Origin of the sequence: Flavobacterium album (assembly GCF_003096035.1) — a bacterium.
Taxonomy (GTDB): Bacteria; Bacteroidota; Bacteroidia; order Flavobacteriales; family Flavobacteriaceae; genus Flavobacterium; species Flavobacterium album.
Genome location: NZ_CP029186.1, coordinates 1 through 115,343 on the forward strand (window position 1 = coordinate 1; position 115,343 = coordinate 115,343).

Consider the following 115,343-nt stretch of genomic DNA (forward strand, 5'->3'; position numbering starts at 1 on the left):
ATGACGAAAACTGCGCAATCGGTATGGGACAACTGTCTTGTGTTCATAAAAGACAATATTCAGGATCAGGCCTACAAAACCTGGTTCGAACCTATCAGGGCAGTTGAGTTGACCGACAGCGCATTGTACATTCAGGTTCCAAGTAAATTCTTTTACGAATGGCTTGAAGAGCATTATGTCAAGTTGCTGAAAGTAGCGCTTACCAAAGAACTCGGGACAAGCGCAAAGCTACTGTATAAAATCAAGATGGAAAACACTTATGGCAACAAACAGCCCTTTACGGAGCAATTGCCAAGTGCCCATCGCTCCCCGGTAAAACCGCAGGAAGTAGATGTACCCCTACAGAACAAGAACCCGGAGCTAAAAAACCCTTTTATCATTCCCGGCATCAGGAACCTGAAGATCGAATCGCAGCTGAATGCAAATTACAGCTTCGACAATTTTTTCGAGGGCGACTCCAACAGGCTGGCCCGTTCGGCAGGTTTGGCTGTAGCCAATAAGCCCGGCGGGACATCGTTCAACCCGTTGCTGATATTCGGCGGCGTAGGTTTGGGAAAAACACACCTTGCCCATGCCATTGGTATCGAGATAAAAGACAAATACCCGGAAAAAACCGTGCTGTATATTTCTGCCGAAATATTCACACAGCAATATATCGACTCCGTAAAAAGGAACACCCGCAACGACTTTATTCACTTCTACCAACTGATAGATGTGCTGATCATTGACGATGTGCAGTTCCTTTCAGGCAAAACAGGTACACAGGATGTTTTTTTCCACATCTTCAACCACCTGCACCAGAACGGCAAACAAGTAATCCTTACATCGGACAAAGCACCGGTAGACATGCAGGACATTGAGCAGCGACTGCTTTCCCGTTTCAAATGGGGGCTTTCTGCCGAACTGCACCAGCCGGATTACGAGACCAGGATCTCCATACTTAATAACATATTGTACCGCGACGGCGTAGAAATGCCAGACGAGATCGTAGAATATGTGGCCAAGAACATCAAGAGCAACGTGCGTGAGCTGGAAGGCGCCATCATATCATTGATAGCCCAGTCTTCTTTCAACAAGCGCGAGGTTACCCTGGAGCTGGCTAAGATGGTAGTAGAGAAATTCGTAAAGAATGTGAAGCGCGAAATATCCATCGACTACATCCAGAAAGTAGTGTCGGATTATTTCCAGCTTGACGTAGATACACTGCAATCCAAAACCAGGAAGCGCCATGTAGTACAGGCCAGGCAGCTGGCTATGTTCTTCGCCAAGAAATTCACGAAGGCTTCACTTGCAAACATAGGTTCCCAAATTGGCGACCGTGACCATGCTACTGTGCTCCATGCGTGTAAAACGGTAGACAACCTTGTGACTACCGACAAGCAGTTCCGCAAATTTGTTGACGATATCAACAAAAAACTATCCATATAATACATGGTCAGGATTTTGATGGTTTGCCTCGGGAACATTTGCCGCTCTCCGCTGGCAGAAGGCATCCTGCAATCAAAATTACCAACGGATAAATTCTTTGTCGATTCCGCAGGGACAGGCGACTGGCATGTTGGGCACCAGCCCGATAAACGCTCTATCCTCACTGCCAAAAACCGCGGGCTGGATATCAGCTGCCAGAAAGGCCGCCAGATAAAGGTTTCCGATTTTGAAGAATTCGACCATATTTATGTCATGGACAGCTCCAACTTTAGGGATGTAATACGGCTGGCACCCAATGCTGATGCCAAAGCCAAAGTGAAGCTGATGATGGATGAGATATTTCCCGGACAGAAAGTAGATGTTCCCGACCCGTATTATGGCGGGCAGGGCGGCTTTGACAAAGTATACGATATGCTGGACGAAGCCTGTGAGCTGGTAGCCCAAAAACTTTTAAAAGAACACGCATGAGCTTAGGCAAGCTATACCTCCTCCCAGTGCCGCTTGGCGATGATGCCGACCCGAAACAGGTGCTTCCGGATACCGTTGCGCGCACTATTGAGTTCATAGACCACTATATCGTTGAGAACGAAAAGACCGCAAGGCGCTTTATTAAGGCGATACTTCCTGCCAAAAAACAGCCCGACCTGATACTATCGCTACTTAATAAGCATACCGAGCCATCGGAACATTTAGACTTCATCAAACCCTGCCTTCAGGGCAGGAATGTAGGACTGATGTCGGAGGCCGGATGTCCAGGTGTAGCCGATCCCGGCGCGGTTATCGTAAAACTGGCCCACGAAAAAGGCATTCAGGTGGTACCGCTGATTGGCCCCTCCTCTATCCTGCTGGCCATCATGGCATCAGGGATGAACGGGCAGAGCTTTGCCTTTAATGGCTACCTGCCTATCGACAAATCGGATAAAAAGAGCGCACTGAAAAACCTGGAGAAACTATCGCAGGATAAAAAGCAGTCGCAGATCTTTATGGAAACGCCGTACCGCAATAATAAATTCCTTGAAGATATCGTAAATACACTGCAGCCATCAACATACCTGTGTATTGCTGCCGATATCACCCTGCCTACCGAATATATTAAGACCAAAACCATTGCCCAATGGAAGAAGGAAAAAGTGGATTTACACAACAGGCCCTGTATTTTTATAGTGCATAAGTTTAATTGAGTAACTGAGGCGCTGAGGCACTTAGAAGTTGAGGTTTTGTAAAATCCTGATGGGGTTTATAACCGATAATGACAACTAGTACTGCGTGAAGGATAGAGGCGGCATCCCCGTAGCCTGCCTGCCGGCAAAGGAAGGCTTGCGGAGGGATATAGCTGAAAGCCTGACGGCGTAGCTTGCGGAGCCGGCACGCCAAAAAATAAATTTCTCTATCGAAAAATATCTCGGCGCATCAAATATTTTAACCTGATTTTCGTTGATTTAATAACCTCATTGTTAAAACAATGCAAACCATTAAACCAACCTATTATGAAATTAATCCATCAACTCATTGTCGCAGCCTGCCTTAGCCTTGCAATTGGCTGTAATAATTCTGTAAAAGAAAGGTATAACTCTATCGCGCCTGAAGTTTATGATACTGGTATTGACGAAATGAACGCCGCAACGGGAACCCATACCACAAGTGACACTATACACAACACCGAAGAATACGACCGCATTGTAGAGAACGATTTTAAGGAGGCGAAGGCCAACCCGCTTTCTACCTTTTCGATTGATGTTGACAATGCTTCTTATTCCAATGTGCGCCGCATTATTGAAGCCGGACAGATGCCGGAAAAAGGCGCAGTACGTATTGAGGAATTCATCAACTACTTTGATTACGGCTACCCGCAGCCGGAAGGTGACAAGCCGTTCTCTATCACTACAGAAGTCTGGGACACACCATGGAAAGACGGGCACCAGCTGGTACGCATAGGGCTGCAGGGGAAATCGCTTGATTATGAAAACCTCAGGCCATCCAACCTGGTATTTCTCTTAGACACTTCAGGCTCTATGGAATCGCCCGAAAAATTGCCTTTGCTGCGCGATGCCTTTATGATGATGGTGGACAACCTCAGCCCCGGCAGCCGCGTTTCTATTGTTACCTATGCAGGAAGCGCCGGACTGGTGCTGCCCTCTACTCCGGTTGACAACAAGAAAGCCATCAAAGAAGCGCTTTCGGGACTTCATGCAGGCGGCTCCACTGCTGGCGGCGAAGGTCTGGAATTAGCGTACAAGACAGCGGCATCCAACTTTATAAAAGACGGCAACAACCGCGTGATACTCGCTACCGACGGCGATTTTAACGTAGGTATAAGTTCGCGTTCGGGGCTTATGGAACTGATAGAAAAGAATAAAGGGAAAAACATATTCCTGACAATCTGCGGGTTTGGGATGGGCAATTATAAAGACGGCACCATGGAAGAGATAAGCAATTGGGGCGACGGAAACTACTTTTACATCGATACGATGAAGGAAGCCAAAAAAGTATTTGGGAAGGAGCTTACCGCCAATCTGTTTGTAATTGCTAAGGATGTAAAGGTGCAGGTAGAATTCAACCCCGCGAAGGTACAGGCCTACCGCCTCATAGGTTATGAGAACCGGGTGATGGCCAATGAGGACTTTAATAACGACCTTAAGGATGCCGGCGAGCTTGGGGCAGGGCATCGTGTTACGGCACTGTATGAAGTGGTCCCGGTAGGCGTTGCATTTAAAAACCGTACAACTGACAAGCTAAAATACCAGGAACCCGGCAAAACCATTTCGGGTAGCGATGAGCTAATGACTGTAAAACTGCGTTACAAACCATTGGATTCTGATAAAAGCTTATTGATCGAAAAACCGGTAGCGGCAAGATCTATACCGTGGAGCCAGGCAACAAAAGATTCGAAGTTCGTTTCGGCGGTAGCGGGATTCGGCATGCTGCTGCGCGATTCAAAGTATAAAGGCTCGTTAGATTATAAGATGGTGAAACAATTGGCCCTGGACGGCATGGCCGGCACCGATGAATATAAAACAGAGTTTCTTTCGCTGGTGGAAGAAGCACGGAATATCAGCAGCAAATAATACCGCATCGTACAACCCTCAACTAACTAAACTCCCTGAAATACGGGAGTTTTTTTGCGTTTATTTTTTATTCATCGGCCGTCATCACAATAGGCTGCCAAATTGATGCTGCCGGACATACTGCACACTTATCTCCACTTCGATATCAGGTTGCCGTATTTCAGTAATCCGATTTTATAACGGGTACAATAAAAACACTTCCTGACCTTTCAAATTTCAAAAATGGCCGAATAGAAAAACGTGTTTGGGAGCGTTAATTATAAAAAAACCCTTCAATATAATTAAATCGTTAAGCGCAAAAGCTGATTTTTATCAAAACAATAAATTTTAACAAATACTTTTATTTGTAGGTTTATTTGTCGGATTTAGTAGTAAATTAGCATCGCACCAACTACTATAACTATGTCCAATCTGCCAGAAATCATTGGAGCAAGCGTCTTGCTGCTCCTACTGTTACTCTATTTTATAAACTCCCGCCCCAAGTATAAGGAAAACAAAAAGGCTCTATTAGCTAAATACAGGCGCATCAGGGTAAAATCATTAAATGTTCAGGATGCACTCACCCAATACATTATTGAACACGATGCACTGAAAAAAGAGTATGAGGAAGGAGTCACCTATTCCGTTTTTTTGAACCAGCTAAAGAAGAACCACATCAACAACCTTTCAGAAAAACACTTCCTGAAACTCAAAGCTTCCAATAATCGCATATTGCTGAATAAGACCGATAAGATGCTTGATGAGCAGGAAGCAAAGCTTGATGCAATAGAAAAGCAATTTGAAGCCTCAAAAAAATAGCCCTGCGTGCTGCAGGGCCATTATAAAATTTATTTAAGCTTTACCTTGGGTTCCGGGTGGGCTACAATGTTGGAAGTATCATACCCGCCGAACTTCCTGATGTAGCTTTTAAGGGAAGTTCCGAATCCGTCGCGGAAGCCTTTATTGCCATTACTGTGTAAAAAAGCTTTTACAGAATTGGCCCCCGAAAGGTGCGCTGCCGCCAGCAATCCTGACTCTGTGATCTTAACGCCTTTGATAACTTTTCCTTCAAACTTGCTGATCTCGTTGCGAAGCTCCCATTTGTTCTTTGAAAGCAATGCCTTAAATGCACGTTCCTGAAGGCCGGGATTGTTAAGGAAATCTTTTGTGTCTTTAATGCCTAAAGCCCGGAGTGCGGATCTCCCGAACTGGTATTTGCCCATGTAGCCGTAACGGCTGACAAGCTTGTAAAGGCCTTGTGATTCTTTTATCCCTACCGCCTGCTTAAATCCGATATAGGATTTTCCGGTAAAAGGGAAATTGAGGTCAACCTGCGCGGTTTCGTCAATTGTGGGTACTGTGTAGTTGGTAATTTCGTTTTCAGCTAAATGGAAACCTTCTATTTTTCCAAACTGCTTTACATCTTTTGCCTTAAAGCCCGAACTTACAATTGTAATGAACGCGGCAAGGCTTAAAAAATATGCCCATCGTTTTATCATGTGTTTTTATTTCTCATGGCCTGTCACCCCATGAATTTCACCGGGGACAAATATACGAAAAAATACCAACCTGATTTACAACCACTTATCAATACACCCGACTTTAACAAAACGTTAAGGCAACAAATGACTGAAAGAAAATTCCTTAACCCGCCTTAAACAAAGGGGTTACGCAGCATATCCTTCGTCACCCTTTAACCAATTTTTAAGGCAAAAAAAATCCGGAAAAAATATAAATTTCCGGATTTCTAATGTTATAAATTGTAAGATTTTACCTCTTTATACCCATTTTTTCGACCCAAGCCACATACTTTTGGCGGTTCACCTCGTGCTGCGCAGCAGTAACGGCAAATTCATGGTAGCCAAAGTTGGTAACGCTTGCACAAAAATAGATGTAATTGTGCTTCTCAGGATTCAATACTGCATCCAGTGCCGTGATATCGGGCATTGCAATAGGACCCGGCGGCAGGCCTTCGTATTTATAGGTATTGTAAGGCGAATCGATAACAAGATCTTTATAAAGCACGCGCTTTATTACCTGGTCAAAATCGCCTGACTGCTTTTTAATCGCGTAAATGACGGTCGGGTCGGCCTCCAGCTTCATGCCTTTTTGAAGACGGTTAAGGTATACCCCTGCCACGCGCGGGCGCTCATCGGTCTTTACCGTTTCTTTATGCACTATAGAGGCCAGCGCAGAAACCTGCAACGGCGTAAGGTTTAATGCCTCAGCCTTAGCAAGCCTTTCCGGTGTCCAGAATTTCCTGTATTCCTTTGCCATTTTTTCCCTTACTTTGGTAGCCGATGTGTTCCAGAAGAACTCATAGGTATTCGGGATAAAGATGCTCAGAACATTATCTTCATTAAAACCGTTCTCTTCAAGGAATTTCTTGTCGGTAAAGGCTTTAAGCAGCGTAAGGCTATCCGGCTCTATCTGCTGTGCGATTCGCCCAACGGCCCGTTGTAGCGTTTCCTGGTTATTGAAGGAAATGTTTACCGGTACCGGCTGGCGCAGCGAGTTGATGATATCGTTGCTGTTCATATCCTTTTTAAGGATAAACTTCCCGGCCTTCACATATTCAGGGTATGATTTTTTTTCAGCTGTCGAATTAAAGCGGTCCATATCCTGAATATATGGTGACACGATCTTCTGTACGGCTGCAAAGTCAGATCCTGTAGGTATGAAAACTGCCACCCGGTCTTCATTGAATTTGGTATTTGCTGAATATATGCCTTTATATAGCATGTAGCCGTAAATACTGCCCGCGGTAACTACGACCAGCGTAAAAATGCCAATTATCTTTCTTAGTTTCAAAATCCTTTATATTTAAGTTTAACGGATAAGCTGGTACAAAGCCTCATCAGTATACGAATTATTCTTCCTGATCCAATCTTTTTTTACCCCGGCTAATTGGAAGCCAAAATTAGTAAAAAGCGATATACTTGCAACATTTGCAATATCTATATTTGCGTACAATTGGTGTAGCTGGAGTTTTTGGAAAGCATATTCTATCAAAAGCCCCAGTGACTCTTTTCCAAGGCCGGAATTACGGTTGCTTTTTTCACTTATAATTATCCCCACGCCTGCCCTTTGGTTCACCGGGTCGAAATCGAAAAGGTCAATAAGGCCTATAGCATCAAAGCTGCCGTTCCTGCAAATGGCAAGCCGCAGCTGCTTTGCCTCATAAATGTCCTGGTGCGCATTTTCGAGGTACTGCCGTATAAGGAAGCGGCTGTAAGGGGTTTGGGTATTGCTCACTTCCCAGATGGTTTCATCGTTCTCAACGCGGTACACAAACTCCAGGTCGTCGGGTTCCAGCGCCCTGAGATAAACCGCATCACCTTTAAGGGTTACCATTCGATATCACCTTTAAAAACGAATCTCGCAGGGCCGGTAAGATAGATGTCGGTAAATTGCTTTCCGTCCTGTACAAAAGAGACCTGCAATTCCCCGCCCGGCGTTTCGAGCTTAACGGAGTCCGAATGCGTTTTACCAAGCACCTTCATGGCGATAGCCACAGCAGTAACACCTGTGCCGCACGATAAAGTCTCATCTTCCACCCCGCGCTCATAGGTACGTACTGAAAATTTGTCAGTCCCGAAAGGCGCTACAAAATTTACGTTCGACCCTTTATCGCCATAAAGGCCGCTGTAGCGTATGCTGGCGCCTATTTTTTTTACATCCAATTCATCCAGCCCGTCCACAAGCTCTACATGGTGCGGCGATCCGGTATCAAGGAAAACATAATTTTCATAAACTGATACGGTATGCACATCCTTCATATGCAGGGAAATAGTGCCCTCTACATCAATTGTGGCATGGTGCCGCCCATCGATAGCCATGAATTCGGTTTCCGTATCGATAAGTCCAAGCTCGTTGGCGAACGCCACAATGCACCTGCCGCCGTTGCCGCACATGGTACTTTCGTTCCCGTCGGAATTGTAGTAGACCATACGAAAATCGGTACCATTGTCGTTCTCTAATAATATGAGCCCATCGCCCCCGATGCCGAACCTGCGATCGCATAAATGTCCGATGAGTTTGGTATCATTTTTGGGAAATATATTTTCACGGTTATCCACCATTACAAAGTCGTTTCCGGTGCCCTGGTATTTGTAAAATGTAAGTTTCATTTATATAGGTATTAAGGCAAAAGTACGAATATTAATGACATATAAAATGGTTGGCTGCCCGGCTTTATTCTATGTTCAACCATAAAATTAAATACTGTTTTTACTTATGAAAAGATTTTCAGGATTATTGCTTGTGGGCCTTCTCAGCGGCGCCACTACCCTTGGAGCTTACAAACTGGTATTTGATAACGACACACCCACATCTGCCTTATCAATAGCTCCCGAACAAAGTAATTATACCCGTACCGTGGGTTATAATGGTGCTGAGCAGATTGATTTTACCCAGGCTGCCGATAAAGCCGTACACACGGTTGTCCACGTTAAGAATACTTCTTATGCCACAGTGCCAGCAAGCCCGTGGGATTATATGTTCGGCTACCGCGGCGGCGGCCAGCAACAGCAACAGGTGGGCACGGGATCGGGCGTTATCATAACTGCAGATGGCTATATCGTGACGAACAACCACGTGGTGCAGAATGCATCTGAACTTGAAGTTACTCTAAACAATAACCAAACGTATAAAGCGACACTGGTAGGTACCGACTCCAAAATGGATATTGCGCTGCTGAAAGTCGAGACCAAAGACAAACTCCCGTTTGCGACTTTCGGAAATTCTGATGAGATCAAGGTAGGCGAATGGGTGCTTGCCGTGGGTAACCCTTACAACCTTACCAGTACTGTGACGGCGGGTATTGTTTCGGCGAAAGCCAGGAATCTCAGCAAAGACGGTATACAATCGTTCATCCAGACTGATGCGGCCGTGAATCCCGGCAACAGCGGCGGCGCCCTAGTAAATACAAGGGGCGAGCTCATTGGCATCAATACCATGATCTCTTCTATGACAGGCTCTTATGTGGGCTATTCGTTCGCCGTGCCATCTAATATTACCCGCAAAATCATAGAAGACCTTATGCAATACGGTAACGTACAGCGCGGTGCCCTTGGCGTAAAAGGCGGTGAGCTTAACAGCGCGCTTGCGAAAGACCTGGGTATCGATGAGACAAAAGGCTTTTATGTAAATGATGTTATTGCCGATTCCGGCGCCAAAAAAGCAGGCATTAAAAAAGGTGATATCATCACGAAAATAGATGATAGGGAGATCAACGGATTTGCAGATATCAATGCTTCGATCGTGACCAAACGCCCTAATGATGTGGTGAAGGTCTCTGTGAACCGCGATGGCAAAATGATGCTGGTACCTGTAAAGCTTTCTAAAAATGAGATCAACAGCTTTACGTATGACGGTCTTGAACTGGAAGATGTGACCGATGCCGACAAGAAGAAACTGAAGATCGATTATGGCGTTAAGATTAAAGAGATCACTGATGAAGACTGGATGCCTTACTATGACGAGTTGAAAGACGGTATAATATTAAGGATAGGCAACATGAAAGCCACCGATATCGAAAGCGTATCGAAAGTGCTGGAAAACAAAAGGCCTAACCAGAAAGTACGCGTGGAGATGCTTACGAAGAATGGACAGGTAGTACAATTCCTGATCTAATAACACTTTATATAATGATGAAGCCCCTGCAGTTGCAGGGGCTTCGTTATTTTTATTATATATTTTAGCATCGTTGATTGAAAAGTTTATTCTGTTTCGTCTTCGCCTTCGTCCTCTTCTTCTCCGTCGAACTCATAAAACAACGGTTCGGTCATCAGCCGGTCGGCCAGCGATTCTACCCTTTCGGTGATTGCATCGGTAAAGAAAAGGCGCTGGGTTTTGGCAATACTGTCGGATATCCTTGCAATGCGGGTGTCATGCCTCAGTTTCAGTATCTCATCGGCATCATCCAGGATAAACATCTTTAGCTGGTTGACATCAAACCCCGCCGAGGAAAACATTTCGCCCAGCCTTACCGGCGTACCTACAAGTACATCGATACCCAGGGAAATCTGGTTCTTGTCATAGTCGATATCGCCTTTATCATGTACACCGTAAATGCGCAGGTCGGTATGGTTGCCGTACACTTTAAACATCTCCATGACTTCCAGCATTTTTGCTTTGTCCTGCACAATGATGAGAGCGCGGGGTGATTCCTGGAATGCTTTTTCCAGCCTTTGTATCACATGGATAACTATAGTTGTGGTCTTGCCTTCTTCCTGCCCTGCCGCTAAAACGAGGTCGGCACCACTTTTTATGGCCCCAAAGGTTTCCTTTTGGAGTTCGGTAGGTTCGATAAGCCCTGCTTCTTCAAGCGATTGCGAAAGGTTTGGGTTTATTTTTTTTAATTTCATATAATAGTTCAAATTTACAGCCACCATTTCTCTTCTTCTTTTTTCCTGGCAGCTTTAGTTTTTGGCAAATCGGGATCGCAGCAATAGGCATCATAATAGCTCTCCCAACCTTTATTCTTATATTTCTCCAAAACGGAAAATTCGCCTGCACCAATATCTAAGTCATTGCTTTCGGGGATACGGAAATCGCCCCAGTTGCATTTTTTGGAAATACCATTCTTATAGCTTGTCCATGTTCCTGTAAACTGGTTATTGCGAAATCCGTCGGACATTAGCATCAGGGCATTGTAGATTAATTTATTTTTATTGTCAAAAAACGCATCGGTAATAAGCGTTCCTCTTATTATGCCGGAACCTTTTTGCAATTTATCTTCATAAATTACAACATCACAAACAATACCGAGTCCTTTATAATCAGTATCCATGAAATCCTCAAGAGTATTGTCAAACTCCGCCGAAACTACCGTAAACGTCCCTGCAAAAGTACAAATGTTATCCTTAACCCTTGTCTTCCCTTTTACATTATATAAAAGCGGATTTTTAGGATCCTTTTTAAAAGAAGTGAAGTGTATCCGGAATCTTTCGTAATCGTTCCCAATGTATCCTAAAGATTCCGGAGCCTCTACTTTCTCTAAGGAATCGTCACCGATACTGTCCGGATCAATTACCTGCGCGAGATCGTAGCCCTTTAGTTTTTCCAAAAAGCTTTCCTGCGCCAACGAAACATTGGCAGCAAAAACCAAAAGAAAAACACTTAGCGCTACTTTCATAAGCCCGTTTATTTACTGGCAAACAGCGTCACATCGCTTTCCGATATCTCGCTGCCGCCAAGGATAATAAGCCGTTCTACAACATTACGCAGCTCGCGGATGTTGCCCGTCCAGTCATATTCCTGCAGCAGCTTTATAGCCTCGTCGGAGAATTTCTTAGGCGCACTCCCCTGTTCCGAAGCTATCTTTTCCGCAAAATGGTTTATCAGTGTCGGTATATCATCCCTGCGGTCATTCAGCGACGGCACTTTTACCAATATCACGGCAAGACGGTGGTAAAGGTCTTCACGGAAACGCCCTTCAGCGATCTCTTTTTTCAGGTCTTTATTGGTAGCGGCGATAACGCGTACATCTACTTTAATATCTTTCTCGGCACCTACACGCTGAATCATATTCTCCTGTAAGGCACGAAGCACCTTAGCCTGCGCCGGCATGCTCATATCGCCTATCTCGTCAAGAAAAATAGTTCCCTTGTCCGCAGCCTCGAACTTACCGGCCCTGTCTTTTACGGCGCTGGTAAAGGCACCTTTCACGTGGCCGAAGAGCTCGCTTTCTATAAGTTCCGATGGTATCGCTGCACAGTTCACCTCGATAAATGGCGCATTAGAGCGTTCGCTTTTTTCGTGCAGCCAATGTGCTACGAGTTCTTTTCCGGTACCGTTCGGCCCTGTGATAAGGACACGCGCATCGGTCGGGGCCACCTTTTCAATAATGCCTTTTATGTGGTTGATAGGTTCGCTGCTGCCCACCATCTCATAGTTCTTGCTGACCTTCTTTTTCAGCATCTTATTTTCTACCACAAGCACTTTACGGTCAAGCGCATTGCGTACGGTGTTAAGCAGGCGGTTCAGGTCGGGCGGTTTTGAGATATAATCAAATGCCCCGAGGCGCATCGTGTTGATAGCAGTTTCTATATCGCCGTGACCCGATATCATGACGAAAGGGATCTCGGGCTTTATCTTTTTTACGGCTTCCAGCACCTCAACGCCATCCATTTTCGGCATCTTGATATCGCACAGCACCAGGTCGTAATCGTCATTCTTTATCTTTTCAAAGCCTGCCTGCCCGTCTTCGGCCTCCTCTACTTTGTAGGCATCGTTCTCTTCAGAGAGTATTTTCCCCAACACACGGCGGATGGCGGCTTCGTCTTCTATTATGAGTATTTTGGACATTCTTTTTAGATTATTGGATTGTTGGATATTAGACTGTTAGACTAAACCCTAAATTATAGCATTAAAAATAAGTCAGCTAAACGATTAACAAATAACTAACGTGAAGCTCACTGAAAACTAATATTTAAGCCATTTGAATATTTCCTTATACGTCGGTTTCTTGCCATACATCAGGATACCAATGCGGTATATCTTGGCAGCAAACCAAACCACCCCAAAGAATGTGGCGAACAGCAATGTGACCGATACCAGCACCTGCCATAGCGGTACGCCAAACGGAATGCGCATTAGCATTACGATAGGCGATGTAAGTGGTATCATGGAGAAAACAGTGGCCACCGTTCCGTGAGGATCGCTGATAACGCTGAAGAAGCCCACATACACACCAAGCATCAGCGGAAGTATAATAGGAAGCAGGAATTGCTGGGAGTCGGTTTCACTGTCTACTGCCGCGCCGATAGAGGCGTAGATAGAGCTGTAGAGAAAGAAGCCGCCTATGAAATAAACAATAAAACATATGAAGATCGTCAGGATGGGCAGCTTGCCCAATTCACTGATATATAGAGGAATTCCCTCCATGGCTTTTTGCGAAGCCTCGGCCATAGCAGGCTGTGATGTGGCAGCGCCAACCTGTACATTAAATATACCTGTGAGAATTAAATACAGGCTAATTCCTAATATTGCCCAGATAATGAATTGCAATACCCCCGCCAGCGAAGTACCTATGATCTTGCCCATCATTAGTTTGAATGGCTTAACCGACGAAATGATGATCTCAATGATACGGTTTGTCTTTTCCTCGATAACACTCCTCATTACCATGTTACCGTAAATAATAACGAACATCATGATAAGGTAGCCCGAAAGCCCACCGATCACCATTTTGATAATACTTCCTTCTTTAAAAGTTTCCTCGCCTGAAAATTTACTGAGGTGTACCTGCGATTCCACCTTGGCTTTTTCTATTTTGTTATAATCAAAACCTAAATTCCGGAGGTTGTTCCTGGTAACTTTGTCATCGATAACATCTTCAATATCCGAAACAAAATCCAGGTTGGGCGATTCATTGGTAATGTATTCCACCTTTTTGGAAAGCATGCTGAGGCTGTCTACCTTAGGCACATAGATAAGGCCTTCATATTGTTCTGAAGCCGTTTTCTTTGCCGTTGCCACCGGCATTGCCGAAAGGTCTATATACTTGATATGATCTGAATCTTTAAAGTCTTTTTTCAGGTAGCCTTCATGGTCGTGTATCGCAACCTTAACCAGCTCGTTGTTATTCAGGCTGGTAAGATAAGCTATCAGGCAGCCCATAGCAACAAAAAGTATCGGGCTGAGGAATGTCATTACGATAAATGACTTGTTACGCACTTTGGCAGTAAACTCTCTTTTTATTATAAGGGAAAGGCTCATTTATCTTTTGCTTACGGTTTGAATAAATATATCGTTCATACTCGGGATCTTCTCTACAAAGTAGGTCACATCGCCTTTTTGCATCAGGTAGTTCAGCAGCTCGCGCGAAGTGGTACCTTTCGGAAGGGTTATCTGCAGCTTCAGCTCGTCATCAAGCGTCTTGAAATTGGCTTTCTGGCTCACATAAGGCGTGTTGAGGCTCATATCGGCAAAGAAATGCTCTATGTTGCCCGGGGCAATGCCTACTTCAAAAGTGTTGCTACGGTATTGCTTTTTCACATCGTCGATCTTTCCTTCAATAAGCTTATTGGATTGGTGTATCAGGGCAATATTATCGCACATCTCCTCAACGCTTTCCATGCGGTGCGTAGAGAAAATAATGGTAGCACCCTTATCGCGCAGGCCTAATATCTCATCTTTAATAAGGTTGGCATTTACGGGGTCGAAACCGCTAAACGGCTCATCGAAGATCAGCAGCTTGGGCTGGTGCAGCACGGTTACAACAAACTGTATTTTTTGCGCCATCCCCTTGGAGAGCTCCTGTATCTTCTTATTCCACCAGCCTTTTATCTCCAGCTTTTCAAACCAGTATTCCAGCTGGGCTTTGGCTTCCTTTTTCGATAGCCCTTTCAGCTGTGCCAGGTAAAGCGCCTGCTCCCCTACCTTCATAGTCTTGTAAAGCCCACGCTCTTCCGGCATATAGCCAATCTGTGATATGTGGTGGGGAGACAGCTTTTCGCCGTCAAGCAAAACTTCGCCGCTGTCGGGCATGGTGATCTGGTTGATGATGCGTATAAGGGAGGTCTTTCCTGCACCGTTTGGTCCGAGCAGCCCGTATATGCTGCCTTTGGGCACCTGTAGCGAAACACTGTTAAGCGCGGTATAGTCGCCGTACTGCTTTACAACATTTCTTACTTCTAAGATTGGTTTCATTCCGTTTTATTGATTGTGATTGTAAAAATACCAATATATGGCGAATAAAAAGGGAAAAAGTTACCGAACTGTAAGGATAATTATTAGCTATTCCGCAACCCCGATAACTATCGGGGCGCCAAGGAGCGCAAAGAACCACAAAGATTTATATAGTGACCGGTATTGACAGAAAAATTTGCTTTGTGAACCTTCGTGTCTTCTTTGCGAATCTTTGCGAAACAATCCTTATGAAATTAATTTTAAAAAAAGTTTATTTTTCAGGTAGGGTAAAATAACTTTCAATTGTTTAATAAAAAAACCCACCCTTATCTTGCGATGAGGATGGGAAAAATTGCTATGAAAAAGAAAAATTCACTATTTGCATAGTGAATTTCAAATATATAATATTTTCTTAAATTATGAAAACATATCTTTAACTTTTTCAAAAAAAGATTTATCCGACTTTTCCGGATGAGGGATAAAGTTTTCATCTGTAAGTGATTTCTCAAAGAACTGGCGTTGCTCTTTCGTTAAAGTCTTTGGTGTCCAGACATTTACATGTACAAGCAGGTCGCCATTGCCGTAGCTGTTGATGTTAGGAATCCCCTTACCTTTTAGCCTTAGAATCTTGCCCGACTGGATGCCTTCCTCGAGTTTTATCCTCACTTTACCGCCCACAGCCTCAATATCTTTCGATGTTCCGAGCGCCGCTTCGGCAAAACTGATATAAAGATCAAGGTGCAGGTTCTCACCCTCGCGTTTCAGCGTTTCGTGCTCCACCTCTTCAATAGCAACGATAAGGTCGCCCGAAATACTGTTGCTTCCCGGTGCATCATTACCTTTTCCGCTCACTTTCAGCTGCATGCCGTCTACTACACCTGCCGGTATTTTGATAGATACGGTTTCGTCTTCCATGATCATACCCTGGGCATCGGCCTGGTTCGGCCTGGATTCTATGATCTGGCCGCTGCCACCACAGGTATGGCAGGTAGATGCTGTCTGCATCCTTCCTAAGATCGTATTGGTCACTTTCATTACCTGGCCGGCACCGTTACAGGTAGGGCAGGTTTTATAGGTCACACCCTTAGCCTGTACTTTTCTTTTTACCTTGACTTTCTTTTCAACACCATTGGCAACTTCCTCAAGCGTAAGCTTTACCTTGATGCGAAGGTTGCTGCCCTTCACGCGGCGCTGGCCGCCACCGCCGCCAAAACCACCGAAGCCGCCGCTAAAACCGCCGCCGGCAAACGCGCTGCCGAAAATATCGCCAAACTGGCTGAAGATGTCGTCCATGTTCATGCCGCCGCCGTTAAAGCCGCCACTGCCGTCAAACGCTGCATGGCCAAATTGGTCGTAACGCGCTTTCTTATCGGCATCGCTCAATACTTCATACGCTTCGGCCGCTGCCTTAAAGTTCTCTTCCGCCTGCTTGTCGCCCGGGTTTTTGTCAGGGTGGTATTCAATGGCTTTTTTACGGTAAGCTTTCTTGATCTGCTCTGCCGTAGCGCCTTTGTCAATTCCCAGTATTTCGTAATAATCTTTTTTCATTTCAACTTGATTTTTATACTGCTGTAACAGCTATTAATTCCCCAATACCACTTTAGGGAAACGGATTATCTTATCGCCCAGCTTATATCCTTTTTCCACCACATCCACGATCTTTCCTTTCAGGTCTGGTGTCGGTGCAGGTATCTGGGTTATCGCTTCGGCAAAGTCGGCATCAAAAGCATCGCCTGCTTTTATATCCACCTGCTCGAGCCCTTTGGATACCAGGGTATCCTTAAGTTTATTATGTATGAGCTCCACGCCTTTCAGCAATACCTCATCCTCAGATTTCGCAATTTGTGCCAGCGCCCTGTCAAAATCGTCCATTACCGGCAAAAGCGCCTGCAATACTTCCTGATTGGCAGTCTTAAAAAGATCCATTCTTTCTTTGGCGGTTCTTTTTTTATAGTTTTCAAATTCGGCAAACAGGCGTAAAAACTTATCCTTTTCTTTAGCGATCTCTTCGCGCAGCTTCTGCTCTTCTGTTAGCTCTTCCGCAGAGGGAATGCCTGCTTCTGCTGTAGTTTCGGCAGTGTTTTCAGCGTCATTGATCAATTCTTCCTGTGTTAAGTCTTTCTCCACATTTTCAGAATTTTCCTGGCTCATATTTTTAAATATTTTCTTAAACATTAAATTTTCTAATGGTTCGCTGAAGCGAAGTGCAAAAGTATTGCCAAAAGATATATAATGTCAAATTGTCACGGTTTTATTTTTAGGTAAATAATCTTGTATCCGTCATTGCGAGCGGAAGAATGGAGCGCGGCAATCTTTCTTTGTGTAGCATCCTCATCGTTGAAGCAGAAAGATTGCTTCGTCGTTCCTCCTCGCAATGACGGTCAAGGGAGTGTTTACGTTTTCGGAGAATAAAAAAAGCCCCTGCGAAAGGAGCTTAATTAGTTTTACAGATAAATCAATGCAACTCATGCTTCAACGCCCTTTCAAGTGAAAGGTATTTGAACTGGTAGCCTTCGCTAATGATCTTTTTCGCGCTTACGTTCTGGCTCATGTAGAGCAGGTCGTGCATCTCACCCATTACTGTTTTCATAATGAATTTGGGCATGCCGGGAAGGAAATAAGGCACGTCGAGCACTTGGGCTACATTCTTTACAAGCTGCTTTTGCGTTACAGGATATGGCGCTACGGCATTAAAGGCCCCTTCGAGCTTATGGGTAAGCACAAAAAGATAAATGCCAACCAAATCCTCGATATGTATCCACGACTGAATTTGGTTTCCGTTGCCAAAAGCCGCGCCAAGCCCAAATTTAATAGGCTTTACCAGTTCCTTCAGCATGCCGCCTTTATGCGATAATACAAGTCCCGTCCGTATCTTTGAAACGGTTATGCCAAGTTTCGCAATCTTGTCGGCAGCCTGTTCCCATTTGGTGACTACAAGCCCTAAAAACGAATTATCAGCAGTATCATCTTCTTCAGAATATACCTTATCCAGGCTGTCCGGGTAAATGCCTATGGCGGAGGCCGTAATAAAATGGCTTACTTTATTGGGAACACTTTTCAGCAGGTCATAAAGCATATCGGCAGATACGACGCGGCTTTCGAGTATTTCTTCTTTGTACGAATCGGTCCATCGTTTAGAAATGGAAGCGCCGGCAAGGTGTATAATGACATCAACCTCATCAATACAGCTCTGGTCTATCTCGCCTTTTTCAGGATTCCATAAAAAGCCTTTGTACTGGGTTTCATTCTGGAGCTTTTTCCCGGAAGTAGTAAGGTAATTTATATGGATACCGTTCTTAAGCAGCAGCGAAACGAGTTCGTTCCCTACAAGTCCCGTAGCTCCGGTAATTAAAACTTTCATAGCATACTGTTTTAGGTAAAGGTAAAATCAAAGTCCTAATGCCAGGTTAAATAAAATGTGTTTAACGAATGTTTAGGAATATGGCGCTACTTTAGCTTAATACTCCACTCAAAATCCATTTCAGAAACCTGATCTCCTGCCCGGTCGGTCCCCACAGATTTCATCCAGAAGGTTTGCCCCTCGCCGGTGGCTATAGCTTTTTGGATAGCTTCTTCAATAAGGTGGCCGTCACTGCAGGTAAAAGTGATCCTGCCCCGCGCTTTCTTCGAAAAATTGCCTTTGTTATTGGCAACCAGCATTGATATTTTTTTCCCGCTTTTCTTTATATGGTACATTACGAGCGCACCCGTGGTAAGCTCTGCAGCCATAGCCTGCACGGCAAAATACATGGAATCGAAAGGGTTTTGGTTGAACCACCGGTGCTTTACCGTGGCAACGCATTGTGTTGGCGAAATAGCTTTAACCCGCACCCCGCTCCAGAAAGCAGACGGAAGCTTAAAGAACAGGAACGTGTTGAGCTTAGAAGGCGTGAATTCCATTGTTTACTATATTTTACGCTAAAGTACAGATTATTACTGATATTTCTAAATGTTAATATTTTGTTAATTTAAGGTACTTTGTATTGCACAATACCTTCCAATAGACATATATTTGCATAGAATATTAATAGACATAAGCATCTACTATGGAAACCACAACTAATAAAAATACATCGACACTGCTGCAACTGAGCGCTTTTGCACAGTATGTCTTCCCATTAGGGAACTTTATATTCCCTGCACTTATATGGAGCCTTAAGAAACAGGAATCGGATTTTGTAGATTATAACGGAAAGCAGGCTATCAATTTCCAGCTTAGCCTCTTTATGTACTCTGTCATACTTATGATCATTGCCATACCGATATTCCTGTATGCCATATTCAACAACCTGAATTTTGAAATGATAGACAACGGTCATTGGGTTATAGAACAGTTCAGTACCGGCAAGATCACCGGCCTGGCTATAATAGGCGCAGCAGCTGCTTTTCTGGTGCTTGTACTTAAAGTAGCAGAATTCTTCCTGATACTTTATGCAGCCATAAAAAACAGCAACGGCCAGCGTTACGATTTTCCTTTAACCATTAAATTTATAAGGTAATGAAAAAAATAGCATTATTATTTGCACTCACTGCTATCCTGGCTTCCTGCAATACCAGGTACGAACAGGATAATGACGAGAAAGGGAACATTACCCGCAAGACCACCGAAAAAACTCCCTTTAAAAATACGGAACTCGAAATGAAGGGAACCATAACCTTTAATGACGCGGGCACCGAAATTACAGGTATTTCCAACGGCGGCTATGTAAAATACATCAGTAACGAAATGGCGCTGGAAGCGAGGCCGGGAAAGAACGGTACTGTCGGCATACTGATACATGAGGATGGGAACGAGGTTCCCTCCCAAAGCGAAAAAGGCAAAGAATTATTGGAGGATGCTATAGGGCGAATGCAGCACCTCCAGGAAAAATATAACCAGGAGTAATCAACCTGGTTCGGAGTTCAATCATCAATCAATCATCATCAATCATCAATCAAAAAATGGACAGTTTAATCATCAAACACGAAAGCTTATGAACATTGAGAATACCAAAGCACAAATGCGAAAAGGAGTTTTGGAATTCTGTATCCTGTGTGTATTACAACAAAAAGATGCCTACACGTCAGAGATCCTGGACACACTTAAAAACGCTAAACTGCTTGTTGTGGAGGGTACGGTTTACCCGCTGCTCACAAGACTAAAAAACGACGGGCTGCTCAGCTACCGCTGGGAAGAATCTACATCGGGGCCACCCCGAAAATATTACGGCCTTACCGATGAAGGGCATGAATTTTTAAAAGAATTAAACAACACCTGGACGGAGCTATCCGATGCAGTAAACATTATAACCAGTCAAAAAGCATAAGTCATGAACAAAACAGTAAGTATAAATTTAGGAGGCCTTTTCTTTCATATCGATGAAGATGCCTATCAAAAGCTGAATCGCTACTTTGATGCTATACGGAGCTCGCTTTCGGCAGATGGCAGGGACGAGATCATGAGTGACATTGAAGGCAGGATCGCAGAGCTGCTGACAGAAAAGCTTAAGAATGACAAACAGGTTGTAAGCGTTCGCGAGGTGGAGGAAGTTATTGCCGTAATGGGCCAGCCTGAAGACTACAGGATAGACGACGAGTCTTCCGAAAAAAAAGACAACAGCTACACTTCGCCATTCAATTATGGCTACTATCCTTATAAGACCAAGAAGTTTTACAGGGACAGCGACAGGGCGCTCGTAGGCGGTGTATGTGCCGGTATCGCCCATTATTTCAGGATAGACCCGCTTTGGGTGAGAATCATCTTCATCCTGTCACTGTTCATTACCTTCTTTTCGAGCCTTATCGTTTATGTGCTTTTGTGGATACTTATCCCAAAGGCCATAACGACTACCGAGAAGCTGGAGATGACGGGAGAGCCCATCAATATTTCTAACATCGAAAAAAAGGTGAAAGAAGAGATAGACCAGGTAAGCGAACGGCTGAAGTCTATGGACTATGAGAAAATGGGGGCCAATTTTGGTTCCGGCGCCGAAAAGGTGGGTAACGGTATCGCCGCTGTATTCATGGCTATCTTTAAAGGCATAGCCAAAGTGATCGGTGCGATCATAACGATATGCTCGGCGCTTACGCTGGGGGGATTAATCGTTTTTTTCCTCACTACACTTTTTACTACGACCCTGATTGACACCCCTATGTTCATGTCCCACAATATGTTCAATTATACCGATACACCTTTTTGGATAGTTGGGCTCTTAGTGCTGTTCACCTTTGGCATACCGGTATTCTTCCTGTTCCTGCTCGGGCTGAAGATATTAGTAGAAAACCTGAGGCCGGTGGGTAATATAACCAGATATACACTTTTGGCTATATGGATTATATCATTATCAGTGTCAATATATCTGGGCATAAGGCAGGCAACTGAGATCGCATACGAAGGCAAAACAATAAAGGAAATGCCTGTGAACGTGGACGACAATCTTACGCTTAATGTAAAACTGCGTTACAACACGCTGTACTCTAAATCGGTAGATTACCGCAGGGACTTCTACATTACGCAGGATTCAACGGAAAATGATATTATTTATTCTACCAATGTCGATATCCACTTTATTAAGACCGATAAGATGAAACCTTTCGTACAGATTGAAAAACTTGCTGAAGGCAGCTCATCATCTGAAGCGAGGAAAAGGGCAGAAAAAATAAATTATAATTTTGAGTTAGTTGGAAATACCTTAATTTTAGACAATTATCTTACAACCGACCTTAGGAACAAGTACCGGATGCAGCGTATAGCTGTGTATGTTTACCTTCCTGAGGGCATGATGCTCCAGTTGGACCGCAACACCAGGGATTACATACGCTCTGATTATTCTGACCTTTCTGTGCAATGGAGCGATAAGGACCAGATGTACCTGCTGGATGGCGATGAGCTGAAATGCCTTGACTGCGAGGAAACGGATGATGCAGAAGTAATAGCACCTGATGCAGATGAAAACGTAAATATTGAGTTTGAAGGAAACGACACAATGCACATTCATAACGACCACGAAAATGTAGATGTTGAAATGAGCGCCAATAAGGACGGCTTTAAAATAAAAACAACAACCAAGCGAAACTAACTTAATTCTGTATCATTATGATCAAAGTTATTACCCATGTGGCCAAAGCAATTGTAGCGGTCGCAACAGCACTTCTCTTTTTTTCCTGCGGCTTTGAGGCTAATTTTAAAAGTATGGACGGCAGCGGAAACGTTGTGACCAAAGAGCGCAAGCTGACGGGCGACTACAAAGCGATCTCGGCAGGCAGGGGAATTGATGTGGTTATTGAGCAGGGCGACAGCTATGCCGTGATCGTAGAAGCCGATGACAACCTGCAAAGCCATATTACAACAAAAGTGGAGGGCGGCGAGCTAAAAATCTCTGCCGATGTTAACATTCGCAATGCCACTTCAAAAAAGGTGATCGTAAAAATGCCTCATATCGAGAGTATTGAATCCGGAAGCGGCGCGAGCGTTACCAGCAGGAACACACTGAAAGGTGAAACGATTGATCTTTCATCTGGCAGTGGCAGTTCGATAGATGTTACCATAGATGCAAAAAACAGCACTTGTGAGTCGGGCAGCGGCAGTACGCTCACCGTTGCCGGAAAGACTGATAACCTGGAAACAGAATCATCGAGCGGAAGCTCACTGAACGCAAGGAAACTGGCTGCAAAAAAGGTGAAGGCTGAGGCATCAAGCGGAAGCACAATTACTGTAAATCCTGCGGAATCACTCTCTGCAGAGGCATCGAGCGGCGGCTCTGTAAATTATGTATCTACTCCTGCGAACCTTACTAAAAAAGCCTCTTCAGGCGGATCGGTAGGCCAGGAATAAATAAAAAATGCCCGTGTAACAAGCGGGCATTTTTATCACAATTTTATCATCAATCAAAAAAACAAACATGAAACAATTATTCCTGGCTGTATTGCTATGCCTTTCGTCAATTGGCTATTGCCAGCAAAAAGAAACCGGGTATCCCGCTTCGCAAAAGGAACTGGAGAAAAAGATCATTGCTCTTGACAAGGAGATTTTCGATGTCTTTAACAACTGCAATATTGAGGCTTTCAGGGCATTTTTTACGGAAGACCTAGAGTTTTATCACGATAAAGGCGGTATGACCACCTCCCGCGATGAAATGATCGCCAAAACAAAACAGAACCTTTGCAGCAAGCCGGGATGGCAGATACGCCGTGAACCTGTGGAGGGAACATTGAATGTGTACCCGCTTGATGGTTACGGTGCCATACTTACCGGCGAACACTTGTTCTATGTAACCGAAGACGGAAAAGAGCAACTTACCGGGCGCGCTAAGTTCACCCATATATTCCTGCTCAAAGAAGGCAAGTGGAAAATAAGCCGCATCCTGAGCTACGACCACCATGGCGTGGAATAACTTCTGATTTTTTTAAAGCGAAAACCCCTCCCTTAATGCCATTCGGGAGGGGTTTTTATAGGTATGCCATTTGTAAATGGTACTATCTTTATTTCTTAAGAAGCTCCTCAACGGCTTTTTTCAGCTGCTGGTCTTCTCCTATATTGGTTTTACCCGGCTCGTTTTTTACTTTCACATCCGGCTCCAGTTGAAAATTTTCCATCAGCCTGTCTTCTGCCACGGTACGCATCCCTATTTGAGGGATACCGAAAACGGTGCTTCCATCGATCATTTTTTCCCACCATACTGCCGTACCCGTACCAGGAACCGGCATTCCTATGAGTTTGCCAATGCCTAAAGCTTTATAAGTGTACGGGAACATGTGCGCATCAGAATAATTGCCTTCGCTTATCAGTACTGCCGAAGGTTTCTGCCATTTGAATAACGGCTCCGACCCCATCTTCTGCCCTCTCGGCTCAAAGGTCATATAGGGCTTGCCGCTAAGGAAAGTAGCAAGGTCATCGTGCAGCCATCCTCCGCCATTAAAGCGGGTATCCACTATAAGGGCCTCGCATTCATGGTACTTACCCAGCGCTTTTTCAAATACGGTACGGAAACTTTCAGAGTTCATCCCTTCAACATGCACATAGCCTATCCTGCCACCGGAAAGGCGCTCTACGTCTTTCTCCCTGTTCTTTACCCAGCGCTCGTAGGCCAGCCCATTCTCTTTTGAGAGGGTTATTGGCTCCACCACTTCGTTCCAGCGTTTGCCTGCCTGCTCATCAAACAGGGAAACCTGGGTTTTCTTATCAGCCTTGCGGTTCAGCAGGGCATAATAGTTTTGCGCAGGGGTAATTTTTACACCGTCTATGGCTTCAATAATAACACCTGCCTTAATTTTCTGCTTTGTTTTATGCATCGGGCTTTTGTCGAGCACTTCTGCGATCCTAACGCCATTACCTGTGTAGCTGTTATCAAGGTACACACCCAGTGAAGCTGTCATATCATTGGTAGGCAAAGGTTTCGGGCGGTAGCGGCCTCCGGTGTGTGAGGCATTCGATTCGCCAAGCATTTCACCTAAGAGGTCGGCAAAATCTACAGAGTTATTAATGTACGGCAAAAATTTAGCGTACTCCTTTTTATAAAAATCCCAGTCGATGCCATGCAGGTCTGCCAGGTAGAATTTCTTTTTGAATTGCCTCCACGCGTGTTCAAACATGTAGGCGCGCTCGGCAGTCTGATTGAGGTTCATTTCCGAAGAGAAGTTCACGTTTTCCTTCTTGCCTTCCTTCACGCTTATTTTCGCAAGTTTGCCCCCTTTTTCGATAAGGAAAAGATTCTCTTCTTTTTTATCCATTTCAAGCTTGGAGTCACCACTATTCAGATTTACAAAAAGCTTGGTTTCCTTTTCCCTGAATTTTGTACGCCACAGGTTGTTTTCCTCTTCAAAACGGGTCAGGTAATAAATGTTCTCGCCATCTTTATCTACCACAAAGTCGGAAAGCTTTGAAGAATGTATGGTCAGCTTTTCTTTGCGGTCCTGAAGGCCTTCGAAGTCGATCCTTATTGGCTTAACGGGTTTCTTTTCATCCGCTTTATCATCGCCTTTATCTTTTTTATCTTTATCCTTTTTATCGTTGTCGCCTTTGTCTTTATCCTTGTCTTTTTTCGCATCCTCCTGCTCCTTCCAAAGCGCATATTCTGCCTTGTTCAACTGGAATTTCTTATGCGCGTCTTCAGTCAGGAATATGGCATACACATCGCTTTCAGAACCCCAGCTGCCGTGGGAACGATAGCCTTCCTTATCAGATGCCCAATACACCATACTGCCATCCATGCCAAATTTTGGCTGTTGGTTATTGTAGCCGCTCTGGCTCAGGTTGATGGGCATTTTACCGTCGTTCACATTAACAAGGCCGATATCGGTATTCCAGCGCTGGTAGGCCAGATAGGTTACAAGGAGCCACTTGCTGTCTGGTGACCATGTAAAATACTGGTCGCCATCAGTATAGGAATAATTATATTTCCCTTCGAGCACGGTACGCGATTTCCCTGATGCTTTATTGAAAACCCTTACTGTAGTACGCTCTTCCAAAAATGCAATTTCTTTGCCATCCGGCGAATACTGACCCTGGAACGATTCTTTCCCGGAATTTACCAATAGCGTTTCCTTTATTTCCGAAGCATCAAACATGTACTTCTCGTCCTTATTTACAATGGATGATTCGTAAAGGTTCCAACAGCCACCGCGCTCTCCCGAATACAGCAAACTCTTCCCGTCGGGGCTGAACTGAATGTTGCGTTCCTGTTCCGGGGTATCCGTTATTCTTTTGGTCACGCCAAATTCTATCGAAACCACAAAAACCTCGCCGTGCACTATAACGGCTGCTTCTTTGCCATTGGGCGATATTGCAAATTCCTGTGCATCTGCCTTTATAGCTTCAACTACCTTTTCATTATAACGCTCGTCCGACTGAATAGCTATCGCTACTTTTTGCGGCTGCCCGCCTGCCGGCTGGGTATAGATCTCACCGTCCCATGTGTAGCATAAAGTCCCATTTGCCGAACGGCTCAGGAAACGCACTGGGTGTTTGGCAAAATTCGTTACCTGCTGTGCATTGCTTTCCTTGTTGGCTACTAATGAAGCCTTCCAGACATTGAAGCTGCCGCTTCTTTCACTAAGGAAAAAGTATTCATTATTATTCCCGAATACAGGATTCCGTTCTTCGGTTGTGCTTTCGGTTACGGGAAAATATTGTTTGTCCTTAATATTATACAGCCACAGATCGCGCGTTACCGATGAGGTATGGTGCTTGCGCCACGGATCTTCATAGCCTTTCCTGTCATGAAAGAACAGCCAGTTGCCATCATTGCTGAAAACCGCCATTTCGGCCGGTGTTGCAATAATGCGTTTTTCCATACCGCCATTTACAGCGATTTCATATAATTCCGGCAGCACCGCCGACGGGAATATAACCGTAGCCACATCATCAAGGCGTGATGAAGCGAAGATCACCTTATCATCCGAAGGGGAAAAGTCAGAGGGAACGTCATCGGCAGAATGATACGTCAGCCTTTTGGCTACACCGCCGGTAGCAGGAAGCACGAACACATCTTTGTTACCATAACGTGTTGAGGAGAAAGCGATCTGTTTGCCATTGTTGCTCCACACAGGGTCAGCATCATAAGCCTCATGTATCGTAAGGCGTAGCGCCTGGCCACCGGATGCAGGTACTGTAAAAATATCTCCCTGGTAAGAAAAAGCGATTTGCGAACCATCCGGGGATATTACTGCATTACGAAGCCACTTAGGCGTATTATCAATACTTTGCGGTGCCTGCGGGTAGAGATTTGAAAAAACAGCCAGCATAGCAAACAGGGTAAATCTACTCATAGTGTTGTGTTTTATTTGAACAAATATATGTCCTTTTGAGTGCGCAGCCAATTATTCTTCCCAATTCAATTTGCAGGTTCAAAACATAAGCCTGCATAGGTGTTTTTTATATATTTGCCTCAACCAATAAACGTCCGAATTCTAATGAAAAAATTTCTTCCGGTGGTAATAGCGCTGCTTTTTGCCACAACCGCATTCGCGCAAAAAAGAGAAAAAATAAAAGGATCCAAAACGGTAACCGTAACCCAAAAGGAAGTCCAGGCTTTTGAAAACCTTGAGGTGGAAGACAACCTTGAAGTATTCCTTGTAAAGGGTGAAAACCAAGCGCTGGAAATAGAGGCCGACGACAACCTGCATGAGGCTATAATGGCCGAAGTGAAAGGCGGTACCCTGCGCATCTACACCTCAAAGGAAATAACAGGAGCCAAAAAACTGAGCGTAAGAGTTATCTATAACGATAATCTAAAGTCGGTTACTGTAAAACACGAGACGGTACTGAACGCGCTCACTGACCTTGAAGTGCCTTCCATTACCATAAAAGCGCTGGACTTTGCCAAATGCTTTTTGAATGTGAAAGCAGGCAGCTTTACACTTCAAATGAACGACAAGACCAAAGGTGAACTGAACCTGAAGGCGGAGACTTCTGTAGTGGAACTGAGCAAAAATGCGGAATTGAAAGCCCTGATTGCCAGCCCTGCTGTGAAATTCGACATGTACCAGAAAACGAAAGCTGTTATTGAAGGCGATGCTGCCAATGTGCAATTGCGGGTAGACAACAACGCTTCCTTTACAGGGAAAAAATTCACGGCAAAAACCATGGAGCTTACCGCGGAAGGCTACACTACCACCAATGTAATGGTGACCGACCTGATAAGCATTTCGGCTTCGGGGAAATCGGAAACGGAATTATTCGGGAAGCCGAAAGTAGAGGTTAAGAATTTTGCCGACAGCGCGGTTCTTTATAAGAAGGAGCAGTAGGTTTTTAGTCGGAGGTTGGAAGTCCGATGATGACAGAAATCGTATAAAAAAAGAAGCAGTACATTTAAAATGTGTACTGCTTTTTTTTATTTATCCGGCGCTGTCATCCGACTTCGGACTTCCTACCTAAAAATTCTTAATGGCTCTCCAGAGTCGCTAAGTAACGCTCTGCATCTAATGCGGCCATACATCCTGAACCCGCGGCGGTAATGGCCTGGCGGTATTCTTTGTCCTGTACGTCGCCGGAAGCGAACACTCCAGGAAGGTTGGTTTTGGTCGACTTGCCCTGAGTAATCAGGTAACCGGTCTCATCCATATCCAGCTGGCCTTTGAAGATGTCGGTATTTGGCTTATGCCCAATAGCAATGAACAGTCCTGTAATAGCTATTTCCTGTTTTTCGCCTGTAACATTATTTACGATCCGAAGGCCTTCCACCACCTGGTCGCCGATAACCTCATCCACTTCGCTGTTGTAAAGCACTTTAAGGTTGGCTGTATTCGCAACGCGGTGCTGCATTGCCTTGGATGCCCTCATGACATCCTTGCGCACAAGCATAGTAACGCTTTTGCAGATATTGGAAAGGTAGGTAGCTTCTTCGGCTGCGGTATCCCCTGCCCCTACGATCGCTACATCCTGGTTGCGGTAAAAGAAACCGTCGCACACTGCACAGGCCGAAACGCCACCACCTCTTAGGCGCTGCTCGCTTGGAAGGCCAAGGTATTTTGCCGTAGCCCCTGTAGAGATAATTACTGTGTGTGCATGCACTTCTTTATTACCGTCTATGATCACTTTGTGCCATCCGCCCGGTTCTTTGCTAAACTCAACTGCTGTAGCCATACCGATGCGTACTTGTGTACCGAAACGCTCAGCCTGCTGCTGCAGCTGCACCATCATGGTAGGCCCGTCGATACCTTCAGGGTAACCCGGAAAGTTGTCAACTTCGGTCGTTGTGGTAAGCTGGCCCCCAGGCTCCATACCGGTATATAATACAGGGTTCATATCGGCCCGCGCTGCGTAGATCGCTGCGGTATAGCCCGCAGGCCCTGAACCGATGATAAGGCATTTTATCTTTTCTATAGTATCTGACATGATTATATTATGCTGATTAAATGGTACGCAAATGTAACATTAAATTAAAAAACCTGCTACAGATACTTATTAGTTTTACTTATGAGAAAATAACTTTACGTAATGATTGTGTTATAAAGGGGTTTGTAGGCAAAATGCTAATAAAACATTAAATGTGCTAAAGTTTTATTAAGGCGTTTCCTCACAAAAAAACGTATCGCTAATTTTAGGGAAGATTAATAACCTAACGACTAACTAAAAATATAAAGCTATGTACATTTCTATCTTCAGGACACTTTACAAAAATGTTACCGACAACGAAAGAATCGAACGTTTACTGAGGCGCAACAACATTTCATTCGAAAAAACACTCAATGAAAAAGGCTCACGTTATAAAATTGCCTATGATAATGAAGAGACGTTGTCTACTTTCAGGAAAAATCTGAGGACTATGTACCCTCAGATATGTTTGTAACAAATCATCGTGGTATACTATAAGATCCTCCTGTATCCGGGAGGATTTTTGTTGAAGTGCAATCCCGATAATTATCGAAATAACCTTCCTGCACCGGCGGGACGCAAATTAATATAAAAAAAGCCGAACATTGCTGTTCAGCTTTTTGTCGGGGTGGCAGGATTCGAACCTGCGACCTCCTGGTCCCAAACCAGGCGCGATGACCGGGCTACGCTACACCCCGAATATCTCTCAATTAGAGGATGCAAAGATACTATTAAAAATGATTTCTCAAAACATAACAGGGGTTTTTATTTCACAAATAAATATGCTTAGATTTTTGATTTCATAAAACTTTAAAAACAACGTTTTGTATATTTAACTTCCTAAAAAAACCATCATTATAAAAAAAATTCTCTTTGCCATCCTATTCTCAGGATGCTTGTCCGGCCTGCATGCGCAGGGCATCGTTTATCAGGAAATAAATCTGAAGTTTGCCATAGTAAAATGAGCAACTATAATATATGGAAGGGGCCGCCTAATATTAAGCGGCCCCTTTAATTTATTAAATATCCGTTACTTTTTGGCAACGAACTTCATGATCATATCAGGCTCTGATTTCATCTGGATATCAAGCTTGTCGTCTGTAAGAGTCAGCACATTTACTTCCTCTTTTTTATCCTTTTCAGTGTCGGCAGCCATTGTAAGGGTTTTACCATCATCACTAATGCTCCATGTACCTTCGGTTGTTATGTCTTTTGTATCTTTTATCGTCATGGCGAACCTGCCATCGGCTTTGAATTCATAGATCATGTTGCCCTTCACTTTAGCCATAGTTTCAGCCATCTTCTTTTTCATTTCCTCCTGCTTTTCTTTCGGCTCTTTAGCGATCATTGCTGTAGGGTCCATCTCCTCGATTATCCATGTCTTAGTGATCATGGTTTTGGCATCAGCTGCAGGGGTTTCTTCCGTTTTGGCTTCTTCCGTTTTGGCAGCAGCTTCAGTTCCTTCTTTTGCAGCATCGCCTTCTTTCTTTTCGCCGCAAGATGCTAACATCAGAGTTACAGCAAGTGCAAGCATTAAATTTTTAAATTTCATAAAGTTATATATTGGTTAAGCCACAAATAAAATAAAAATTTTCATACAAAACATTTAGACAACGTTGTTTTTTAACTCTTTTTAACAGATATTATCATACCAACATTGCAATCTGTCGCAATGTGTCGCAATCTGCCCGCCTGGTTGTCGGGTTTGCCCCGCTTCGTTCACCCTGTAATATTCTAAATTTGTATAGATCATTCAGGACAAACAACTTAAAACCCATCGTTATGCAAAAAATAATGCCTTTTTTATGGCTCGATGCCAATCTCAATGAAGTGGTAGACTATTATACCTCCATCTTTAAAAGCTCGAAGGTGACCAGCTCGAACAAAACGCCCGATGGTAATCTGATGACCGCCTCTATAGAAATAGAAGAACAGCCGTTTATGCTGCTCAGTGGCGGAACCCATTTTAAATTCAATGAATCGGTATCCTTTATGGTGCGCTGCGAAACACAGCAGGAAGTCGATCATTACTGGAACAGCCTTACTGCCGACGGCGGCCAGGAAAGCATGTGCGGATGGCTGAAGGACAAGTACGGGCTTTCATGGCAGATAACACCAACCGTGCTCCTGGACCTGATGTCGGCGGGTGGTGAAGGCGGCCAGAGGGTAATGCAGGCCATGATGCAGATGCGGAAAATAGACATTGCTAAAATTGAAGAAGCCTATAATTGGTAATCTTAATAAAAGGCTATAGGAATGTGTCATTCTGACGAAGGAAGAATCTCTTTTGAATCAATAATTGAGATTAATTCCGCAAGCTACGTTCAGAATGACACGTTTTCTAAAGTTAGAGTTAAATCTATATAAATGTCATTCTACAATTTGCAGGTTTTATTTTCACGCAAAGGCGCAAATCCGCTAAGACTCATGCCGAATTTAGGGCGTAAAAGCCGCAAAGCATTGCTTAGTGATGTTTAGAGTGCCTAGCTTTGCGTCTTAGCGACTTTGCGTGAAATTCAATTTAATCTGCGCGAAAATAAAATTGGTTCAACTATATCTATACCATAGCATGGACAAGCCAAAAGACATCGACGACTACATAGCCGGATTTCCTGAGGAGGTGCAAAAGCTATTACAGGAAGTCCGGGAAACGGTGCAAAGCACAGCGCCCGATGCTACAGAAAAGATAAGCTACGGCATGCCTACCTTTGCCCTCAATGGCAACCTGGTTTATTTTGCTGCTTTTAAGAACCATATCGGTTTTTATGCGCTACCATCGGGCACAAAAGCATTCCGGGAAGAACTGGCAACATACAAGACAGGCAAGGGGTCTATACAGTTTCCGTTCGACAGGCCGCTGCCTTTAAAGCTGATACAACAGATCGTAAAGTTCAGGATTGCTGAAAATGAGGAAAAGGCAAAGCTAAAGAAGAAAAAGTGAACAGCCTTGGCAAGCGCTTCATCACTTATAAATAGCTTTTATCAACTGGTTAAAGTAACACCTTCACAATAAGAACTTTCCGAAACGATAACATAACCTAAACTAAATATTAGATAAGTGCGGATTACTTATTTTTGGCCAAAATGTCCCAAACGTGAAAAAGAAAACTTTTCGCAGGCTCGAAATTCTGCTCCATGTACTTACCTCTGTCATATTGCTGCTAAAAGGATATGCCGAAGTTGTAAAACACTTATATTTTCCCGGATGTATCTTATTAGGGCTCGGCATTATCGTTCTGTCCATTACTTTTTTTTGGAGGAAGCTGAACATAAAGCCAAAACAGGCCCGTATCATGTGCTATTACATTGAAGCCCCGGCCCTGTTCTTAACCGCGTATGTACTCTACCTCGAAAAAAATGAATCGTTGCCACATATATTCCTGCTGGCCGGCATGCTTTATCCCATGCTGGGATTCATCTCTTCGAAGAAATTTAAAAGGATAAATAAATCTTTAGACACTTCCCGCAGATAAGCATTAGGGAATTACATGGAAACCTGCAATTTTAGGCTTATCATCATTATCTAAAAAGATTACCTCCCATTCCAATTTCTTTTTGCCGGAAGATAACGTAGTATAGTAAAACCGGATTACTTTTAATCCCTCTTCTGTATCAAATTCAAAACCATCATCTTCAATCTTTCGTACTCCTTCAATGGCTTCAGAAAATTTTTTACGATCGTCGTTAAAAGCACTATCGTCGTCTGGCATGGGGATATAGGCCGGATCTGTTAAGCTGTAAAATCCTTTATGGTTACCGGCAATATAAAATCCTACAGCTGAACGTGCAATCTTCAGATAAGGGTCTATTTTTTCCAGATCATGCACTTTATATGTTATTGTTTCCGTTTTGAATATAGAGTTTACAGTAATGTCTATAATCCGGATATCTTTTTTTTCTTTTTCATTAAAACTCCTGAATATTATTACAGCCGCTTTGGATGCAATGAAAGAAGGGGAATACGGTTTTTTTGTATCAAGATTGAGATTGTCTATTTTAATGCTATAAGTATCATTCCCGGCCCGGCTTTTTCCATTTGGTAAAGAAACAGGCAAAACCCTGACTTTATAATTTGAAGCAATTTCCTCTAAAGGGTCTGTGACAGCTTTAACAGTAGTTTTAGCAGCTATTACTTTGGTCTCAGGAGAAGTTTGTTCATTATTACTTTTCCTGCATCCGATCAAAAGAACGAAGCAAAGTAGTATGCTTAAATTTTGTATACTCTCCATCTATTTATTTTTGATGCATGCACTTCCGTCCGTGGTAAGAACAATATCATGCTGACAATTCTTTTTAATATTATCTAAAACTAATTCCCAATCAATATTAAGTTCCAGGTCAGCTGCTTCGTTTTCTTATGTCAATTATCGTATTAACGAAAAATGTGATTTAAACTCTTTATCCTTTCCATTGGACTTGTACTTTACAACAAACCAGTAATCGGTTGCGGGGAGTACTGCGCCGTTGAAGGTGCCATCCCAGCCATGCCCGCCCGGTTTTACTACCGCTATCGCTTTACCGAAACGATCGAATATCGAGATTTCGGTCGTATAGCTGCTCAGCCCTGTGATGTTCCAGGTATCGCGTTCGCCATCGCCATTCGGGCTAAAGAAATGCGGGTAGTTGAGCGCCGTTACCGAATACACCGTTTCGCCACAGCCGTTTGTATCTTTAACAGTAACTGTATATTCCCCCTGACCGATATTGGTAAAATAAGGTTCGCTCTGGAACGGCCCGCCGTCAAGGCTGTACATGTAATTCCCCGAACCGCCTGTAACTGATACAGTAATTGTCTGGTTGTTCTGGAAATCGCTGCCTGCCTCTACTATAGCTAATGGCACTGACGAAACGCCAACTGTAGAAGTCGCCGTGCCTGTACACCCTGTTGTGGTATCGGTAATAGTTACGGTATAAACACCAGGCTCATCAACGGTAATGGCCGCCGATAAATCAGGCAAGGCAGTGCCGTCTTTGTCCCATGTAAATGTATATCCTCCCGATAGACCCGTGTCAAGGGTGGTACTGCTGTACTCTCCCGTAGTAAGGTTCTCGCAAAGGAAGGCATCGTGTATGTCCAGATCCGGCAGTCCATTCACACTGAACAAGAGCGTTGCCGTATTGTGGCATTCGGTCGCCGTGCCCGGCACGTCATAGGTTATCAGGGTATAACCTTCGCTAAGGCCTGTTACTTCGCCGGTAGCGCTTATCGTTGCAACGGCAGGGCTGCTGCTGGACCATGTACCGCCTGTCACCACATTAGCCAGTTGCAATGTTTCACCCGCACAAACTTCGGTACCGCCGGTTATGATTCCTGCATTGACAATCGGGGTAGGATTAGCAATAGCGATCACCGGGGTAACTGATGTACAGCCATCACTGTTCTTTACTGTAACCGTATAATTGCCCGGTGCAATATTGGCAAAATACGTCCCTGTCTGGAAGCTGGTGCCGTTTATGCTGTAGCTTAGCCCCGCACCTATTGGCGAGTCAATAGTAATCGTGCCTTTAAGATGGTCGCAATCAGGATTGACTACCGTTACAGATGCTACAGCAGGTAAAGCCTGTGCCGGATTGATGGTTACGCTTTTATTGGAAGTACAGCCATCGGCATTCTGCGCGGTAAGCACATAGGTTCCCGGCGCTACATTGGTAAATATGTTACTTACCTGGAAGCCTGAACCGATGCTGTAGGTCATGCCCGGTGCTGCCGGGGAACTGACTGTTATCGTCCCGGTTGTAGTGGCACAGAAAGGCTGTGTAATGCTCACTACAGGCATTGACGGTGCAGTCGGTGAAGGGTTCACGGTATATGGTCCGGATACCGATATACACCCGCCTGACGATTTGGTGGTTATGGTATAATTTCCGGCAGGTACGTTAACGAAAGTTGTGCCGGACTGGAAAGTCGTACCGTTGATGCTATAGGTAAGCCCCGACCCTAATGGCGAGGTGATCACGATATTTGCGCCGGTAGTACAGTCCGCCTGAGTTACAAACGCCACGGCGGGAGCGGGCGTTACCGGCTGTGGAGCTATTGTGGCCGACTGTGTGTTGATACATCCGTTAGGCGATTGCACATATACAGTATAAGTGCCCGGCGAAAGGTTTAAGAAGTCGCTGCCAGGCCCGTAGGTTGTACCATCGATACTATAAGTAAGCGTATTTGCAATTGGCGATACTACCGATATGCTGCCGGTCGGTGTGGCACAGGTAGCCTGAGTTACTGAAAGGACAGGTGCGCCCGGCCCTGCCAATCCCGGCGTAATAGAATACGGCCCTGATGTAGCTGTACACCCGCCGGAACTTTTAACGGTAAGCGTATAATTGCCCGGTGCAGGGTTCATAAATACAGGGTTCGGCTGGAAAGTTGTCCCGTTAATGCTATAAGTGAAACCCGCACCCAAAGGTAAATTAACTGTTATGCTTCCAGGGTCACCACACGATGGCTGTACCACAGTAGCGGTAGGTGTAGTTGGTACAACAGGCGCGGTATGGATGGCAACGGGCACAGTAATAGAAGTACAGCCCAGCGCATTCTTAACCGTTACGCTATAGGCAGAGCCCCCATTAAGCCCGCTGAAAACAGTGCCTGCCTGGAAATTTACACCGTCAATGCTGTACGTGTATTGTTCGCCAAGCGGCGCGAGTACCGTAAGCGTACCTGTGCTGGTGGTACAATCCGGATGCTGGTCCTGAAGGGTAGCTATAGGCGGTGCCGCCGCTGCCGAACTTATCGTTGCCGGATACAACTGGGAGATACAACCTGACGCATTCTTCACATACACGGTATAATCGGCAGGTGCAAGGTTGGCGAATTCTGTCGATGCCTGATAGGATGTGCCGTTAACACTATAGGTATAGGCCGTTCCAACCGGGGAGTTAATCGTTATACTTCCGGTAGGTATTTCGCATACGGGCTGCACAATGGTCACATCGGCAACCTCAGGTATGGCCGGCTGCGGATTTATGGTTACGGGGGCAGACGTAGAAACACATCCTGCGGCATTTTTTGTGGTAATGGTATAGGATGCATTTCCTGCAAGGCCGCTGAAAGCCGTACCCGACTGGAAAGTAGTGCCGTCTATACTATAGGTGTAGCCTGTGCCTACAGGCGCTGTTACATTAATAGTTCCCGTAGCCGAAGTACATGTAGGCTGTACAACCGTATAGGTCGCGGCGGCAGGGGTAAATGGCGATGCATCTATCACTACATTGCTTAGCGTAGAAATACATCCGGTGCTGCTTTTTATATATACCGTATAATTACCGGCAGTAACTCCGGTAAAGTCCGGGTTTAGCTGATAATTCGTACCATCAATACTATAGGTAAAGCTTGCATTGAGCGGAGATTCAACGGTAATAGATCCCATAGGTGTGGTACAGTCGGGCTGCCCGGTGCTTACATTCGGCACATCCGGCATAACTGGTGCGGCATTTATAGTGATGGGATTTGTTACGGATGTACATCCCGATGCGTTTTGTACGGTCACTACATAATCAGTACCACCGGCAAGGCCTGTAAAAGAAGTACCCGACTGGAAAGTGGTTCCATCGATACTGTAGGTAAGTCCTGCACCTGTTGGCGCGGTTACCGTGATCGTGCCTGTGGAAGACGAGCAGCTCGGCTGCACTACATTATAGGTAGCCACTGCCGGAGTGGTCATCGAAGCATTTACGGTTACATTATCAGGGGCTGAGGTACACCCTGCGGCATTTTGTACATATACACTATAATTACCGCCTGCAAGGCCTGAAAAAACAGGGTTCGGCTGGTAGTTCATTCCATCAAGGCTGTATAATAAACCTGTTCCAACGGGAGCATTTACTGTGATAGTGCCGGTGGGTGCATCGCATGCAGGCTGCGTTACTGTTACATCGGGCACAGCCGGCGTATCATTTATGATAATATCCGCTGTGCTGCTTCCTCCTATCCTACAGGTAGAAAGGTCTTCGGTAATTTCGTAGGTTACCGTATAACTGCCAGGCGTACTTGAAGCCACATTGATCTGTCCGGTAGCAGGGTCGATAGACAGTCCTGCTGCGGAACTGAACTGCCCACCGCTTGTGAACCCTGTCGAAGTAGTAGGGGTAATATTCCCACCATCGTGACAGGTATCGGCAGGTAAGCTGAAGGTTGTTACCGGCGGTGTAGCGGTATTTACGGTAACGGTTATGGGTTCAGCCACACTTTCACAGCCTTCCGGCGATGTCTGGCTTACATAATAGGTAGTAGTGCCTGTTGCTGCAGTGGATGGTACCGGCGGCCCCCCTGCCCCATCGTCCGGATACCAGTTGAGCGTGTTGCCCGGCACTGCCTCTGCGGTTAGCGGGTCGGCTTGCTGTCCCTGGCAGTAGGTCACATCAGCAACAACCGGCACAGGCGGTTCCTGTCCGGCAAAATTTATAGTGAGCGTACTGGTGCAATAGGCGGTGTTCCAGTCGAAATGATAAACACCCTGTGCACCGAAACCTGTGATGGATGTGTTATTGCCCGAAGGATTAGCGATCACTGTAGATGACGGGTTGTCAGAATGGGCAACCCAGGTGCCGGTACCCGCCGCCGCAATATTGGCTGTACCTGTACCGCATCCCATATTGAACGGATTGGAGGACAGGATGCCGTTATTAGCTGTGAAAGATATAGCATCGAGGTAGTTCCCTACGCTTGCCCCGCCCACACTGGAAACCGACTGGAATATGAACCTTGTTGTAGTCTGGCCTGCGGGTACCGTGTAGCTCCCGGTATAGTAGCCCCATGCCGTGTTTCCGGTTGTTGCTGTCTGCACTGAGGTATATGGCCCGCCCGGAGGCCCGGCAAGCAGCTGGCAGGTATCGGTACCCTGGCGGCCGCGGTGGGCAAAGCCATAATTGAATACCGTGGGCTGCGGCGTGGCATAGTCCTGGTAAACGCCCGATACAAGGTTGGCATTCAACTCGATGAATTGCGTGCCATCATACGAAGGAACATTTTCGTAATTGGGCACCACCCAAAATTCCATCATCTGGTCGGAAGCGGTAGTCCTCCATCCCTGCACGGCGTTGTGGTTCACAAACACCGGGAACGTGGTTGGCGCAGGCGGTGGCGGCGATTCGAAGCTATAATTTATGGTAGTTATAAGGCAATCGGTCTGGTTGGAGCTTGACGGTGCCGGCAGCGTGGCTACACATATAGAGAAACCCGAATTGTTGTTAGGCGAAGCGAGGTTATAATAAGTGCGCAGCTTGTAGGTCATGCCGGGAATAAGGCCATTGGCATTTATAACATTGTTTACACTACAATACAACTGGGTGAGCGTAGCACAGTCGCCTTCGTATAAAACCAGAACGGCAGGTTGTGGAGTTCCCGTAAAATTAGAAAGCGAAATACTGTGGTTACTTGAAGTAGCGGTGAATTGGTACCATATATCACCACCATTTTGTGTAGTGCAGGTAGTGCCCTGGGATGAAACGGTTGCAGTGGCAAATGCTGCTGCTGTTGATGAAGTGCAGGATTGGCCGGTATTTACCGTAAGCCAGGTTGCTGAAGCGCATTCGTCATTTACCGGGGGAGCCGTTAAACCGGCAGAAGCATAGGAAAAAGTAGTATAAAGGAATAATGAAATACAAAGCAGGGTAATGTTTTTCATAAGCTGGATTTTTGCAGCTTAAAAATATGTTAATTTTTTATAAAAAACAAACTCGATTTTGTGACAATTTTATGAATTATACATCTAAATCAGGGTTTTTCAGGTTATATTTAAACAGGAGCAATCTTTAAAATTCCTGCTTATTATTTTACAATCAATAATTCATTTAAACGCGATAAAACAAAAATACCCGGCTGCGCAGCAACCGGGGATTTACAGTATTTATAAGATGAAGTTTAGAAGATGATTTTCTTGCTTACCTCTCCTTTTACAGTTGATATATTAACGATCAATACCTGCTTTTCTGCCGTAAGGCCATTGATAACCGTTTCGGTGGCATTGATGTCTTTTGCATTAAATAACAGCCTGCCTCTTGTATCATATACCGATACTTTTGTCATATCCGCAGTGCCGGAGTTAATGCTGATGCTGTTGCCGTCTTTGTAAACAATAACGCTGTTGGCATCAAGTGTTGGGTTCTCTGTACTAAGCGGCTCTGCATAGATTACATTGAACCTGTTTGTGATAATTCCTGCCTCGGTAGTGAACTCATACGCTCCTTGTTTCAGGTCGTGCGTAATGTTGAGCAGGTTATCCTGAAGGTAGATGTCCTGGCCTGCTTCAAACACGCCATCCATGTGGTCAAGCGCGATCGTATAAGTGCCCGGCTGTGTTGCCTGGTAGCCCATTGGCACCACATCCGATGCTTCGAACGAAGGCCTTGCCTGTATGCCTAGGGCTTCTTCGCCTGCCAAAGAGAACAGCGTTACATCGCCATCATTGATGAAGGCTTTGCCGTCCCATCCGTAGTCAAGTCCAAGGGTTGTCATATCAGTATAGCCGATTGCTGCCTGCGAGAAGCCATCCTGTCCGGAAAGGTTCAGCCACAGCCTTGAGATTTGGGCTTCGCTTTCATCCTGTGCCGTACGGAAGATCTGTCCGTTGTTTACCGGTACGCGCATAGCGTTGGTAAAACGAACAGTGCTGCCTGTAGCCTGTACAATAAAGCCCTGTCCCGGGTTGATCACCCATGTGTTCGGTGCCCCGTTGAAAGCTGTGCCTCCTGCATCGCCCCATGCGTTGCCTGTATTGGCTGTATAGGCAAGCTTGGTTACCCTTGCATAATAACTTGTGGCGGCATCGTTTTTCTTCCTCCAGAAATACAGTGCCGATGCGTCTGCTATAGTGCCTGTATTGGCAGCATAGAAAGCATAGATGTTGATCGGTGACGGGTAAGGGTTACCTACCGCGTTGTAGCCTTGCGACACGCCTGACTGCTGAGGGGTTACCGCAACATTTACATCACCATTATTAGGTGTACCTACAAAAGTACCATGCCATGAAGTTCCCGGCGTTTGTGCATTAACATAGGCAGGGTGCGTATTGGCTACACGGATAAGGTAGCCCGCACCTTCGGCAAAAGTTGTGGAGCCCGGTACTGTAGCATACTGGTCGCTTAGCGGGTTGTATTTGTAAAAACGGTTGGAGAGGGTCTCCGGTGAGAAGCCAATCAGTGTTTCCCCTGCTACCGGCGATGACCACATGGCGTAGTCAAGCCTGTAGATAGGCGCGCTGTTTTTCTGCACGGTTATCGCTCCCGTATTGTCTACATCGTTCACCTGGATAAGGTTACCGTTGTTCTCTATAACAAAATTAGCCGCTCCTGCATTGTTTATCACATCGTTTTGAACGGTAAGGTTAGTACCGGATGCTATGGTAAAGGTACCTGAATTTACAACAAGGTTTCCTGCATTGAAAGTACCGTTGCCTGATGTGTTATAATTGCCCTGTATGATCGCGTTATGCGCAGTAGTTGGCGGCGTACCCGCTGTCCATGCTGTGCCGTTCCATACATTCGAAAGTTTTGCTATAGCTGTAATTACGTTTGAGTTGGCCGAGGTGCTGTTAGGCCCTTTTGCCCTCACCCTGTAGTAATATGTATTTCCTGCTGTAAGCCCTGTGACACTACGCGAGGTTGTATTGCCTACCGAAAGGTTATCATAACCGGTTACTAAGGTAGAATAAGATATCTTAAAGTTGTCCAGGTAAAAACGGTTAACACTTGAAGACTGTATCCTAACCTTAGAGTTGGCTGTACCTCCGGTGATAGTAACCGTTTTTGTACCTCCTGTACCAACACTTATATTAGATCCAACCTGGGTAAAAGTCGTACCATTAGGAGCATGAAATACCTGGATCGATGTAACATCTGTTCCAAATGGGGCTACATCGAAAGTTAGGGTCGAATTGCCTCCATTACCTGAAAGGTTAATCGTAGGGGTTGTGATGATTCCAGCGGTTGACCCGCCCGAGAGTTTTACATTCCCCGGACCTTCCCACACAGAAGTACCTGTCCATCCTGTAGTCTGCAGATAAGTATCAAGGCTGCCAGCTATATTATTACTTGTACCATTCCCATTACATCCTGAAAAATTTTCAGAGATCACTGTTGCGCCAAAAGCAGTTGTAGTTGCGACATCCAGGAAATATTCTGTAGCTGCGGCGCTTGCATTCCAGTTGGCTATAAAGCCTGTTGTACCCGCAGTACCATCATAGGTAGCTGCTGTTGCAACCGGTGCGTTTACGGCACTTGTGGTGAAAGTTACCTCATTACCATAAGATGTACCAGTAGCATTTGTAGCATACGCCCTTACATAATAAGTAGTATTATCTGTAAGGCCGGTTATAGTAGAAGTAAACGTTCCCGATCCTGTACCTGCTGAGACAGATGAATTCGAAAGCGTAGGGTTAGCTGTTGTAGCATATACAACGCCGCGTGCGGTAATTGCCGAACCTCCTGCATTGGTAATTGTACCTCCGGACGTCACAGCATTATAAGTAAGGTTAGAAATCGCAGCTGTAGTAAGTACCGGCCTCGAACTTGCAACAATAGAAAGATTGTCAATAGCAATAGGCACGCCTGTACCGCCAGAACCATCATTAACCCATTTGAATCGCAATTTTACTACACTCCCTACATAAGAATTTAGGAGTATTTGTTTATTTTGGAAAGTAGTAGAGCCATAAAATTCTAAAGGAGAACTGATAAGAATGTCTGCCCCACCATTATTAATGTAAACTTCGGCATAGTCATATACTGTGCTACCGCTAAGCTCTCCACCACTTTTCCAGTCGAAACTAAGTGTAGCAGCAGTTGCAGCAGAAAGGTCTACAACAAGATCGGCATAAGTACCGGTAGTTGTTGCACCACTAATGGTATAAGCGTAAGAAGAACCATTATTCGAAATATACATCGACTTTGTACCGCCATTTTGTGTGCCCGTACCAATTACCCACTTGTTAGTGCCCGTAGTACCAAAAGCAAAATCTGTAGTAGCGGTTTCAAAACTCTGGCTATAAGGTAATGAAACAGGCGTTGTCAATGTAGTGAAAGTACCCTGTGGTGAAGAATAGGTCGTGCCTGTTGCATTTGTTGCATACGTTCTATAAAAATAGGTCGTGTTGGGAGCCAGAGATGACAGCGTTACGGAGAAATTACCGCCTGATAGGTTACTGCCGGGATACTGTGTTCCTGACCCGTTAGCAAAACCAGATGTCTGGCTTATTTCTACCCCATAGGCTGTAATAGCGCTACTGCATGCCGTTAGTGTTGCAGTACCCGAAACCGTTGCTGCCTGGTGCGATATACCTGTAGCAGCCGCCGCAGTTACTGTTGGCGCAAAGGTATTTACTACCTGAATGTTAAAAGCAGTTTCATCGGCTAAAGTAGATGTATACACACGAATATAGTATATTGTACCCGAAGTTAATGTTGTTGTAAGTGTTTCACTGCTTGTATTAAATGTTGTGGCAGTAGCTACGCTTGTAGTATTTACAGGGCAACCGCCTGCATGAATACTCATGTCGATATCCTTGGAAGTACCTGTAACATTAATGCTATATACACCTGTACAGCCTGCAACAAATGTGTACCAAACATCTTTTCTGCCTGTAACACCTGTAATGGTAGTATAAGTAGACGCCACATTCGTTCCTGGTATTGCTGCCGCATTTACCGTTAAGGCCGTAGCATTACCGCAAAGGTCATTGCCTGGTGGTATAGAGAATGTATTCGAAGTTATACCTGTAAGTCCCGGCGATGTAAATTGTATCGCAGCGCCTGTAAGGCTTGTAGGGGTACTGGCTGTAAGCCCGCTGAAAGTAGCCGTACCTGCCGCGGCACTTATTGTAACAGTACCGCTCAATGTCCATGTTGCAGCAGTTGCGGCAGCAGTTATCGACGCTGTGCTTGTTGTAAGGTTATTGTACTGGTCCCTTACTACAACTACAGGTTGTGCCGTTAATGTACCTCCGTTAACAGAAGGCGCTGTAGGCTGGGTTGTTATAGCGAGCTTTGCTGCTGCACCTGCACCAATAGCCTGAGACAGGGCCGGTGTCGCGGTATAATTTGTTGAACTGATAATGATAGATTTTGTTCCTGCCGATTGCAGCAGGCTTGAAGCTGAAGGCGTAAATGTAATCTGCCCCGGAACAGTTTTATCATAAGCACTTGCAGCAAGTGTAGTGCCATCAACAGTTATGCCTGAAATACCGGTTCTCCAGGCAGCATTTTCCGTAAAAGTAATTACAAAAGGTGCATCAACGGTTGCGCCCACAGCTGCTGTAAGCGCAGGAGGCGTACCTGTTGTTGTAAAAGTGGAAAGGTTGCTGTAGGTATATGTCGTCCCATCATAAAAATACGACTTATAGTTGTAGGTTGTTTCAGCAGTAAGGCCGGACACCGCAAGCGAGAAATCGCCAATCGTGGTTACACCTGCAACGGCTGTTTTGGTTACCCCGGTTCCGCCAACGGCAGGATCATTATTATCTGAAGCCTTTGCAAAAACAAATCCTTTCTCTATAGTCGTAGGGCAAACGCCAAATTTATAAACGGTTGACTTTATTGTTGCAGAAGATGCAGTTTTATCTTGTGCAGCCAGAACTAAAAAGTCCGGAGCCACAGTAGCAGTCAGAACTATATTCGAGCCATTGTCATTAGAACTGAAAGTTGCAGGGGTGCTGTTAACCACCCTTACCCTGTAGTTGCCAGCAGTAAGCCCCGATGGCAGTGTTGCTGTTATAGAACCTGCTGATGATGTTACCGTTGTAAGCAGGTTGCTTGTTGCATCTGTAGGGAAAGTACCTCCTACGTTGGAACGTTGCACACTATAGGTACCTGTAAATGATCCTGTACCGCCTGTCGTATAATTTACAGTTATATTATTTGCCGTGTTGGCACAAAATGGGCCGTAACTTCCTGCCGTAGTAGTAACTGTAGGGCCTGAAGACGTTCCGGTAACCGAGATATCATCTATTGATAGCGTAGGCCTGTTGCCGCTTCCTGATATATCCCTCATAACCCAGCGAAGCTGGACTACCGCTTTATTTTCAGAAGCAGTTGGCAATGTCACAGAGATAGTAGAAACTCCTATCGACCCGGTACCTGAAGTATTAACAGAAGTAATTACACTGGTATATTCAGAACTGGCAACATCAGTAAATGTGCCTGTTGTACCTACTCTATATTGCAACCCGAGACCGTTAATACGTGCTGTTGTTGTATTTTCGTTACGTTGAGTCGCAGCCTTAAAACTTACATTTACAGAGGTATACCCTGTAGTGCTTACAGCAAGTGCTGCTGAACATAATGTACCTGAGGTAGACCCAATGCCAAGCTTGCCGCTCATATTAAATATACCCGCAGCAGTCAGCGTGTTATCCCCGACAGTCAATGCCCTATCGGTAGATGGCACCGCAGTCGGATACGTTGAGGCAAGGCTGCCTGTGATGTTCCATCCCTGCCAACCCGCAGGATATGCGGTAACCGAGCCTGTAAAGCCCGAAAAATCCTGTGTATACGGAATAGCCTGGGCAACAGGATTGGTCTGCCCCCATGAATTTATCCCCGATACCATGGCTGCAAAGAGCAGCACTTTCAATAAGTGTAATCGTAGCAATTTTTGCATAATTTAAATAAACGTAATTAAATTTTGATTTTTTTTAGCGCGCAAAGGTATATTAATTTCAGTAATAAATTGTTAATAGATCATACATACGTAATAATTATACCATTGGGTATACTAAAACATGTTAGGAACGCTATTTCCCTAAAATTATTTTGACGATTTTAGTCAATAAATAATTTAACACTTAGTATCAGCAGCCTGCCTATAAATGCAAAAATCCCCGGCTGCTCAGCAACCGGGGATTTACAGTATTTATAAGATGAAGCTTAGAAGATGATTTTCTTGCTTACCTCTCCTTTTACAGTTGATATAGTAACGATCAATACCTGCTTTTCTGCCGTAAGGCCATTGATAACTGTCTCAGTGGCATTGATGTATTTTGCATTATACAACAACCTTCCTCTTGTATCGTATACCGATACCCCTGTCATATCCGCAGTGCCGGAGTTGATATTGATGCTGTTGCCGTCTTTGTAAACAATAACGCTGTTGGCATCAAGTGTCGGGTTCTCTGTGCTAAGCGGCTCAGCATATATTATATTAAACCTGTTTGTGATAATTCCTGCCTCAGTAGTGAACTCATACGCTCCCTGTTTCAGGTCGTGCGTAATGTTGAGCAGGTTATCCTGAAGGTAGATGTCCTGGCCTGCTTCAAACACGCCATCCATGTGGTCAAGCGCGATGGTGTAAGTACCCGGCTGTGTTGCCTGGTAGCCCATCGGCACCACATCCGATGCTTCAAACGAAGGCCTTGCCTGTATGCCCAGTGTTTCTTCGCCTGCCAATGAGAACAGGGTTACATCGCCATCATTGATAAAGGCTTTGCCATCCCATCCGTAATCAAGTCCAAGGGTTGTCATATCAGTATAGCCGATAGCTGCCTGCGAGAAGCCATCCTGGCCTGAAAGGTTCAGCCACAGCCTTGAGATTTGGGCTTCGCTTTCATCCTGTGCCGTGCGGAAGATCTGGCCGTTGTTCACCGGTACGCGCATAGCGTTGTTGAAATGAACGGTACTGCCTGTAGCCTGCACGATAAAGCCCTGCCCCGGGTTGATCACCCATGTGTTCGGTGCCCCGTTGAAAGCTGTGCCTCCTGCATCGCCCCATGCGTTGCCGGTATTGGCTGTATAGGCAAGCTTGGTTACCCTTGCGTAATAGCTTGTAGCAGCATCGTTTTTCTTTCTCCAGAAATACAGCGCCGATGCGTCTGCTATAGTGCCTGTATTGGCAGCATAGAAAGCATAGATGTTGACTGGTGACGGGTATGGGTTACCTACTGCATTGTAGCCCTGGCTAACGCCCGACTGCTGCGGGGTAACTGCTACATTTACATCACCATTATTAGGTGTGCCTACAAAAGCACCATGCCATGAAGTCCCCGGTGTCTCATTATTTACAAACGCCGGGTGCGTATTAGCCACACGGATAAGGTAACCTGCGCCTTCGGCAAAAGTTGTTGAGCCCGGTACCGTGGCATATTGGTCACTTAGCGGGTTATATTGGTAAAAACGGTTGGAGAGGGTCTCCGGAGAGAAGCCAATCAGTGTCTCCCCTGCTACCGGCGATGACCACATGGCGTAGTCAAGTCTGTAGATAGGCGCGCTGTTTTTGTTAACTGTTACCGCTCCTGTATTGTCTACATCGTTCACCTGGATAAGGTTACCGTTGTTTTCGATAACAAAATTAGCCGCTCCTGCATTGTTTATTACATCATTCTGAACAGTAAGGTTAGTGCCCGATGCTATGGTAAAAATTCCTGAGTTTATAACCAGCTGGCTTGCATTGAAGGTACCATCGCCAGAAGTATTATAATTACCTTCTATGATAGCTTTATCAATACTCGTTGGCGGTGTTCCGGCTGTCCATACAGTACCATTCCATGTGTTTGACTTACCAGTTGTTACTGAAATTTCATTAGAATTTGCCGACACAGGCGTAACGGCCCTTACTACATAGCGGTATAGTGTATTTGAAGCGGCTCCTGTTACATTGTGGCTTACAATACCGTTAACGGCAGTACTGCTTACGGTTTTATCCTGATAGCCTGCCAGGTACGTGTTTGTAGTTGTGGCGTATGTTACAGCAAGGTCATCAAACGCAACGTTTCCGGAGTTTTTAGTAAATGTAAACCTGAATTTAACCAAGCCGGCAGGTAATGCAGGAGTTGAAGATGCATTGTATGTTTTGGTTGTACCACTGGTTGGCAGCCCTGTAAAACTTTGAATCGTAACCCATGAAGTACCGTTATACCCCTCTATAAGTAGCACACTGGTGCTGCCACCATTTGATTTGATGAAAAAACTAAGTGATGACGCACTAGCAGGATATGTAGGGGTTTCCAAAGTCTCTCCGGTAGCATCAAATTGTAATGCAGGCGATGCAGCCCCAAAGTTTCCTGATGATGTATATGTACCATTAACTGTTGTTGACCAACCGCTTGGAACGTTAAAACCTGAGTTAAACGGCTCGGTTGTGGTGGCTGTAGAAGCAGCTGACTGATATACATCCAGCCTGTAAGATGTAGCGCCTACGACTTCGTTCCAACGCGCTGTGAATCCTGACACCCCAACATTTGTTGCCGAAAGGGCAACCGGTGCAGGCGTGCCTGCCGCAATATTAAGTGTATAATCTTCGACCTCCCCATACGTACTGTCGCCGCATGCATTAGCTGTTTCGCCTGATGAAGTGTCAAAAAGCCTTATCCTCATTCGTACGGTGCCTACAAAAGCATCAACCGGAACAGCGATTGTTCCAGTATATGGGCCTACACCCACAGCATTGGTAAGAAGTACATTTTCATTAGCATCGTTAAAATCGCCATCTTTATTCCAGTCAACGTATACCAGGCCTTTATCTGCCGCATAACCATTAGCAATAGTGATAGTTAAAGGGTAGCTTTGGTTGCGCTCAACCTGGAATATGGTCGATGTAAAATTGCTATAGGATGACGAACCTGAACTATAGATCGTACCGTTTACATTAACTGCCGAAATCGATTCGTATGTAGAGCTGTTAATAGCAGAAGCGCTACAGTATTGTACCACCGGAACATCGCTTATTGAAACCCCTGAACTCCAGTTGGAGCCCTTGCGGGTAAATACGGTAAAGTAATATGTTGAACCGTTTACCAGTCCTGTTACTGTAACCGTAGCCGCCGAACCTTTGTACACTACATACTCGCTTGCAGCAATTGCAGTACCGGATCCGAATGCTGCATTGGCAGTATATGCAGTGCCATTTCCTGTCGGTATTGCCGTTACTGCGCTCGAAAGTTTTGCAACAACAAGTACTTCGTCAAAACAGCTGCTGTTTGTCCATGTAAGCCCAATTTGTGTGGATGCAGGAGTTGTTGACGCAAGCGATGTCACATTTACAGGAGTTACACATACTGTGGTAAAAGTTCCCTGTGCCGTGTATACCGTGCCTCCGCCATTGGTAGCAAAAGCTTTGTAATAGTATGTTGTAGCAGGACTAAGTGAGTTAACATTTATGGTAAAAGCCCCCGTTGATGCAAATGAGCCTATTTCTGAAACTTTAGTGCCGGTACCATCGGCAAAGCCATTAGTCGTACTGTAAAAAATACCTCGCTCGGTAACTGCCGAACAGCCGATAGAGGTTGTATTTCCTCCTAATACTACAGTTGAAGATGTAACCGAAGCGCTTGTAGGCGTACTGATTGAAGGTGCGGTATTTACACCTGCGCCTGTAACAGGTTTATTAAAACTGGTATTGACGCCAACACCCGATATTACGATATTGCCATTGTATGACTGTACAGCCGTTGGAGAGAATTTCACAAAAATTGTTTGCGAAACAGCGCCGCCCGGATGGCTGATGCTAAGTGTTGTTGTATATGTACCTCCGCTGGTTGTAGCATAAGTATAGCCGTCCAATGCTGCAAGGTTAATGTTTCCGGCTTTTGCATTTCCTGTCAGCGCAAAGCTTGAAGCGGCCGAAGTTGTGTTGATACACTGGTTGCCAAAAGCAAGCGTGCCGGCAGAAATGAAAGCCTCCGCTACCGCAGTTACGGTAATGTTACCTGAAGTAATTGGGCTGCCACCCGTTAAGTTAGCTGCCGGTATTACAACATTCATGGTAGTTACAGTAGTATCGAAGTCGGTATTATCATACGCCAGCATTATTGTAGCTTGTGTTGCAGAATCACGCGATACCGCCGTAATGGTAACACCCGCCGGGGCATTGTTCAGTATGAAGCCTGTTTCTGTAAACGAACCTGCATCTACAAAAGTTTCACCGCTTAACGTTACGGTGATCAATGCGCTGTTCAGTGTACCTTCATTCAAAGTCCCCGACAATGTTGCCGTAGGGTTGGTAGTAGTAAATGTCCTTACAGCACCATACGTATAAGTAGTACCGTCATAAACATAAGAGTTAAAGCTATAGCCTGTATTTGGAGTAAGGTTTGTAAGGCCTAATGTATATGCGCCCGTTGCGATGCCTCCTACAGCAGTCTTTGTAACGCCGCTGCCGCCTACTATTGGATTTGCATTTGCAGAAGTAAGCGAGTACACAAAACCTTTTTCGGTACTTGCCGGGCATACGCCCAATGTTGTTATGTTACCGTTGAGGGTAGCCGTTGTAGCGCCAATTGAAGTCGCGGCAGACGAAGTGACAGCTTGTGAAACAGAAGCCGTGATAACTATATTTGACCCATTATTCGTACCGCTTATTGTTGCAGGCGTATCATTTACAACTCTTACACGGTAATTGCCTGCTGCTAATCCCGATGGTAATGTCGCGGTAATAGTTCCCGTGCCCGATGATACCGTAGCAAGAAGATCACTTGTAGTATCGGTGGCAAAAGTTCCGCCTGCTGCCGAACGCTGTACGCTATAAGTACCGGTAAGAGTGCCGGTAGTAGTATAATTCACCACAATATTGTTGGATGTGTTAGCACAAAAAGGTCCATAGCTGGCGGCAGTCGTAGTAATAGTAGGGCCTGTTACCGTAGCTGTACTGGAAACCGTAATATCATCTACTCCAAATTGCGGCCTTGTCCCTGAAGTCGTACTGTCTGTCTGATAAAATTTCCACATTATTTGTACTTCAGCTTTATTCTCAGCATCCGCAGGTAATGTAACAACTGGCATAGTCGTTGAAGCTGCCGCTCCGCTGAAAACAATATTAGATGCAGTTGCGTTTGCATCTACAAAATTACCGGTATTACCAACCCTGTACATAAGCCTTATAACATAAGGACGCGCACCGCTTGCAATCCTTCTTCCCGTCCACGCAACCTGTATCGTGTTTCGTCCTGTAGTATTTACAGACAATACTGCCGAACCAATACCAGCGCCTCCGGTATTGTCAAAATAAAAACCGTTTGTCCCGTTGCCAACAACCCTTCCATTAGCTGCTGAATAAGCTGTCGTAACGTTTCCATTTTGTACTGTTGCCAGAACCGGGTCTCCTGAGCCATGCTTCCAGAACATCATGTTAGCATTTGCTGCTCCACTGGCAACACCAGTCGTGGTATTTGCGCCTGTTGCCCCATTTATGGGATAGCTACCGGCAGTTATGGAAGCCGACCAACCATTGAGTGTCCAGCTTCCGTCCGACAGGCTATATACAGCTCCCGGATTGGTTTGGGCCAAGGAACTCATTCCCGTTACCATGGCTGCTAAAAGCAGCACTTTCCCTAAATGTTGTTGTAGAAATTTTCGCATAAGTAGCAGTTGTTATTTAATAAGTAGCTTTTTTTTGGGTATTATAATAAAGGACAAATTTATGCTTTTTTTTTCGAGTTATTATATACACAGATCCTGAAATGCAAATAAATAAACCCTTTATTAACGTTAAAGTCAAACAGATAGCCGATCATAAGGTGTTTTGTTACGGCAATGTAAAATTACAGTTACCGCAGTATTGAGGATGTAAGCCTACGTTTGTTAAATACTATTGTAAATAAAAAACCCTTCGCCCAAAAGGACGAAGGGAAGCCATAAAAACCACACCTTACTTTAATTTAAATGGCTTTTTTTTATTTTAGGGGCATCCGAAACAACGATAAGTATTGCACTATATACGAAGTACCTATATTTACGGTTTTAGTTTTTATCAAAAAAAGAAAAAATCCCTTATCGCGTTGATAAGGGATTTACTTTAAGCTGGATTATAAGGCTGTTAGTATATAAGCTTTTTTGTTATTTTACCTTTTGGGCTTGTTACTTCTACAATGAGCACCTGTTGCTGTACCTGAAGGCCATTGATAACCGTTTCGGTGGCATTGATATCTTTTGCACTATACAGCAACCTGCCCCTTGTGTCATAAACCGATACCCCTGTCATATCCGCAGTACCGGAATTGATGCTGATGCTGCTGCCGTCTTTGTAAACAATAACGCTGTTGGCATCAAGTGTTGGGTTCTCTGTGCTAAGCGGCTCAGCATAGATTACATTGAACCTGTTTGTGACAACCCCTGCCTCAGTAGTAAATTCATACGCTCCCTGTTTCAGGTCGTGCGTAATGTTGAGCAGGTTATCCTGAAGGTAGATGTCCTGGCCTGCTTCAAACACCCCATCCATGTGGTCAAGCGCGATGGTGTAGGTGCCCGGCTGCGTTGCCTGGTAGCCCATTGGCACTACATCCGATGCTTCAAACGAAGGCCTTGCCTGTATGCCCAGGGTTTCCTCTCCTGCCAATGAGAACAGGGTTACATCGCCATCATTGATAAAGGCTTTGCCATCCCATCCGTAGTCAAGTCCAAGGGTTGTCATATCGGTATAGCCGATAGCTGCCTGCGAGAAGCCATCCTGTCCTGAAAGGTTCAGCCAAAGCCTTGAGATAGCTATTTCGCTTTCATCCTGTGCCGTGCGGAAGATCTGTCCGTTGTTTACCGGTACGCGCATAGCGTTGTTGAAATGAACGGTACTGCCTATAGCCTGCACGATAAAGCCCTGGCCTGGGTTGATCACCCATGTGTTCGGTGCCCCGTTGAAAGCTGTGCCTCCCGCATCGCCCCATGCGTTGCCGGTATTGGCTGTATAGGCAAGCTTGGTTACCCTTGCGTAATAGCTTGTAGCAGCATCGTTTTTCTTTCTCCAGAAATACAGCGCCGATGCGTCTGCTATAGTGCCTGTATTGGCAGCATAGAAAGCATAGATGTTGATCGGTGACGGGTAAGGGTTACCTACCGCGTTGTAGCCTTGCGACACGCCTGACTGCTGCGGGGTAACTGCTACATTTACATCACCATTATTAGGTGTACCTACAAAAGTACCACGCCATGAAGTTCCCGGTGTCTCATTATTTACAAACGAAGGGTGTGTATTGGCTACACGTATAAGGTAGCCTGCACCTTCGGCAAAAGTTGTTGAGCCCGGTACCGTAGCATACTGGTCGCTTAGCGGGTTGTATTGGTAAAAACGGTTGGAGAGGGTCTCCGGCGAGAAGCCAATCAGCGTCTCCCCTGCTACCGGCGATGACCACATGGCGTAGTCAAGCCTGTAGATAGGCGCACTGTTTTTCTGCACGGTTACCGCTCCCGTATTGTCCACATCGTTTACCTGGATAAGGTTACCGTTGTTTTCGATAGTTAACGATCCGCCCTCTTCTACTACGACTTCATTAGTTACTATAAGGTTGCTGCCGGACCGTACCACTACCCCGGCTCCGTTAAGTATAGTAAGGCTTGCCGCCGAAACTGCATTATTCCCGGTAATATCCGGCTGGTAGCTTCCTGCGGCTATGACGGCATTTTCAAATTGTGTAGGCACCTCTCCGCACGACCAGTTACCTGCGTCGTTCCAATCGGAGTTTCCTGCGGCACCATTCCACATATTGTTATTTATTATTACTCCGACCGATGCCGATGCTGCTTCGGCACAGTTACCGCTTTTAACTATAGCACGGTAGTACGTGGTTTGTGCTACATCTGTAAAATTTAAAGTAGTACCGGTATTGCTAATATCGGATACTGCTGCACTAAAATCGGATACTGTAGAAGATTGCCATTTGATTATACTGCCTGTATGCCCTGACAATGTTAGGGTGCCGCTATTATCTGTTGTACAAAATTCGTAACTCCCTGACACTACCCCACCCACCGAGGGAGCATTTACAGTAACGGTTGCCACTGACGAATTTGCCGAAGAGCATGCACCGCTTGTAACCACTGCCCTGAAATATGTTGTAGCCGTTAACGTCCCGATAGAAGCGCCCGTAAGCGTGGTTGTAGTATTGGAGATATCGGCAATGCCTGATGTAAAATCAGATGACGTGGAGCGCTGCCATTTGGTTACGCTTCCCGTGTGGCCGCTAAGTATAAGGTCTGATGGCGTGCTGCCGCTGCAAATTGTCTGGCTTCCTGATACGCTTCCACCTGCTGAAGGTGCATTAACTGTAACGGTTGCCACAGAAGAATTTGCCGAAGAGCACGCGCCACTTGTTACTACTGCCCTGAAATACGTTGTAGCCGTCAATGCCCCGACAAAAGTGCCCGTAAGTGTTGTTGTAGTATTGGAGATATCGGTAACGCCTGATGTAAAATCAGAGGAAGTGGAGCGCTGCCATTTGGTTATGCTTCCCGTGTGGCCGATCAGTGTAAGGTCTGATGGCGTGCTGCCGCTGCAAATTGTCTGGCTTCCTGATACGCTTCCACCTGCTGACGGCGCATTTACAGTAACGGTTGCCACAGAAGAATTTGCCGAAGAGCACGCGCCACTTACAACTACTGCCCTGAAATACGTTGTAGCCGTCAATGCCCCTATAGAAGCGCCCGTAAGTGTTGTTGTAGCATTGGATATATCAGTAACGCCTGACGTAAAATCAGAGGAAGTGGAGCGCTGCCATTTGGTTACGCTTCCCGTGTGGCCGCTCAGTGTAAGGTCTGTTGGCGTGCTGCCGCTGCAAAGTGTCTGGCTTCCTGAAACGCTTCCACCTGCTGAAGGTGCATTTACTGTAACGGTTGCCACAGCGGAATTTGCCGAAGAGCACGCGCCACTTGTAACTACTGCCCTGAAATACGTTGTAGCCGTCAATGCCCCGACAGAAGTGCCCGTAAGCGTGGCTGTAGTATTGGATATATCGGTAACGCCTGATGTAAAATCAGAGGAAGTGGAGCGCTGCCATTTGGTTATGCTTCCCGTGTGGCCGCTCAGTGTAAGGTCTGTTGGCGTGCTACCGCTGCATACGGACTGTGACCCTGAAACACTACCTCCTACAGACGGAGCGGTTACTGTAAAATACGCCTTATAATTGGTCCCGCCATTACTGGCATATACTGTACCTCCGCTACACGTTACCGAAGCGTCAGAATATACTTCTATGGTGTAATTTCCCGCGCCAAGGCCCGCAAGCAGGTTGGTATTATAACCAACGTTTGACCACATCTGGTCCTGTCCGCCACAACCGTTATTAAAGCCGCTTGTATAACCTATGGTGTTCGGGACGAAATTTCCTGGGGTGGTACCGTTAAGATAGATCCTGTAATAAAGGCGTGTACTGGTTAGATCGCACCCGCCACATTTGTAGATATTGTGCTCAGCTCCCTTAAACACCATTCCGTTTGTAGAGCCCTGGCAAAATGTACCGATTGTAGCATTGTTAAAATCATAATTGGATGTGTTGCCATTAAGGTCGTAATACAAGTTTCCGTTACCATTTATGCTAAATACAATAAAGGTATTATTGAAGCCTGCACTTTGTGCGAAAATACCATTTGCCGCAAATAAGATAAGTAATAGTATTATTTTTTTCATATCCTTGAAAATTAAGGCATTAGTCTCCTAATACACAGTCTATGAAACAAAATTACATCTATTTTATAAATAACATTAACATGTTAATTTTAACAGTTTTACTATAACGTTTGCGTGTTAATAAGTTTTATTTTTTATACTAAAACATCAAAATAACCTGTAATTATACAAATTTTACCATGCGTTTTTATTGAATTGAAAAATGAGATATCCACAATGTTCAATTATATAATAAATAAAAAAAACCTCCTCACCTTTTAACGGGTGAGGAGGTTTGCCAACAGGAGTTGGCTTATTAGGGGGGTTAATTATAGGCTAGTAAATAATCCTTTTTGTTACCCTGCCCTTCTCGGTATTTATCTGTATGAGAAGTACCTGTTGGTCAGAATGAAGGTTGCTGATAACAGTTTCGGTAGCGTTTATGCCATCTTTGCTGTAAAGTATCCTGCCCCTTGTATCATAAATAGTAACATCGGTCATTTGCAGAACCCCTGCATTAATGTTTATTGAAGTGCCTTGTTTGTACACTATCACATTATTAGGGTCAAGCACAGGGTTGTGCGTACCAAGAGCTTCAGCATATACTACCTCGAACCTTGAAGTGAACAAGCCGGCTTCAGTTTCGAAAGTATAGTTGCTTGCTTTCAGGTCGTGGGTCAATCCACCAAGAAGGTTGTCTTTAAGGAAGATGTCCTGGTCTCCTGAGAACACTCCGTCCATGTGGTCAAGAGTGATCGTATAAGTACCCGGAGTATCAGCCCTGAAGCCCATTGGCACTACGTCTGCAGGATCAAATTCAGACCTTGCCTGGATGCCCAGCGCTTCCTCACCCGCAAGTGAGAATAGCGTTGCATTACCGTCATTCACAAAGGCTTTACCATCCCATCCGTAGTCAATGCCCATAGTTGTCATATCGGTATAACCAATAGCAGCCTGTGCAAACTGACCTTCGGTACCTGTAAGGTTCAGCCAAAGCCTTGAAATTACAGCATCTTCCTCGTTTTGTGCAGTCCTGAAGAACTGTTGGTTGTTCAATCCTACACGCATCGCATTGTTGAAGTGAAGCGTACCACCGGTAGCCTGTACGATAAAGCCTTGTCCAGGATTGATTACCCATGTGTTTGGCGCACCGTTGAAAGCAGTTCCTCCTGTATCACCCCATGCATTGCTGGTATTCGCAGTATAAGCAAGCTTGGTTACTCTCGCGTAGCTTCCTGTAGCAGCATCGTTTTTCTTCCTCCAGAAGTAAAGCGCCGATCCGTCTGCTATAGTATTGGTGTTGGCGGCGTAGAACGCATGGATATTAATCGGCGATGGATAAGGGTTACCCACTGCGTTGTATCCATTGAGTGTATTGCTCATCGGCACATCAATATTACCGCTTCTTGGCTTACCAATGAACTCCCCTTGCCAAGGCGTACCCGGTGCATTGGTCGTTGCATTATAAGCAGGATGTGTATTCTCAACGCGTATCAGGTATCCTCTGCCTTCTGCCATATCGGTAGTAACAGGGTCTGTAATTGTTGCATACTGGTCTGTAAGCTCGTTGTAGATGTAGAAACGGTTGTTAAGTGTTTCAGGCGAGAAGGCTTTAAGCTTCTGGCCTTCTACCGGAGATGACCACATGGTGTAATCCAGCCTGTACATTGGCGAGCTCAACCTGAATACGTCTATGTTACCACTGTTAGGGTTTGTAGTTACACCACTACCCTGAATAAGGTGTGCATAGTTTTCAAGTGTAAGGCTTCCTGTAGGAGCTACAGTAACAGCGTTTGTGATGTTAAGCACGCTTCCGCCCTGTACTTCCAGTGTAGCACCATCGGCAACAGTAAGCGTATTACCCAGTACTGTTACGTTTCCGGAAACAACCGGCTGGTTGGTAACATCACCGATAACAACGTTATCAAGAGCTGTAGGCACCTGGCCTCCACACCAGTTGGCCGGGTTGTTCCAGTCGGTACTTGTACCGCCAATCCACGATTTCGGGTTAACCGTGATCGTTGCACTGCTAACTGAAGAACATCCATTGCCATTATTTGCTGTAGCAACATAAGTTGTTGTAGTACCAGGTTTGGCATAAACGGTCTTAATAGAAGTACCTGTATAAGCTACCGTAGCAGCAGCATCTGTATAAAGTCCCGTTGTTGGTGACCATGCTGCCGTTGCAGGGGCTGAAAATACAAACGTTATGTTTGGCCTTGAGGCAGCTACAGCAGCTACGCCTCCGGTTGCAGCATCCATTCCTGCAATACCTCCTGTAACGTTATCCTGCATCCTGAAGTAGCTGGAGTTGAACGGTGTAGAAGAATAAACAGTATTCGAGCCAGAACCGTTTCCTCCGTTTCCTGCGTTATGAACCGTTTCTACGATGATGTTCGATGTTCCATCCCATGTATATGGCGTAGTCAGTGTAAAGGTTACCAATCCTGTAGCCGAAGGCGTAAAGGTAGTTGGGCCATAAACTGTTGATGTACCGGATACAAAACCTGTCAAATCTGTCGTAGTACCAGCAACCGATCCCATCCTGATGGTGAAATTTGTACAAGCACTTGCTGAGTATGCACCTAAGTTTAAGCTGATAGCGCTGATCTGGCTGCCTGCCTGCATACTAAGGCCAGTAAGCTCACTGGCCTTAAACATCATTTGGGCTTTCTGGCCGCCATAATACCCACTCAGCGGATTTGGCCTTGATGTATCTGTATTGGCTGAAACCGTAGTCCCTGTACCAATTACACCAGAGCCACTCATAGTACCTGTAACTGTAAGCGTCTGTATCTGTCCACTGCACATCTCTGCAGTTGCAGGAGTAACCGGGAATACAGGGTTTGGCAGTACTGTAGCAGTGAACGTAGCGCTCCTTGCACATGTTCCGCCGCCTGACTGAGTAGCGGCAATAGTATATACCGTATTTACAGTAGGGCTAAAGGTGTATCCTGTAGCTGCGTTTCCGGAATACGGCGCTCCCGCAGGAACAGACGTAACAGTAAACACATCATAAGAAGAACCTCCGGCAGTCAATGTTATAACATTTGATGCATTACCGGCACAAATAGTACCTGTAGCAGCGCTAAGCGTTAGAGCCGGCGGCGCTGTAACAGAGAAGTTTGACGATGTGGCGGTTCCACCCGGTGTTGTTACAGCAACAGCACCCGAAATACCAGCATTTACCGTAGCAGTCATTTGCGTACCGGCAGCATTTATAACAACCGGAGTTATTGGTGTAGCGCCAACTTTTAATGTACCACCGGTAAGATTAGTACCTGTTATGGTTATCACACCGCTATCAGCACAATAAGAACCCGGTGTAAAGCTTGTAATCGAAGGCGCAGCAGGTACTGCAATCGTTACCAGATAATCAACTGTTGTTCCCCTTGCATAGGCAGTACATACAGTGCCCTGGGTCATTGTCTGGTTCCTTACGTTCCTTACCCTCATCCTCCTTACACCAGCCGGAGCATTGGCAGGGATGTTCATAGTGATTGTTCCTGTCGCAGCACTTGCTATCGAAGCCGCTCCTAAGAACTCACTAGTATCAGCAAAGTCACCATCATTGTTAAAGTCGATCCAGATACCTACACCTTCCGGATTAGTATTTCCGCTCAACGCTGTTATACTTGCGGTATAAGAGTAGGCCTGGTAGAATGTAGCAGTATTGTTGCTTCCCGTAAGGAGCTCATAGTAATTATTAGCTGCATTTCCAACAAGGCCCGGAGTTGAGTTCAACGTAGTTGTAGCCACCGAAATTGCGGTCATATAATCTGTTGTATGAGTATTTGTCACTGTTCCTAAACAGTAGTCTGTAACAGTAAGCTGTGCTCCTGCCGATGTAACTGTACATCCTCCTGAAGTCACGACAACACGATAATAATATCCTGTTCCTACAGCCGTTGTAGCCGCGTTCACAGTAAGTGTTGCAGATTGTGCGCCACTATAGGTAGTGCCAGCCGGCGTACTGTCGGCCACGTCGGTGTAAGTTCCTCCCAACGTAGTTGCGAATTGCCACTGGTAGGTTGGCGATGGCGCAGCAGTAGTTACACTGAAAGTGGCACTGTTGCTCCTTACAACTGAAGCTGCAACCGGTGCAGCCGAAATTGTCGGCGCATTGATTGTAAGCGTTGCAGGGTTAGATGTTACCGGACCACAAGGCGCAGTTCCTGAAATTACTACACGGTAGTAATAGGTAGGCGCTGTAGGCGTATTTGTAGCATTTGTTACTGCAAGTGTATTTGTTGTTGCACCTGCATAAGTAACCCCAAGCGGTGTTGCATTAGCAACATTGCTATATGTACCACCTGCGCTTGTTGCATATTGCCACTGGTAAGTAAGTCCTGTACCTGTAGCCGCAACTACAAAGTTAGTTGTTGAACCCGCTGAACATGCAATCATGTTTGAAGGCTGCGTATTGATCACCACAGCGCTGTTTACTGTAAGTGTTGCAGGGTTAGACAACGCCGTAGCGCCACCATCCTGAACAAAGGCACGGTACCTGAATGCATTGTTAGCAGCAGTAAGTCCTGATAAGCTTAATGTATTGGTATCAGCACCACTGTAGGTAACACCACCTGTAGTTTCGTTAGATATAGGAAGCCATGTGCCTGTACCGGCATCCTGCTGCCATTCAAACGTAAGGTTTGTACCGGTAGTAGTAATGCTAAAGCTTGCTGTACCTGCACCTGAATCACATAACGTAACACCTGAAGGGTGCGAAGTGATTCCTATGTCACTGATAGTGAGCGTAGCAGCACCAGAAGTAACAGATCCGCATGGAGCAGTTCCCGAAACAATAACATGGTAAACGTAATGGTTCATGCCTGCAGTAGCTTCGTTGATTGTAAGTGTAGCAGTTGTCGCTCCATCATACACAGCACCATTAGTAACCGGAGTAAAGTTCACTCCATCCGCAGCTACTTCCCACTGATACGTAAGGCCTGTACCTGTTGCCGTTACACTGAACGCAAGAGTACTGTTTGGCGTTACTGTTTCAGATGCAGGCTGTACCGTAATATTTGCCGGCTGGTTGAAAGTAACAGTAGTTGTTTTTGTAGTAGTACATCCTGTAGTTGTTACACTGTAGCTTATTGTAACTGTACCAGCGGCAACCGGTGTAACAAGGCCTGTACTGCTAACAGTAGCAATATTAATATCAGAGCTTGACCATGTACCGCCTGTAGTAGCATTAGACAGCTGTACTGTATTTGGCATACATACTGACACACCACCTCCCGTAATGTTGTTAACTGTAGGGTACGGGTTAACAGTAAGCGATCCTGTACTTATACCTGTACCATTAGCCGACGTAACAGAAATAGTTCCTGTTGTAGCTGCTGCCGGTACAACTGCGGTGATAGAAGTAGCACTCACAACGTTGAACGATGCAGCGTTTACTCCATTAAATTTGACAGCTGTCGCACCTGTAAAGTAATTACCTGTTATAGTCACTGTATCACCAGCTCCCACACACACTGATGTAGGTGTGAACGATGTGATTTTTGGTGCAGATGGTATTACCGTAAAGGTATAATCTTCTGTTTCACCATATTGTATAGAACCACATGCACTTGGGTTTTGGCTATAATAGTCAATTCTTACCCTCATCCTGTGATTACCTATAGTAGCGCCCATTGGTACAGCAAAGCTTGATGACGCCGAAGAAACATAGGCTGCCGAATTATACATACGCTCACTTGTAGCGAAAGTAAGGTCATCATTCCAGTCTACCCATATCGCAATACCATAGGTATAAGTACCATTAAATGGTGTTACTGTAAAGTTAACGTTATTCCCTTCAGACTGGCTTACAGCCATAGCGGTAAAGTTGCCGTAGCCACCTGTAGAAAGGGCGCTGGTACTATTCGAAATGTTCGCAGCACCTCCAGTGGTAGCGAATGAAGAAATATAATATCCTGTACTTGTAGATATAGCACTACAATAGCCTTGCACGAACTGGACTGTTGTCCAGTCACTATAGCCATTAGCATCGCAATTACTGCGAACATGCAGATAATATGTTGTATCTAATGTAAGAGCGCCATATCCCGAAACCGATGTTGCTGTTGTTGCTGTTCCGCTGGCAGGCGGTATGGCAGATGTAGTAACAGCATATTCGTATCCCGATGGGACCGGAGCTGTTGACGGAGCCGACCATGATAGGTTAGCAGTCGTGAAAGTCGCAGTTGAAGCACTTAGGCCGGTTGGCACGTAACAAGTAGGTACCGGCACAACCTTAATGATATAATCTTCTGTCTCACCTTCTGTAGTAGTACCACAAGCCGGAACAGGGTATTCATCATAATCCACACGAACCCTCATTCTGTAATTTCCTGCCGGAGTACCGGCTGGAACAGTAAAGCTTCCTGCGAAGGTGTCATAATCGTAATCACTGAACACCATTTCACCGGCATCGTTAAAGTCAAGGTCATTATTCCAGTCTATAAATACACCTATTCCGAAACCATCGCCCCAGGTATCAGCCACTACTGCATTAAAATTAACCTGCTGCCCTTGTGACGCAGACGCTGATACTGTAGTAAAATCACTATATCCACCAGTACCATTAGCTGATGTGTTATTGATATTTGTATAGCCACCACTAGTACCGAAAGAAGTAATATATATAGTAGTTGCACTGGTAGCCGGCGCAAGGCAATAACCCGAATAGAATGGAGTGGTTAGCCAGTCGCTGTAAACACCTTCACTGCACACAGACCTTACATGAAGGTAATATGTGGTATTAGGAGTAACTGTAATACCTGATACTGACAAACCTGCTGCAGCCGTTCCTGATGAAGGCGGTGTTGCAGATGTAGTTACCACATATTCGTACCCTGTAGGGGTGCTTAGCAGAGGCGCAGTCCAGCTTACATTGACTGAGGTTGTGCTTGCCATTGCTGTAGCGCTTGCCTGTGGTTTGCCACATGCAGGGATAGCATCGATCTTGAAATCATCTAATGCAAGATAATAATCACCTGATATCCAGTTTCCTGTAACACGTATTTTTACAATAGAACCTGCATATGCAGAAAGATCGCGTGTATATTCTTTCCATGCTAACGTACCATCGTTTGCAATAGTTCCAATATCAGTATATGTAGCTCCATAGTCTGTCGATACAGAAACTACCATGTTACCGGAACCTGCAACAGGCGACGTTGACTGGTCATCATAATTAGCATAATAATATTTGAGGGTTAACTGCTGGCTGGCTGGCAGTACTCCAACATTTATAGTAGAAAGGTTTGAAGTCGTATTACCAGAATAAAGGTTCCTGTAAATACCAATGTTGGTATTACCGGCAACAATTATTCCTACTGTCCAGTTCGCAGCAACCCATCCGGCCGGCACTGTAGATGCGACAGCAAATCCTTCCGTCCACGGCGCAGTTGTTATATATTGCGTAGTAGCGGTAAGGGAAGTTGAGTTGGCACTGTAACAAACAGTACCGTTAAGCGCTCTTACCCTTATATAATAGGTTGTACCCTGTGTTAAACCTGTAATATTTGCAGATAATGCAGATCCTACATTCAATGCCTGGTAACCCGGCACAAATGTTGTAAAGCCCGCATTTGTTGCTACATCAAGCTCGTATGTTACGCCGGCAGTAGAAGACGCCGTCCACTGTGTGTTAAGCGATGTTGTTGTAGATGATACAATTGCAGGTGTACCAGGAGTACCTGTTGCCGTAGCACAAGTAGTAACCGATTGTACTAGAGGCGATGTTGTATTGTAAACCGGGCCATAACAACCGGTGTTATTATAGCTGTACACATAATACTGATATGTGTTAGCGCCCGTCAATCCTGTTTGGCTGAATGTTAGCGCATTGCCATTGTATACAACGGTACCTGTGCCAAGTGCCGCATTAGCTGCATAAACAGTGTAATCAACCGGATTGGTAACTGTAGCGGCACCCGAAGTGATATTATACCTTACAACAAGGTAGTGGCTTGGAGCACTTGCCGCAGCAGTATAACTGCCCGTTAGCGTTGTATTTGTAATTGCAGATGCTACAAATGCTGTAGGCTGGTCAGCCGGAACACTACATGGGTTAAGGTCGCCAAAGGCAAAATAACCTTTATAGTCAGCGCCAACTAATGCTGTCGCTGTTGTAAGCGTACCTGTAGCAAAGTTTGAAACCGAAGTAATAGGTGTATATTCACCCGCTGGCGATGACGATTGTACGATCTTATTGGTCGCAGCAATACTATCATCCCTTAAGCGTATGAAAGCATTTGTAAAGTTGGCCGCACCGCTTATAATAGATGTTTCCCACCTGTCCTGAGAAAGTGAGGTAACCCCAACTCCCTGGGTACCTGAGTTTGTAGTAAATGCCTGTGCCATGAACTTCACCGCACCACCTGCTGTAGTTGTAGGGTCGATATTAATTGCCTGGTAGCCTGCAGAAGTTCCAACAGGGAAGGTAGTACCTACGCCATACGAGCCGCTGGCAGTCCTGCTGGCAGCAAATGTCCTCGCAAAAGGTCCATTAATATATGCTGTAGCCGATCCTACGTTGTTCAAGGTACCGGCAGCTGTAGCCGTACCAAGGGTTAACAAGTTAGTAGAAGTAGTATTTACTTTACCCGATGTAAGGGTAAGGGTACCACTCATTGTAAGTGGGCTGTTCAGGGTAACACCTGTAGCATTGCTGTTGTTGATTGTAAACGAAGTAAGGTTTGCTGTAGCAGCGCCTGCAACGTTCTCAATAGTACCCAAATTAGTAATTGTCTGGGCTGCAGTATTCACAACCGATGAAGTACCTGAAGGTAATGCCAGTGTCAATGTACCATTGGCGGTATATTTACTTGTAGCATCTATCGATATATTACCGGCTACTATCAGTTCCACACTGGCGTGCGAAAACTCAGCAGCATTTTGCATCGTGAAATTACCTCTCACACCAAATCCGCTGTTTAGCTTCACAATGCGGTTAGTAGCTGTTGCGGTTCCTGTAGCGGGACCGTTTACAACAACATTACCGGCATTAAGCCTTCCTGTAGAATTCAATACATAGAATCCTATAGCATTTCCGCCGGCAGTTGATGATACTGCGTCACCAAACCTAAGGGTATGCGAAGCCGAAACCTCTGACACGGTAGAATTAGAATAGTATAATGAATAATGTGATGCTGATGTTGAGGCCGGAGGGTCAACAAGAGTAATCGTACCACCTGTCCAGTTTACCGGAGCAGTTAAGTTAAGGGTATAGTTACTTGAAGTAGTTGAATTGGCCGTTACACCTGCGGCGTTAGGGTCGATATTAATGTTACCGCCGCTTTGGTTGAACGCAGTACCAGAGTGTGCAAGGTTACCATTAATATTTAATGTACCGCCGGCAACAGTTAGCGTACCCGCGTTGGTAAACCTGCGGTCGTTTCCTCCTGCCGCACCAATATTAACAGTACCGCTGTTAAGGATAAACACAGCACCTGAAGGGTTGCTGATACCCGTTCCCGAAGCACCTGCAACGTTGATAGTTGCACCAGAAACAGTTACTGTTCCGGAGTTAGCTATAGTTGTAGCGCCAAGAGTACCGCCTGTTGCATTTATTGCAGCAGTTGCAGCAGTTGTAAGTGTGTTTGTAACTGTCAATGCATTGGCGCTCACTGCCAATGTACCACCGGCATTTACGTTAAGCGCACTTGCTACCGCAGGTGCGGTGCTCACGGTATTATCTACAGTTACCGTATGGCCCGTAGATACCGTAACAATATCTGTAGCTGAAGGAACAGTACCTTTATTCCAGGTAGTACCTTCATTCCAGTTACCATTTTGTACCGATAGGAAAGGTACGTCATTGCTGTTGATACCCATGTAGAAATCCTGGCCGGTCAATTGGGCAAGGGTAAGGTCTGTCCTTTGGGCATGCGGCAATGTTGTACCTGCCTGGAAAGTACCCAGGGCTGCCGAAGCAGTTACCAGCCTTGCTACCGCTGTAGCCGGTGAAGAGCCGAACATTGCAGTTCCTGACACAGCCAATTTATAGGTTGTTGCAGCTATATCAGTACCTAATACGCTCACAGTCCACTTACCGTTCGAACGGGTGTCTACTACATAAGCGCCATCTGTGATTGACACAGGGGTTGTTCCTGAACCAGCAGTGTACATAACCGATATAATACCGGCATCTGTTGGCGTAACACGCTCTATCCATGCATGTCGTGCATTTCCGTTCTCATCTATTAATGGGAATTGTGAACCTGTTCCACCAGGAATAGCGCCTGTAGCTATTGCTGTTCCGGTTTGGCCGGTATTCCAGCCACGGCCATATGCACTGCCCGGAACCATACCTCCCGAAGTAACAGTTACTGAACCTGATCCCGGAGTAGCCAAAGTACCCCAAAGTAGGGTTTTGCCTCCTGTAGTACTGGCTTTACCATCAAAAGTAATATTATTGCGCACACTCGCTGCAACAGCAGCATTGGCCACAACCTGGTTTAACGGGTTGATGGTAACACCGGTTGCCGATGTATTTTTGAATATTACACTGTCAAAGTTACCTGTCGGGCTTGTAGCAAGGTTTTGTATTGTACCTGTACCATTTACTGTTACCGACTGTGCAACTGTTTGCGAGTTGATTGTTGTACCAGCAATCAATGCAAAATGTGTTGTACCATTGGCCACATAAATACCGCCGCTATTAACAACTATATTACCGCCAATGTATGTTGTTGAACCACCCTGTGTGTAGGTACCTGCCGTAACGGTAAAATTACCTGTCATACCTGTAGTAGCAACCTGTGTCACTATCCTCGATGCCACAGCGCCAGGATTGTTCACGGTTACTGAGCCTAAGTTAAGCCTTCCTGAACCTACAAAAAGGTTGTAGTAGAAACCGCTTGTGTTACCACCCGCCTGTGTTGATGTACCGTCACCAAACTGAAGTGTGTGGTTTGGAGAAGCCGTAAAGGCAACGCCTGAAGCAAAGTTACCATACAATGCATAAGCGCTTGTATTTGTAGTAGCAGTATGCGGGTCAACAATTGTAAGCGTACCACCGGTAAGGTTAACATTACCTGTAGCAAAGCTGGTAGTTGAAGTACCAAAGCCAAGTAACGGAGTTCCTGATGCTACCGATGTTGCCGGTGTATTGTTGTTATTACCATCGATAGTTATATTACCCGCACTTTGTGTAAAAGTACTTCCTGTGTTATTTACTATATATCCGTTAACAGCAAGTGTACCTCCTGATACATTTAGTGTACCGGAATTATCAATATAGCTGTTATTGTTTGTACATCCCACTGTAAGGGTACCTCCGGTAACATTAAGTGTACCACCGCTGGCAATTTCAAGCTGGCCTGAGGTAATTGTACCAGAAGATACAGTCATAGTAATACCAGATGGTATCTGTGACAGCTGGCCACAAACAGGGCCTGTACCGTTAGACCAGTTAGAACCTACAGCAAAATCACCGGAAGCGATTGCCCTTACCGGCGCAGTGTCTACAATAATATCATCAACATAGAGATACCAGCCATCCAATCCTCCGGCAGGCACATGTATAGCGATATATACAGTTCCGGTATACGGCGTAAGGTCTATCCAGCTGGTTTGAGTCTGGGTAGTATTGCTTACAGTTGTAAGTGGCCTTAAAACCGTAGTAAAGCTTGCAGGGTTAGCATCTGTTGTAGAAAGTACCACCCTGTAATCATTTGGCTCGCCAGATGATCTCGCCGCAACTGAGAACCTCATCCTCTGGTTTCCTGTAAGTGTCATAGCAGGCAGGATAAGATAATCATTGTTCGCTCCCGAATTACCATCGGTATATAAACCGGCACAAAGAGAGCCACTGGTACCATAAGTATCATAAGTTATCCATTTGTCGCCATCCGCGTTAACATCATTAGCCACATAACATGAAGGCAGTGCAGGAATTGTAACACTATTAAAATTCTCCGTATATGGGAATGTTGTTAGTGGTGTACAAGGTGTTGTGAACGACGAACCACCCGACCATAAACTATATGTTCCGCTGCAATTTGTGCGAACATATAAGGTATAGGTTGTATTTCCACTCAATGTTGCACTATAACTAATTGTTCCGGCAGAAGTTGTCGTACCGTTATCAATACGTCCTGTAGCGCCGCTACCCGCCGCACCACTGGTTCTTAACTCCCATTCGTAACCCGTAGGTGTGCCGTTAACCGGCGTTGCCCAGGTAGCAGTACCTGCATTAAATGCAGTAGCCGCACCAACAATTGATGATGGGATACCACAAGCCGGAGGAGTTGTCATGACCAACTGAACCTGGGGAACCGTACTTTGTGTAGTACCTGATCCCGGAGTTGCCGCAGTAGGATTAACGGTATCGCTCCTAACATAAATACCGCGGTTGGTAGCGGTAAACGCCTGCCATGTGGTACCTGTAGTATCTGAATCAGTGTAGCTGGCAGCATTTTCGTCTACTGCAATTACAAGGTTGTTTGTGCCATCCCAAAGGAAAGGTGTAGTAAGGGTAATTTCGACCCACGCACCATTTGTTAAAGTAGGTATCGTACCTGAAAATACCTGGGTTAAATCTGTAGAAGCTACCCAATCGGTAGCACTGCCAAAACTCGTCTTTGGAGTATTTCCTATGTATACTGTCCAGTTATTATAAGTACTTAAAGGTGTTTGTACCGAAGACGGCAAAAACCTGACTTTTGTGATGTAAGTATTGCCCGGAGTACCTGTAGCATTAATTTCTGTAGCAAGGTATAGCTGCTGTGAATAGCTATATCCGAAATAAGAGCTAACCGGCATTGTTGCGGTTGTAGTACCTGTTCCGCCGCCTATTTGGCCTGTTGCCAATGTTGAAAAACTACTTGCTGTTGAAAAATAGGTTGTACCTCCGCCATTGGTTGCATACGCCCTGTAAAAATAAGTAGTGCCTGCTGTCAGTCCTGATAACAAAGCCGAAAAAGTGCCACCTGCACTTCCGCTGAAACCTGTTCCGGCAACCTGTGTCCCTGTACCGGCTGTAAAACCGGACGTAGTACTATACTCAATACCATATGCTGTTACTGCTGTACATCCTAAAGAGTTTATCGTAGCTCCAGTGATTGTTGCACCTGTTAAGCTAACTGTAGTTGCACTACCATTAACACTTATGCCAGGCGCGGTATTTACTCCTGTACCCGAAGCGGCAACGTTGACTGTTGCAACCAATCCGCCGCCAGTAAGCGGAATGTTACCATTATATGTAGTGTATGCTGTCGGTGTAAATTTAACAAAAACCGGGACAGCAGAAAGGCTACCCGATGTTGGAGTAAGTGTAAGTGTGGAAGTATATGTGCCTCCTGAAGTTGCCGAATATGTATAGCCTGTCAATGCACCTACCGTAACGGCTCCTGTTAAGTTACCCCCGGTAACCGTAAAGGAATTGGCAGCAGATGTGACATCTTTACAAACGTTGCCAAATGCTGTAAGCGCAGTAGCTGTCGCATACGGGTCAGTTGGCGGTGAATATGTGTAAGTAAGTCCTGAAGCCGGCTTAACGGTTGTTGTACCAGCCATGGTAGCAGCATTGGTTGAGCCAGCTGTCGTAGCGGTCCAATCGGTTGTAGTGGTACGCGTAGCAAAGTCTGTAGTAGCACTTCCGCGTAGCCCTACCTGAATTGCACCGGTCCCTACTGCAGTATTTGTAGTTGTAAAAGTACCATATACGATGTCAATCTTATTCGTCCCCTCATAAAGTCTTATTTGGGCATTAAGGTTTTCACCACTGCCTACTGCATAACGATATGCTGAAGACCATTGGCACACATACACCCTGTTGGGCGCTGTACCAATAACTTCCGATCGTATTGTGGAATTTAAATCCCTTGCCATTGCTGAGATAGCAAAATTGGTAGTACCCGACGATAACGGCGTATATTGCGAAGTTGAAGGTGCACTGCCACCCAAAACTAAAAAGCCGTTTGATGTTGGTCTTGCCACAGTATACCCTGTACCATTATACGTAAATGTAAATGGCAGTGTAAAACTGTAATTGTTATCATCAATAGCAGTGCCATGCAATGTACCGCCGGTAATCGCAGTATAGGTTCCATTACTCTGGGTAAAGGTATAGCTTGCTACCTGTGCGAATGAGCCTTGCATTACGCCTAACAGCATAAACAAAAATAGAACCAACTGCACATTGCAGTTCTTCGCGATTCGGGAGGCAAGCCCCGTTCGCGTGCTTCCCCTGTCGGGCTTGAGCGTCCGTAACAGTCTCATACCATTAAAAGACGAATTGTAGTTTTGAATCATATTTTCAACATTTTAGATGCTAAAAATAAAGTATTTAACAGCTGGTTAACATTTTTGATATTTATTTATTAAATATTCAATGAAATATCAATTATGATTTGATTATTCTCAAAATCAAATGTTAATAATATCTTAATATTAACAATATAGCAATAATATGTTATTTTAAAAATAGATTGTCTATAGCTATTTTCTTACATGTATAACTAATTTTCGCCAATTATCGACGTATTTTTCCATTTGCCGACAAAAAACAAACAGAGTGTGTTGCGTTTTGTTATTTATGTAACAAAAAAAGCCTTTCCGGATGGAAAGGCTAAATTTTATAATAATTGAAAATCTTTTTACAAAGCAAGTTTTCTTAACTGAGCCATGCGTATAGCCACGATTGCAGCTTCGGTCCCTTTATTGCCATGGATGCCGCCACTACGGTCTATGGCCTGCTGTAAAGTATTATCCGTTAAGACACAAAACACCACCGGTACATCGGTGAGCACATTGAGGTCTTTAATACCCTGCGCCACCGCCTCGCATACAAAGTCAAAATGCTTAGTCTCTCCCTGTATCACACTGCCTATTGCAATAACGGCATCTACGTTTTGGGTAGCAATCATTTTTTTAGAGCCATATATCAGTTCGAAACTTCCCGGCACATCCCAGGTAATAATATTATCTGTTACCGCACCATTTTCCAAAAGCGCTTCAACAGCTCCTTTGTAAAGGCCGGATGTTATGTTCTCATTCCATTCTGAAACAACAATCCCAAACCGAAAATCTTTCGCGTTTGGGACTGTGTTTTTATCGTATTGTGATAAATTCTTATTTACTGTAGCCATATTACTCAGCCATTGCTATATGTGCGTCAATGCTTATACCTTCCGGAGACGATTCGTATTTCTCCTTGATCTCAGTAAAATATTTCAGGGCTTCTGCTTTTTTATTCATTGTAAGCGAAAGCTGTCCTGCCTTGAAAAGGAATCGTGGCGAAGTAAGTTCGTTCTCGCTGGCCTTGATTGCTTTTTCATAATACTCCAATGCCGACTTATTATCACCGGTTTGGGCAAAGGCATCACCGGTTGCGCCAAGGGCAGTTGCTTTTAATACATCGTCTTCCGTCTTGAATTCTTCAAGGTGGCTTACAGCCTCTTTGTACTTTCCTGTATTAAGGTAAGCCATGCCCGCAAAGTAATGCGAAAGGTTAGCAGCATCGGTACCTGAATAATTGTCTATAATTTTCAGGAAGCCCATTTTACCTTCTCCGCCATTAAGCGCAAGGTTGTATAGTGAGTCGTTTGACTTTTGCGCATCAACAGCCTGTGAAAAATATTGCTCGGCCTGGAACATTTCACTTGCTGCCTCTTCTTCTTTGGGAGTCTCAATGAATTTATCATAGCCAATGTAGCCAAGTATAGCAACAACAATAACAGCTATAACGCCAAAAATAATCTTCTGGTTCTTCTGCACCCACTCTTCAGTTTTCGAAGCGCCTGCATCTAATGAATTGAATACTTCAGCCGTTGTACTCTTGCCGTCAAAAACCTCTTCCTGTTCGATAACTTCTTCTTTTACTTCCGGTTCAGGTTTCGGCGGTTTGTAGCCTCTTTTGTTATATGTTGCCATCTATCTTATTTTAATGAGCCGCAAAAATAAAATTTTTATTGAAATTTAAAATATCTTTTTGTTGTTATTTTTCGATAATTTGCAGGTTCTTTAAAAAAGGAGACTTTAAAATACAAGGTTCTCACAATCAGGAAATCTATTTGCAGATGTACTTAAAGAATTTATCCCTGCTCAATTACAAGAATATCGACGAGGCAAATTATGAGTTTGATCCCAAGATCAATTGCTTTACAGGAAGGAACGGCGTGGGCAAAACCAATGTGCTGGATGCCGTATACCACCTTGCCTACGGGAAAAGCTATTTCAATCCGCTGGCATTGCAGAACATAAAACACGGCGAGGAGTTTTTTGTGATAGACGGCACTTTTGAAAAAGACGGCAGGAAAGAGCAAATAGTATGCAGCCTTAAAAAAGGCCAGAAAAAGGCACTGAAGCGCAATGGCAGGATATATGACAAATTCTCCGAGCATGTGGGGTTTATCCCTTTGGTCATTATCTCCCCTTCCGATATCGACCTTATAACAGAAGGCAGCGAAACCCGCAGAAAATTTATAGACAGCGTGATATCCCAACTGGATGCAGCCTACCTGCAGGAACTCATCAATTACCAGAAAGTACTGGCGCAGCGAAATGCCCTTTTGAAGTATTTTGCGCTCAACCATACTTTTGACAGGGATACCTTATATATATATAATGAGCAGCTCGATACCATGGGGCATGCACTGTTTGAAAAAAGGAAGAGTTTCCTGGAAGATTTCATCCCCATTTTTGCGAAGCACCATAGCACTATAACCGATGGCGCCGAAAGTGTAAACCTTGGCTATGAAAGCCAGCTCCATGAAAAGAGGCTGTCGGCGCTTTTTGAGGAAAGCCTTAGCCGCGACCGGGTACTGCAATATACCAGCGTGGGAATACATAAAGATGACCTTTCTTTTGAAATTGACGGCCATCCGATAAAAAAATTCGGTTCGCAGGGGCAGCAAAAGTCATTTTTGATAGCCCTTAAACTTGCCCAGTTTGAATTTATGAAAAAACAGGGCGGTGTACTGCCTATATTATTGTTTGATGATATTTTCGACAAGCTGGACGAAACCCGGGTAGCCAAGATTGTAAAGATGATAGATGACAAGGTATTCGGGCAGATATTTATATCAGATACACATGCTGAACGGACAGAAACCATTATAAAAGCAACACACCAGAGCTTCAGGATTTTTAATTTATGATTTTTTATTGATTATTGACTCAGGGTTTGTAATTTGGTATTTGATTTTTGGAATTTAAACAACTATGATAGCAAAAGAATCCCTTCAATTCCTTGAGGATCTGAAAAACAACAACCACCGCGACTGGTTCCAGGCCAACCAAAAGAGGTATGATGCTTATAAAAAAGAATATAAGCAGCTTGCCGAAGCCTTTATTGCCGAAATGAGCAAGGGCGACAGCACCCTGAGCCACCTCGAAGCGAAAAATTGTATGTTCCGAATCAACAGGGATATCCGATTTTCTAAGGATAAATCGCCCTACAAAACCAATATGGGTATCTGGATGAGCGCCGGCAATAAGAGCTTTAACCTCGCGGGGTATTATATCCATATCGAGAAAGGCGCATCTTTCATAGCAGCCGGGCTGCACCAGCCTGAAGCATTGGAACTGAAAAAGATACGCCGGGAGATCGACGGCTTTTATGAGGACCTTGAGGCTATTGTGAACGACCCCGAATTCAAAAAGGTGTATGGCGGCCTCGACCGGGAAAACATACTGAAAACCACGCCAAAGGACTACGAAAAAGATAATCCGGCCATAGAGTTCCTGAAACTGAAAAGCTTTACAGCTACCGCAAAACTGAGCGATAAGGATATTGAAGATAAGGACTTTGTAAAAAAGACCGCTAAGAAACTGCTGGTACTACAGCCGTTCGTTGAGTTTATAAATCGTGCGCTTACCACAGAATAAAGTCTTTTGCCACGAATTACACAATTTCACTAATTTTTATTCTCATCCTGAAAAGATTCGTGTAATTCGTGAAATTCGTGGCTAAAAATCCTGTAAAACCTTATTTTTGCATTTCAAATCAAAGCCATGGAGATCCTTTCCCACTACCCTCTTAAAAACCACAACACTTTCGGAATTAGCGCTTTTGCAAAAGAGTTCGTTCAGGTGCATACTGAAGAAGAACTCGCAGAAGTTTTAAAGGAAAATAGCGGCAAAAAGCTGTTCATCCTTGGTGGGGGCAGTAATATGCTGCTTACACAGGATATTGATGCGTTGGTAATCCATATCGACATCAAAGGCAAACAGGTAACCTGGCAGGATGATGACAAAGCCCATGTACAGGCTATGGCGGGTGAGAACTGGCATGAATTTGTACTGTATTGCATTGACAATGGCTTTGGCGGACTTGAAAACCTTTCGCTGATACCCGGCAATGTAGGCACTACCCCAATCCAGAATATAGGCGCATATGGTACAGAGATAAAAGACACCTTCGTATCGTGCCGTGCCATGGATATTGCTACACAGCAGATAAGGACATTCACACAAAAAGAATGCGAATTTGGCTATCGTGAAAGCATATTTAAAGGTGCTCTGAAAGATAAATATATTATAACTTCGGTAACGTTCAGGCTTACGAAAACGAATCACAAGATCAATACTTCGTATGGCGATATTGCTGCCGAACTGACTAAAAACGGCGTAACTATTCCCACGATAAAAGATGTGAGCAATGCCGTGACTGCTATACGCCAAAGCAAGCTGCCGGATCCAAAAGAACTTGGCAATAGTGGCAGTTTCTTTAAAAACCCTATTATCACCGCCGAAGAATTTGAAAAAGTGTACATCCTGCATCCGCAAATGCCGCATTATACCGTATCGGATACCGAAGTAAAAGTACCGGCTGGCTGGCTGATCGAGCAAAGCGGCTTCAAGGGTAAGCGTTTTGGCGATGCAGGCATACACGCAAGGCAGGCACTGGTATTGGTAAACTATGGTAACGCGACCGGAAAGGAACTCCTTGACCTCTCCAAAAAGATTCAGGAAACGGTATATGATAACTTTGGCATCCGCATTGAAGCCGAGGTAAACATTATCTAAGTTATTATTCATTATTAGGTAGAATTATCCGATGCACTTTTTTTGTAAAAAAGTGCATCGTGCTATTTTATTTATTACTTTTAGTATGTTAATTCTTAATAAAAACAGCCTGCCATTCGCGCTGTTTTTTATGCATTTCACGACATTTTTTTTTGTAACACCTTTATTTGTTGTTGTTTTGGATGCAGAATTAATTCAGCCATTAATGGCTAATTATGATAAACCGTTTCAAACCTAAAAACCACACCTTATGAAATTACGTTACTTACTACCTTTTTATGCTTTGCTCATAGCGGTTTCTTTTTGCTGCCGGAAGATATCCAGCGACAAAGAAGAAGCTGCAAAAAAAGAGCAGGAAAAAGTAATTGCCACCCCTCACATGGCTGCACCCGAAACCATAACGGGTAAGCTGGAACTTGACGATGCAACGGGAATAATCTATGCTGACCTTTGGATTGGCGTATCGAGCAATGATTTTAAATATCCCGGCGACTTTAATGTCCTGCAAACAGGGGCGGGATATAAAGGCCTTTCTTTCCGCTACTATGACGCTGTGAATAATACCCGCGATACCGGAAATGACACAATTCCGCTACACGTGGTTTTCAGCTTTAAGAATGATAAAAAATGGGCTGTGAATGATTCTATCCGCGTGATGAGCCTTGATGAAAATAAGAAATCTATTTATGAGGGACTGCAGCCTTATTTTTCGGCCAGGATGGATTACTTTAAGAATGTGCCGGCATCGTATGCCGAACTCCTTGATTTTAATGACCAATGGAATGCCAAGCATCCTGATAACCCTGTAACTACAGGAAAAGGAGATGCCGCACAGAAAAATAGCAATACGAAAGAGACAAAGAAAAACTTTTTTACACCAAGGCTAACCCGCGATGACGGTATCCTGTCGCTGAAACTGAAAAAATGAAAAAACTCCTGATTTTACTGCTGCTCGCAGGCCCTGCCCTCTTTGCCCAAAAGCTTGATGCATGGCTCACCCGCGAGGCAGAAGAAGACCCGCAGGGGTATTTGCTGAAGGCCGCAAAAAAAGTCCCGGCGACACCTGCAGAGGCAGCCGGGAATTTTTTTGTGCTGGGCAAATGCTACCACAACCTGAACCGTGAAGACCTGGCGCTGAAATATTACCTGCTTTCCAGGGCTGAATTTGAAAAACTGCACCTTCAGGAACCGGTAAAGGACCTCGCGCTTGAGATCCACAGGGTCATTTCATCGCAGGAAAATTATGAGAAATACGGCACTACTTTCCTCGATGAATATTACGCTTACGCGCGAAAAACAGGATCGAAAGAGCGGCTTGCCTACGCCCTGAACGAATACGGGAAAAATGCATACGGGTTATTCGACTTTGAAGGCAGGGACAATATGGCTGTGCTGGACAGCGCAAAGGCCATCTTTGTGAAAGGCCTGCAATACGCCAACCAAACCGACAACATTGCCGCAAAGTTTAAGCTATACGCCAATCTTGGGGCGCTGGAAAGTACCCGCGGAAATTTTTCGGCGGCACGTAAATACCTTGATGAGGCACGGATATTGGTGCTTGAATCCGGTGATAAATATGAGCTGTTTGTCAACTACTACAATTATGGGAATAGCTATTTCCTTGAGGGGAATTACCCCGAAGCGCTTACCTGGTTCCTAAAAGCAGAGGCTATCCCGATACCAAAATTCAGGGCAAAAGCAACAAGGGTGCTCTATAAAAAAATGATGGAGTCGTATGACGCTGTGAACAACCAGCCCAACCGCAGGAAATACCAGGAAATGTACCTGGGGCTCGACCGGAAAATTAAGGATGAAGAACAGAATATAGCGATACACGACATCAATGTAAAATACCAGGTCGCGCAAAAGGACAGGCAGATATCATCCCTTGAGCAGTTTAAGGATAAGTTCTATCAAAACAGGCTCATATTCGGGATTTTATTGTTACTGGTGTTCTTATTGGCGCTGTATTCTTTCGTGCGATGGAAAAAGCTGGACCACCGCAAGAAAAAGCTGGAGGCTGAAAAGCAGGAGATACAGGCCGAAAAAGAGGAGATAGAAGAAATACACAGCAAAACGGTAGAAGAGCTTGAAAAGGTAAAGAATATTGTTACCGAAGGGTTTATACTCCTGAAAGACAAGACGAAGCTGTACCTGAACGACCTTATGTACATTAAAGCCGAGGATCACTACCTGCACGCCTTCAGTACCGATGGCACAAGCCATTTTGTAAGGGGGAAATTAACGCAGATACTTTCGGAGCTTCCGCCGAATTTTGTTAAGTGCCATCGTTCATACATTGTCAATTCCAATTATATCCAGTCGGTGCAGCAGGGATCGCTGATATTAAAGAACAAGGCGGAGATACCTACCTCACGGACATTCAAGCTATAAACACTCAATAAACACATTTACAATTAGTTACGTATTAACAAATGTTTATATAGTGTCAAGGCAAATAAACCGGACATATTTCATTAATTTTGCCGTCGAATTCTAAAGAAGAGGAAGCCTATATGCTCAACATTATTTTCTGTGTCTTTGCCGGAGTTGCAGTGCTGCAGCTTGTATATTACCTGGCAATACTGGGGAAATTTGCTTTTGCAACTGCCCATTCAGCAAACCCGAAACGCATCCCGGTATCGGTTATCGTGTGTGCCAAAAATGAGGCTGAAAAGGTCAGGAAATTCGTCCCCCTCCTTGCCGAACAGGATTATCCCGATTTTGAGATCGTGCTCATTGACGATGCTTCAAGCGATGAGACACTGGACCTTTTTGAGGAATTTGAACAACGATATTCCAATATAAGGTTGGTGAAAGTTGCCAATAATGAAGCCTTTTGGGGTAATAAAAAATATGCGCTTACCCTGGGCATCAAGGCGGCCAGGAAAGAATACCTCCTTTTTACCGATGCCGATTGCTATCCTGCATCAAAAAACTGGATAGCACAAATGAGCTCGCAGTTTACGCTTAACAAAACCATCGTTCTTGGCTATGGCGCTTACGAAAAAGTAAAAGGCTCTTTCCTGAACAAGATCATACGTTTTGATGCCATGCTTACAGCCTCCCAGTACTTCTCGTGGGCAAAGGCAGGCAGGCCGTATGCGGGTGAAGGACGCAATATGGCGTACAAGAAAGACGAATTTTTCAAGGTAAACGGGTATGTGGAGCACATGAGCATACGCACTGGTGAAGATTCGCTTTTCATCAACCAGTCGGCAACAAAAAAGAATACTACGATATGCTTTACACCAGAAAGCTTCACCTATAGCGAACCGAAACATTCCTTTGGGGCATGGCGCCTGCAAAAGCGAAGGGAGGTCTTTACAATGGCCTATTTCCGTCCGTTCGATAAATTCCACATACGGTTTTTCCATTGCACACAGTTTGCATTCGTAGTTTTAGCTATAGTACTGGCGGCCCTGCAGTTCAACTGGATGTTCCTGGTACCGGTAGTAGCAGTACGCTATCTCGTTACATGGCTTGTAATGGGTTACAGCGCATCGAAATTGCAGGAAAAAGATGTAGCCTGGTGGTACCCTGTTATCGAAATTATCCTTATCTTCACACAGATAAATGTCTTTCTAACGAATATTTTTTCAAAACCTGTGCATTGGAAGTAACCCCTGCATCCATACAAAAAAACATAGAAAAAGCGAAAAAAGGCGATCAGGTTGCCTTCACTTTTTTGCTGGATCATTTCTGGAATGAAGTGTATGGCTTTATGCTGAAACGCACCCAAAATGAGACCGACACAGAAGATATTGTTATAGAGACATTCGTTAAGGCATTCGATAAAATTGCCACCTACAACCCCGAATATGCATTTAACACCTGGCTGATCGCTATTGCAAAAAACGTGCACATCGACCTGCTTCGGAAAAAGAAATCATCTTTGTTTATAGAAATAACCGACGAAGAAGACCAGCAGGCCTACCGCGTTGCCGATAGCACCCCTACGGTAGAAGATCAGCTGATTACGGAACAAAACCTCTCCAGCCTTTTGAATTGCATCAAGCAACTGAAACCGCAATACCAGGAAGTGATACAGCTCCGGTATTTCCAGGAAATGAGCTATCAGGAAATTGCCGACCAGCTTGGCGAACCCCTCAACAACGTAAAGGTAAAACTGCTCCGCGCCAAAAAGCTGCTCGCTGATATTATTTCTAAAAAATAGGCTCTGAGGTTCTTAGTTGCTGAGGCCCTAAGCAGCTAAGCCACTAAGCACCTCAGCACCTTCCTCAAAGATTTAAGACATTCTTTACAATAATCCCAAACACTATATCGTTTTAGTGGTATAATCTATTTTCAAACCAAAAATCACCACTATTATGTCAAAAGTAAGCGTTTTCAACGAAGGATGGATCGACCTCGTATTTGAGGGACGAAACCAAAGCTATGGCGCGTACCAGCTACGCAAAGAAGACTCAAGGACTACTATTTTAGCCCTGATCACAGGAATTGCCCTTATGGGTACTTTGGTTGCCATTCCTGTTGTTATAAATTATTTTAAGTCCGATGAAACTGTAATAATCCCTGCTGATCCTACCTGTCCTCCAATGATCATTGAACTGGACAATACCCGTCAATTCGTTGAGCCTGAAAAGCCAAAGCCTGTTGAAACAAAACCGGTCGCACCAGCCCCTGCTACCAACATTGCTACGACTGCACACAATACTTTGGTTGCTACCAGCCAGCCTGTAACTACGCCAATACCAACAACAGCCACATTATTGTACACCAATCCGGGTAGTATTACAACAGCGGGAAATTCAACAGGAACACCATTAGGAGTACCGGAAGGAACAGGCCCTGCCACCAGCACCGGAACAGGAACTGCCCCCGGCACTGGCACTGGCATCGAAACTTCGCTGACCGTTGATGCAATGCCGATATTCCCCGGAGGCATGGATGCATTCTATGAGCAGGTGAGCCGCAGGTTCAGGACACCTGAAACAGACAGCGCTAAAACCCTGAAAGTATATGTATCCTTTGTGGTGGAGCTTGACGGCAGCATGTCGAACATCAAAGTAGGCCGCGACCCGGGCTATGGCATGGCCAATGAAGCTATAAGGGTATTGAAGTCTATTAAAACTAAATGGGAACCGGGCAAGAAAAAAGGGCAGCCGGTAAGGACGGCCTACAATCTCCCGATAACAATAAATATAAATTAACACAAAGGCCCGAAAGGGCTTTTTTTATTATAGACCATCCGATCAGGAGATAATGAACTTGTATTAGGATACGCAAATAAGTAGTATCTTTGTACCCTAAAGTTTTTACTATGGAAACTGTTTTAGATACACTACGGCCAACAGCTTCGGGCGGGCTGCTTACACCAAAGCCGAAATGGCTACGAGTAAAGCTGCCAACCGGCCAAAAATATACCGAACTCCGCGGCCTTGTAGACAAATACAAGCTGCACACGATATGCACTTCGGGCAGCTGCCCAAATATGGGCGAATGCTGGGGCGAAGGCACTGCAACGTTCATGATTCTTGGCAACATCTGTACCCGTTCCTGCGGCTTTTGCGGCGTAAAGACCGGAAGGCCGGAAACGGTAGACTGGGATGAGCCGGAGAAAGTGGCACGTTCCATTAAGCTGATGAACATTAAGCATGCCGTGATAACCAGTGTGGACCGTGACGACCTTAAAGACGGCGGATCTATCATCTGGGGAGAAACAGTGAAGGCCATCCGGAGGATGAACCCAACAACAACCCTTGAAACCCTTATACCGGATTTCCAAGGGATAGAACGCAATATTGACCGCATCATACAGGTAGCCCCGGAAGTGGTTTCGCACAACATGGAAACTGTGAAGAGGCTTACCCGCGAGGTGCGTATCCAGGCTAAATACGAGCGCAGCCTTGAAGTGCTTCGTTACCTGAAAGATAATGGCATCAACCGCACAAAAACGGGTATTATGCTTGGCCTTGGCGAAAGGGAAGATGAAGTGATCCAAACCATGCACGACCTGCGCGAGGTCAATCTTGATGTACTGACCATAGGCCAGTATTTACAGCCAAGCAAAAGGCACCTGCCGGTAAAAGAGTTCATCACCCCGGAACAGTTCGAAAAATATGAGAAAATCGGCCTGGAACTTGGTTTCCGCCATGTGGAAAGCGGGGCATTGGTACGTTCATCGTATAAAGCACAGAAGCATATACTTTAATAGTTGACGGTTGACAGTTTAAAGTTGACAGTTTAGAGAAATGACCAAAAAAACAAAAATCGCCATTAATGGTTTCGGGCGTATAGGCCGCAACCTTTTCAGGCTTTTATTAGACCACCCAACCATTGAGGTGGCCGCAATAAATGATATTGCCGACACGCGGACCATGGCGCACCTGATAAAGTATGACAGCATACACGGCATACTTCCCTACGAGGTTTCGCATGACGACAATTCACTTATCATAAACGGAAAATCCTACCCTTACTTTAGTAAAAAAAATGTCGGCGATCTTGACTGGAAGGCTCTTGATATTACTATTGTGGTAGAATCTACCGGGAAATTCAAGACACTTGAAGAAGCAGAGCAGCATATTAACGCAGGTGCCAAAAGGGTGATCCTCTCCGCCCCGCCGGAAGACGACCGCATCAAGACCGTAGTTTTAGGCGTGAACGAACATATACTGGATGGAACCGAGAATGTGGTCTCTAATGCCAGCTGTACTACCAACAATGCCGCCCCGATGATGAAGGTCATCCATGACCTTTGCGGTATTGAACAGGCTTACATTATTACAGTCCACTCCTACACTACCGACCAAAGCCTTCACGACCAACCACACAAAGACCTCCGCAGGGCAAGGGCGGCTTCGCAATCTATAGTACCGACTACTACTGGTGCAGCGAAGGCATTGACCAAGATATTCCCTGAATTTTTAGGCAAAATAGGCGGCGGTGGCATACGTGTACCTGTACCTGATGGCTCGCTGACCGATATTACCTGCTATGTAAAGCGTGAAGTGAGCATAGAGGAGATCAATGCTGCGTTTAAGGCTGCTGCCGAAGGTGAACTGAAGGGCATCCTGGCCTATACCGAAGACCCAATCGTATCGGTTGACATTATCGGGAACCGCAATTCCTGCCTTTTTGATTCACAGCTAACATCAGTTATTGATAAAATGGTGAAGGTGGTAGGCTGGTACGATAATGAGGTAGGGTATTCTTCGAGGATAATTGATCTGATTGAGTTTTTGGAACGTTAAATTGGAACGCGGATGACGCGGATATGGCGGATTTACACGGATTTTAAGCCGGACGTTCTTCATTTCGACGATAGTAGAAATCTCGCGTCAATATTGAGATTTCTCCTATCGTCGAAATGGAACAAACGGCCCTAACTGAAAAACTGATTAATACTTAATAATCAATTCCTTTATTAGTGCACGCACCTTTGGTTCGGCATTTTTGGCAGCGATAAGCACTTCGTCATGGTTTACGTTATCGATGCTGTCTTCCTGGCCCATATCGGTAATTACAGAGATGCCGAATACCTCCATGTCCATATGCCTTGCCACGATCACTTCGGGAACGGTAGACATCCCTACGCAGTCGGCGCCCAGTACTTTAACCATTCGATATTCTGATAATGTTTCGAATGTTGGCCCCTGCAGTCCCAAATAGATACCATCTTTTACATCGACGCCCTGTTCAATGGCAATCTCTTTGGCCTTGTTGATCATCTTGCGGCTGTACGGCTCACCCATGTTCACGAAACGTGGCCCAAAGCGTTCATCATTCTTACCTCTCAGCGGGTGTTCCGGCATCATGTTGATATGGTCGTAAATAAGCACGATATCGCCCACTTTATAGAACGGGTTCACCCCTCCGGAAGCATTGGAAACGATTAGTTTTTCTACGCCCAAGTACTTCATAACGCGAACAGGGAACGTCACCTCCTGCATGCTGTAGCCTTCGTAGTAGTGAAAACGCCCCTGCATGGCCACGACATTATTCCCGGCAATCTTTCCAAATATAAGCGCCCCCTTATGGCCTTCCACTGTTGAAACAGGGAAGTTGGGAATCTCATTATAAGGCAGTGTGAATCCTACCTCAATATCATCGGTAAATCCGCCCAGGCCGGAGCCTAAAATAACACCATAACGCGGCGTGAAGTTTGTTTTTTCGGCAATATACTTAACGGTTTGCTGTACTTTTTCCCACATAGTCGAGTAGTGTTTTATCAAAGTCATCCCCTCCGGCTATAAAACGGCTTTTGATGGGCAGGTAAAAAAGCTTCTCTTTCGGGAGCCTGCCTTTCAGCCGCATAAAATCCTTTTCGGTAGTGATGACCAGTTTATCTTTTGTTTGTTTGTTTATATCTTCAATTTCTTTTTCGGTAAAATCATGATGGTCCGGAAAGGCAAGCGCAATATCGCTTTTACCCTTCACATGATCAAAAAAAAGTTTTGGCTTGGCGATACCTGCCACAAGCACTTTAAGCACATCCGAGACAGCTTCAAGACTCCTTTCACCCTCTTCCGAATATAAGGCATTATCATAGTCGATGCAAGTAAAATATACTTTTTGTCTGGCTTCCGGCCTAAGTTTTTTTACGATGATATCCTGCGCTTCTGCTGAAAGGCCCTGCGGACATTTGGTTACCACAATCACATTCGCCCTGTGCGCTCCGCTCCTGCCCTCCCTGAGATTCCCTGCCGGAAGTATGAGGTCATCGGCATACAGGTCGCCATAAGCCGTAAGCAATATATAAAACCCTGCCTTCACGCGGCGGTGCTGGTAGGCATCATCAAGCAATATAACCTCAGGCTTTGGAAAAAGCGAAAGCAGGTTCTCAATGCCGTTCTTCCTGTCGGCATCTACAGCTACACGGATATTTGGGAACTTAGTGTGGAACTGGTACGGCTCATCCCCCAGCGTATCAGCACTACTGCTGCTATCTGCAAGTACAAAACCTTTCGATTTTCGCTTATAGCCACGGCTCAGTGTTGCCACCTTATAGTTACCGGAAAGCAGCCGTACAAGATATTCCGTCTGCGGTGTTTTGCCGGTACCACCAGTGCTCAGGTTACCAATTGCGATCACGGGGACAGGAAAGCTATGGGATGTAAAGATGCCTTTATCGTATAGAAAATTCCTTACTGCGGTAACAGCCCAATAGATCAGGGAAAAAGGGAATAAAATTTTTCTCAGGAAATCCATGCGGCGAAGATACGATTTTCGATGAACTCCCTTGTGCAGGGCTGCCAAATATTCTGATTTGCAGGTAAAATGCGGGAACTTCAATTGAAGGAGATAATAGTAACAATTTTTATTCGGTAAAAAATAATGTTTAACGCTTTTATTTTAGGTTTTTAGAAAGTTTTTTCATTTTTTTGCTCCACGCAAAACAATTAATGCTCACAAACATGAAAAAATTAATACTATCCATAGCTATTCTGGCAGTAATGACATTCGCAGCCTGCTCTGACGATGAGAAGGATTACACGCCGCATTACACGATATGCCAGCACTGCGACATCCCCGAAGAGGATGGCTATGAAGTATGTACCGGAGACAATGGCAATGCTTATGTGGGTAATGCAGACACAGGAATAGAAACATCTCATTATTTTGAACTTTTTTGCGACAATGTACCAGAAATTCCAGGCGGTGGCGGCGGAACGACATATACAGACTGCGTACTGTGTATATCGGATGCGCATCCTGAAGGTGTAAAAATATGCAAGGGCACAAATGGTAATGCGTTTACATTTGTTGGCGATACGGCGACCGACACCGGAGAAGCATATGCAACTTTCCTTACGTCACAAAATTGCACAAGCGCAGAACCTATTGAAGAAGATGTACCTTTGACAAATTGTGTAACCTGTATGGCTGAAGGAATAAACGTTGGCGATATTTGCAAAGGTTCAAACGGACACGCGTATGATGGAAATACAGATACGGGACAACCTTATCAAGACTACATTAATTTCCTTCAAATGGGGGGCGCAACCTGCGAATAAAAATATCTATATCTCTAAACCGCTCTCTTCAGGGCGGTTTTTTTTTGCTTAACTTTGAAATCCTACTTAAAACAGCTGCATGAAAATAAAAGACATTATTGCAATACTGGAAGAAATGGCTCCTTTGGCATATGCCGAAGATTTTGATAATGTAGGGCTGCTTACTGGCAACGCCAGTGATGAAGCAAAAGGTGTTTTGGTATGCCACGATGCTTTGGAGAATGTTATTGATGAGGCTATAGCCAAAAACTGCAATGTGGTAGTGTGTTTCCACCCTATCTTATTTTCCGGGCTGAAAAAAATCACCGGTAAAAATTATGTGGAGCGCGCCGTAATAAAAGCCATAAAAAACGATATTGCCATCTATGCCGTTCATACCGCGCTCGACAACCATAAGCATGGCGTGAACAGGATATTCTGCGATGCGCTTGGATTGAAAAACACAAAAATATTGGTACCGAAAGAAGGCTTTATCCGGAAACTTGTCACCTACACCATTGCCGAAAACCATGAAAAACTCCGCAATGCGCTGTTTGATGCAGGGGCAGGTAATATCGGCAATTATGAGAATTGCAGCTTCAACAGCCAGGGGCTCGGTACCTACCAGGGCAATGCCGACAGCAATCCGCAGATTGGCGAGCGCGGCGAATTTACAGAAACACAGGAGATAAAGATCGAAGTAACTTTCGAGAAGCACCTCGAAGGTAAAATATTAAAAGCGCTTTTCAGCAACCATGTGTATGAGGAAGTGGCTTATGAAATTTACAGCCTTGAAAACCGCCACCAGAACATAGGCCTCGGCATGACGGGTGAGCTTAAAACACCAATGACAGAAAAAGAATTCCTGGAATTTGTAAAAGAAAAAATGCAGGCAGGCGGCATACGCCATAGTGCATTTACCGGACGGGATGTGAGAAAGGTAGCCGTTCTGGGCGGTTCAGGCAGTTTTGCAATCAAAAGCGCCATCGCGGCGGGGGCGGATGTTTTCCTTACAGCCGACCTGAAATACCACCAGTTCTACGAAGCGGAAGGAAAGCTGCTTTTGGCCGACATAGGCCATTTTGAGAGCGAACGCTTTACAAAGGATTATATGGCGGGCTTCCTTTCTGAAAGGATTGCGCATATTCCGGTAGTGCTTTCCGGCGAGGATACAAATCCTGTATATTATTTATAGTGTTATAAAAGCGGCTTTGATAAGGCATTGGGACAAAAAAAAATTTAGTTGTCCATCTTAGGAAAAAATTCCCTAATTTTGCAATCATTTTATCGGAATAGAATACAAATCCAGTTAAGTACTTATACATATGGCGAATACCAAGGAACTGAGTGTTGAAGACAAATTAAGGGCACTTTATGATCTGCAATTGATCGACTCCAGAATTGATGAAATCAGGAACGTGAGGGGCGAGCTTCCTCTTGAGGTGGAAGATCTTGAAGATGAAGTTGCCGGGCTAAGCACAAGGCTTGAGAAGCTTAAGACTGACCTTGAATCTATTGAGGAGCAGATAAAAGAGAAAAAAGGCGCTATTGAAGACCACAAAGCAGCCATTAAAAAATATACAGAGCAGCAAAAGAATGTGCGCAATAACCGCGAATTCAACTCACTAAGTAAAGAGATTGAATTCCAGGAGCTTGAGATACAACTTGCCGAAAAGCAAATCAGGGAAATGAAGGCTTCTATCGAGCACAAGACAGAAACCATTGCCCAGTCTTCGGAGAGACTTGAAGCCAAAACTTCGCACCTTAGCCACAAAAAATCTGAGCTTGACGCTATCATGGCCGAAACCGAGAAAGAAGAAAGCTTCCTTATCGAAAAATCGGCTGAATATGAAGGCATGATCGAAGAGAGGCTTCTCAATGCCTACAAAAGGATCAGGACCAGCGTGAGGAACGGCCTTGCCGTGGTTTCTATCGAAAGGGGCGCTTCTGCAGGTTCTTTCTTTACCATCCCGCCGCAAACGCAGATGGAGATCGCTGCCCGCAAAAAGATCATTACTGATGAGCATAGCGGAAGAATCCTTGTTGACAGCTCGCTTGCTGACGAAGAAAGAGAGAAAATGGAACAATTGTTCTCAAAAATATAATGACGAAGCCCCCGCACACCGGGGGCTTTTTAATTGCCATGCGGAAAGCCTTTACGTATATCATGACTAAGCTGCTCGGGTTATACATCAACATACTTAGCTACATTTCCCCAAAGAAAGCCACAAAGCTGGCCTATCGTTTTTTTAGCGAGCCCCGTAGCGGAAGGCTGCTGAAAGAGCAGTTGCCGGATGTCCTGAAGAAAGCGCATGCCGAGATGGTTACACACGGTGAATTCGTTTTCCCGATGTACACCTGGAAAGGCAATGACACCAAAGTATTACTGGTACATGGCTGGGAAAGCAATGCTTCCCGCTGGGAGGAATTTATCGGGTACCTGAAGCGTTCCGGGAGCACTGTAATAGCGCTTGACGCCCCTGCACACGGGCTATCATCGGGGGTGGAATTCAATGTGCCCCGTTATGCTGAATTTATAGACGTAGTGGTAAAGAAATTTAGCCCGCATTATCTTGTAGGGCATTCCCTTGGCGGAGCAACAGCGTTGTATTACCAGTCGCATTACCCTAATGACAGCATCGAAAAACTGGTGATTCTCGGAGCGCCATCCGACCTCAACACGCTGCTTACCAATTATGCCGGGCTGCTGAACCTCAACAGCAATGTATTCCTGCTGCTCAGGAAACATTTTTTCGATCATTTCAGGATAAAGACCGACGAGTTTTCGGGCAGTGTGTTTGCTTCGAAAATAAAAGTAAAGGGCTTGCTCGCCCATGATGTAAATGACGATATAGTAGCCTATAAAGAAGGAAAAAAAATAGCGGAAGCGTGGCCTGCAGCCGAGTTTGTTACAACAAAGGGGCTTGGGCACAGCATGCACGATGAAAAGCTGTACAACCGCATTTATGATTTCCTTTTCGATAAAAAAGCTTAGCCACAAATTACCCGAATTTCACCAATCAATGGCTGGTTCACATAACCTGTGGCTAATGATATAGCAGAAATTATCCGCTTTATTATTTTTTGATCACCCTCTTCGAAACAGTTTTATCACCATCGGTAACCTTTACAATATAGATGCCTTTCGACAAACTGCTGAAGTCGATCTGCTGCCCATTGTCGGCTAAAACGACACTATTTACTAACTGGCCAAGCGAATTGTATACTTCTGCTTTTGCATTACCGGAAAAACCATCAGCTGTAAGCGTAAGCCTGTCCTGCACCGGGTTGGGATATACTGCGAAAGATGCTATCTCAGCAGTTGGTGTCCCAAGCATATTGGCAATTTCGGCAATAGCGTTTTCCATATTAGGGATCGGGCCTATGGGTGTGTCTTCTGTAGCTGCGCCCTGCGGCGTACCGGTAGCAATAAGCAGGTCCCTCATTTGAGGCCCCGTAAGGTATTCGCCGGTAAGGCTATGATAATAGGATTGCAATACGGCCACGCATGAAGACACGATTGGGGTGGCCGAGCTGGTTCCGGAAAACATGGTATACGACTGGTTGAAATCGCCCCCCACCTGAAGCACATCGCCATACCCGGATGAATAAACCCCTTGTCCCCAGGCATGCACATCTACCCTGCTGCCATAGGTACTAAAATCAAGGCGTTCGTGCTGTGTATTGTTAGAGCCTGCCCCAACTATTATAGCGCCGCTGTTTCCGCGATTCCTATAGGATTGGTATGCCGGGTCGTCAAGGTCTTCGTGCCCGTTACCCGCTGCCGCAACGATAACAATACCGGAATCGGTAGCAGCTTTGGTAAGGTTCCACACCACATGGTTGTACTCCGCAGGGCAATAATCGCCAAGTGCACCTGTCATTTGCAATTCATAAATAAGCAGGTCGCCTTCTGTAGAATTAGCAATGGCCTGGGTTATAGCATTGATCCTGTTATAGCCAGATGTGGGATATTCTGTAAAAAGAATCATCTCATTGGCACCATTCGCCATACCGGAGATACCGTAACTGCCTTTATCAGCATACACGATACCAAATACTGCGGTGCCATGTTCGGTAAAGTCAGTAGATGCATCCGGGGAAACTTCCATCGCATGGCTTACATTTCTTTCATTAAGTTCTTCATGGTCGAGGTTTACACCATACTCCACATCCCTGATATTAATATTTTGCCCGTTAAGTTCCATATTCCAGGCATAGATCATATTAACCCCGGCTGAACTATTGAGATACGTCTGCAATGGCTGCCTGTTTGGTGTTATAGGTTCGATATCATACGGAGGCTGTATTGGCTGCGCTGACATAAGGCTGCAATATTCAACGCCGTCAAGCTTTTCAAGCGCCGTAGCCAGTTCCAGCAATCTTTCGTTGGTAGGATTGGCAACAGAAAGCTCAAAAATATTCCTCAGCTTTGCTACCGACGCACTGCTGCCTGTATTTTTTATAGCCAAAGCTTCCATCTGCTGTAATTTTTCTTCAGGAATGGCAATTGCTTTTGCAGGTATAATGGCATATTCTGCAGCAAGCTTTTCGAACCCCGGAGCAACTGCAGCAATCGCCTGTGAATAATCCTGGTTGGCGTTTACAGGCATTTTAAGCGAAACGTACAGCCTGTGCTGTGTACTTCCTTTTTCAAGGTGAAAGTCCCCCTTTACGCTTTGGGCGAAAGATGCACCGCAAAACAGGAATGAAAGGGCAATAAGGGTAATTTTAATCTTCATGCTTATTTATTGTAATTAAATCAGTTATAGCAATTTTCATGTAAAGCAAAGATACACGATTGAGTGTATGATTGTGCTCGGCAAAATATTATATTTTTGCAATATGGAAGAAGAACTGAAGCGCCTGAATAAATTTATATCCGAAACCGGCTACTGCTCGCGCCGCGAAGCCGACAAACTCATTGAGGAAGGCCGCGTAACCCTAAACGGAATCGTTCCTGAAATGGGCACTAAGGTAGGCCTGAATGACGAAGTACGCATAGACGGCAAGCTCATCAGGGAGAAAACGGCAAAGCATGTTTACCTTGCCTTCAACAAGCCTGTGGGGATAGAATGTACCACCAACCAGGAGGTGCGGAACAACATTGTAGACTACATCAATTACCCGAAGCGCATCTTCCCTATCGGGAGGCTGGATAAGGCCAGTGAGGGCCTGATTTTCATGACCGATGATGGCGACATCGTAAACAAGATACTCCGCGCCCGCAACAATCACGAAAAAGAATATATCGTTACGGTAAACAAACCGATAACCGACCGTTTTATACAGCGCATGAGCAACGGCATCCCTATACTCGATACCGTGACGCGCGAATGCAAGGTAGAGCAGGTGAGCCGGTACATCTTCCGCATCGTGCTTACACAGGGCCTCAACCGCCAGATACGCCGTATGTGCGAATACCTGGATTATGAAGTGACCGCCCTGAAGCGCATCCGCATCATCAATATTTCGCTGGATGTACCCGTGGGCCGCTACAGGGAACTTACGCCTGCCGAAGTAAAACAACTCAATAAGCTGATCGAGCCATCAAGCAAGACCGAGGAGGCGAGTTATCTCCCTCCAACACAAAGCCCCCTAACCCCAAAAGGGGGAACAGCTACAGGGAAGCCGTCAAATACACGGAACAATCCGAGAAATTTTGGGCGAAAGCCAAATGACAGGACTGGGAATAATCCGGGAAGGAAATAGTTATGAAAAATATCAGCCTAATAGCCGGAATATCTATACTCGTTTTATCTTGTGCGAAACCGAAAAAAGAAAGCACTACCGCTATTGCCGAAGATGCAGCAATTATTGAAAAAGATACAATAAATCATGGCTATAACGAGCTTGCAGGTGACAGGGAAATGACATTAACAGTATCTGACTATAATACTGACAATCCTGAAATACAAATTGAAAGGCCTGATAAAAGTAGTGTTGAGACTTCACTAGACACAACGCTGCTTTTTAATGCATGGACTTTAGATAATGAAGGCCCACATGCCGATTTTGTTTTTTCACCAAAAAGCTTCTTTGTAGTCGATTATGACGGCAATGGCGATATGCCCTATGAACTTAAGGGAAACCATTTGAAGATATATTATAATGATTTCATCCAGGAAGGTGAGATACTTTCCGTGAGTAAAGATTCTCTAAAGATCAGGTGGAGGGATGCTGGTATCGCTGCCTATGCAAAATGGAAGGACAATTAAGCATTCGAATTATCAGTAATATAACAAGAAAATAATTTTGCTACCTTTGTTTGAATTTTACAATTTAAGACTATGGAACGCGAAACACTGCAGGAATTTTACAGGCATAAATTCGACACCGTACCCGAAGAGCAGCCCGGCGCAGGACATTTTAATGTATTCCGTCTTGAGGACTGCATGAAGCAGGGAGTTCCCATTTATTCCCGTAAGGACTTTTACAAGATCGTGCTTATTCGCGGCACCAACCGTTACCACTATGCCGACAAAAGCCTGGAGATGAGCGGCCCCAACCTGATGTTCCTGAATCCGCAGGTGCCCTATACCTGGGAGGCTATTGATGGCGAGATCACCGGATATTTCTGCATATTTACTACTGATTATGTTACTGCCAGGATGCGCGGCAACATCAACGACCTGCCGATGTTCGTTCCCGGAGGAAAGCCGGCCTACCCATTGAACGTAAAGCAGGATGCGGCAGTTTCCGCCTTGTTTGAAAAAATGCTGGAGGAGATACATTCGGATTATACCTTTAAATACGACCTGGTTTTTAATTACCTCAACGAGCTGATTCACCTTGCACTAAAGACCGAACCCGCCGAAAGCCTTTATGAGCACCCTAATGCCAACTCGCGCATTACGGCTGTATTTAACGAACTACTGGAAAGGCAATTCCCCATAGAAACACCAGTACAGCGTTTTACAATGCGCTCGGCAAGCGACTATGCCAACAGCCTGGCCATCCATGTGAACCACCTGAACCGCGCCGTGAAAACAACGACCGGTAAAACCACCAGCACCCTGATAGGAGAACGCATTTTAGCAGAGGCTAAAGCGCTCCTAAAACACACCGACTGGAATATCTCTGAAATCAGCAACAGCCTCGGGTTCGAGGAAGCATCGCATTTCAATAACTTTTTCAGGAAACTCACCTCGGTTACACCTTCCAAATTCAGGGCTGTTTGATTTTTACAAGTATTGGTTTGAAGTCTGTAATAACTACATAAGATCACCACCCTAATTTTGTACTGTAAATAATAACAGTACGATATGGAAACTTCAAACAAAAAAACATGGTTTGTTACCGGCGCATCCAAAGGATTGGGGCTTGCACTGGTAAAACAACTTTTGGCGCTCGGGCAAAACGTAGCGGCAACATCCAGAAACCCTGAAGCACTGACCGCAGCCGTGGGCGGCGCAACCGCAAACCTGCTTCCACTTTATGCCGACCTGGCTGATGACACCTCTGTAAGACAAGCCATATCAGCAACAGCCGAAAAATTCGGCACCGTAGATGTTGCGGTAAACAATGCGGGCTATGGCATTGGCGGAAGCCTTGAAGAGCTTACCGATACAGAAGTCAGGCAGAGTTTCGACATCAATGTGTTCGGCACGATCAACGTCATACGAAATGTGCTGCCTATCATGCGGGAACAAAAAAGCGGGCATATCATTAACATCTCTTCCATTGCCGGAATGGCTGCCACAACAGGATGGGCTGCCTATGCCGCCACTAAATTTGCCGTTACCGGGCTTACTGAAGTGCTGGCAGAAGACGTGCGTGAATTTGGGATCACTGCCACAGTAGTGCTTCCGGGCGGATTCCGCACCAGCTTCCTCGATAAAGATTCTATTGTCATTGCCGAAAAACGTATTGACGCTTACACCACCATGCGCGAAGCACAGGAAAGGCTGCTACAGCTTGATGGAAAACAGGGCGGCGACCCGGAAAAGGCAGCTGCACTTATGATAAGCACCGCATTCGCAGAGCATCCGCCTTTGCGCCTGTTTTTGGGCAGCGATGCCTACAAGCGCGCAGTGACAAAGGTAGAAACGCTCACAAAAGAGCTGGAATCAGCGAGGGAGACAATAATCTCAACAGATCACAACAACTAAAAACAACATTATGAGCAATAACAAAACATGGTTTATTACCGGTGCCTCAAAAGGCTTCGGGCTGCTGTTCATTCAGCAATTATTGGAGAAGGGCGACAATGTTGCCGCAACATCACGCAGCATATCACAGTTAAAGGACGCTGCTGCAACCGAACACAAAAATTTCCTCCCGCTCGAAATGCAGATCACCGACGAACAAAGCGTTGCCAACGCTATCGATGCTACTATCTCGAAATTCGGGCGTATCGATAATGTGGTGAATAATGCGGGCTATGGCGTGGTAGGCGCTATCGAAGAATTGAGCGATGACGAATCAAGGCAGAATTTTGACGTGAACGTGTTCGGTTCGCTGAACGTTATACGCCAGGTATTGCCGCACCTTCGCAAGCAGGGTTCGGGGCATATCTTTAATATCTCGTCGATCGGTGGGCTTACAGGCAGCTTCCCCGGCTTTGGCATTTACTGCGCTACAAAATTTGCAGTAGCCGGATTTACCGAGGCGCTTTCGGTGGAGGCCAAGCCATTCGGCATTAATGTGACACTGGTACTGCCGGGTTATTTCAGGACGAACTTCCTGGAATCCGATTCGCTTTCAGTTTCGAAAAACCCAATGGCTGAATACAAAGATGTGAGGGCAGTGCAGGAAGTACACCAGCAGCAGATCAACGGCAACCAGCCCGGCGATCCGGTCAAAGGTGTGGCGGCAATGATTAAAATTGCCGAAACAGAAAACCCGCCGCTGTATTTGTTCTTAGGCACAGATTCCGTTGCCATGGCAGAGCAAAAGACGGCATTCCTCCAAAATGAAATTGAGGCGTGGCGCGGCGTGAGCGAGTCGACTGACTTTTAAGTAATTTAAATTGAAGAAACCTCCTTCGGGAGGTTTTTGTGTTTATTGGTTCGGGAATTATTTTTTATTTCACGCAAAGTCGCAAAGCCGCTAAGACTCATGCCGGAAGCAGAACGTTTTAAGCCGCAAAGTATTGGATGCAATCTTTAGCTAATACTACTGAATTATTTCAGCTTCACCCTGCACAAATAATGATGCGCCGTAATATAAAGGTAGCCATCAGCACCGAAATTACAGTTGGCAGTTGGCACGCCCGTTTCTATCTTGCCAAGCAGTTTGCCTTTCGGCGAAATAACGACAATACCATTCGCGGCAGCGGCATAGATATTCCCGGCAGCATCTGTCTTAATGCCATCGGCAGCACCGTTGCTTACCTCCTTATGCTCCCGGAAATCGAAGAAGATCTTTCCTGTACCTACTACCCCATCTTTATCGACAGCATAGGCCATAATATAAGGGTTAGCGCCATCGGTATGGCTAACGTACAGAATCGTTTCATCCGGCGATAAAGCAACACCATTAGGGCGCTTTAAATTGCTTTGGAATTGCACTACACTACCTTTGGTATCCACACTGTACACGCCTTCCACATCAATCTCCCTGTTTTTCGTGTCATTCTCCCTGCCGGGAAGGCCGTATATCGGGTCGGTGAAATAATAAGTCCCGCTGCTGTGGCGGCAGATGTCGTTAGGCGAATTGAAGCGCTTGCCCTGCCAGTTATCGGCAATAGTAACTTTGCCTCCACCCGAGAGGTTCATTTTGGAAATTCGGCGGTCGCCATGTTCACAGGCTACGAGCTCGCCGGCAGGATTTACCAACAGACCGTTAGAACCCGGCTCATCGCTGTACTGTCCAATACCGGTATAGCCTGACGGCTTCAGGAAAGGCTGCAGCCCATTCTTTTCATCCCAGCGGAAAATGGTATTCTGCGGCGCATCAGAAAACAGGAGGTAGCCGCCGTCTTTTACCCATACCGGCCCTTCCGCCCATTTTAGCCCTGTGGCTATTACCTCTATTTTGGCATCCGCCGAAACCAGTTTGGAGAATAACGGGTCATAGGTAATTATTTTGCCGAGGGTTGGGTATGTTTGCTGGGCGTAAGATGAAAGGCTTATAAGTAGTATAATTAGAAGGTTTTTCATTGATTATTATTTGAAGTATTTAAAGCACACATCGACAAAGATTAAGTTATAGATTCTAAAATACATACAACGAAGCACGTTCTTCCATTTCGACGAAGGAGAAATCTCTACTTCGCAGTAGTTCTGAGATTTCTCTCTCCGCAAGCTCCGTTCGAAATGGAAAACCGGACTCTTAAATCTTTGGCTTTATGTTGAAAGATATTACTTCCTCAACCTCCTTTGTTCCCTAGCCAGCAATGTGTTCTTCAACAGCATCGCAATGGTCATTGGGCCAACACCGCCCGGCACCGGTGTTATAAAGGATGCTTTTTTACTTACATTATCAAAGTCGACATCGCCGGTTATGCGGTAGCCTTTTTCGGTAGTTTCGTCAGGTACACGGGTAATGCCTACATCGATGATAACGGCATCGTCCTTTATCATTTCTGCCTTGAGGTAATTGGGTACGCCAAGCGCCGTGATGATGATATCGGCCTGCGATGTTATCTGGTTGATGTTCTTGGTATGGCTGTGCGTAAGCGTAACGGTACTGTTGCCCGGAAACCCTTTACGCCCCATCAGGATGCTCATCGGCCTTCCTACAATATGGCTGCGGCCAATAACCACGGTGTGCTTTCCTTCCGTCTGCACGTTGTAGCGCTCCAGAAGCTCCAGTATCCCGAAAGGAGTTGCCGGTATGAACGTACTCATATCAAGCGCCATTTTACCAAAATTTTCGGGGTGGAAACCATCCACATCTTTACTGGGGTCGATAGCCATGATCACCTTCTGGTCGTCGATCTGCTTTGGCAAAGGCAGCTGTACGATAAAGCCGTCAATGTTATCATCCTGGTTCAGTTCCTCGATTTTCTTAAGAAGCTCGATTTCGGAGATAGTGCTTGGGAGCTTTATCAGGGTCGATTCGAATCCTACACGCTCGCAGGCCTTTACTTTGCTGCCCACATAGGTAAGGCTCGCACCATCGTTGCCTACGATCACGGCGGCAAGGTGCGGCACCTTTTCGCCTTTAGCCTTCATTTTACTTACCACTTCGGCGATCTCGTTCTTAATGTCGTCCGAAGTTTTTTTACCGTCTAATAGTTGCATTGTGTGTTGTTTATGTTTAGAATAGATGTTTCAATTACTATTGTTTTTAACCACATAGATACATAGGACAAAGATGACCCCTTAAAGTGATAATAAGTAACACAGAGCGTGAAGCTTCGCTTCTTCTATGTGGCCGTATGCTTGCTATATTCACTAATAAAAAATACTATAAAATCCATGTTCCTATGTGGTTAAATTGAAATTCAGACTTTTTTAATAAATAAAAAAAGACGCGATAACGCGCCTTTGTAGTTTATGGTTTCATGCCTTTCATGCCGCCCATCATCCTCATGAGGTTCTTTCCGCCCCCGCCCTGCATCATTTTCATCATTTTGCTCATCTGGTCGAACTGTTTCAGCAGTTGGTTTACCTGCTGGAGGGAAGTGCCGGAACCTTTGGATATCCTGTTCTTCCTTTTGGCATCCAGGATAGACGGCTTGCTGCGCTCTTTTGGCGTCATGGAATAGATGATGGCTTCGATGTGCTTAAAGGCATCATCTTCGATCTCTACATCCTTCAGGGCCTTGCCTGCACCGGGTATCATGCCTACAAGGTCTTTCATGTTACCCATTTTTTTCACCTGCTGTATCTGGGTAAGGAAATCGTCAAAACCGAATTCGTTCTTGGCGATCTTCTTCTGCAATTTGCGCGCTTCTTCCTCATCGTACTGCTCCTGTGCCCTTTCTACAAGGGAAACAACGTCACCCATGCCCAGGATACGGTCGGCCATACGGTTCGGGTAGAACACATCGATAGCTTCCATCTTCTCGCCCGTACCGATGAACTTGATCGGCTTGTTCACCACCGATTTTATCGAGATTGCGGCACCACCACGGGTATCACCATCCAGCTTCGTAAGGATAACACCGTCAAAGTCCAGCCTGTCGTTGAAAGCCTTGGCGGTATTCACGGCATCCTGGCCCGTCATGGCATCTACCACGAATAATGTTTCCTGTGGCTGTATCGCTTTATGAACGTTGGCAATCTCGTTCATCATTTCCTCGTCAACCGCCAAACGGCCGGCCGTATCGACGATGACTACATTAAATCCGTTTGCTTTAGCATGCTTTATCGCATTTTGCGCGATCTCAACCGGATTGCGGTTGCCCTCCTCGCTGTATACTTCCACGCCTATCTGGCCACCTACCACGTGCAGCTGGTTGATCGCCGCCGGACGGTAAATGTCACATGCCACCAACAGCGGCTTTTTATTCTTTTTGGTCTTAAGGTAATTAGCCAGCTTTCCTGAGAAGGTGGTCTTACCCGAACCCTGAAGCCCCGACATCAATATCACGGCAGGATTTCCGGAAAGGTTTACCCCTGCAGCATCGCCACCCATAAGTTCGGTAAGCTCATCTTTCACAAGCTTTACCATAAGCTGGCCCGGCTGTAACGTGGTAAGTACGTTCTCGCCGATAGCTTTCTCTTTCACCTTTGTTGTAAAATCTTTAGCTATCTTAAAGTTAACGTCGGCATCAAGTAGCGCGCGACGCACTTCCTTGAGCGTATCGGCAACGTTTACTTCGGTTATCTTTCCGTGCCCTTTAAGGATATGGAGGGCTTTATCTAATTTTTCGCTTAAATTATCGAACATAAAATTCAGGATTTCTTTATAAGAGGTGCAAATTTAATAATTTGATTTTGAACTTAGAGGGTAATGCAAATAAAAAAGCCGGACGAATCCGGCTTTTACGTTTTATCTAAACCTATATGTGTGTACTTTGAAAGCAGAAGCCTGAGCAACCGGTCACGCCTTAAAGTAGATTATCTGTAAAAAAAGAAAAAGCCCCTTACCCGGGGCTTTTAAAACATAAACTGTAAATGTAATCTGGGAAAACCGGAACTACTAAATCCGATTTATTATAAAACAATTTTATAAGGTTTTACCCTACCCGAAATAACGAATTTTAACACATTTAATTGCGCTCATGTTATAAATATTTAAAAATAGCCTGAAAGCTAAGTTTTTATAAAGATTTATTTCAAAAAGGCAGTAATAATAAAACCGGCTTTGGGAAGAGCCGGTTTCGGGAAAACTTGAATATTTAAAAAAAACACAACTATTCTAAACAGGTGCTGCAATCGCCTTCCAGCTCATACAGCGTTTGTACTTCCTGTTGGGTAAGTACTTTTTTATACACCCTAAGGTCGTCCATAAGGCCGGTAAAGCCGCTGCCGATATAATAATCAAGGGCCTGTGTGCCTATATCGCCAGTAGCAGCGGTCGCGGTGTTACGCAAAACCCCGTCACGATACAGTTTCAGGGTATTGTTGGCATCAAGCGTAGCCACGAGATGGTGCCAGTTCTCGGTATCCTCCCACAGCAATGGGTCCTGGTTCCAGCTGGTGTCCCAAGCTTGTGCCGACGGCGTGCCAACCATTGGGGTATTCAGATCATAAACCGCAAGATAAAAGCCCTGCCCGGAAACATCGCCTTTCTTAAAGAACACCTCAAGGTCACCTGCTACGGTATTCTGCATTTTAAACCACAGGCTTATACTGAACGTATCACCAGCCACCAGCGCATTTGCCGCACCGGATTGTACCTGGAGGTATTGCTGCCCATTAAATGTCATGGCACAATTTGCATTTCCATTCCTGTCGGCAGCAGGGACGATATCTATCGGCGCCGAAACAAAATTGCCTTTAAGGTCCTGAACAACACCGTTGGCAAAGGTCATATAAAGCATCAGGTCGTCGGTCAGTACACCCGGGTTATCGCAGTTAGTTTCATGGCAGGCTGTCAGCGCTGCATTGATGGCAAGCTCCAGCTGCTGATTGTTATTGAGCGCAACAGTTTGCCCGTTTACAATTATCGTTACAGGGTAACTGATCGAGTAATATTCATTCGCAGCAAGCGCCTGAAGCAGTGTACCTAATTCCTGATCACCATTAATAATATAGGTATCCTCCATCTGGAAGCTGCTGTTGTATCCAAAAACAGTAACCGGATAGCTTAACGAAATGCAGTCGTCAGTAGCCGCGTCGTTAGCTATTGCAATTAAAACTTCGGTAAGCGAAGAACCGCTGTGCAGCGTTTGCGAGTTATCTTCCCTCACAGAATCATCCTGGCATGAAATTGCAAAAACGGAAAAAAAGGCTATCAGCGCCCCCAGGTATTTTGCTCTGGTCATTTTTTTGTGATCTGGTTTTGAAGTGAAACAGTTTACACACAAAAAACCCTACTTTATGCGTTTAATTTTAGCGACAGCATTGTTTTGACCGAAATGCATTTATAGAATAATAAGCATCCTGAGATATTAAATGCAAACAAAAAGCTTAATTAAAATTTAAATAAATAAAAAATATCCTGTTAACAAAACGTAACCAAATCGTCTCGTTAATAATAAGTTAAAAAAAATTGAGCATTAATTTTTTTATTTAAAAATAACCTTTAAATTTGCCTCATAGTTTAAACCCCCAGATTATGAAAAGCAGTCTATTAAAATGGTATTTCCTTGCATTTTTATTAGCAAGTGACTTTGTCGTATTTGCACAACCAGGCGGAACAGGAGAAGATGGTGATCTTGAAGGCGGAGGTGACCCACCAGCCCCAATTAATGCCAAGCTAATATGGCTTGCTATAGTAGGCGTTTCTTTTGCTTTCTACTATTTCAACAAAAACCGTCAGGAAAAGAGAGCTTAATCAGCCACGACACATACAACATTATAAACCTCTTTTAATAAGAGGTTTTTGTGTTTTGTATCAACTAAAGCACAAATATCTTTTCGATGTCTTCTTTACATATAGGTTTCAGGAAATAGTCTTTTACGGTTCCATTGAATTCCTTGGCGCGTTCAATGTCTACCTCATTATTGGATGAACTTATCATATAGATAACAGGCATCTTTGAAAGGCCCGGCCCGAGCTTTATAAATTCATCAAGAAACTGCCAGCCATTCATGATCGGCATGTTCACATCCAACAGGATCAGGTCAGGAAGTTCTTCAACGTGGTTGTTCTGTTTTATAAAATCAATAGCGTCCTGCCCGTTGGCGAAAAAAGTACTTTTGGCATCGACACCATTTTGTTTGAGCAGGTTTTTTAGCAAAAAATGATAAATCTTATCATCATCAATAACATATATACTATCAATCTTCTTCATCAAAATAAATTTTAAACGCAGTCCCTTTATTCACCTCGCTGAATACCTCAATCTTCCCTCCCATTGCCTCAACCTGGTTCTTGGTTATAAACAAACCAATCCCTCTTGAATTCCGGTTTTTATGGAACGTTTTATACATTCCAAAAAGCGAGTTTTTATGCCTCTTTAAATCGATACCCAACCCGTTATCGGATACAGTAAGCACCTTCTTGCCGTCTATTATCTCAAAATCATAAGACACCATCGGCTTCCTTTCGGGGCTTGAGTATTTAATTGCATTTGTTGTAAAGTTAAGCAATATACTTTCAAGATACGCAGGATTATAGTTGACGGTTACATCCAGCGGTATGTTAACTTCAATAGTTACTCCGTGCTTGGTAATCTCATTGTGCAATATAGTGAGAATATTCTTCAGATAGTGCCTCAGATTAAGGTTTTCTCTTACAATCTTAATTTCGCTCTGAATTGCTACCAATTCTTTTAAGTGGCTGATGGTAATCCATAATCCGTCCGAAATACCTTCAAGGTGCTTTAGCAATTCTTCCCGCTCTTCATCGCTTGCGCCTTTAAAAATATCCAATAGCATTTTTAAGTTCCCGGCATGGGACCTGAGGTTGTGCGACACAATATGGGCAAAATTACTGAGCCTGTTGTTTTGGCTCCCTATAATATCTATAGTGTTGCCAAGTTCCATCTCTTTTTCCTTGAGCTGCGTAATGTCTTTTAAAGTGCCAATGGCCCGCACAGGCTTGGTCTTATCGTCAAAATGCATGGCCCTTCCACGGCTGAGCACCCAACGGTATTTTCCCTGGTCGGTCATTACCCTGTATATGCTTTCGTAGACGGCAGTTTTCTTCTTTAAATGGTCATTCTTAATTTTTTGATAGGTTTCCATATCATCGGGATGAACCCTGGAAACCCAAAAAGTATTGGGATAAATAGCCTCCTTTTCCTCTTTACCCAGTATCTTCATGGATTGCGGCGAAAAGTAGACCATGTTAGTAGTCATGTCCCAGTCCCATATCCCTTCGGATGCCGCTTTGAGGGCATATTTAAAACGCTGTTCAGAAAGCATCAGTTTGGCCTCCTGCTCTTTTTGGTCGGTTATATCGTTTACCCTGCCATAAAAGCTTACCGACTTATCTTTATCGAGTTCGGGCTTTGCAGAAACACGCATCCAGCGAAGCCCTTTTTTGGGGAGCTGTACCCTAAATTCATAATCCCAGTTGGTTAGGGTCTTTTTGGAAGCTTCAAGCGACCTCACGAAGCCTTTTATATCTTCCTGCAGTATGCGGTCGGTAAAAAATAACTCCGTGTTATATGTAAATTCTTCTACCGTAAGTTCGTATATTTCGTTTACGGTTTCGCTGGCAAATACTATGGAGTAATGGTCTTTACCTGTCCAGATCATCTTGAATATCAAATCCGGTATCTGGTCCAAAAGCTTCTTATAGAAAGCATCAAGACTTTCACCGTCGTGAATGTCAGGCTTATCAAAAAACTTCATACTTAATCTCTTTGCCACAAAAATACGTTTAGTTTTAAATTTAAAAATTTTTTCCCAACTTTTTAATTATTTACAGGAATAATTATTTCCTTGGATGATAAGTGTTTAGCACCGTATTCAGAAACTTCCTGTCAAGGTGCATGTAAATTTCGGTTGTAGTTATGGATTCATGCCCCAGCATAAGCTGAATGGAGCGCAGGTCGGCGCCGTTCTCCAGGAGGTGGGTAGCAAACGAATGCCTGAAGGTATGCGGGCTAATAGTCTTATTAAGGCCTATATCGGCTGCCAGCCGCTTAATTATCGTAAATATCATGGCGCGGGTAAGCCCCCTGCCGTGTACGTTAAGGAACAACGTATCTTCGTGCCCTCTTTTTATATCCAGCCTGTTGCGCATGGCACCTATATATAAGCCGATATATTTCCTGGTAGACTCCCCTACCGGCACAAAACGCTGCTTGCTGCCCTTCCCTGTTATTTTGATAAAGCCTTCCTCAAAAAAAAGGTCGGATATCCTTAGCGTAACCAGTTCCGAAACGCGGAGCCCACAGCTGTACAACGTTTCGAGCATGGCCCTGTCGCGCTCCCCCCGCCCGTCTGCCAGAGAAAGATCGATTGCGGCTATCATCCTGTCTATTTCCTGCAGTGAAAGTGTGTCAGGGAGCTTACGCCCTGTCTTGGGCACTTCAATAAGCTCCATGGGTGTGTTTTTCCTGTAATCTTCAAATACAAGGTAATTGAAAAAGCTTTTCAGTCCTGAAATGATGCGGGCCCTCGTGCGCGGGTTAAGTGCGGTCGAAATATGGTAAATGAATTGCTGAAGCGCGTCATCGTCAATGTTTACAGGGGAAACGCCAATATTGTTTTCCTCAAGATACGTCACCAGCCTTTGTATATCGAATGCATAGCTGGCAATGGAATTCGCCGACAGCCCCCGTTCTATTTTGAGGTAGGATTTGTAGTCGTTTATATATTTTACCCAGCTTTTCATGGGGTTAAAGTTATGTGAATTAAGAATACTTTCAGAATGCCCCAATTTTAATCATATAATTTTGACAAACAAAACTAATACTTATAAATGATGAAACTATTTAAATTATTTTCGATGAGTGCATTACTTTTCGGTGCTGTAGCAGTATCTAATGCACAGGAAGACGCGAGCAACAGAGACTCGATGTCGCCAAGCTTTGGTGTTAAAGGTGGTGTAAACTTTGCAACACTGTCCGGAAGCGATATTGATTCGCCGGATTCAAGGACAAGCTTCCACGTGGGTGTGTTAGCCGAATTCCCTTTGGCAGAAATTTTCTCTATACAGGCAGAGGCACTGTATTCCGGCCAGGGATTCAAATTTAACTTTGCGGGTACAGACGGTGACAAGGCAGAGTACCAACTGGACTACATTAATGTACCTGTGCTTGCAAAAGTGTACATCGTTAAAGGGCTGAGCATTGAAGCAGGGCCACAGTTCAGCTTCCTTGTAAACGAGGAGTTTGATGCAAACCCTAACTCTGACAGCGGCGACATCCAGCTTGACGGCGCTAAGAGCTTTGAATTTGGCGTTGCGGCAGGCCTTACCTTCCAGACGGAAATAGGATTGTTTGCTACAGGCAGGTACAATATGGGACTTACTGAGATCTACGACAATGTAGATGCCAAAAACTCAGTATTCCAATTGGGTGTAGGATATAAATTCTAATATCCCATTTGATAGCAAGAGCCTCCTTCGGGAGGCTTTTTTCGTTTATTGCATATCTCATATATACAAGGTCTTTTTTGAGATTTCTATCTCCGCAGGCTGCGTTCGAAATGGAATAACGTGCTGTTTTTAAATTGAAAAATGATTTTCTAAATATGTATAATCAAATTTATTATAAATACCATCATGAGTAATGGATCTATTTAATTTTCACGCAAAGTCGCAAGCCGCTAAGACGCATGCCGAATTTGAGGATTGAAAGCCGCAAAGTCATGCTGCAATGTTTCAACATTGCAGCATGACTTTGCGACTTTGCGTCAAATAAAACTTAATTTGCTTGCACACATATGTTTATATCAAATAAAACTGATTCAAATACAAAAGCCTTGAGGCAAATACAAAAAAAAGCCTCCCCGAAGGAAGGCTCACTATTTTACATAGAATTGAGTCTTAGAAACGGTAGCCCAGACCAACCTGGATGCAGTTGTTCCTTACTTTACCGCCTTCGTCATGCCTGCTGATATCTTCAAGGCCCCAGTAATACCTTGCATCGATAAGGAAGCCCGACTTAAGCTCGTAAGAAAGCCCTCCGGCAGCACCGTAATCCAATGCTTTAGTACCTTTGCGCAGTTCTTTGTTTTCAGCATCAACCCTTGCACCAAGTACCGGGCCTAACTGTATATTAAAGCCTTGGGTAATATAATATTTTGCCATGGCAGGTATCCTAAGGTAAGAAATTGACTGATCCTTAGCTCCTTCTTTAGAATAAAGCATTTCGGGCTGGAAGTGGAAATGTCCTTTTAGCGCCATGTCCAATGAGATGCCGGCATAAAAACCTGTTGCACCATCAGTATCGGCATCACTGTCAAAGTTAGAAAAGTTAACGCCGGCTTTTACCCCTACTATCGGGAATTCATCCTCTTGTGCCTGTGCTGCAAAGCCAAATGCCATAACGGCCAGTGCGGAAAAGAAAAGTTTTTTCATGTGTTATGATTTAGATGCGATAAAAATAGGAAATTAATCTTAAAAAAAAACCACCCCATGGCAGGTTTTCATTTTAATTAACAGGAAAGCGTCAGAAAAGGCACACAACTATTACAGAACAATAAAACAATTACACAAAATCAATGCTTTTTGTGTCAATCTTTTAATTTTTTCGTAAGGCAATAAAAAAGCCTCCCGTTTAGGAGAGGCTTGATCTGTATATCCTGAAGGGATTAGAATTTGTAACCTACAGAAACCTGGATTACATTGTTAGTAATTTTTGGTGTTGATCCCACAGGAGATTCTGTATCATTGATATCTGAAAGACCTGCATTATACCTTGCCTGGAAGAAAACTCCCATTGGAAGGTCATATGCAACGCCTCCTGCTAAGCCGAAGTCGATGCTTTTGTAGCCATCTTTCACATCTTCATCATCAGCTTTTGCGCTCATAAGGAAACCTACATAAGGTCCCGCTTCAAGGCTAAGGCCTTCCATGATGTAATATTTCGCAAGGATAGGCACATTGATGTAATTAGTTTTTAAATCATAATCAGCACCAAGAACTTTATACGATGCACCCTGCATAGAAAAAAGTACTTCTGGCTGAACAGAGAAAGTCTCGCTTAACTTAAACTCAGCTACCCCCCTACGTGGAAGCTTGTCAATGAGCCGTCAGTTTCAGCATCTCCGCCCTGGTCAGCAATGTTTAGACCAGCCTTAACACCAAATTTCATGTCTTGTGCCTGAGCTGCAACACCAAAAGCCATCACAGCAAACGCAGATAATAGAATTTTTTTCATTTTGTGTTTAATTTTTATTGTTACTTGTAAAACAAATGTATAAATTTAATTAATAAGAAAAATACCTATAATTGGGTATTTTTATTAAATTCTTGTTAACTTTTATTCCTTCCGAAACTGCGCTTGTAAATAAAAAACCGCCTCAATTGAATATTGAGACGGCTTCATAATTCCTGACAGTATGTCTTAGAATTTGTAAATCATTCCGAAAGTTACACTGCTTAGGTTCAGGTTCAGGTTGAATGTGTCAGTAGATTCTGCTCCGTCAGCGTCAGGCTTGCTTGTGTTGTAGCTAAGTGCTCCAAATGTAGTCTCAAACGCGATATGGTCTGAAACGAAATAGCTGATACCAGGTGCAAGGCCGATACCAAAGCCATTTGTTTTTGCTTCGCCACCAGCAGGAAATTCAGTTTTCGTAGTGTTATAGCCTGCGTTTAACTGACCGAAGAATGAGAATGCCCTTCCCGGAGTTCCGTAGTACCTTGCGAATGCACCGGCTTCAAAACCAGTAGTTTTTGTTTCAGCACCATCAGCGTCAGTATCTTTGCCGCTCCTGAAGCCAAGCTGTGCGCCGATAGCAATGTTTTCGCTTACAAAGTAACCTACCCTTGGAGTAACATTAAAATCAGTGGATTTTACATCACCCGTTTTTTCAGAGCTAAGTCCAAGTGAGCCCGATACAAAAACATCTCCTTTAGCAAAACCGGAAGTAGCGGCCTCATCCTGTGCCTGTGCAAATCCGAATGCAGCCAAAGCTGCTACAGTAAATAATAATTTTTTCATGTGTTAAATAAATTATGGTTATTTGATGTTCATTCTTACAAATTGCATGCCACAATTTTAATAATATTAACAATCCTAATTTCCAGTGATTTAACATTTGTATTATTCTTTGATCAGTGCCTTAACAAGCAAAAAAGCCAAATTCGGGTTAAATTACCAACACCATTTCTACTTTTCCTTACATTTGTTTCAGATTAGGCTTACAAATTATGAGAAGATTGTTTTTAGCGGCAGCACTGCTGCTTTGTGCGCCAATTATGAACGCGCAGACTTACGGCATTAAGGGCGGTGTCAATTTTGCTAACCTGACCGGCAATGATGCTGATGCGTTTGATGGCCTCACCAGCTTTCATATCGGTGCGCTGATGGAATTCAACATTCTTGACCGCATTACGCTGCAGCCGGAATTGCTGTATTCAGTACAGGGCGCGAAGAATGATGGCGAAGAATACAAGCTTAACTATATGACCCTGCCTGTCATGGTTGAATTTGACATTGACGGGTCGCTTAGCCTGCATGCCGGGCCGCAGTTTTCATTACTGGCCAATGAGACGAAGCATGTTGCGCCTAAAGAAGCCAACAATTATGATTTTGGGCTGGCAGCCGGGCTGGAATATGAAATTACAGGCGGACTCTTTATACAGGGCCGCTATGTATGGGGGCAAAGGCAGGTTTTTGAAGATGCCGATGTAAAGAACTCGGTGATACAGTTTTCCTTAGGATTTTATTTTTAAACCCACTTAAACTATTATAACATGAAAAAGATCATTTTTTTATTGACAGCACTGGCGGGCAGTTTTGCCATGCAGGCACAGGGTATTGATTTCGGTATCAAGGCCGGAGCTAACTTTGCCAACTTTACAGGAGGTGACATAAACACTAAGAGCATTACAAATTTCCATGCCGGAGCTGTTGTAGAACTGAACCTTGTACCGGTATTCTCTGTACAGGCCGAAGCGCTTTTCTCTTCGCAGGGTGCAACCTACAAGGATACTGCCCTTGACATTGCAAAAGACATCAACCTGAAGTACGTTTCTGTACCGGTAATGGCAAAATTCTACGTGCTGCCAAAACTTAGCGTTATGGCCGGGCCGCAGTTCTCTTTCCTTGTAGATGATGCCGACGAAGCTTTTGACAGCAAGAAATTTGACCTTGCTGCGAGCGGCGGTGTGGAGCTTAAAGTGATTGCGGGATTGTTTGCTCAGGCGCGTTACAATATCGGCCTTACCAAAGTATCGGACAGCGAATATGCGGGAGATGCCAAGAATGCCGTATTCCAGTTATCATTAGGATATTATTTCTAAAAGTTTTAAATAAAATGTAAAGACCGGTTCTGTCCTTGAGACAAAGCCGGTTTTTTTATGGCATAAATGTTAAATTTAGTATTAAACACTATCCTGATTAGTGCAGTAAAGACTTACTTTTACAAATAGAAACAAGACCAATGAACATACATATCATCAACGGGCCAAACCTCAACCTGCTAGGCACACGGGAACCCGAAATATACGGCGGCCGCACTTTTGAAGACTACCTTGGTGAACTGCGCCAAAAGTTTCCCGGTATTCACCTGACATACTTTCAGAGTAATATCGAGGGCGAACTCATAACAGAAATACAAAGAGCTGGTTTTAACCACAATGGCATCATCCTGAACGCGGGTGCTTATACCCACACGTCCATTGGCATAGCCGATGCCATAAAGGCAGTGACAGCACCCGTTATAGAGGTGCACATCTCTAATACCTTTTCCCGCGAAACCTTCAGGCACCAGTCGTTCCTGTCGCCCGTAGCTACAGGTGTAATCATCGGTTTCGGGCTGAAAGGCTACCAACTCGCAATAGAATCGCTTATACCATAAACGGATGAAAAAATACCTGATGCTTTTATTGTTGCTCGTTAGTACACCCACTTTTGCACAGGTAAAAGGAAGGATCGTAAGCGCTACCGGCGAACCGGTTCCGTTTGCCAGCATCATCGTATCAGGCACCTACAATGGCACCTCATCCAACGAGGACGGGTACTATACGCTGGCGCTATCAGCAAAAGGGAAATACACTATAATTTTCAGGTCCATTGGTTACAAAACAAGGGAAATAACAGTTGATATAGCCAAATTCCCCCACACACTCGATGTAAAACTGCAGGATGAAAAATACCTGCTGGACGAGATTGTGATATCCAATAAGGACGACCGGGCCAAAATGATCATCAGTGAAGCCATAGCGCACCGTGAGGAAAATTCGGCAAAGACAGCAAAATTTGAAGCCGACTTTTATTCCCGTGGCACTTTTAAGGTAAAAGATTTACCGTCAAAAATTTTGGGACAGGAAATAGGCGACCTCGGCGGGTCTGTAGATACTACGGGCAATGGGATACTGTACTTATCGGAAACTGTTTCGAGGGTAAAATATGAAAAGCCCGGCAGGATAAATGAAGTTGTAAAAGCATCGAAAGTCAGTGGCGACGATAACGGTTTTAGCTACAACAATGCCGCGGCAGCCGAGTTTGATTTTTACGAAAATTTCATTCCGTTCGAGGTGAGCGTGGTTTCCCCCATTGCAGATAACGCTTTCAACTACTACGATTACAAGCTTGAGAATTGTTTTTACGATACCGATGAGCACCTCATCAGCAAGATAAAGGTTTCGCCAAAAGAAAAGAATGAAGCTGCGGTAAAAGGTTACATTTATATAGTGGAGGATACCTGGGAACTTTATGCCACCGACTTCATGCTAAAAGGCAGCCAGATAGAACAGCCGTTGCTGGATTCCCTGAATATTAAGCAGAGTTTTGGGTATAATGCCAAAGAAAAGCTGTGGACCAAGAATGTACAGACGCTCGATTTTGATGCCGGGCTTTTTGGCGTGGGGCTTTCGGGCAGGTTTAGCTACGTGTACAGCAATTTTATTTTTAACCCGGATTTCGACAAAAAAACATTTGGCCCCGAAGTGCAGTATGTAGAGGCCGATGCCAACAAGAAAGAGAATAAATACTGGAACAGCATACGCCCTATCCCGCTTACTCCCGAAGAGCGCAACGACTATATTAAAAAAGACAGGATACAGGAACTGCGGAAAACAAAGGCTTACATGGACAGTACCGACCATGAGCGCAACCGATTTAAATGGCTGTCGCCTATACTGGGGTACACCTATCATAATTCCGAGGAAAACTGGGACATCCGCTATACAGGGATCGCGACAAGGCTGGCCTTTAATACCGTGCAGGCGTACTGGCTGGCACCGGGTTTCCATTTTACAAAATACCATCCTGATAAGAATACGTACACCACTTTTGGTACTGACCTGAATTATGGCTTTGCCGAGCAGCGTTTCCGGGCCACAGGGGTATTTGCACACAAGTTCAACAACTTTTCCAAGCGCATTGTAACCGTTACAGGGGGCAGCAGCATTGAGCAGTTCAATCCTGAGAAGCCCATCAATAAGATCGTGAACAGTATCAGCACGTTGTTCTTCAGAGACAATTATGCCAAATTCTATGACAATGCGTTCATCAAATTAGCCTATGAGGAAGAAGTGCTCAACGGCATACAGCTGAACGGGTCGGTTGAATATGCACGCAGGCACGCGCTGTACAACAATACGAACTTCTCGACACTGAAGGACGTTTACCACCCTTACCTGTCCAACAATCCATTGCTTCCGTTTGACCAGGAAACCCCGGCATTCCTGAAGCACAACCTGATGAAGGCCTCTTTGCAGGCGCGCTTCAGCTTTGGGCAAAAATACCGCACCCGCCCGGACGGCAGGGAGGTAATCTCCAACCCGGATTACCCGAGGCTGTATTTAAAATACGAAAAAGGTTTTGCATCGACCATTAAGGATTATAATTTCGATCATCTTTCCACCCGCATCACCTATACGATGGATGCAGGCAATAAGGGTGAAACCGGTATGGCAGTCCGCGCCGGTAAATTCTTTAATTCGGATAACATCGCCTTTGTCGACTACAGGCATTTCAATGGCAATCAGACGCACATCGGGAAATCGGAGCGTTACCTCAACGTATTCAACTTCCTGCCCTATTACACCCACAGCACCAACGACCAGTATTTCGAAGGGCATCTGGAACACAACTTCAAAGGTTTCATTACCAATAAGCTGCCGCTGATCAGTGAGCTGAATTACCACCTTGTTGTTGGCGCGCATGTGCTATCCACGCCGGAACATAATCCGTATATGGAATTTACCGCCGGGTTCGACAACCTTGGCTGGGGGAAATTCCGTTTCCTGAGGATCGATTACATAAGGTCGTATGAAAGCGGTTTTATTAGTGATGGTGTGATCTTCGGGCTGACGTTTTTGGATATACTGGAGTAGTTTAGTTTTCAGTCTCAGTCTCAGTCTCAGTTTTCAGGCCTCACCCCCGGCCCCTCTCCAAAGGAGAGGGGAGCAGCTACACTCATGGTGAATACTACGCAAAAAGACCTGACAGGTTTTTGAAAACCTGTCAGGTCTAAGATAAAATTTAATCCTCCCTGCTTCCGTCGTCGGCCATTCGTACCAGTTTGGGTGTGAATTTAGCGACAACATCTACAAGTCCGGTCTGGGCAGCCATCACCATATCGATATCCTTATAGGCCATTGGGGCTTCGTCCCTTCCGGCACCGATCAGGTTTACACCGTGGTCTTTCAGCACCTGCTTCATATCGGCTTTGGTAATGTTCTTTATGGCCTGTGTCCGGCTCATCTGCCTTCCCGCACCGTGCGATGCCGAGTTGATGGCAGCTTCCTCGCCTTTACCCCTCACGAGGAATCCCGGCGCCGTCATGCTGCCCGGTATGATACCCATTACACCTTTTCCGGCAGGGGTAGCGCCTTTTCTATGCACGATAACTTCTTCACCTTCGTGCATTTCTTTCCAGGCAAAGTTATGGTGGTTCTCCACTTTCGCCAGTACCTGTGCGCCAATAGCCTTCGCCATCTTATCATGGATCACCTCGTGGCATGCCGAAGCATAATCGCCGGCAAGGTTCATGGCTATCCAGTACTCCTGTCCTTCCTGTGTATCTAGGCCCAGATAGGCAAGGTTGGCGGCTTCTTTAGGCAATTTGCAAAGGTCTTTTGCCAGCCTGGTGTAATGCCCCGCTACCGTAGCACCGAATCCCCTCGAACCCGAGTGGGTCAGTAATGCCACATACCGTCCTTTATCAATATTAAGTGCTTCATCCCTTTCTTCAAATTCGATGATACCAAACTCCACAAAGTGGTTACCTCCACCGGATGTTCCCAACTGCGACCATGCTTTATCCTGAAGGTTCTTGATGAATTTCGTCATCCCGAATTCTGCCCGGTCTATTACATCGTGGCTGGCTTTATACTGGCCGTGGTAACCGTGGCCTGCACCAAATTTAGTATGCGCGATAAGCTCCCTTTTGTATTTCGACTCGTTTAGCATATAATCTTCCGCAGGGATATCATATACCGAAAGCGCCATCCTGCACCCTATATCCACGCCTACACCGTATGGTATAATGGCATTCCTTGTGGCTAGCACCCCGCCTATCGGCAACCCGTAACCCTGGTGTGCATCGGGCATCAGCGCCCCGGCAACCGTTACCGGAAGTCTCATCGCAATATTCATCTGATCCAAAGCGCCCTTCTCTATATTTTTCTCACCGTAAACGGCATATTCCTTTGCGTTTTCTATCAGGGGTATAATATCTTCTTTTGGTATATTGGCTTCTTCTATCATGGCAGTTGCCAGGGGTTCCAGCACCTCATCATCCAGGAAGCTTTCAGGATAGCCTTTCACTTTTTTGAAAAGCGCTACTACATCTTCTTTCGGCTGGCCGCTGTAAGCCGTATTGGCAAGCTTCAGCGCAAGGCCTAAGATTGGCGTTTCTGTATATCCTGCCGATAATAAATCGGTTCCTGTTATCTGTGTTTCCATAACGAATGGTTTGTATTTTAAAGTTAGTGTGTTTTTATAATTTTTTGGTTAATGATAAAATAAAAAGAGGCAATGGGCTGCAGGTGTTTTGATTTCTTTGGACGAAGTAACACGTTGCATAACGGCACTCTTATATAAGGGCAATGGCATGCCGGCGCTTTATTACTTTCGGGAATCGAACCCGACGAAACAACCGGACGAAGTAACGCAGGCAAATACGGCACCTTATGTTTAACAGGAGCAAAATGCGGCGTGGGTAACGGGGCGTGTCTGGCCGGAGTCGAACCGGATAGCCTTGCCGCACAAAACGGCTTCGCTATTCCTCCCCTGGGTTGAGACGAAGTAACCCGCACCTACGGCATCCTGTATACTCTGGCAAGGTGAAAAGCGGAAGGGTTTGCTTTGCCGCACTTTCCTGAGGCACGACGGGACTCGAACCCGTAGTAACCAATTTCGAAGTAACCCTGTCCTACGACACTTGCCATTTTTCAATTCTTTTTAATAAGCTCCCGCACCGCCTGGCAACGGGAGCGCTTCTGTATTTTAAAAACAGGGCGACAGGCGAAAAGGGACTATCCTTGCTCTAACCAACTGAGCTACTCACCGGAACCTTTGTCCCGGCAAGACGGGACTCGAACCCGTGTCCAAGGCGCCTGAAACGAAGTACCCCTTATCTACGGCACCTGTATAATTTTTCCTAATGAGCTCCCGCAGGGCGCGTGGACTGCGGGAGGAACCCATTGTTTATGCTTTCAGGGCTAATGACAGGAAAAGGCATTTGCTCTACCAACTCAGCTACATTGCAATTGCCACTGCAACGATGGGACTCGAACCCACGACACAATTCGAAGTAACCCTCTCCTACGGCACCTGATGTTTTTTATGTTCTCCCACAGGACGCGTGTGCTGCGGGAGGATTTATTACAACTCAATATCTTTAATGGCGTCAAGCGCATTGCCTGCATTTTCAAGCGAATAAAGGAGGTCGAATATCTTGTCGCTCCAGCCCGCTATCAGGTATACATCGTTCCTGCTGATGTCCAGCGGCGTATTGCCATGGCCTGCAAGGTCGAAAAGGTACAGTTTTGCATTGGGCGCCATTTCTTTATAACGCTTCCATGAATTTTGCACGCTGTTGCCAAATAATCCGCTGTCGTACATCTGCACATCGGTAAAAAGCATGACTTTATCCACTTTCTTCCTTTGGGCGATCAGGTCTTCAATAACAAGGTAGCCGTTGGTAGCATAACCTACCTCACCTTCCCTCCTGTAGTACTCCATTACGTTGGAAAGCACATTTCGCGAAGGCATGTTGATGGCTTTCCACCTGTCGCCAAACATACCTGTGGTGACATTCCTGCATTGCGACTGAAGGAGCATACCCAGCATAAGGCCGATGTCGTACAGCTTCACGCTGCTTCTCGTCGAAACCGGCACCTGCATGGAGCCCGACACGTCACACGCTATCACTACCGAAGTATCGTAACCAAAGCCCTTAATGTTCTTTGCGCTTTGCATTACCGCATCTTCCAATGCGCCAAGAATTGCCGACGTGTAGCCGGAACGTAAATCTTTAAGTTCCCTGTAGGCCGAAAGGAAACGGAACGGCAATTGCTTAGAGCCTGCCACAGCCTTTTCATTCGACAGGTACTCGCACACCATCTGTATGCAATAGCCCGGAACGTCTGCTTCAAGTATACTCCTCAGGTTACGCATCAAGGCCATATAACCTATTTTTTTACTTGCTATAAGCTCGGCCCATTTAGCGGCAACCGCCTGTTTCTTTTCGGCAGCGGTTGCAAATTTCTGCCTGCCAAGTGCAGAAAGCTCGGTTTCCCACGTGTAGGGCGTTGCCAGTTTATCAGCGGCTATCTTATTGAAAAGCTCCTGCTGGGCTTCGTCTTTCGCTTTTGGGTGCACCAGGAAGAGCGCATCACGCAGCTTCACATCGGTATCCCTGTTGTATTTTGCAAACTGGTATTCGTCGAATTTATTGAACGATGCCACAAGGCCTTTTTGCACCTGTTTGGACAGCCTGTTCAGTTTTTTGGTACCGGTACGTGCATTGGCCGCCTGGTAGTAGGCCAATAGCTCGGTGATCTCATCGGCACGCTGTATAACATTACTTATGGCTCTGCTCACCACGGTATTGCCCGACACGCTTTTGGCAAGCTCTACCGAAAGTACCAATGGCACCGACCTTAAGTTCATCTGCGCCCTTGCATATACCGCAAGCCTCGCCACAAATTCAGGGTCACATTGTGCTATGAGCGCCGTGATGCGTTTCAGCCTCTGGTTGCTCTGTTCGTAAGCCGTATCATTCAGCCCTGTAGTTACTACAGCGGTGTACAATTCCATCTCAGGGGTCAGCCTGTACGCCTTTGCACCTTCATGGTTTACCGTTACGTTGTTCTGCCTGTTTAAAAAATTGAATTTCATGATTACGGATTTAATATTATACTTTTGTTTTTCTTTTCTGCCGGATGCTGTTGTTGTCTCATCCTGACATTACAAAGATGCGCGTGCCTGTGCGCAGTGAAAATGCGCAGTAAAAATAAAATTGAAAATATTTTATTTACTACTGATATTCAATACTTTAAATCTATAATAATTACAATTTTTCCGAATAAAAATTTTACTACGCAACTACATTGCGCACCAAATTCATTTTTTAAGCTATATTTGGCAGGCACATTTGCTTTAAAAACACCAAACCCGCCCCTATGGCTACCAATAAGCTTGCCCTGCTGCGTTACAAAACGATAGACGAATGCCTGAAAAACCGTTTCAGGAAATGGACGCTGGAAGACCTCATCGAAAAAGTGTCGGATGCGCTGTATGAATATGAAGGCATTGCCACGGGTGTGAGCCGCCGCACTATACAGGCCGACATACAGGTGATGCGCAGCGACAAGCTCGGCTATAATGCCCCGATAATCATTGCGGACAGGAAATTCTATACTTACGAAGACCCTGCTTATAGCATTACCAACTCCCCCATCAACGATGCTGATATGGCCAAGATGAAGGAGATCGTGAGCATCCTGAAGCAGCTGAACGGCTTCAGCTATTTTGATGAGATGAGCGAGCTTATCGCCAAGCTGGAAAATAATGTAAACAAGACCGAAAAGAAAACACAGGACTACATACAGTTTGAGGACAACAAGCACCTGAAGGGCATAGAGCATATCAGCCCGCTGTACCAGGCGATACTGAACAAGACGGCATTGCTTATAGAGTACCAGTCCTTCCGGGCACACCAGCCCAGCAAGGAGATCTACTACCCTTACCTGCTGAAGGAATACCGCAACCGCTGGTTTCTGATCACGCGTATGAAGAAGTATACCCACCTCTATACCCTGGCGCTTGACAGGATCGTGGAATTCCATCCGCTAACGAAAGAAGCCTATGTGGACCATTACGGCGTGGACTGGAACCGCTATTTCAGCGATACGCTGGGCGTAACCAAATCGGAACGCGACCGGGGCCAAAGGGTGATCCTGCATTTTGACTGTGCCAATGCGCCCTATGTACGCACCAAGCCTTTGCACCATTCGCAACAGGTGTTATCAGATAACGAAGATGGCCTTATCATTCGCATCGATGTGGTGCTGAACTTTGAGCTGGAAAAAGAAATTTTGGGTTTCGGCGAATGCGTAAAAGTGCTCGCCCCGCGCAACCTTAAAGAAAAGATACGTAAAAGGCTGACTAAGGCCCACGCACAGTATGTGGAACGCGAACAGGAAATAAAGGCGGCGAAAGAAGGAACGAAATAATGATACGATTATAACTACCGACAACTGACAACCATCAACCGGCAACTATTTCTTCCGCCTTAACACGCTTCCCCTGAAATCTTCCAGCGGCTCTTTTTGGCGGAAGCGCTCAATGTCTTCCCAGGTGGCGCATTTCATATCCATTATCTCGCCGTAAATATCCATGGGCAGGGTGACAGACTCCACCCCTTCCAGGCTTTCTTTGAGGAAATCTTCCATATCTTCAAGGGAGTAGAACCATTCTTTATCAAACTGAATTTTATGGATGGTGGTGTCTTTGCGTACAATCGCTTCGGTAATCTTCTTCATGGGTATGCTAAAAATGCGTATGATTATTCTTTACGAATACGTGTTTTATATTGTTCTTGCCGGTCTCCCTTTCATCTACAATAAAATCGTCGATGCTTTTTATAAGCGGCAGCATCTTTGGGAAGCCATAGTTACGGGCATCGAAGTCGGGTTGCTTTTTGAGCATGTGGTTGCCCAGATCGGCCAGGGATGCCCACCCGGTTTCGTCGGCAAGGTCGTTTATGCTGTTGCGGATCAGCCTTATCAGCCTGTTGTCAATGGTACTTAATGTTTCCTTTGTCTCTGCGGCTTCGGCTTCAACATGCTCCACATGGTGTTTCTCTATCGCTGCACCTTTTGCAGGCCTTCCGGGTTTCTTTTCGGCCTTTTGGCTTTCAGCGGCACCAGGAAGTATTTCGATGTAAATAAACTTTTCGCACGCTTTTATAAAAGGCTCGGGTGTTTTCTTCTGGCCCATGCCAATTACCTTCATCCCTTCTTCGCGCAGGCGGAGCGCCAGCCTGGTAAAGTCGCTGTCGGAAGATACGATGCAAAAGCCGTCTACCTTTCCGGAATACAAAATATCCATAGCGTCAATGATAAGCGCGCTGTCGCTGGCATTTTTGCCTGACGTATAACTGTATTGCTGTATAGGGCTGATGGCATTTTCCAGCAGCACATTCTTCCAGCCGTTCATATTAGGCCGTGTCCAGTCGCTGTAAATGCGTTTGAATGTGGGGGTGCCGTATTTGGCTATTTCCTCAAGCATACCACTTATATTGGAGTAAGGCACGTTATCGGCATCTATGAGTACTGCCAGCCTGAGGTCTTTTATATTGTCCATTGTTTGGTGTATTTAACCAAAGGTAAGGGAAAAAGGAACGCGGATAACACAGATTTGGGTGGATTGACACAGATTCTATTATAAAACGATAATGGTTATAGCGCCGTAAAACAAAATTGAGATTAAAAGGTTTATGCCGAAATAACGCTCTGTTATCTCTTTAAAAGGCATGCTATTTTTGCGAAAGAGCCAATGGAATAATGCCCCCGGAAAATCAATAAACGAGATAATCCCATTAAAAAAGACCTCTAAGATGAATTCAAAAATCATTTCTCCCATATACCAATAACTCCCTTTCTGTAAAAAAATTATCCTTATTTGTAAGAAACTCCCTTAA

The 115,343-nt window shown here is 45.0% G+C and carries 84 protein-coding genes, 1 tRNA gene and 1 pseudogene; 44 read left to right on the plus strand and 42 right to left on the minus strand.

Annotation, left to right across the window (positions count from 1 at the left end; translation table 11 throughout):
- From dnaA to HYN59_RS00025, 5 genes are all read left to right on the plus strand, one after another.
- Positions 1–1,428: a chromosomal replication initiator protein DnaA gene (gene dnaA / locus HYN59_RS00005; RefSeq protein WP_108776310.1), complete on the plus strand. Its 1,428-nt coding sequence runs from the start codon at positions 1–3 to the stop codon at positions 1,426–1,428.
- A 3-nt stretch (positions 1,429–1,431) separates the two neighbouring features.
- Positions 1,432–1,896, plus strand: a complete 465-nt coding sequence (locus HYN59_RS00010) for a low molecular weight protein-tyrosine-phosphatase (protein ID WP_108776311.1) — start codon at positions 1,432–1,434, stop codon at positions 1,894–1,896.
- Positions 1,893–2,609 carry an SAM-dependent methyltransferase gene (locus HYN59_RS00015; RefSeq protein ID WP_108776312.1) on the plus strand — a complete coding sequence of 239 codons (717 nt, stop codon included), beginning with the start codon at positions 1,893–1,895 and terminating at the stop codon, positions 2,607–2,609. Before HYN59_RS00010 ends, HYN59_RS00015 begins: the two co-directional genes overlap by 4 nt.
- 306 nt (positions 2,610–2,915) lie before the next feature.
- On the plus strand, positions 2,916–4,493 hold the full coding sequence (locus tag HYN59_RS00020; protein ID WP_245895612.1) for a vWA domain-containing protein: 1,578 nt from the start codon (positions 2,916–2,918) through the stop codon (positions 4,491–4,493).
- A gap of 402 nt (positions 4,494–4,895) precedes the next feature.
- On the plus strand, positions 4,896–5,291 hold the full coding sequence (locus HYN59_RS00025; RefSeq protein WP_108776313.1) for a hypothetical protein: 396 nt from the start codon (positions 4,896–4,898) through the stop codon (positions 5,289–5,291).
- A gap of 29 nt (positions 5,292–5,320) precedes the next feature.
- On the opposite strand, the gene HYN59_RS00030 is transcribed toward HYN59_RS00025, so the two are convergent.
- The 4 genes from HYN59_RS00030 to dapF form a co-directional block, all read right to left on the minus strand.
- On the minus strand, positions 5,321–5,971 hold the full coding sequence (locus HYN59_RS00030) for a peptidoglycan-binding protein LysM (RefSeq protein WP_108776314.1): 651 nt from the start codon (positions 5,969–5,971) through the stop codon (positions 5,321–5,323).
- Between the two features lie 271 nt (positions 5,972–6,242).
- Positions 6,243–7,283, minus strand: a complete 1,041-nt coding sequence (gene mltG, locus HYN59_RS00035; RefSeq protein WP_108776315.1) for an endolytic transglycosylase MltG — start codon at positions 7,281–7,283, stop codon at positions 6,243–6,245.
- Positions 7,284–7,301: 18 nt separating this feature from the next.
- The gene (locus tag HYN59_RS00040) at positions 7,302–7,826 is read right to left on the minus strand and encodes a GNAT family N-acetyltransferase (protein ID WP_108776316.1); all 525 of its coding nucleotides are present in this window, start codon (positions 7,824–7,826) and stop codon (positions 7,302–7,304) included.
- Positions 7,820–8,602 carry a diaminopimelate epimerase gene (gene dapF / locus HYN59_RS00045; RefSeq protein ID WP_108776317.1) on the minus strand — a complete coding sequence of 261 codons (783 nt, stop codon included), beginning with the start codon at positions 8,600–8,602 and terminating at the stop codon, positions 7,820–7,822. The genes HYN59_RS00040 and dapF overlap by 7 nt, the downstream gene beginning before the upstream one ends.
- Before the next feature lie 106 nt (positions 8,603–8,708).
- Between dapF and HYN59_RS00050 the strand changes: the two genes are divergently transcribed.
- The gene (locus HYN59_RS00050; protein ID WP_108776318.1) at positions 8,709–10,106 is read left to right on the plus strand and encodes a S1C family serine protease; all 1,398 of its coding nucleotides are present in this window, start codon (positions 8,709–8,711) and stop codon (positions 10,104–10,106) included.
- A gap of 86 nt (positions 10,107–10,192) precedes the next feature.
- Here the strand turns inward: HYN59_RS00050 and HYN59_RS00055 are convergent, their stop codons facing one another.
- The 9 genes from HYN59_RS00055 to HYN59_RS00095 all read right to left on the minus strand — a co-directional run bounded on the left by HYN59_RS00055 (position 10,193) and on the right by HYN59_RS00095 (position 19,007).
- The gene (locus HYN59_RS00055) at positions 10,193–10,840 is read right to left on the minus strand and encodes a DEAD/DEAH box helicase (RefSeq protein WP_108776319.1); all 648 of its coding nucleotides are present in this window, start codon (positions 10,838–10,840) and stop codon (positions 10,193–10,195) included.
- Positions 10,841–10,854: 14 nt separating this feature from the next.
- On the minus strand, positions 10,855–11,610 hold the full coding sequence (locus HYN59_RS00060) for a hypothetical protein (protein WP_108776320.1): 756 nt from the start codon (positions 11,608–11,610) through the stop codon (positions 10,855–10,857).
- An 8-nt stretch (positions 11,611–11,618) separates the two neighbouring features.
- The gene (locus HYN59_RS00065; protein ID WP_108776321.1) at positions 11,619–12,782 is read right to left on the minus strand and encodes a sigma-54-dependent transcriptional regulator; all 1,164 of its coding nucleotides are present in this window, start codon (positions 12,780–12,782) and stop codon (positions 11,619–11,621) included.
- A 117-nt stretch (positions 12,783–12,899) separates the two neighbouring features.
- Positions 12,900–14,195: an ABC transporter permease gene (locus tag HYN59_RS00070; protein ID WP_108776322.1), complete on the minus strand. Its 1,296-nt coding sequence runs from the start codon at positions 14,193–14,195 to the stop codon at positions 12,900–12,902.
- Positions 14,196–15,128: an ABC transporter ATP-binding protein gene (locus HYN59_RS00075; RefSeq protein ID WP_108776323.1), complete on the minus strand. Its 933-nt coding sequence runs from the start codon at positions 15,126–15,128 to the stop codon at positions 14,196–14,198.
- 396 nt (positions 15,129–15,524) lie between these two features.
- Positions 15,525–16,655: a molecular chaperone DnaJ gene (gene dnaJ / locus HYN59_RS00080; protein WP_108776324.1), complete on the minus strand. Its 1,131-nt coding sequence runs from the start codon at positions 16,653–16,655 to the stop codon at positions 15,525–15,527.
- 33 nt (positions 16,656–16,688) lie between these two features.
- Positions 16,689–17,258: a nucleotide exchange factor GrpE gene (locus HYN59_RS00085; RefSeq protein WP_425433050.1), complete on the minus strand. Its 570-nt coding sequence runs from the start codon at positions 17,256–17,258 to the stop codon at positions 16,689–16,691.
- Between the two features lie 304 nt (positions 17,259–17,562).
- The gene (locus tag HYN59_RS00090) at positions 17,563–18,468 is read right to left on the minus strand and encodes a TIGR01777 family oxidoreductase (protein WP_108776326.1); all 906 of its coding nucleotides are present in this window, start codon (positions 18,466–18,468) and stop codon (positions 17,563–17,565) included.
- Between the two features lie 86 nt (positions 18,469–18,554).
- On the minus strand, positions 18,555–19,007 hold the full coding sequence (locus HYN59_RS00095; RefSeq protein WP_108776327.1) for a DUF4442 domain-containing protein: 453 nt from the start codon (positions 19,005–19,007) through the stop codon (positions 18,555–18,557).
- A 146-nt stretch (positions 19,008–19,153) separates the two neighbouring features.
- Here HYN59_RS00095 and HYN59_RS00100 point away from each other — a divergent pair, with 146 nt between their 5' ends.
- The 6 genes from HYN59_RS00100 (at position 19,154) to HYN59_RS00125 (ending at position 23,479) form a co-directional block, all read left to right on the plus strand.
- A complete protein-coding gene (locus HYN59_RS00100) occupies positions 19,154–19,606 on the plus strand; it encodes a DUF4870 domain-containing protein (protein WP_108776328.1) in 453 nt (150 codons plus the stop codon).
- Positions 19,606–19,992: a hypothetical protein gene (locus tag HYN59_RS00105; RefSeq protein ID WP_108776329.1), complete on the plus strand. Its 387-nt coding sequence runs from the start codon at positions 19,606–19,608 to the stop codon at positions 19,990–19,992. The genes HYN59_RS00100 and HYN59_RS00105 overlap by 1 nt, the downstream gene beginning before the upstream one ends.
- Positions 19,993–20,080: 88 nt before the next feature.
- Positions 20,081–20,413, plus strand: a complete 333-nt coding sequence (locus HYN59_RS00110) for a PadR family transcriptional regulator (protein WP_108776330.1) — start codon at positions 20,081–20,083, stop codon at positions 20,411–20,413.
- A gap of 3 nt (positions 20,414–20,416) precedes the next feature.
- Complete coding sequence (locus HYN59_RS00115) at positions 20,417–22,165, plus strand: PspC domain-containing protein (protein ID WP_108776331.1); 1,749 nt, start codon at positions 20,417–20,419, stop codon at positions 22,163–22,165.
- A gap of 17 nt (positions 22,166–22,182) precedes the next feature.
- Complete coding sequence (locus HYN59_RS00120; RefSeq protein WP_108776332.1) at positions 22,183–22,920, plus strand: head GIN domain-containing protein; 738 nt, start codon at positions 22,183–22,185, stop codon at positions 22,918–22,920.
- Positions 22,921–22,987: 67 nt separating this feature from the next.
- Positions 22,988–23,479: a nuclear transport factor 2 family protein gene (locus tag HYN59_RS00125; protein WP_108776333.1), complete on the plus strand. Its 492-nt coding sequence runs from the start codon at positions 22,988–22,990 to the stop codon at positions 23,477–23,479.
- 88 nt (positions 23,480–23,567) lie between these two features.
- Here the strand turns inward: HYN59_RS00125 and HYN59_RS00130 are convergent, their stop codons facing one another.
- Positions 23,568–26,852, minus strand: a complete 3,285-nt coding sequence (locus HYN59_RS00130) for a S41 family peptidase (RefSeq protein WP_219928788.1) — start codon at positions 26,850–26,852, stop codon at positions 23,568–23,570.
- Positions 26,853–26,996: 144 nt separating this feature from the next.
- Between HYN59_RS00130 and HYN59_RS00135 the strand changes: the two genes are divergently transcribed.
- A complete protein-coding gene (locus HYN59_RS00135) occupies positions 26,997–27,830 on the plus strand; it encodes a GIN domain-containing protein (RefSeq protein WP_108776334.1) in 834 nt (277 codons plus the stop codon).
- A 136-nt stretch (positions 27,831–27,966) separates the two neighbouring features.
- Here HYN59_RS00135 and trxB read toward each other — a convergent pair whose 3' ends face one another.
- Positions 27,967–28,920, minus strand: a complete 954-nt coding sequence (gene trxB / locus HYN59_RS00140) for a thioredoxin-disulfide reductase (RefSeq protein WP_108776335.1) — start codon at positions 28,918–28,920, stop codon at positions 27,967–27,969.
- Between the two features lie 250 nt (positions 28,921–29,170).
- Here trxB and HYN59_RS00145 point away from each other — a divergent pair, with 250 nt between their 5' ends.
- Positions 29,171–29,374 (plus strand): hypothetical protein, encoded by a 204-nt coding sequence (locus HYN59_RS00145; RefSeq protein WP_108776336.1) that lies wholly within the window; start codon positions 29,171–29,173, stop codon positions 29,372–29,374.
- A gap of 148 nt (positions 29,375–29,522) precedes the next feature.
- On the opposite strand, the gene HYN59_RS00150 is transcribed toward HYN59_RS00145, so the two are convergent.
- Positions 29,523–29,597: transfer RNA gene (locus HYN59_RS00150), tRNA-Pro, on the minus strand.
- A 332-nt stretch (positions 29,598–29,929) separates the two neighbouring features.
- On the minus strand, positions 29,930–30,451 hold the full coding sequence (locus HYN59_RS00155; RefSeq protein ID WP_108776337.1) for a lipocalin family protein: 522 nt from the start codon (positions 30,449–30,451) through the stop codon (positions 29,930–29,932).
- Between the two features lie 230 nt (positions 30,452–30,681).
- Here HYN59_RS00155 and HYN59_RS00160 point away from each other — a divergent pair, with 230 nt between their 5' ends.
- The 3 genes from HYN59_RS00160 to HYN59_RS00170 all read left to right on the plus strand — a co-directional run bounded on the left by HYN59_RS00160 (position 30,682) and on the right by HYN59_RS00170 (position 32,372).
- The gene (locus HYN59_RS00160) at positions 30,682–31,134 is read left to right on the plus strand and encodes a VOC family protein (protein WP_108776338.1); all 453 of its coding nucleotides are present in this window, start codon (positions 30,682–30,684) and stop codon (positions 31,132–31,134) included.
- A 334-nt stretch (positions 31,135–31,468) separates the two neighbouring features.
- Complete coding sequence (locus HYN59_RS00165) at positions 31,469–31,840, plus strand: iron chaperone (protein WP_108776339.1); 372 nt, start codon at positions 31,469–31,471, stop codon at positions 31,838–31,840.
- Between the two features lie 154 nt (positions 31,841–31,994).
- On the plus strand, positions 31,995–32,372 hold the full coding sequence (locus HYN59_RS00170; RefSeq protein ID WP_108776340.1) for a hypothetical protein: 378 nt from the start codon (positions 31,995–31,997) through the stop codon (positions 32,370–32,372).
- Positions 32,373–32,375: 3 nt separating this feature from the next.
- Here the strand turns inward: HYN59_RS00170 and HYN59_RS00175 are convergent, their stop codons facing one another.
- The 8 genes from HYN59_RS00175 to HYN59_RS00210 form a co-directional block, all read right to left on the minus strand.
- Complete coding sequence (locus HYN59_RS00175) at positions 32,376–33,128, minus strand: hypothetical protein (protein WP_146185832.1); 753 nt, start codon at positions 33,126–33,128, stop codon at positions 32,376–32,378.
- Positions 33,129–33,263: 135 nt separating this feature from the next.
- Positions 33,264–38,525 (minus strand): T9SS type B sorting domain-containing protein, encoded by a 5,262-nt coding sequence (locus tag HYN59_RS00180; protein ID WP_108776342.1) that lies wholly within the window; start codon positions 38,523–38,525, stop codon positions 33,264–33,266.
- A 236-nt stretch (positions 38,526–38,761) separates the two neighbouring features.
- Positions 38,762–44,482 carry a hemoblobin-interacting domain-containing protein gene (locus tag HYN59_RS00185; RefSeq protein WP_181369479.1) on the minus strand — a complete coding sequence of 1,907 codons (5,721 nt, stop codon included), beginning with the start codon at positions 44,480–44,482 and terminating at the stop codon, positions 38,762–38,764.
- A 275-nt stretch (positions 44,483–44,757) separates the two neighbouring features.
- The gene (locus HYN59_RS00190) at positions 44,758–50,178 is read right to left on the minus strand and encodes a beta strand repeat-containing protein (RefSeq protein ID WP_146185834.1); all 5,421 of its coding nucleotides are present in this window, start codon (positions 50,176–50,178) and stop codon (positions 44,758–44,760) included.
- 457 nt (positions 50,179–50,635) lie between these two features.
- Positions 50,636–54,211: a T9SS sorting signal type C domain-containing protein gene (locus HYN59_RS00195; protein WP_108776345.1), complete on the minus strand. Its 3,576-nt coding sequence runs from the start codon at positions 54,209–54,211 to the stop codon at positions 50,636–50,638.
- Between the two features lie 315 nt (positions 54,212–54,526).
- Positions 54,527–68,410: a GEVED domain-containing protein gene (locus HYN59_RS00200; RefSeq protein WP_181369480.1), complete on the minus strand. Its 13,884-nt coding sequence runs from the start codon at positions 68,408–68,410 to the stop codon at positions 54,527–54,529.
- A 377-nt stretch (positions 68,411–68,787) separates the two neighbouring features.
- Positions 68,788–69,279 carry a 6,7-dimethyl-8-ribityllumazine synthase gene (ribH, locus tag HYN59_RS00205; protein WP_108776347.1) on the minus strand — a complete coding sequence of 164 codons (492 nt, stop codon included), beginning with the start codon at positions 69,277–69,279 and terminating at the stop codon, positions 68,788–68,790.
- A 1-nt stretch (position 69,280) separates the two neighbouring features.
- On the minus strand, positions 69,281–70,063 hold the full coding sequence (locus HYN59_RS00210; protein WP_108776348.1) for a tetratricopeptide repeat protein: 783 nt from the start codon (positions 70,061–70,063) through the stop codon (positions 69,281–69,283).
- Positions 70,064–70,209: 146 nt separating this feature from the next.
- Between HYN59_RS00210 and recF the strand changes: the two genes are divergently transcribed.
- The 10 genes from recF (at position 70,210) to gap (ending at position 80,376) form a co-directional block, all read left to right on the plus strand.
- Positions 70,210–71,289 carry a DNA replication/repair protein RecF gene (recF, locus tag HYN59_RS00215; RefSeq protein ID WP_108776349.1) on the plus strand — a complete coding sequence of 360 codons (1,080 nt, stop codon included), beginning with the start codon at positions 70,210–70,212 and terminating at the stop codon, positions 71,287–71,289.
- Between the two features lie 64 nt (positions 71,290–71,353).
- A complete protein-coding gene (locus HYN59_RS00220) occupies positions 71,354–72,019 on the plus strand; it encodes a DUF2461 domain-containing protein (protein WP_108776350.1) in 666 nt (221 codons plus the stop codon).
- 126 nt (positions 72,020–72,145) lie between these two features.
- Positions 72,146–73,159, plus strand: a complete 1,014-nt coding sequence (gene murB / locus HYN59_RS00225) for a UDP-N-acetylmuramate dehydrogenase (RefSeq protein ID WP_108776351.1) — start codon at positions 72,146–72,148, stop codon at positions 73,157–73,159.
- A gap of 250 nt (positions 73,160–73,409) precedes the next feature.
- Positions 73,410–74,087 (plus strand): hypothetical protein, encoded by a 678-nt coding sequence (locus HYN59_RS00230; protein WP_146185835.1) that lies wholly within the window; start codon positions 73,410–73,412, stop codon positions 74,085–74,087.
- Positions 74,084–75,553, plus strand: coding sequence for a LytTR family transcriptional regulator (locus tag HYN59_RS00235; protein ID WP_108776353.1), 1,470 nt, complete (start codon positions 74,084–74,086; stop codon positions 75,551–75,553). The genes HYN59_RS00230 and HYN59_RS00235 overlap by 4 nt, the downstream gene beginning before the upstream one ends.
- Positions 75,554–75,675: 122 nt before the next feature.
- Entirely contained in the window at positions 75,676–76,782 is a 1,107-nt protein-coding gene (locus HYN59_RS18195) for a glycosyltransferase (protein WP_108776354.1), read from the plus strand.
- A complete protein-coding gene (locus tag HYN59_RS00245) occupies positions 76,773–77,336 on the plus strand; it encodes an RNA polymerase sigma factor (RefSeq protein ID WP_245895615.1) in 564 nt (187 codons plus the stop codon). The genes HYN59_RS18195 and HYN59_RS00245 overlap by 10 nt, the downstream gene beginning before the upstream one ends.
- 154 nt (positions 77,337–77,490) lie before the next feature.
- The gene (locus tag HYN59_RS00250; protein WP_108776356.1) at positions 77,491–78,333 is read left to right on the plus strand and encodes an energy transducer TonB; all 843 of its coding nucleotides are present in this window, start codon (positions 77,491–77,493) and stop codon (positions 78,331–78,333) included.
- 110 nt (positions 78,334–78,443) lie between these two features.
- Positions 78,444–79,334, plus strand: coding sequence for a lipoyl synthase (gene lipA / locus HYN59_RS00255; protein ID WP_108776357.1), 891 nt, complete (start codon positions 78,444–78,446; stop codon positions 79,332–79,334).
- 40 nt (positions 79,335–79,374) lie between these two features.
- Positions 79,375–80,376 carry a type I glyceraldehyde-3-phosphate dehydrogenase gene (gap, locus tag HYN59_RS00260; protein ID WP_108776358.1) on the plus strand — a complete coding sequence of 334 codons (1,002 nt, stop codon included), beginning with the start codon at positions 79,375–79,377 and terminating at the stop codon, positions 80,374–80,376.
- A gap of 147 nt (positions 80,377–80,523) precedes the next feature.
- Here the strand turns inward: gap and HYN59_RS00265 are convergent, their stop codons facing one another.
- Positions 80,524–81,336, minus strand: a complete 813-nt coding sequence (locus HYN59_RS00265) for a purine-nucleoside phosphorylase (RefSeq protein ID WP_108776359.1) — start codon at positions 81,334–81,336, stop codon at positions 80,524–80,526.
- Positions 81,308–82,333 carry a tetraacyldisaccharide 4'-kinase gene (gene lpxK / locus HYN59_RS00270; protein ID WP_108776360.1) on the minus strand — a complete coding sequence of 342 codons (1,026 nt, stop codon included), beginning with the start codon at positions 82,331–82,333 and terminating at the stop codon, positions 81,308–81,310. The genes HYN59_RS00265 and lpxK overlap by 29 nt, the downstream gene beginning before the upstream one ends.
- Before the next feature lie 245 nt (positions 82,334–82,578).
- Here lpxK and HYN59_RS00275 point away from each other — a divergent pair, with 245 nt between their 5' ends.
- The 4 genes from HYN59_RS00275 to HYN59_RS00290 all read left to right on the plus strand — a co-directional run bounded on the left by HYN59_RS00275 (position 82,579) and on the right by HYN59_RS00290 (position 86,113).
- A complete protein-coding gene (locus tag HYN59_RS00275; RefSeq protein WP_146185837.1) occupies positions 82,579–83,139 on the plus strand; it encodes a hypothetical protein in 561 nt (186 codons plus the stop codon).
- Positions 83,140–83,218: 79 nt separating this feature from the next.
- The gene (locus tag HYN59_RS00280; RefSeq protein WP_108776362.1) at positions 83,219–84,313 is read left to right on the plus strand and encodes a Nif3-like dinuclear metal center hexameric protein; all 1,095 of its coding nucleotides are present in this window, start codon (positions 83,219–83,221) and stop codon (positions 84,311–84,313) included.
- Positions 84,314–84,443: 130 nt separating this feature from the next.
- Positions 84,444–85,223: a zinc ribbon domain-containing protein gene (locus HYN59_RS00285; protein ID WP_108776363.1), complete on the plus strand. Its 780-nt coding sequence runs from the start codon at positions 84,444–84,446 to the stop codon at positions 85,221–85,223.
- Positions 85,223–86,113 carry an alpha/beta hydrolase gene (locus HYN59_RS00290; protein ID WP_245895617.1) on the plus strand — a complete coding sequence of 297 codons (891 nt, stop codon included), beginning with the start codon at positions 85,223–85,225 and terminating at the stop codon, positions 86,111–86,113. Before HYN59_RS00285 ends, HYN59_RS00290 begins: the two co-directional genes overlap by 1 nt.
- Positions 86,114–86,195: 82 nt before the next feature.
- Here HYN59_RS00290 and HYN59_RS00295 read toward each other — a convergent pair whose 3' ends face one another.
- On the minus strand, positions 86,196–87,860 hold the full coding sequence (locus HYN59_RS00295; protein WP_108776364.1) for a S8 family peptidase: 1,665 nt from the start codon (positions 87,858–87,860) through the stop codon (positions 86,196–86,198).
- A 103-nt stretch (positions 87,861–87,963) separates the two neighbouring features.
- On the opposite strand from HYN59_RS00295, the gene rluF reads away from it, so the two are divergent.
- From rluF to HYN59_RS00320, 5 genes are all read left to right on the plus strand, one after another.
- Positions 87,964–88,830: a 23S rRNA pseudouridine(2604) synthase RluF gene (gene rluF / locus HYN59_RS00300; RefSeq protein WP_108779596.1), complete on the plus strand. Its 867-nt coding sequence runs from the start codon at positions 87,964–87,966 to the stop codon at positions 88,828–88,830.
- A 2-nt stretch (positions 88,831–88,832) separates the two neighbouring features.
- The gene (locus tag HYN59_RS00305) at positions 88,833–89,336 is read left to right on the plus strand and encodes a hypothetical protein (protein ID WP_108776365.1); all 504 of its coding nucleotides are present in this window, start codon (positions 88,833–88,835) and stop codon (positions 89,334–89,336) included.
- Positions 89,337–89,408: 72 nt separating this feature from the next.
- On the plus strand, positions 89,409–90,299 hold the full coding sequence (locus tag HYN59_RS00310; RefSeq protein ID WP_108776366.1) for a helix-turn-helix domain-containing protein: 891 nt from the start codon (positions 89,409–89,411) through the stop codon (positions 90,297–90,299).
- Positions 90,300–90,383: 84 nt separating this feature from the next.
- Entirely contained in the window at positions 90,384–91,229 is an 846-nt protein-coding gene (locus tag HYN59_RS00315) for an SDR family NAD(P)-dependent oxidoreductase (RefSeq protein WP_108776367.1), read from the plus strand.
- A gap of 10 nt (positions 91,230–91,239) precedes the next feature.
- Complete coding sequence (locus tag HYN59_RS00320) at positions 91,240–92,079, plus strand: oxidoreductase (RefSeq protein ID WP_108776368.1); 840 nt, start codon at positions 91,240–91,242, stop codon at positions 92,077–92,079.
- Positions 92,080–92,243: 164 nt separating this feature from the next.
- Here HYN59_RS00320 and HYN59_RS00325 read toward each other — a convergent pair whose 3' ends face one another.
- The 4 genes from HYN59_RS00325 to HYN59_RS00340 form a co-directional block, all read right to left on the minus strand.
- The gene (locus tag HYN59_RS00325; protein ID WP_108776369.1) at positions 92,244–93,221 is read right to left on the minus strand and encodes an SMP-30/gluconolactonase/LRE family protein; all 978 of its coding nucleotides are present in this window, start codon (positions 93,219–93,221) and stop codon (positions 92,244–92,246) included.
- A gap of 201 nt (positions 93,222–93,422) precedes the next feature.
- Positions 93,423–94,307 (minus strand): bifunctional 5,10-methylenetetrahydrofolate dehydrogenase/5,10-methenyltetrahydrofolate cyclohydrolase, encoded by an 885-nt coding sequence (locus HYN59_RS00330; RefSeq protein ID WP_108776370.1) that lies wholly within the window; start codon positions 94,305–94,307, stop codon positions 93,423–93,425.
- Positions 94,308–94,560: 253 nt separating this feature from the next.
- Complete coding sequence (gene ffh, locus HYN59_RS00335) at positions 94,561–95,901, minus strand: signal recognition particle protein (protein WP_108776371.1); 1,341 nt, start codon at positions 95,899–95,901, stop codon at positions 94,561–94,563.
- Positions 95,902–96,367: 466 nt separating this feature from the next.
- Positions 96,368–97,441 (minus strand): LamG domain-containing protein, encoded by a 1,074-nt coding sequence (locus tag HYN59_RS00340; protein WP_108776372.1) that lies wholly within the window; start codon positions 97,439–97,441, stop codon positions 96,368–96,370.
- A 293-nt stretch (positions 97,442–97,734) separates the two neighbouring features.
- On the opposite strand from HYN59_RS00340, the gene HYN59_RS00345 reads away from it, so the two are divergent.
- Positions 97,735–97,953, plus strand: a complete 219-nt coding sequence (locus HYN59_RS00345; protein WP_108776373.1) for a hypothetical protein — start codon at positions 97,735–97,737, stop codon at positions 97,951–97,953.
- Between the two features lie 64 nt (positions 97,954–98,017).
- Here HYN59_RS00345 and HYN59_RS00350 read toward each other — a convergent pair whose 3' ends face one another.
- The 3 genes from HYN59_RS00350 to HYN59_RS00360 all read right to left on the minus strand — a co-directional run bounded on the left by HYN59_RS00350 (position 98,018) and on the right by HYN59_RS00360 (position 100,908).
- The gene (locus HYN59_RS00350) at positions 98,018–98,413 is read right to left on the minus strand and encodes a response regulator (protein ID WP_108776374.1); all 396 of its coding nucleotides are present in this window, start codon (positions 98,411–98,413) and stop codon (positions 98,018–98,020) included.
- Complete coding sequence (locus HYN59_RS00355) at positions 98,400–99,920, minus strand: PAS domain-containing sensor histidine kinase (RefSeq protein ID WP_108776375.1); 1,521 nt, start codon at positions 99,918–99,920, stop codon at positions 98,400–98,402. The genes HYN59_RS00350 and HYN59_RS00355 overlap by 14 nt, the downstream gene beginning before the upstream one ends.
- Positions 99,921–100,002: 82 nt before the next feature.
- Entirely contained in the window at positions 100,003–100,908 is a 906-nt protein-coding gene (locus HYN59_RS00360; protein WP_108776376.1) for a site-specific tyrosine recombinase, read from the minus strand.
- Between the two features lie 114 nt (positions 100,909–101,022).
- Here HYN59_RS00360 and HYN59_RS00365 point away from each other — a divergent pair, with 114 nt between their 5' ends.
- The gene (locus HYN59_RS00365; RefSeq protein ID WP_245895619.1) at positions 101,023–101,613 is read left to right on the plus strand and encodes a porin family protein; all 591 of its coding nucleotides are present in this window, start codon (positions 101,023–101,025) and stop codon (positions 101,611–101,613) included.
- A gap of 450 nt (positions 101,614–102,063) precedes the next feature.
- Here HYN59_RS00365 and HYN59_RS00370 read toward each other — a convergent pair whose 3' ends face one another.
- The 3 genes and pseudogenes from HYN59_RS00370 to HYN59_RS00380 all read right to left on the minus strand — a co-directional run bounded on the left by HYN59_RS00370 (position 102,064) and on the right by HYN59_RS00380 (position 104,182).
- A complete protein-coding gene (locus HYN59_RS00370) occupies positions 102,064–102,597 on the minus strand; it encodes a porin family protein (protein WP_108776377.1) in 534 nt (177 codons plus the stop codon).
- A gap of 233 nt (positions 102,598–102,830) precedes the next feature.
- A pseudogene (locus HYN59_RS18415) lies at positions 102,831–103,399 on the minus strand (porin family protein).
- A gap of 186 nt (positions 103,400–103,585) precedes the next feature.
- Positions 103,586–104,182, minus strand: coding sequence for an outer membrane beta-barrel protein (locus tag HYN59_RS00380; RefSeq protein WP_108776378.1), 597 nt, complete (start codon positions 104,180–104,182; stop codon positions 103,586–103,588).
- Positions 104,183–104,391: 209 nt separating this feature from the next.
- On the opposite strand from HYN59_RS00380, the gene HYN59_RS00385 reads away from it, so the two are divergent.
- From HYN59_RS00385 to HYN59_RS00400, 4 genes are all read left to right on the plus strand, one after another.
- On the plus strand, positions 104,392–104,916 hold the full coding sequence (locus HYN59_RS00385; protein ID WP_108776379.1) for a porin family protein: 525 nt from the start codon (positions 104,392–104,394) through the stop codon (positions 104,914–104,916).
- A gap of 21 nt (positions 104,917–104,937) precedes the next feature.
- Positions 104,938–105,486 carry a porin family protein gene (locus HYN59_RS00390; RefSeq protein WP_108776380.1) on the plus strand — a complete coding sequence of 183 codons (549 nt, stop codon included), beginning with the start codon at positions 104,938–104,940 and terminating at the stop codon, positions 105,484–105,486.
- 140 nt (positions 105,487–105,626) lie between these two features.
- Complete coding sequence (gene aroQ / locus HYN59_RS00395) at positions 105,627–106,043, plus strand: type II 3-dehydroquinate dehydratase (protein ID WP_108776381.1); 417 nt, start codon at positions 105,627–105,629, stop codon at positions 106,041–106,043.
- A 4-nt stretch (positions 106,044–106,047) separates the two neighbouring features.
- A complete protein-coding gene (locus HYN59_RS00400; protein WP_108776382.1) occupies positions 106,048–108,525 on the plus strand; it encodes a DUF5686 and carboxypeptidase regulatory-like domain-containing protein in 2,478 nt (825 codons plus the stop codon).
- Positions 108,526–108,673: 148 nt separating this feature from the next.
- Here the strand turns inward: HYN59_RS00400 and HYN59_RS00405 are convergent, their stop codons facing one another.
- Entirely contained in the window at positions 108,674–110,098 is a 1,425-nt protein-coding gene (locus tag HYN59_RS00405; RefSeq protein ID WP_108776383.1) for an RtcB family protein, read from the minus strand.
- A gap of 700 nt (positions 110,099–110,798) precedes the next feature.
- Here HYN59_RS00405 and HYN59_RS18005 point away from each other — a divergent pair.
- Positions 110,799–110,972 carry a hypothetical protein gene (locus HYN59_RS18005; protein ID WP_181369481.1) on the plus strand — a complete coding sequence of 58 codons (174 nt, stop codon included), beginning with the start codon at positions 110,799–110,801 and terminating at the stop codon, positions 110,970–110,972.
- A 47-nt stretch (positions 110,973–111,019) separates the two neighbouring features.
- Here the strand turns inward: HYN59_RS18005 and HYN59_RS00410 are convergent, their stop codons facing one another.
- Positions 111,020–112,537 (minus strand): TROVE domain-containing protein, encoded by a 1,518-nt coding sequence (locus HYN59_RS00410; RefSeq protein ID WP_108776384.1) that lies wholly within the window; start codon positions 112,535–112,537, stop codon positions 111,020–111,022.
- Positions 112,538–112,821: 284 nt separating this feature from the next.
- Here HYN59_RS00410 and HYN59_RS00415 point away from each other — a divergent pair, with 284 nt between their 5' ends.
- A complete protein-coding gene (locus tag HYN59_RS00415) occupies positions 112,822–113,874 on the plus strand; it encodes a helix-turn-helix transcriptional regulator (protein ID WP_108776385.1) in 1,053 nt (350 codons plus the stop codon).
- 45 nt (positions 113,875–113,919) lie between these two features.
- Here the strand turns inward: HYN59_RS00415 and HYN59_RS00420 are convergent, their stop codons facing one another.
- Positions 113,920–114,183 (minus strand): hypothetical protein, encoded by a 264-nt coding sequence (locus HYN59_RS00420; RefSeq protein WP_108776386.1) that lies wholly within the window; start codon positions 114,181–114,183, stop codon positions 113,920–113,922.
- 7 nt (positions 114,184–114,190) lie between these two features.
- Positions 114,191–115,006, minus strand: coding sequence for an NYN domain-containing protein (locus HYN59_RS00425; protein WP_108776387.1), 816 nt, complete (start codon positions 115,004–115,006; stop codon positions 114,191–114,193).
- Between the last annotated feature and the right edge of the window lie 337 nt (positions 115,007–115,343).

Coding starts and splice junctions, on each gene's coding strand:
- dnaA (WP_108776310.1), top strand. CDS start 1: ATGACGAAAACTGCGCAATCGGTATGGGACAACTGTCTTGTGTTCATA.
- HYN59_RS00010 (WP_108776311.1), top strand. CDS start 1,432: ATGGTCAGGATTTTGATGGTTTGCCTCGGGAACATTTGCCGCTCTCCG.
- HYN59_RS00015 (WP_108776312.1), top strand. CDS start 1,893: ATGAGCTTAGGCAAGCTATACCTCCTCCCAGTGCCGCTTGGCGATGAT.
- HYN59_RS00020 (WP_245895612.1), top strand. CDS start 2,916: ATGAAATTAATCCATCAACTCATTGTCGCAGCCTGCCTTAGCCTTGCA.
- HYN59_RS00025 (WP_108776313.1), top strand. CDS start 4,896: ATGTCCAATCTGCCAGAAATCATTGGAGCAAGCGTCTTGCTGCTCCTA.
- HYN59_RS00030 (WP_108776314.1), bottom strand. CDS start 5,971: ATGATAAAACGATGGGCATATTTTTTAAGCCTTGCCGCGTTCATTACA.
- HYN59_RS00040 (WP_108776316.1), bottom strand. CDS start 7,826: ATGGTAACCCTTAAAGGTGATGCGGTTTATCTCAGGGCGCTGGAACCC.
- dapF (WP_108776317.1), bottom strand. CDS start 8,602: ATGAAACTTACATTTTACAAATACCAGGGCACCGGAAACGACTTTGTA.
- HYN59_RS00050 (WP_108776318.1), top strand. CDS start 8,709: ATGAAAAGATTTTCAGGATTATTGCTTGTGGGCCTTCTCAGCGGCGCC.
- HYN59_RS00055 (WP_108776319.1), bottom strand. CDS start 10,840: ATGAAATTAAAAAAAATAAACCCAAACCTTTCGCAATCGCTTGAAGAA.
- HYN59_RS00060 (WP_108776320.1), bottom strand. CDS start 11,610: ATGAAAGTAGCGCTAAGTGTTTTTCTTTTGGTTTTTGCTGCCAATGTT.
- HYN59_RS00065 (WP_108776321.1), bottom strand. CDS start 12,782: ATGTCCAAAATACTCATAATAGAAGACGAAGCCGCCATCCGCCGTGTG.
- HYN59_RS00070 (WP_108776322.1), bottom strand. CDS start 14,195: ATGAGCCTTTCCCTTATAATAAAAAGAGAGTTTACTGCCAAAGTGCGT.
- HYN59_RS00075 (WP_108776323.1), bottom strand. CDS start 15,128: ATGAAACCAATCTTAGAAGTAAGAAATGTTGTAAAGCAGTACGGCGAC.
- dnaJ (WP_108776324.1), bottom strand. CDS start 16,655: ATGAAAAAAGATTATTACGAAATACTGGGAATTGACAAAGGCGCTACG.
- HYN59_RS00085 (WP_425433050.1), bottom strand. CDS start 17,258: ATGAGCCAGGAAAATTCTGAAAATGTGGAGAAAGACTTAACACAGGAA.
- HYN59_RS00090 (WP_108776326.1), bottom strand. CDS start 18,468: ATGAAAGTTTTAATTACCGGAGCTACGGGACTTGTAGGGAACGAACTC.
- HYN59_RS00095 (WP_108776327.1), bottom strand. CDS start 19,007: ATGGAATTCACGCCTTCTAAGCTCAACACGTTCCTGTTCTTTAAGCTT.
- HYN59_RS00100 (WP_108776328.1), top strand. CDS start 19,154: ATGGAAACCACAACTAATAAAAATACATCGACACTGCTGCAACTGAGC.
- HYN59_RS00105 (WP_108776329.1), top strand. CDS start 19,606: ATGAAAAAAATAGCATTATTATTTGCACTCACTGCTATCCTGGCTTCC.
- HYN59_RS00110 (WP_108776330.1), top strand. CDS start 20,081: ATGAACATTGAGAATACCAAAGCACAAATGCGAAAAGGAGTTTTGGAA.
- HYN59_RS00115 (WP_108776331.1), top strand. CDS start 20,417: ATGAACAAAACAGTAAGTATAAATTTAGGAGGCCTTTTCTTTCATATC.
- HYN59_RS00120 (WP_108776332.1), top strand. CDS start 22,183: ATGATCAAAGTTATTACCCATGTGGCCAAAGCAATTGTAGCGGTCGCA.
- HYN59_RS00125 (WP_108776333.1), top strand. CDS start 22,988: ATGAAACAATTATTCCTGGCTGTATTGCTATGCCTTTCGTCAATTGGC.
- HYN59_RS00130 (WP_219928788.1), bottom strand. CDS start 26,852: ATGAGTAGATTTACCCTGTTTGCTATGCTGGCTGTTTTTTCAAATCTC.
- HYN59_RS00135 (WP_108776334.1), top strand. CDS start 26,997: ATGAAAAAATTTCTTCCGGTGGTAATAGCGCTGCTTTTTGCCACAACC.
- trxB (WP_108776335.1), bottom strand. CDS start 28,920: ATGTCAGATACTATAGAAAAGATAAAATGCCTTATCATCGGTTCAGGG.
- HYN59_RS00145 (WP_108776336.1), top strand. CDS start 29,171: ATGTACATTTCTATCTTCAGGACACTTTACAAAAATGTTACCGACAAC.
- HYN59_RS00155 (WP_108776337.1), bottom strand. CDS start 30,451: ATGAAATTTAAAAATTTAATGCTTGCACTTGCTGTAACTCTGATGTTA.
- HYN59_RS00160 (WP_108776338.1), top strand. CDS start 30,682: ATGCAAAAAATAATGCCTTTTTTATGGCTCGATGCCAATCTCAATGAA.
- HYN59_RS00165 (WP_108776339.1), top strand. CDS start 31,469: ATGGACAAGCCAAAAGACATCGACGACTACATAGCCGGATTTCCTGAG.
- HYN59_RS00175 (WP_146185832.1), bottom strand. CDS start 33,128: ATGGAGAGTATACAAAATTTAAGCATACTACTTTGCTTCGTTCTTTTG.
- HYN59_RS00180 (WP_108776342.1), bottom strand. CDS start 38,525: ATGAAAAACATTACCCTGCTTTGTATTTCATTATTCCTTTATACTACT.
- HYN59_RS00190 (WP_146185834.1), bottom strand. CDS start 50,178: ATGCGAAAATTTCTACAACAACATTTAGGGAAAGTGCTGCTTTTAGCA.
- HYN59_RS00195 (WP_108776345.1), bottom strand. CDS start 54,211: ATGAAAAAAATAATACTATTACTTATCTTATTTGCGGCAAATGGTATT.
- HYN59_RS00200 (WP_181369480.1), bottom strand. CDS start 68,410: ATGAGACTGTTACGGACGCTCAAGCCCGACAGGGGAAGCACGCGAACG.
- ribH (WP_108776347.1), bottom strand. CDS start 69,279: ATGGCTACAGTAAATAAGAATTTATCACAATACGATAAAAACACAGTC.
- HYN59_RS00210 (WP_108776348.1), bottom strand. CDS start 70,063: ATGGCAACATATAACAAAAGAGGCTACAAACCGCCGAAACCTGAACCG.
- recF (WP_108776349.1), top strand. CDS start 70,210: ATGTACTTAAAGAATTTATCCCTGCTCAATTACAAGAATATCGACGAG.
- HYN59_RS00220 (WP_108776350.1), top strand. CDS start 71,354: ATGATAGCAAAAGAATCCCTTCAATTCCTTGAGGATCTGAAAAACAAC.
- murB (WP_108776351.1), top strand. CDS start 72,146: ATGGAGATCCTTTCCCACTACCCTCTTAAAAACCACAACACTTTCGGA.
- HYN59_RS00230 (WP_146185835.1), top strand. CDS start 73,410: ATGAAATTACGTTACTTACTACCTTTTTATGCTTTGCTCATAGCGGTT.
- HYN59_RS00235 (WP_108776353.1), top strand. CDS start 74,084: ATGAAAAAACTCCTGATTTTACTGCTGCTCGCAGGCCCTGCCCTCTTT.
- HYN59_RS18195 (WP_108776354.1), top strand. CDS start 75,676: ATGCTCAACATTATTTTCTGTGTCTTTGCCGGAGTTGCAGTGCTGCAG.
- HYN59_RS00250 (WP_108776356.1), top strand. CDS start 77,491: ATGTCAAAAGTAAGCGTTTTCAACGAAGGATGGATCGACCTCGTATTT.
- lipA (WP_108776357.1), top strand. CDS start 78,444: ATGGAAACTGTTTTAGATACACTACGGCCAACAGCTTCGGGCGGGCTG.
- gap (WP_108776358.1), top strand. CDS start 79,375: ATGACCAAAAAAACAAAAATCGCCATTAATGGTTTCGGGCGTATAGGC.
- HYN59_RS00265 (WP_108776359.1), bottom strand. CDS start 81,336: ATGTGGGAAAAAGTACAGCAAACCGTTAAGTATATTGCCGAAAAAACA.
- lpxK (WP_108776360.1), bottom strand. CDS start 82,333: ATGGATTTCCTGAGAAAAATTTTATTCCCTTTTTCCCTGATCTATTGG.
- HYN59_RS00275 (WP_146185837.1), top strand. CDS start 82,579: ATGACATTCGCAGCCTGCTCTGACGATGAGAAGGATTACACGCCGCAT.
- HYN59_RS00280 (WP_108776362.1), top strand. CDS start 83,219: ATGAAAATAAAAGACATTATTGCAATACTGGAAGAAATGGCTCCTTTG.
- HYN59_RS00285 (WP_108776363.1), top strand. CDS start 84,444: ATGGCGAATACCAAGGAACTGAGTGTTGAAGACAAATTAAGGGCACTT.
- HYN59_RS00290 (WP_245895617.1), top strand. CDS start 85,223: ATGACGAAGCCCCCGCACACCGGGGGCTTTTTAATTGCCATGCGGAAA.
- HYN59_RS00295 (WP_108776364.1), bottom strand. CDS start 87,860: ATGAAGATTAAAATTACCCTTATTGCCCTTTCATTCCTGTTTTGCGGT.
- rluF (WP_108779596.1), top strand. CDS start 87,964: ATGGAAGAAGAACTGAAGCGCCTGAATAAATTTATATCCGAAACCGGC.
- HYN59_RS00305 (WP_108776365.1), top strand. CDS start 88,833: ATGAAAAATATCAGCCTAATAGCCGGAATATCTATACTCGTTTTATCT.
- HYN59_RS00310 (WP_108776366.1), top strand. CDS start 89,409: ATGGAACGCGAAACACTGCAGGAATTTTACAGGCATAAATTCGACACC.
- HYN59_RS00315 (WP_108776367.1), top strand. CDS start 90,384: ATGGAAACTTCAAACAAAAAAACATGGTTTGTTACCGGCGCATCCAAA.
- HYN59_RS00320 (WP_108776368.1), top strand. CDS start 91,240: ATGAGCAATAACAAAACATGGTTTATTACCGGTGCCTCAAAAGGCTTC.
- HYN59_RS00325 (WP_108776369.1), bottom strand. CDS start 93,221: ATGAAAAACCTTCTAATTATACTACTTATAAGCCTTTCATCTTACGCC.
- HYN59_RS00330 (WP_108776370.1), bottom strand. CDS start 94,307: ATGCAACTATTAGACGGTAAAAAAACTTCGGACGACATTAAGAACGAG.
- ffh (WP_108776371.1), bottom strand. CDS start 95,901: ATGTTCGATAATTTAAGCGAAAAATTAGATAAAGCCCTCCATATCCTT.
- HYN59_RS00340 (WP_108776372.1), bottom strand. CDS start 97,441: ATGACCAGAGCAAAATACCTGGGGGCGCTGATAGCCTTTTTTTCCGTT.
- HYN59_RS00345 (WP_108776373.1), top strand. CDS start 97,735: ATGAAAAGCAGTCTATTAAAATGGTATTTCCTTGCATTTTTATTAGCA.
- HYN59_RS00350 (WP_108776374.1), bottom strand. CDS start 98,413: ATGAAGAAGATTGATAGTATATATGTTATTGATGATGATAAGATTTAT.
- HYN59_RS00355 (WP_108776375.1), bottom strand. CDS start 99,920: ATGAAGTTTTTTGATAAGCCTGACATTCACGACGGTGAAAGTCTTGAT.
- HYN59_RS00360 (WP_108776376.1), bottom strand. CDS start 100,908: ATGAAAAGCTGGGTAAAATATATAAACGACTACAAATCCTACCTCAAA.
- HYN59_RS00365 (WP_245895619.1), top strand. CDS start 101,023: ATGAGTGCATTACTTTTCGGTGCTGTAGCAGTATCTAATGCACAGGAA.
- HYN59_RS00370 (WP_108776377.1), bottom strand. CDS start 102,597: ATGAAAAAACTTTTCTTTTCCGCACTGGCCGTTATGGCATTTGGCTTT.
- HYN59_RS00380 (WP_108776378.1), bottom strand. CDS start 104,182: ATGAAAAAATTATTATTTACTGTAGCAGCTTTGGCTGCATTCGGATTT.
- HYN59_RS00385 (WP_108776379.1), top strand. CDS start 104,392: ATGAGAAGATTGTTTTTAGCGGCAGCACTGCTGCTTTGTGCGCCAATT.
- HYN59_RS00390 (WP_108776380.1), top strand. CDS start 104,938: ATGAAAAAGATCATTTTTTTATTGACAGCACTGGCGGGCAGTTTTGCC.
- aroQ (WP_108776381.1), top strand. CDS start 105,627: ATGAACATACATATCATCAACGGGCCAAACCTCAACCTGCTAGGCACA.
- HYN59_RS00400 (WP_108776382.1), top strand. CDS start 106,048: ATGAAAAAATACCTGATGCTTTTATTGTTGCTCGTTAGTACACCCACT.
- HYN59_RS00405 (WP_108776383.1), bottom strand. CDS start 110,098: ATGGAAACACAGATAACAGGAACCGATTTATTATCGGCAGGATATACA.
- HYN59_RS18005 (WP_181369481.1), top strand. CDS start 110,799: ATGAGCTCCCGCAGGGCGCGTGGACTGCGGGAGGAACCCATTGTTTAT.
- HYN59_RS00410 (WP_108776384.1), bottom strand. CDS start 112,537: ATGAAATTCAATTTTTTAAACAGGCAGAACAACGTAACGGTAAACCAT.
- HYN59_RS00415 (WP_108776385.1), top strand. CDS start 112,822: ATGGCTACCAATAAGCTTGCCCTGCTGCGTTACAAAACGATAGACGAA.
- HYN59_RS00420 (WP_108776386.1), bottom strand. CDS start 114,183: ATGAAGAAGATTACCGAAGCGATTGTACGCAAAGACACCACCATCCAT.
- HYN59_RS00425 (WP_108776387.1), bottom strand. CDS start 115,006: ATGGACAATATAAAAGACCTCAGGCTGGCAGTACTCATAGATGCCGAT.